Source organism: Nostoc sp., from assembly GCF_036918015.1.
In the GTDB taxonomy this organism is placed as follows: domain Bacteria; phylum Cyanobacteriota; class Cyanobacteriia; order Cyanobacteriales; family Nostocaceae; genus Nostoc.
The window spans coordinates 57,672-173,014 of record NZ_JBALEO010000098.1; the positions used below are offsets into that span (position 1 = coordinate 57,672).

Genomic DNA, 115,343 nt, shown 5'->3' on the forward strand with positions numbered 1-115,343 from the left:
TCTAGAAGGTATTGCCAAAAAGATTGATTATTGTTTGCAACAATACCCTAATCCAGAAGCACTGAGAATCGTGATTGCTAGCGACCACGGTCAGATAATGGGTACTTCCGAAAAAATTACCCAGTGCCCCCCAGGACTGGAACCCAAGGGAAGGATGGCGATTGGTAAAACTGATGATAGCAGGTTTGTGGTTTTAGAAGGCGATCGCTACAGTCTTCCCCATGACATTAGTATTGTCAAAGGCTCCGCTAGCTTAAGTTCTTTCAGTTACACTAGCAATAAAAAAATTATTGGTTCTCACGGGGGGCTATTTCCTGAAGAAGTTGTAGTTGGTGTATCTGTGCTACGAAAATCTATCCAACGCCATCCTGTATCAGTTTTTTGCTTGGGTGAAGGTAAACCCAAACAATCAGGAGAAATGGAAATTACTATCGATAATCCCAACTCAGTGCCACTTACAAACCTTTGTCTATATATTCAGGAATTGCCCTCTTTTCCAGAAGGAAAACCATTAGCACAGGAAATTCCACCAAATCAGCGCTGTAATTTCAAAATAATAATTCCTGAAGTGCCAGAATTACCACCAAATCAAGAAAATGACTTATTCCTATCTGGTGAATTAACCTTTCGATTTGCCGATGCTGAAAATGCAAATGCTGCCCTAGTTCCTGAATCGAAAATTATCGTTAAGCAAATATTCAGTAGTGGATTTAATATAGATGAATTCTTATGAAGAAATAACCTACAATAACGATTTGGTTAATCAAGTTTTTGGCAATCTCTGTATTGATAAAACTAGGCTGCCATCCAGTGGACTCAGTTCAATTGGTTTACCTAGTTTTGTTGCTGAATGGCTGCTAGATAAAATTGTCCCTGGTTCGGGAACATTAACATCAATAGAATTAGAAAAAGTCAATAACTTTATTCAAAAAGCATTTCCCCGCAAAGATGACCGTAACGAAATTATTTTTGACCTGACTCAGGGAGAAATACGAAAACTCATTGCTCTAATGCAGGTACGCATTAAATTAGAGCAGGGAGGGAAAACAATTCCTGAGCCATTGGCACAAATTCCGTCTCTGAATTTAACTGAATGCAGCATTGCTACTGATATCGTAGAACGCTATAAAATACTTTTGCGCCAAGGGATTTGGGGAAAAATTACTTTAGCCATGCTTCCCGACGGTAAAGTGGAAGTGATGGATTTTGAACCATTTCAATGTTCCCAAGTTGATTTGCAAAGTTATGCCGAATGTCGGGCAAAATTCAATACACAACAATGGCGAGATTTAATATTTTGCTCAATGGGTTTTAACCCCCAGCATCCGAGTTATGACCAGGAAGCAAAAACATGGATATTGGCTAGGTTGCTATCATTAGTAGAACCTAATTATCATGTGATTGAACTAGCTCCTAAAGGCACTGGTAAAAGCTTCTTTTTTGAAAATATCAGTAGCAAAGTTAGCTTAATTAGTGGTGGTAAAGTTACTCCCGCCCAATTGTTTATTAATGGTAGAACTAAAGAAGTTGGTTTACTCGGTCGTCATCAAGTTGTGGTTCTAGATGAAGTTCAAAGTTTAACATTCGATAATCCTGAAGAGGTCATTGGGCCACTAAAAAACTATCTTGCTAGCGGTCGTTATAATCGCTCTGGTTTTGCAGATATTTCTAGTGATTGCGGGTTAGTGATGCTGGCAAATATCGAATTAGATGAGCAATTACAACCACGCAATGAAGATAATTTAATGGCTAACCTGCCAAAGTTTTTTACTGAGACTGCATTATTAGACCGATTATCTGGGATTATCCCTGGTTGGAAGATTCCCAAATTTCAAAGAGAAATGGTAGCTTCTCAAGTTGGTTTAAAAATGGATTTCTTTGGTGAAGCCTTGCTATCTCTACGCCAAGATAATCGCTTCATGTCTTACGTACAGCAGCATACTCACTTTGAAAAAAATGTTACGATTCGCGATCAGAATGCCATCCTCAAATCAGCATCAGGTTTTCTGAAAATTCTCTATCCCCATTTAGAATTAACATTAATGGACTACGAGGATGATTGTCTAAAACCTGCTTGTAAATTGCGCCAAGCTATCCGAAATTCACTATATTATCTGGATGATGAATTCAGGCAGTTTGGTAGAGAAATTCATGTAGAAGCAAAGTAACAGTAAATTACATAGAAATCCGATTTTATTTATGAAAGAATCCAAGTATGTGTAGGGTATTTTATCGGTGATAGTACGGCACCAAAGCCTTCGGGTAGTGCGTTACTACGTATATTAAAAAAATAAAATATGAGTCCTATAGCAGAGTTTTAGTAGTTGGTTTTTGGCTGTTTGAGATAATTTTATTCTTGCGATTGGTGATTCGATTCCATAATCTTCTTAAAAATTGAGATAATTTTCGCTCATAAACCTAAACAGTAGCGAACCGCAGTTTCAACTTCAAGCATCTTGGAGTCAGAAATTTTTCCAGATGGGTCAGCAGGAAAACGATTTGGATCTAAAGAACGAATTTGAAAACATAAAAATACTGTTTCTATCAGCAATCCACTATCACTTGGAGAGACTCGTATATTAGTTGGATAATCTCGCTTAATATTTGTTCCTTTGGTACCTAAAACTACAGTCACAACCAAAGGTAATTCGTTGATAGCGTCTATAGATAATACTAAAACTGGTCGTGTTCCTGCCTGTTCTCGCCCCAGCACTGGATTAAGATTGACAAAATAAATTTGTCCTCTCTCGATAGTCACAGCTTTTCTAAACCATCCATTTCGGTAACATCAAATTCATGATTTATCAAAGAAATTTCTGTTTTTATATCTAAATCACTAGCCATTGCAACTAGTTGTTGATTTATATATTTAATATCAGTGAATTTATTTGATATTTGTTTTCTTTCTTGAACTTGTTTTTCAATACGTTCTAATAGCCATTCTAATTCTTCTAATGACAAAACACGTAGGTCATGCTCTATTTTGATTAAATGTGGTGAGTTCATAATTGATCTCCTGTCCAAAGGTCGTTAGATATATTGTAAATATGTGGGCTGAAATAAATCGCAACTACCAAAAATATCCGGGTTGGATAGTTGTTTGGCGAGTGCTAGAGTCGTATTTGAGGAGATATTCGCGGGCGATCGCTTCGTTTTCTCGCAGTGTTTCCACTTCTTTCTTGCCAATCTCAGTATCCGTAGATAACAAAATTACTTGGTGGCTGGCAGATGGAAAGTAACGTTCAACTAAGTTGCTGCGGTGGGAGGAGTCTAGTCTACCTAGTGGCGTATCGATCGCTACGGGTAGGCGGTGTCCAGAGACTTTGGCTAAACCCCAGAGGAATGCGATCGCAAGTAGTTGTTTTTCGCCTGCTGACAAACGATGTTTAGGAACAGGTTTACCATTTAAATCGTAAAGCAAAAGGCTGAAAGTCTTGGTATCAATAGTGATACGATGCACTAAGTCTGATTTATGGAGAAGATAAAGGAAGCAATTTTTAACTTCCTCCTCTAATTTATTTAGTTTTCTCAAGGTTAATTTTTCACGAAAAATCTTGAGTGTGTTTTGAACTTTAGCCGCAGAAGTAATAATATGCTCGCTATTTTTATGTTTAATATTTTCTACAGTATAATCACTTAATTCTCTCTTTGATTTGGCAATAATAGTTTCTAATTCAGCTAAACGGCGGCGGATTGTTTCGTAATTTGTTTTAGCTTCAACAACTTGATTTTGTGCCGCTTCTAATGCTTGACGCAGCTTTGTATAATCTTCTGGTGCTGCTGCTGTTTGCACTTGCCTTTCTAGAGTATGAATTTCTTCTTCTTTATTTCTGAGAATAGCTAATTTCTCTTTTGCAGAAAGTTTAGAATTTTGTAAGTGATATATAAGATTATCTAGTTGACTTAAAGTTTCATCATCAGCTAATAACCAAGGTGCTTCCGTCTGGATAGTCTTTGCATATAAACTATCTACATCTTGGATTAAAAAAGATTGGATTTTTTCAACTTCTATCGGAGAAATTTCTACTTGATTTAGCCAAGTTAATAAACGCTGATCTCGCTCAATTAACAAATCTTTAGAAATCTGTACCTGTTGATGACGAAATTCTTTTTCTCCCTGTGCTTGCGCCTGATTAAGCAAATAGGGAATTAATGCCAGAGGTAAAACATCAGCCGCTAATTCACACATCGACTGACGTACTTGTTCAATTTCCGCAGTTTTTGTACTCTGTTGTAATTCTAGTTGATTGCGTTCGGCTGCAATCTTCCCACCTTCAGAAATAAATTTATCAAAGGCTTCTTGCTGCTTTTGTTCTAACTCTTCTACCTGATTTTTGAGAATTTCTACTTTCTCTTCTGTGGTTTGATAATCTTCTTGCTGTTGGGTTAACCTAGTTTCAATTTCCTCTAGATTTGCTAAATCTTTACTATTAACAACTTCTTTAAGTTTACGGTTAACTAAGATATCTAAATCAACTGCTAAACGATCTGCTAACTCTAAACCTAAAAGTCCACGAATTGCGTCTACTACAACTGGTGGTGGTGTTTCCTGTTCTGCAAGTTCTTTAACTTGTTCACCATCAAAGAGAAATAAGTTAGAAATACCTAATGGCAGGAGATTTTCAATATATTCATCCCAAATATTAACTAAAGCATCAGGCCATGTATCACTGTCACCTAAAATCCCTAATGTATCTTTACCGTCTTTAGGATTTTTTGTCCAACTACGCACAACCCGGTATTTTATAGGTTTATCGTTTTCAATATGTTCAAAAAGTAATTCAATCCGGGTGTCTGCAACTGGATCTATTTTGTTGTTAACACATTGATTGAGAAAATCACTATAACTTAAATTTCCACGGGTAGAACATTGGGCACGGGGGCCATAAAGGGCGAGACGAATGGCATCCATAAGGGTAGTTTTTCCGCCGCCATTCATCCCACCTAATAAGATGATTGGGTGTGAGTTTTCCTCATCATTTTTTGGGTTAAGATTGATTACCTGTTTGCCACTGTAGGGGCCAAAGTTTTGTAAGACGAGTTCAAGAAATATCATTAATTTTTAAGATTAACATGAGTTCGACGGCGATCGCAGAAGCAGAAAGTTTGTGATGAAAGGAATCAGATAAAATTAATTAGATGATTTTGTCTGACGCATTGATAAAAAATATTGTCTATGAAATATAGAGATAGCGCTTCTCGCCTGGGTGCAGTACAGTTTTGACCTCTCTCCAAACCTCTCTCCTAAAAGGAGAGAGGCTTTGAATCTTACTCCCCTTCCCTTGAAGGGAAGGGGCTGGGGGTTAGGTCTGTATTCCATGCAATTGGGAACCGCTATAATACCATCACTAACTGTTAAGAAATGCGATTGTATCTGTCTCGGTGTTGGTAAGCGTGGCTAGATTTGCACACCTCCAGCTTGAAAAATCTGTTCGGCGGTTAAATTCAATTCTGGGAAAGTAGGCGAGACAATATGGGTATCGCCTTTAAATTGAGTAACTTGGTACTCACCATCAATTAATTGATAAATGGATATAGTAGGCAGCTTAGGATTGCCAATAAACTTCCTAGCACCTATAGCCGCATAATCTATAATCCAATATTCGGGAATACCTATAGCCTCATAATCAGCTAATTTTTTGTAGTAATCATCTCGCCAATTAGTACTAACAACTTCAATAACTAAGGGAATAGATGTAGCTTGAGATACAGTTGATTCTTTTTTCCATAAAGGCTCATTCACTAAATTCGGTCGATTGATTATTAAGATGTCTGGTGAATAAGCTGATTCACCTTCAAATGGTTTGACTAATACAGTTTTTGGAATGAAGTAAGGAAGTTTTTGTCGCCCAATTTCGATAGATATATTTAGCGCCAAAAAACCAACAACATCCTCATGATCTCCCACTGGTTGAGCCATTTCAACAATAACGCCATCATGTAATTCGTATCTCCCACCCTCAGGCCGCCAAGCTGCAAAATCTTCAAAAGTTACTAATTTGTGTATGGCTTGAATCATAGAACCTCGGTTTTTTTAAGATAACCCAACTTTCTCAAGCGTTCTTTAAGTAGTTTGGTTGACTCCCTTCTTCTATTATTTTGAGTTTTCCTTTTTAAATTTCATACTTGCCCAAGTTACCTCTTCATCACTTTCAGTTTTACCTTCATCTATTTCATTGATTGCTGCAACATCGCCCAAAGTCATCTGTTTGACTTTTGCAACATCACCTTGACTAACCGCTTCGCTTAATTCGCGTTTCAAACGAGCATTTTTAATCGCATCTTCTGGAGAACGGGAACTCGTATTAAAACATTTTTCTAGAGTTTCGTATATTCCTACGCGACGAGTTTTTTTGCGATACTGGCGTTCTGTGTCTAACAATTTCGCCATGAGTTCCAAGTGCATCGCGTCACCTTCACAGATTTCTTCTAATACTATCCATTCATCACGACCTAGTAGACTATAGTCAGCACCAGGGCGGGGATCTTGAAATTCTTCGCCTGTCACTTCTTGATAAATCCGGGGTAAACTATCATCAAATTCGTGTTTTTCTTCTAGCCAAATGCGGCGAATTTCGCTCATTTCTTCTAGAGTAATTAGGGTGATGTCGCGCATATTTTCTGGCGCTGTCCGACGGGTTTTTGTTTGCGCTTCTAATAATCGTCTGAGCCAATGTTCCCGCCAATATTTAGTATAAGGGCCATGAATTGGTTCAATAGAGGTTTCACCATCTACATGACGTTCAAAAAGTTGGACTTCTCCCCAGATGCGACGGAAGTCTCTTTTATCGCGATCATCTCTATTATCTAATTCATTGCGGATATCTAATAGAGGCTGCATCCATTCTTTTTCTTCATCATTTTGAATCATTGCCTCCATTGATTTATCCTTACTAACAATTGTGCAAACCCAACAGCCAAATCGAGAATCACCACAGCTAGCAGTAGAAGTATCAACAACTAAGGGACATTCATTATCTGCTGTAGCACCTCGATACATGGTGAACAAGTCTTTATTGCTATATTCCCAAGGATTTTGCCACTGATTTAGGTAAATCCAAACTTCATCAGTACGCCAATCTTCAATAGGGCTATAAATTAAAGAATTAGGTAAGCTTGCACTATGGTAAAGCAGAGATGTTGGTGAACTTATCTCAGAAACGAGGCGGTCTTTTAGACTACCTGCTTGATGTTTTTCCATTGAGATAGCACGTTTAATGCTTTCAGCCTTACGCGTACCTAAAACAAGAATAACTTCCCCATTTACTCTAACCACATCACGGATAAAGTGGTTAGAAGGATGAATTTTCAGACGGTCTGTACACCAACGAAATTTTCCTCGCGGCGTTGGATAACCTTTACCAATCAAGCTTACCCAGAATGTCTCTTTGATTTCTGGGTGTAATAAATGTGGCTCAATGGGCATTTTCTGTTCTTTAGCAGCAACTTTCATCCTTTCTAAGGATTTGCGTACCCAAACAGAGACTACAGGGTTTTCTACTAGTGTGTCAGTTGTAATAACATGAATAGTCTTTTTTCGCTTTTCAACTGGTAGTGCTGCGATCGCATTCCAGATAAGCTGTAAGGTAGCAGTACTATCTTTGCCGCCCGAATAGCCCACCACCCAAGGTATCTCATCTAAACAATACAATTCTTGAATTTCAGTGGTGAGAGCTTGGATGTAGTCCACTAACTCTGCTACAGTACGTGTTTGCTGACCTTTATTTTCTGCTTGTTGTGCTGTAGTCATTTCTCCTTCTCTCTGGAAACACTGGCGTAATATTCGGGCGAATAGAATTCGCATCTACACAGACAAAACCCAGCGACCTGGGTTGAAGAAAAGTTTTTAAAAACTTTACTACTAATATCCAATTTTTTGGATAATTAAACGACATAATCATATTCTGTTTTTAAAATTTAACATGAAAGATAGTGCATCTGACCCAACGGCTGACATCGCTAGAGAATACCTGGAACGGGAAAACAAGGAAAAACAGGTACTAGCTTTACTCCTAGAGAAGTTTTTAGGGAGAAAAGATCAGATTCTCGTTCAAAAAACCGAGATGGGTGGTACTGAGGCTTATGTTAGCTCTGTTACCTTGGAATGGTTCGCAGGTCGGGTTCACTTCGCCTCTGGCTTACCTCTGTTTCAAAAAAAGTATAATCCTGAAACTGATAATGTCGAGATTGACGCGGATAGTATTGATGAAATTCAACAGCGTCCCCTTGATTGGTCACGTCAAGCGCCACTAGTACAGTATTTGGCGGCTCGACACAACCATAAGTTTCCGCCAGTGTTGGTAGTAATTAATCAACCGTGGGTGGATAATCCTAAAGCTGCTGAGTGGGATAGTGAAGGACGCGCCACCAAGTCTACTACTGATTTTATACCTTTAGATAAAGACGCTAAAGTAGGTCTGCTAAATATTTCTGAGGATGATGTAACTATTTATGCATTGGATGGTCAACACCGATTAATGGGTGTACAGGGGTTGATGGAGTTAATTAAAACTCGTAAACTCCAGCGCTATAAAAAAGATAAAGGTGCTGATGACAGTTTTATTACAGTAAATGATTTGATAGAAAAGTACCAAGTAGACCTTGCTTACTTGCAAAATTTACCCAAGGAAAAAATTGGTATTGAGTTCATCTGTGCGGTAGCGGCTGGGGAAACTCGTACCCAAGCGAGGCGGAGGGTGAGATCGATTTTTGTTCATGTCAACCTGATGGCTGCACCCTTGACTAAAGGGCAACTAACACAGTTGAATGAAGATGATGGTTTTGCGATCGTTGCTAGAAAAATTGCAGTTACACATCCACTATTAGAACAACGACAAGAGCGCAATCCCCGTGTTAATTGGAATAGTGCAACAGTGGCTTCCAATTCTACAGTTTTGACCACTTTGCAAGCTCTACAAGATATGTCTGAGCGATATTTGGCTCAAAAGTTCCCTCACTGGAAACCCTTGGAAAAAGGTCTAATTCCCATGCGTCCAGAGGATGAAGAACTTGAGCGGGGAATTGAGGAATTTAAAAAGCTATTTGATTCTTTGGCTAGTCTTTCTAGTTATAAAATTTTAGAACACGAGGATACACCAGCTTTACGGCGCTTCAGCTTTGAGAAAGATGGAGGTGAAGGAAATATGCTTTTCCGTCCAGTTGCTCAAGTTGCATTAGCGCAAGCTTTGGGAATTTTGGTTTTTAAAAAAGGTTTCTCACTCGCAGATATTTTTAAGAAACTGCGGAAGTTTGACCAGCAAGGTGGTTTTAGTGGTATGGAGTATCCCCAATCTCTCTGGTATGGGGTTTTATATGACCCAAATAAAAAGCGAGTGCAGGTTGCTGGACGAGATTTGGCGGCGAAGTTATTGGTTTACATTCTGGGTGGAATTCAGGAACAGATGGAACGTGCTGAACTTCGTAAGGCTTTGGCAGACGCTAGGACTGTGGAAGATAAAACAATAGGTTTTGATGGCAAGCTTGTTGAACCGAAAGCGGTAGGACTTCCACCTGTTTTGTAATTATGCTTGAAATATATTTTGGCGATGCCATTGCAGCGCTTCCAGTTCTGGAAAGTGTTGCTCTGTATTTGGTAGAAGTATTATTTCACCATGAAAATCTTTTATAGGTTTAGCATGGGGAGATACTTCTTCCAAATTATTGCTAACTATGATTTTGTATTGCTCATCTACAGCAAACCAACCCCTATCAAATGCCCAATGATGATTTTTGCAAAGAGCAATTCCATTATGAATTTTATTATCATAAAACTGTGAAAATGGCTTGATGTGTGCGCCATCCACAATATTTTGATTTATTTTTTTAGTTACTTTTAGCCCACAAAAGGCACATCTGTAGTCATATATACGAATAATTGCTGTCCTAAAAAAAGCATTTCTAATAACTGCCCGTTTCAAGCTCAACCTTGGATTAGTGTCTAAATTTCCCCTTTCAATTAATTTTTCTATCTCTACCGCGTCATCTTGAAAAGTTTGATTTATTTGTAAGATAGACTCTATATCATTTTCATTATCAGAAAAGAAAGCTGTCACAAGTGCATCAATTAGTTCTTTTCTGCAAAATTCATCTTGTAAAAAATTAAATAATTCACTGTCTAGATATGCGTATTCAACAGCTTCCTTTAGTTTGTTAATTGTTTTTGGCTGTAACCCATTAAATTCAGGCTTAAATTTCAAGTACCAAAAGCCTTCATTTTGCAGATGAAAGAAAGGATAGTGTAAACCACCTTTGTAAGATGGAGAACCGATTACATTCCAATACCTCTCAAATGTTTGAACTAATTCGTCTGAAACTGGAATCTCATTAGTAGTAATGACACCTCGCGCAATTAAATCAATTACAGATAAAAGTAATATTGGTTTATATTGAGCATTACCACGCTTCCGGCTACTACTCACATTTAATTCTGCAAATCGTTGACAATAATATGTTATATTTTTCATATTTAATAACTTAATTAAGCAAGCAAAAAATCAATTTAAGAATTTACTGAGGTCAAATTCTTCTTCTAGCTGTTCTTTTGTTCCTCTTTCAGAAATCAGAACTAATAGAATTCGCTCTGAATAGTCAACAGAACCACGTAACTCATTTTGTAAAATTTCTAGTCCTGCGTTAGCATACTCTTCAAATATTTGAGTACGTTTATCTTCATCTTGTTCCTCTCTAGATGAGAGTATGTTGATATCTTGAGTTTCATTAACTCCTAATAATTTAATAATTAGGTCATATCCCAATGAAGCAAAATTTTCTTGTGGAATTGGAGATGGTTCTCTTTTTGTAGTTTCCCCCAAAGGAACACGTTTTTTATATTTAACGCCCAATGATGCTGCAAACACCATAACTTCTACATAAGTTTGAAAAGGCCCAGTCGTGTCTTTTGATGCGACTAGAGATTTCACCAACTCAGCCTTATCTTTAGCAACCCTGATTCTATTTGCAGCCATTGTTTTAATATCTACATTGTTGCTATTTTAACCGAAAGTTAGAAGTGATAGTAATTATTAGCGCATTATTTTATACTAGTATGTGGGCGATCGCCTAAACAAACAAATTATCCACTAACATAGTCCATCCCGGCACTCCGGGTTCAGCTTCAGCCACCTCACCACGGCGATAAACTTCCGGTTCTTCAGGATTACTAGCACGATATACTCTAATAACTTCCTCTTTGAGTACATCCACATCCCAAACTACCAGCGTACCAGCCGCAAAATAATCACGGCGTTTACTAGCCATATCTTTTTCAGCTTTATCACCGTAATCATTTTCACTTCGCACCTCAGCAGCAAATATAGGCGCACCATTAAGAAACTTCCCGCCTGTAGGTTTGCCAGTATAAAACGCAGCATCAGGACTTAAAGAACGACGGTTAGGGAGATTGACAATAAAACCGACATTATCAGGCAAAGCGTAACCACTTTTTGTCAATCGTTCATAATCACGCAAACTTGCATAAATTTCACCGCCTGCACGTCCTGGTAAAAATCCAGTTGGAGACATCAGCACCAATTTTCCATTGACAATCTCTGCTTTACAATTGTCAGGTAAGTGGTACAAATCTTCAATAGTTGCTTCAGTTTTAATACTCATAAAACCCCTAATCATGAATCGAGGTTAATCCTAATTTAACTAGGAAACTGAACATTTTCATACACCAAAGAAATCGGGAAGCGGAAATCAACGCTGGTTAAATGAACCTCATCCCCTGCTTCATAAGGGTGTAACTCCCACAGTCCTCTATCATTTAACCGAAAGCAATCTAAACTAATTTTTTCAGCATCAATGAGGACGTATTCTTGCAAAGTCTGAATGCGACGATACCGCGTAAATTTTGTACCTCTATCATAAGCTTCCGTACTTGGGGACAGAACTTCAACAATTAAACAAGGATATTGGAGAAACTGAATAGCTTGTTTATCTCGTTCATCGCAACTCACCACAACATCGGGATAATGAAAAGGCCCCTTTTCAGATACACCTACTTTCCCATCCGCCATATTCACACGACAACCATTTCCTCGCAGGTGACTTTTTAACGCTGAAGCTAAGTTTAAAGCAATATCATTATGGGGAAGAGTACTCCCAGTCATGGCGAAAACTTCACCATCAATATATTCATATTTAATTTCTTGGTGTTCTTCCCATTCCAGATATTCTTGGGGAGACATATAATTTCTGTCTGAATTCGCAACCATAACTTTATCCTTTAAAGATTACGTTCAACCGCGATAATTTCAGTATACTCAAACTCATTCGGACTTTGTTTCACTAAAGGATATCTTTCGCCACCCAACTCAATATAATCTTGTTCGCAATCTGGCTTAGATGAATAATACGTAAGCACGTATTCTCTACCAATTCTCTGTGTCATTTCTGCTTCAACTTCACCCCGCCACTGAGTCTTAGTAACTAAAACTATCAACTGATTCGCTAATTGGGGAATTGTCTTCGCAATGTGTCGCCGTGAATTCTCATCCAAACTACCAAAGGGTGAATCCATCACAATTGGGAAAGTGCTACTATCGGGAATCATCATCATTTTTCGTTTCTCACTCCATTCCCTTACTTTGTCAATGATGCTGGCAATAAAGGATAAACTGAGAATTTGATTCTCCCCGGTGGATGCTGCCACAGGTGCTTCTATACCTGTAGTATTTTCTACTAATGTCAGTTCATATTTATCGCTAATTTTAGGAATGTATGGAGTTACAGAAATCTCCGTGAATATTTCTTGCACTCGCTTTTCTAGTTGCAGCCGAAATTGTTGTTCTTGCCGATTTCTAACTTCCGTTAACCGTTCAATTGCATCTTGAGTAGCGTTAATTCGTCGCTGTGCTAAAGTTTGCTTGTCTTCATTCAGCTTTTGTTTAGCTATTTGTTTATTTAAACCTTCAATCTCAGTTGTGAGTTGAGCAATTTGCTGCTGATTTGCACCCTGTTCTCGATTTAACTCATCAATTTTACTTTCAATTTCATCTAAGCGTTTTTGTAAACTGCTGATTTCTTCATTAGCATCTTTTCGCAACCGTTCTTGAATATTGTCTAAATCGCCTTCAATTTGAGATATGCTTTGCCTTAACTGATTAATTCTACTTTGTTCTCTATCAACCTCTTCCCAAAATCCTATAGCTTGCTTATCAATTTCATCTACTTGAGCTATCATCCGAATTGCAGTTTCTTCCACCGCCGAGGAACCGGCTTTATTTAACCAATTACTTACATGAGTATGAGAATGATTACCCTTGTGTAATTCTGCACCACAAATACAGCGTTGAGAATTGAGTAAATCATTGACAAATTCTCGCGAAATTCCTGATGTTAACTCGCCGCGTTGTTTCAAATCATTGATTATTCCTCGGAATTGGGATGTCGTTTCAGAGAGTAAAACTGTATAACCCCGCGCGGAAATAACTTTTTTCAGCGCTTCCTTCGTTTTTTTATATTCTTCTTGATTTGCCATTTTCTGCGATTCTAAATCCTGCCATCTTTCTTGTAATTCCTTAGCAGCACTCAATTCTCGCAAACGGTTACTTGTCTCTTTTTTAAAAGTTTGTTGATATTCTAACTCTTCTTTAATTTCAGTTTGCCGTTTGGTAATGCGTTCGCGTTCGCGTTCTATCTTTTCTTGCTGTCGTAATAGTTGTTTGGTTTCAGAATCACCAATAGCTTTTAACTCATTTTCTAGAGTTTTTTTAGCATCTCCTAAATGTCTGATGGAACGGTTGATTACTTCCACACCCAAGAAAATTTTTGTAGCTTCGGCAATCTCAGCTTTTTTATCAGAACGGACTATTTCTTCAATTCGTTCGCCGTCAAAGAAAAAGTATTGATGTAAAGTAGCGGGTAAAATTTGATTAATGATATCGTCTGGTTGCTGAGTTGGTATATTCCATTTACCATCATCCGCACCAACCCACATGGTTAATTGAGTTTTGCCAGCATCAAAATCACTTTCGTTTTTATAACCCCGACAGGCGCGTTTCACTCGATAGCGTTTACCTTCATGTTCCCAGCCAATTTCTACCCAACATTCTACAGCTTGACCTTTTTGAGCTTCTGCGATCGCACGCTTATTAACTAACTGCTCTATCGATGCAAATGCCGCACTAAATTTATCATACAATACCCACGTAAAGGCATTTAGTAAACTCGTCTTTCCAGAGCCATTATTACCATGAATAATCGTTGTATTCTGAACATCTCCACCAGCCAGGAGCATCTCTGGTGTCGTACCATAAAAGGAGCGAAAGTTGCATAGCTTGATTGAAGTCAGCTTCATCGCACCTCTTCCTTAATAATATCCAAAATATTATCATTTATATGGCTGTTAATCTTCTTATCTAGCCTGCCTTTTTCCAGCTTCCATACCCGCTCAATAATTCGCTGTACTTCCGGCGGAGCGTTGGTTATTGGCTCCTGTACATCATCGATATTCGCATCTTGTGACATCTTCGGTTTGGAAATATAGTTTTTCTATATTTTAACTTTCTCTAGTACTGCATTTACCTCCGTAAAGCCACTGTTAGCGTTATCTCTAATTTTGTAAAAACTATTTTTTTTAATTTATACTTTTCTTTGAAAAAAGACTTTACTATTGAATTATCTTCTGTTATTGTTAATATTAACAATCTAGATCATAATCGGATGGAAGTGGCTTTAAAAATTTCACTTCCATCCGATTATGATCTAAGTCATAATTTTATTATTTCATACTTAATGCTTGTTTTTTCAAAACTCGAAAAATTTTACAAAATAATACAACTATATAGTTCATCATCAAATATCTAATAACCCGTAGCGCTTTTGTAAATCAAGTAACTTCATTCTTGCAACGCCTGCATTATCAGCTAAATCAGCAAACTCTACAAAGCGACGCAATTCCTTTTTCAATAAATTGCGCTCAACTTCGATAGTTTCTCTATCTAAATCTGGTGGCAAAACAATCATGTCAAATATAGTGGCCCGTTCTTTACCAGGATGAGGACGTAAAACTCGTCCCCGTCGCTGGATAAATTGGCGAGGATTTCCAGAACTTGATAAAATCACCGCAGTTTGAATTGCCGGAATATCGACACCTTCATCTAAACAACGAATTGCGACTAAACCCTGTAATTCACCACTTTCAAATTGATGCCGTAAAATTTCCCTTTCTTGTAAAGTTGTTTGGGCTGTATAGGTACTTACCTTGTAGCCTAAATCCACCCCCAAAATTTTAGCAACAGCTTTAAGTTGGCGTAGCGATGAACGTTGTCCCGCCTCTTGGGAACCATCACTGCAATAAAAAAGAGTGTGAGTAGTATCGCGACGAGTCGTCATTAAATCCCGCAAAGCATTTAATTTATTTTCTGCCGCACCAATTAACCTTGCCCTTTGCATCAACAACGGCTTTAAATCTTCATTGTCTTCAAAATTTCCCGCTTGTCCATTTTCTCGATCTCGATAAAGTAGCGATCGCCCAATTCTTTTAGTTAACTTTAAATAGGCAATGCTTTCGGCTTCAGTTAATTCCACCAATACCGGATAATACAGATAATGTACCAAAGCACCTTGAGCGATCGCATCCCTCAAAGTAAACTCTGGCTGGAGAACTGGGCCAAAATAATCAAATAAAGATTGCGTGCCAAAATCATCAAAATATCTTTCCGGTGTGGCAGATAAAGCTAGTCTCAACCCAACACTGCGCGGTAAACTCTCTTCTAATTTGGGCGCACCTAAATTATGCGCCTCATCCCCAATAATTAAAGTTTTGGCGGGAAAATATTTGAGTTGAGACTGAAACCCATCTCCAATTAAAGTGGAGTTCGTAGTAATCACCGTGACAAACCGTTGAGAACCAGAACGCAGATTATAAATTTGCCCAGAAAGTTGACTTTGCCAAGTGCGTAAATTCTCAAAGGCTAAAATGGGCTGCAAATTAAATTTTTCGCATTCTCGCGCCCATTGGGTAACGAGATGGCGATAGGGACATACCACCACCAAAACTTGTAAATTAATCTGCTGATATAATTCACAAGCGATCGCTAATGCGGTAATGGTTTTACCACTACCAGTAGCCATTTTCAGCGTCCCTCTGCCATTGTTGGTAAACCAGCTAGCGATCGCTTGCCGCTGATATTGCCGCAATTGCAGAGACACAGGCATTCTTGGGCATCCTGGTAATGGTTGCGGAGTGTAATAACTGCCCTTACTTTCCCTTGCAAATGGTAATTTCAATCGGAAAGTGGGCAGTTGCTGCACTGAATTTTGCGTCAGGTACATAGTGGGAGTTAGGAGTTAGGAGTTAGGAGTTAGGAGTTAGGAGTTGGGAGTTAGGAGTTGGGAGTTAGTAATTTAAAACTCATCACTCATAACTCATCACTTTCTTACTACTCAGTTGTAACCGCGCCAAACACCAATGAGAGAACCTTGCACCTGTACTTGCATAGCACTGACTTCAATGGGATTGTACTTAGGATTTGCTGGTTTGAGGGTAACGCGATCGCCTTGGCGATAAAAACGTTTTAATGTTGTACCAAATCCATCAATTCTGGCGGCGACGATAGTACCATTTTTTAAATGATTTGGTTCTGCTACTGGACGCAGAAATACCACATCGCCATCAGTAATTAAATCTTCAATCATGCTATCGCCAGCTACGCGCAAGGCGTAAGTTTGGGGAGGTAAATCGAAATTAGAAAAGTCTAAATGATCTACAGCATCAGTAAACGGTTCTATTAAACCACCAGCCGCGATCGTGCCCAAAATTGGTACACCTTGCTTAACAGGACGCAAAATCCGAATTGTTCGCGCTTGTCCTTCAGTCCATTCTATATATCCCTTGGTGCGTAAATGTTCTAAACGACTTTGAATTGGTGCTGGTGACTTCAGGTTCATCGCTTGCATCATTTGCCGAATAGAAGGCGAATGCTGGTGCGATCTGATGTATTCTGCTAACCATTCGTAAAGTTCTTGTTGGGCTTCTGTTAGACGTTCCATAAATTTCCGGGAAGTAATTATTAATGTCTCTAGAACATTAGTACTACAAAAAACTCCCTATAACAAGAGAAAAGTAAAAATATGAAAGGCAAAAGCAAAATTATTTTCTTCTCTTTTGCCTTTTGACAAATAAGAATATAACAGGGTACAGGTTACAGGTTAGAGGTTACAAGGAAGAAAACTATACCCTATCCCCTGTGCCCTATTCCCTTACTCTGCCCCTAAAAGACTTGCAAGTAAAGCTTTTTGAGCGTGGAGACGATTTTCTGCCTGTTCCCAAACTCGTGATTGAGAACCTTCAATAACTGCCTCGGTAATTTCTTCACCGCGATGAGCTGGTAAGCAGTGTAAAACAATTGCCTCTGGGTCAGCAAGGCTTAATAGCTGTTCCGAAATTTGATAAGGCTGGAAAATTGGCATCCGATTATCAGCTTCTGCCTCTTGCCCCATACTCGCCCAAACATCAGTGTAAAGTACAGCAGCTCCCTTAGCAGCTAATTCTGGATCGTGAGTGAGGAGGACTTCAGTTTTGTGATTAGCGATCGCTCTTGCTTGCTCTACAATCCTAGAATCTGGCTCATATCCTTTAGGAGTAGCAATTCTGACATTCATCCCCACTAAAGCACAGCCCAACATCAGCGAATTAGCCACATTATTCCCATCACCCACGTAGGTTAAAGTTAACCCAGCTAGAGTGCCAAAGCTTTCTTGAATCGTCAATAAATCCGCTAATACCTGACAAGGATGTTCTGCATCGGTAAGTGCATTAATCACCGGAATTTTGGCGTAGTGAGCAAAAGTTTCCAAATCTTGTTGAGCAAAAGTGCGAATTGCCAAAATATCCAGATATCTATCTAACACCCGCGCCGTATCCTGCAAGGGTTCCCCGCGACTAACTTGAGTAACATTGGGGTTGAGATCGATTACCTGTCCACCTAATTGGTACATCGCCACGGTAAAACTTACCCGTGTCCGAGTTGAAGCTTTGGAGAACAACAACCCCAAAACTTTATTACACTGCAACTTCAACTGCTGTGATTTAAGTTGAGTTGCCAATTCCAGAAGTTCTTGAAGTTCCGTAGAACTGATGTCCGCTAGACTTAATAAATCTCGTCCGAGCAATGCTGCCATGCTTGTAATCTGTAAAAAATAATTATATATTTCTGTTCCTTTATTCAGCTGTGCCAAGAAAATATAGTTTTAGAACTGACTAGATATTTTTGGGTTCAGCCCAGGATTTAAGTTAGCTTTTGCTATAAATTGCTATAAATATTGATTTATCAACCTTATCAGTGATTCAGAATCTCTGATTGTTTCTGGTTCATCACAATGGCAACGCCAGAACAACGATCTAGGCGTACAAAAGCAGCGATATTGCTAAAATTTCTGGTCTTTTAGCCTAATTTTATGATGAAGCAGATATTTTTTAGAATTTACAGCTAGACAAATAAATGGATTATGGTACAATGATGAATCGTGGTTGCTAATTAAAAGCAATCGTCAAACTTGCCAGCATAGCACAGTGGTAGTGCATCCGACTTGTAATCGGAAGGTCGCGAGTTCAAATCCCGCTGCTGGCTTTTGTAAATTCGCAAATTAGTGTCGCCGAATTGTTTGGAATTAAGTATCAACATCATATTAACCCAAGTTGCGGGTTATAAAATTCTGGATGCTTCGTAACCGTTGATTCAGATAAATGCACTTGAAGAAGAATTCAGAATTCAGAAGTCAGAATTCAGAAGTCAGAATCAAGACGTTCTCTACGAGACGCTAAAAGCGAACGAAGACTCGCTTTCCGCGTCGCTATCTGCCAGCGATGCACTGAGCCTGTCGTACCACTTGCCTACGGTACGCTCCGCGAACGTGGAAGCAAGCTACGCGGAGGGTCTCGTAGAGAAGTGTCATACAGAATACCCAACTGAATTCTGACTCCTGACTCCTGAATTCTGTTCGATAAATGCTTGTTGGAGAGTAAATGCAATCAATTCATGCTTGCAGTTTCAGTAAAAACCCTTTTCAGCTACAAGCATGAATTGATTGCGATCGCTCGGTACTGATATTACTTAAGTGGACGCAAAAGTGTAATTTTGCCCATGCCCGTCTCTTGGCTGAGTTGCGCCACGTAGAGATTTCCATTCGTGGTATTCTCAACTAAATCCAATGGACTTGGGTTAAAACCAGTGAAGCCACTAATAGCCGTTTGGGAATTTACAATATCCAAGTTTGCGCCACCTGGTGTTAGCACGATGATGTCTTTCCCTAAACTGAAGCGTGTCACTAGCAGTTTGCCTTGCAGCTGACCACCTAAAGCATTACTACGATATTCAATGATGCCATTAGGTGAAAAATGCTCTCCGAAATCGAAGGAAATACCCTTCCAATTCCGGTCAGGTAGAGTACCAACGGGATATTCATTGATCTGAACTGGGTCTGTACCAGCTGTGGGATTTCCTCCACCCAACACCCACTCACAACGCTTCGGATTGGGATGGCCATAATAACCATTTTTAACAACGCGAAGCAGAAAGTCTGGCTGCGTGCCTAGACTGCTAAGAGCAGGCACAGGTGGAGTAGTATAAGCCCCATTAGTAGCCTTATCAATCCGGTTTTGGCAGGCAAGAGGTAAAGGGATAGGTGTATTTGGCGTATTGCCACCAGCCGCCGAACCATTCGTTGGCACATACAACTGGCCATTGGTATGCCAAACCAGATCGTAGCCATTACGTATACCACTAGCAAAGATAGTTACAGGCGCTCCCGGATTAAAGGGGTTATAAGTACCCCCCTCCTCTGTCTTAACGCTTAAAGGAGGTGAGGTGATTTTGGACAGGTCAACTCGTAATACAGCAGCAGTTAACAACTGCTCAGGACGATTACTCCAGGCAGTGTTTGGTGCGCCCGTACTATTATTACTACCCTGCAACACATACAGCACGTTTGGCTCGTTGGGCTTGAACTCAATGCTATTGGTTAGATGATCCCGACTCGATCGCGGTAAATCAACCACATAGTCTTTTACTCTCTCTAGATTGGTGCCGCTTAAACGAGTAATCTTACCACTCCATTCTGGTGCATCAATAGTTCCATTCCAGTAGTAGTTATTTGTTACCCAGAGAATTAGGTTGTTGGCATTGGTTGATGAGGGATCAAAGTGCATACCAACGATCGTTCGATTACTACCATTTGCAGTCTGCAATGAGGAAATCGTTTGTGGCGTACCCAGAGTACCATCAGCATTGATCGGGAAACGCAAAATCTCACCTCGTAAGGTGGCAGCATATAGTTTATTGTCAGGCCCAATCAAGACTGTGGTGTAAGATTTGGCAGGTACATTCGCTAGTGAGATTTGCTCAAAAGTAATATTGCTTACTGGGTTCACAAAGGTGCCTGTTGTGAAACTGATGCTATAGGGTAAGAATGCAGCACCATTGCTATCTTTAACCCTGTCGGTGATTTGTAACAAATATTTGGTATTGTTCTTGAGACGATTTATCGGAGACACTACAATCACATCTCCACCACCGGAAGTGTTGTAAGTGGTATTGACTTGCGTGTTAGTGCTGCAATCAATCAGCTTGATAGTTGAGGCAGAAATAGTATTAACCGCAATCCCACTATTGGGGAGATTTAGGTCTGCTGTAATCGAGATATCTGGCGAGAGATTTGTCTGACCATCATTGGGATTGGTCGTTCTGATCGAGGGACGATTACCTGGTGCGATCGCAATATAATTGAGCTTGGTATTCTTACCACCTTTAGCATCAATTGTGAGCTTGCCATCGGTAACATTAACAATCCGAGTAATTGCGGCAAACTTTTTGGTTGCCGTTGGTACAAAGCCAGAAATAGCAGCCGTCCCTTCTATATTGATCTGGTGCTTACTATTTACAGGACTACTAGCATCACCGACGCTAACAGTCACATTGTAGGAACCATTAGATAGGGCATATTCCCAAGCAGCAGGTATCCTGACTGCTGTTCCCGCATTGGTAAGAGGATATTGCAGATGAATCAGTCTATTTAGTCGCCGATCGATGCCACTTTGATTGCGATCGCGTGTATTGAGTTGGATATCAAGAGGAGTGGGTGTACTATTGCCTAAGCTATCTTCACGCACCCAACCAAAGCCTCTAGTATCATTGTAGGCTTGACCGATATCTTTAATATACCCAGATGGTACAGGAGTGTCATTTGGTTGAAAAGCAATCCCTTGAACAATTGCTAATACCAGTATTTTGGGTTTGATCTTGTAAATCATAGTATGCCTTGCCGTTGTGTTCGTAGTTGATACGTGAGTAGTCCATTAACATTGGCCAAGTATCTGCAATGATTATTCCTAGCAATCCTTCACTGGCTAGAAACGAACGTAATGACCGCAAGTCTCAGGGAACCATTTCTCCAGACTGTATAAAAAATATTTAGTAAGTACTTGAAATTACATAAGTACTGAACTTCTTTTTCAGAGAATTGTAAAGGAACTTTCTAATTCCTCAACTTGCCACAGTATGATTACGGAAAAAGCAATAAATCTTCAAAATTATTATCGTAAATCAATCTTTAATTGGTACTGCCACAGTTCATTTTTAACTATACTGTTAATATGCGGTTAATATATGGTTAATATAATGTTTTTATAATTAGCTATGATTTCCACGGTCATTGCACCCCACCCCCAGCCCCTCCCCGCTCTTCGGGAGGGGAGACAAAGCGTAGCTTTGGCGGGGTGGGGTTCTTGAGGTTTAATAAGTAACCAAGCGGACATGATATAATTTAAGATCGCATAACGATCACATAATATTTAATGGGTCTACATCAATAGTTAAACTTACAGACAAAGGACAAAGCGATCGCACTTCTTCCCAATCTGGTAATCGCGGTAAGGCATCGGGGGCAAATTTAATCAATATCTGCCAGCGATAACGATTAGCTACCCGTAAAATACTCGCTGGTGCTGGGCCCAATATCTCGAATTCTTCTTCCGTACTCAAGGCTGTAGCAATAACTTGCGCCGTATTTTGCACTTGAATCGGGTCGAGACTACTTAAGCGCAACAAAATTAACCGCCCATAAGGAGGATAATTGAGTGCTTGGCGTTGTTCTAACTCAGCTTCAGAGAAAGACTGATAATCGTGCGATCGCACAGCTGCAATGACCTGATGCTCTGTAGTATAAGTCTGCACAATCACTCTACCCGGATCTTCACCTCTACCAGCACGTCCAGCGACTTGCGTCAAGGTTTGAAATGCCCGTTCGCTGGCACGATAATCTGATAAATTTAACAATCCATCGGCGGCGACAACCCCCACAAGTGTCACCTGTGGTAAATCCAAACCTTTAGTGAGCATTTGCGTACCAACTAATAAATCTGCTTCGCCGTTGGCAAACTGAGTGAGTAGGGTACGATGGGAGCCTTTATTACGAGTGGTATCACTATCAAAACGAATCAAGCGCAACTCTGGGAACTGTCGCGCTAGTTCCTGCGTTACCCGTTGAGTACCGCTACCGAAAAATTTCAGATAAGGGGAACTACAATCAGGACAAAATTTGGGATGCGATCGCGCATAATTACAATAATGACACCGCAATAATTCCGGCGCTTTTTCTTCGGTATGGTGATACGCCAGCGATACATCACAATGCGGACATTCCAACACATATCCACAACTACGGCAAGAGACAAAAGTACTGTGTCCCCGGCGATGGATAAATAAAATTCCCTGTTGTTTTCTTTCTTGCAACTCTTGCAAAGCTGTTTGCAGGGATCTACTAAATATAGAACGATTTCCCTGTTGCAACTCTTGTCGCATATCGACGATTTCCACCGGCGGCAAAGGGCGAGAGTTGATGCGCTCAGGCAAACTTAAATAATGAGTGCTGAGTGCTGAGTGCTGAGTGCTGAGTGCTGAGTGCTGAGTGCTGAGTGAGGAGTGAGGAGTGAGGAGTGAGGAGTTAGGAGTTAGGAGTGAAGAGTTAGGAGTTGGGAGTGAGGAGTGAGGAGTTACGAATTCTCCCCCTGCTCCCCTGCTCCCCTGCTCCCCTGCTCCCCCGCTCCCCCGCTCCCCCGCTCCCCTGCTCCCCACGCTTACCCAAGTTTCTAACGAAGGCGTAGCGGAACCCAACACCAAGGGGCAATTTTCTAATTCGGCTCGCCACAGGGCAACGGTGCGGGCGTGGTAGGTGGGTATAGGGGAATCTTGTTTAAAGCTGCTATCGTGTTCTTCATCTAAAATAATTAAACCCAAGTTGGGCAAAGGGGCGAAAACGGCGCTACGAGTCCCAATGACAACTTGAGGTTCTCCGGTGAGCATTTGCCGCCAAGTGTCGTAACGTTCACCATCTGAGAGGGCGCTGTGATAAACGCTGACTTTATTACCAAAACGAGCGCGAAAACGATCGGTTAACTGCGGTGTAAGTCCAATTTCTGGGACTAAAACCAGAGCAGATTTACCTTGATTGAGGAGAGGTGCGATCGCTTGCAAATATACTTCGGTTTTTCCTGAACCTGTCACTCCATGCAATAAAACTTGAGCAAATCCATCGAGTGTCTGGATTGTCTCTAAAGCGCTAGCTTGATCTGTAGTTAAAGATTTAGCGCCATCCCCTACTAAAGTTGGGCCTTGTTCAGTTCGCAATACTTCCCGTTCTTCAACAACGATGTAACCCTTTTGTGTCAACGTCTTGAGAATAGAAGAACTAGCATTGCAAATTTGCAACAATTCATTTTGCCACAACTCCCCACCGTGTCGCCGTAACACTTCTAAAATCTCTCGTTGGCGAGTAGTTAACTCTTGGTCAATTGTACCTGTGAGCGTAACTGCTTTTTGCAACTTTGGTCGAGTTAGTCGCGGCGGTTCTAAGTAGCTTTCTACTAAACCAAATCGCAATAACTCCCGGATTCCGCGATAAGCAGATTTGACTTTTTGTTGCAGGTAAACAAAACTGTAGTCCCCCGCCGGCTGCCCTTGCAAAAGTTCCCAAACTTGCCGCGCAGTCGGAGTCAAAAAAGCCAAAGGATCGGCAGATCCCAGTAAATAACGACTCCCCTCCGCTCCTCTGCCCCCCTGCCCCCCTGCCCCTCTGCTTCCAACCACGCGGATACGACGCTGCGATCGCCCCAGCAACCCTGGCGGCAGAGCAACCCGGATTACTTGAATCAGCGGCGTATAGTAATATGCAGCAACTCGGTTGAGTAATTCCCAATAAGCACTTGGGAAAAATCCAACGCTGACTATATCTTCTACTTCCCGGATTTTTTCTGGTGGTAAATCGATATTTGGTTGTGTTAGTAATCGAATTGCGATCGCTCCTAATTGTTGCGCCCCAAATGGCACACTCAAAATATCACCTGGTTTTATTTCTAAGTGGGCTGGCAATCGATAAGTAAATAGTCCTGTACTTCCTGGACAGTCTACCAATACTTCAACCCACCGATTAACAGTTTTACCTGACTGATATGATTCACTCGGTTCACTCACCACTAAAGCAGATAAATTTATGTCATTAATATACATACTTGCTGATTTTATAATTAAATATTTTCCTCACATAGCTGGTCAAAATCAACCTAGCTAACTAAACTTTAGTTTTTCGCTTTCTTAAATTTAAATGGTATTTCTCAATACTGTTATTCTTCATAATACTTGATAATTTTCCTCTTATGTAATCTACTAGACAAATTCGTATCAACTATATATGCAATAAATATTTGGTGCCCACTATACAAATAAAAGCATGTCGGCTATTGCTGCAACAGTTGCTCTATCTACTAAATATGGAGTAGCCTTTTTCCGCCTATCGGTAGATATTCAACTCTTTCTGTATATGAGATGCTTTTATACAAAGTAAGATCATCCCAAAATTAAGCTGCTACTCTTGTAATTTGTATCAGGTAGGTAACTTGAAATCAAATCGGGAATGCGTAACCTATTAGTAGGTCTTCCTTTTATACAGTGGTATCCAGCGCCTAAAACATTATAAATATTTAGAAAAATATATGAAAGTTTAAGAAATTTGGATGGTTAGCTGGAATTTTTATATTTGTTAAGGTTGAGAAAGTTTGAGGGGGTTTGACATATTTGATAATTCAGAAAAAAATGAAGAATATATCTGTTGGGAATCTAAGAAAAAAGTTTTGCTGGGTGCTAAGGTAAGTTTCGTTATAGGTTGTATATAACTGTAACCTATAGATACTAGGTAGATGCCGATTTTTATTTCTATAAACAAATTTGCATCAGCCTATATTTCGCTATTTTTTACGGGTGCATCGTCCATTAGGGAAAACTACCAAGCCTCAAACGAGTAGGTGTAAATAAATTATGTACCAAACAAAGCAACAATCCCTAAAGGAAAATATGAATATTGTTGAATTGGGAAAGATGGAAATACTGGAGAATGCTGCTGATATTGAAGAACCATCACTCGATAGTTTAAATGCAGTAGCAGAAGAAGAATCTCCAATTGTAGTAGAAAATCTGGAATCAGACGAACGCGATGGCGATGACATGGCTGCGGCTCGTCCTTCGGGATACAACAAAACCGAACATGATGATGCTGTCGGCGCATTTTTTAAAGAAATGGCGCGTTATCCGCTTTTAAAAGCTGATGAAGAAGTAGAATTAGCGCGGCGAGTCAGGTTTCTAGAGGAATTTAGAGAAATACAAGCGGCTTTAGGGTTAAAACTGGAACATGAAGCCAGCAAATTAGAAGTGGCTTCTGAGTTAGGAATGACGGAAAAGCAACTAGAAAGTCGCTTGTATCAAGGGAGAGTAGCGAAACGCAAAATGATTCGCTCGAACTTGAGATTGGTAGTTTCTATTGCTAAACGATACTTGAATCGGGGAGTGCCTTTTCTGGATTTAATTCAGGAAGGAGCAATGGGTTTAAATCGCGCTACAGAAAAATTCGATCCCGATAAAGGATATAAGTTTTCTACTTACGCCTATTGGTGGATTAGACAAGCAATTACCAGAGCTATAGCTAACGATGCGCGCACAATTCGGCTACCGATTCATATTGTTGAAAAGCTGAACAAGCTAAAAAAAGCCCAACGGGAACTCAAACAAAAACTCTGTCGTAATCCTACCGAAGGTGAAATGGCAGAATATTTAGAGATTAGTGTGCAACAACTACGCCAGCTACAACAGCTACGGCGACAAGCACTTTCTCTCAACCACCGCGTCGGTAAAGAAGAAGACACGGAATTGATGGATTTGCTAGAAGATGAAGATAACTTGTCTCCAGAAGCAAAAATGAATGAAAACATGATGCGTCAGGAGATTTGGGAAGTCTTGGGTGATGTGTTAACTCCACGAGAGAAAGATGTGATTTCTCTGCGTTATGGTTTGACAAGCAGCGAACCCTGCACCTTAGAAGAGGTTGGCAATATGTTCAATCTTTCTCGTGAGCGAGTGCGTCAAATTCAAAGCAAAGCCATGCGGAAATTGCGCCGTCCTCACATAGCCAAACGCTTAAAAGGTTGGTTGATTTAATTACATTGCTCAAGATAGAGATGCAATCTGGAACTTAATTAGCTTTGCAATTCGCAAAAATCGGGCGTTTTGTAGCTTTTTTCGGCTCTTATTTAGTCAATACTCAAAATAAATTGCCCAGTTGCCTATAGACTATGGACTATAAACTATGGACTATAGACTAATGACTTCGGGTAGCAATTTGATTGTGCGTTTTGCTGAAGCAGCCGATTGCAGCGTATTGTTTAAATTAATTGAGGGACTTGCAGAATATGAAAAATTATCTCACGCGATCGCAGGCAATGCTTTAGCACTTCAGGAGCATTTATTTGGTTCGCGGAGGTATATAGAGGCAATATTAGCGGAATCTGCGGGACAAGCTGTTGGTTTTGCGCTATTTTTTCATAATTATTCAACATTTCTGACTAAGCCGGGAATTTATCTGGAAGATTTATTTGTTTTACCAGAATATCGCAGGCAAGGTATTGGTAAGGCTCTCTTAACTAAAGTAGCTCAGATAGCTGTAGAACGTGATTGTGGGCGATTAGAGTGGAGTGTCTTAGATTGGAATGAGTCAGCCCAAGCATTCTACCGTAGTATGGGAGCATCTATATTAGATGATTGGCGAATTTGTCGCGTCACAGAAGATGTGCTTACTAAATTAGGTTCTGTTAAATAAAAAACAAAGGATGAAGTATAAAGGATGAATCAGAACAATTTTCATCTTTAATATTTCATCCTTAAATTTTAATGATTTTCTTTATAACATATTCAAGATTACATAAATTGTCATTTTAATCATCAGCATAAATGCACATTTTTGTAAATAAGCAAGCTAGGGTATTTTGGAGATAAGCACATTCTCATTACATATTACTTTGCGCTAATAAATCTAAATCTAAAATCACCAAAATCCAAAAACTTTATTTAATAAAGCAAAGTTTGACAGCTTGTCATTTGACTATGGCAACAGGTCAACTCACAATTATGGAGGATATTGCACTGAATAAGCCGTTATTGCAGAGAGAACACGAAATGAAAAAAATGATTACAGTCATACTGTTAGGCATAGCAATCTTCACTTTTGCCTTCAGTCGTCCAGCTTTGGCAGCTGATGCTGCTGGTGGAGCTAAAGTATTTAGTGCCAATTGTGCCTCTTGTCACGCAGGAGGAAAAAATCTGGTTAATGCTGCCAAAAGCCTGAAGAAGGCGGATTTGGAAAAGTATGGTTTCTACTCCGCAGAGGCGATTATTGCCCAGGTTACAAACGGTAAAGGTGCTATGCCCGCCTTCGGCAAACGTTTGAAGTCTGAACAAATTGAAAATGTAGCTGCTTATGTGCTTTCACAAGCAGATAAAGAATGGAAGTAGATTAGAATCTAACTTCAAAAATTAACTATTCGCGGGGCTTTTTGTCCCGCTAATTTTGTTGCTACTGAAATTATCAAATAGGATGCTTATACCAATTTTGGATTAAGAGTCTTTACAAAAAGACTGTTCCAAGAATATCAAACAATACTACCTATCCTAATTTGGTCTTATGAGTGATTTCTGGCGATTATTTTTCAGTATAATTATTGCTTTACCTCTCACTTTTTTGACTTTACCTGCACATTCCTCACCCATTTTAATTACCCAAATTACAGCGAGTGATTTCTTAGAGTTGGGTGTAGATAAGATGCGACGCGGTGATTATCAGGAAGCAATAAAGAATTTTAACCAAGCGATTGAACTTGAGAAAGATTTTGCTGTGGCTTATAGCGATCGCTGTCTTGCTTATCTCCAACTACAAGATTACCATCAAGCTGTTACAGATTGTACTCAAGCCATAAATTTTGCACCGGATAACTTTGAGGCTTATCTGAACCGAGGAGTGGCATACTACAGACAAGGGGATTATCCTGCTGCCATTGTCGATCATAATCGAGCGATCGCACTTAAACCCTCCGATTTTCGAGCTTACTATAACCGAGGACTAGCCCGTGCTGGCGATGGGAAAGACTCAGAGGCAATTCTTGACTTTAATTTAGCCCTAACTCAAATTCCTCGAATAACTAGCTTACTGCTTGCAGATATCTATAATGACCGAGGTTTATCACATTTTGTCTTGCAAGATACCCAAGCTGCGATGCTCGACTTTAATCTAGCAATTCGTCTCAATGCTAACGATTATAGAGCGTACTTTAACCGGGGTTGTGCTTGCGGACGAAACGGAGATGACTTTGGTGCAGTGCGTGATTTTTCCCAAGTTATTAGACTTAACCCTAGTAATGCCCAGGCTTACGTTAATCGGGGAGTAGCTCAGTATCGCTTAGGATATCATTTAGGAGCGATCGCTGATCTGCAAAAAGCATCTGAGTACTATGAACATCAAGGAAAGAAAGTTGCCTACGAAAAAACTCTAGATTTGCTGAAGAATCTGCGACAACAAATTTCGTCTGTAACGGAAGTCGCTCTTTTCTAACACTGTCAGGGCTATACAGGGTATGCACCAGCTTGAAAAATCTGTTCGGCGGTTAAGTTTAATTCGGGGAAAAGAGGTGAGATAATGCGTTGTTTACCGCCGCAGGCATCGCAACCTCGAAACTGGCTGACTTGGTATTCTCCCTCAATTAAGGTGTAAAGCGAGACAGTTGGTTGTTTAGGGTTGCCAATAAATCGCCTACCACCTAAAGCAGCATAGTCTACAATCCAATATTCTGATATACCTACAGCTTCATAATCAGCAGCTTTTTTTAAATAATCATCACGCCAATTGCTACTCACTACCTCAACTACTAAGGGTATTGATTCCGCTTGACTTACAGTAGACTCTTTTTTCCACAGAGGTTCGTTTACCAAATTGGGGCGATTTAATATCAGCACATCTGGTGAGTAAGCAGATTCATTTTCAGGTGGTTTGACTAATGCTGTTTTAGGTATGAAGTAGGGGAGATTTAAACGAATACACTCTTCTGGCCTTTAATCTGAAAGTTACTAGTTGGGAATCACTAGCTAATAAGTTAAATGCTGTATCTTGCCAAACAACCATAATACAGAATAAGCCTCAATCAAATCAGGGCTTGGCAGACACTAATATGATAAATAGTGAATATAATTTTAATAATATTGAAAAATTTAAAGTTTTTTTAGAACCTGATGTTGCAGAAATGTTTCCCAATTCGGAAGCAGTAAATGAAGCTCTGCGTTTTCTAATTAGAGTTACGAGTAAAAATCGTTGAAGCATTTTATCAAGTTTATAGAAAAATATATTTTTCTATAAACTTGAGTATCTTTTTCTTCTTTTATTGCTAACTGATAAGACGTAATACCATTAAAGAGCGATCTGTAACTGGTAAAGTTTGAGAGCCTGAAACTAATTTTCCCCGCTCTAAAAAACGAGGTTCATTAGTGTCAATTACTATCTCCCATACTTTTTCTTTAAATTCATTGGGCAAAGCAAAGTCAATTAACTCATAGTGAGCGTTAAAAAATACTAGAAAACTTTCATCAATAATCCGCTCACCACGATCCCCTGGAGTAGCAATTCCCTGCCCATTCAAAAAAATCTCCATTACTTTGGCATAACTAACTAGCCATTGCGTCTCAGTCATTTCACTGCCATCAGAATTAAACCAAGCAATATCATTAATGCCTAAACCGTGAATGGGGCGACCTTGAAACCACTTACGTCGTCGGAATACTGGATGCTGATGGCGAAAATTAATGAGTTCGCGTGTAAAGTCTAGTAAATCCGAGTTCGCTTTATGCAAATCCCAATGCCGCCAGGAAATCTCATTGTCTTGGCAGTAGACATTATTATTTCCCTTTTGACTACAGCCAATTTCATCCCCCTCTAATAGCATTGGGACACCTTGAGATAGCATTAGGGTTGCTAAAAAGTTTCGTCGTTGCCGTTCGCGCAAACGCATTACTTCTGGATCGTCGGTTTCGCCTTCTGCACCACAATTCCAGGATCTATTATGGCTTTCACCATCTCTACTGTCTTCCCCGTTTGCCTCGTTATGCTTTTCGTTGTAGCTGACCAAATCATTTAACGTGAAACCATCATGAGCAGTTATGAAATTAATACTTGCATTTGGGTTGCGCCCGTTGGTTTGATATAGGTCAGGACTACCAGTAAAACAGTAAGCAAATTGTCCTAAACTATCATCTACACCACGCCAAAAATCTCTGACTGTATCCCTATATCTACCATTCCACTCAGACCAACGCAGTGGAAAGTTCCCGACTTGATAGCCGCCTTCTCCTAAATCCCAAGGTTCAGCAATCAGCTTCACATCTGCCAAGATTGGGTCTTGATGAATAATATCAAAGAAAGCTGATAGGTTATCTACCTCATATAATTCCCGTGCCAACGCCGAGGCCAAATCAAATCGGAAGCCATCCACATGCATTTCTATTACCCAATAGCGCAGGCTATCCATGATTAACTTCAGAACTTGAGCATGACGCACATTCAGAGAGTTACCGCAGCCTGTAAAATCCATGTAGTAACGAGGATCGTCCTTTACTAAACGGTAATATACAGAATTATCAATACCTCGCAAAGATAGCGTTGGCCCGAAATGATTTCCTTCGCCAGTGTGGTTGTAGACTACATCTAAAATCACTTCAATTCCAGCAAAATGTAGTGCTTTGACCATTTGCTTGAATTCATTGACTTGTTGTCCCCCAGTGCCACTAGCACTGTAACTAGAATAAGGGGCAAAATAATTGATGGAATCGTAGCCCCAGTAATTGCTTAATCCTTTTCCTTCTAAATGTCCCGGATGAGATAGAAAATGATGTACTGGCATCAACTCAACTGCTGTAATTCCTAATTGCAGTAAGTGTTGAATTGCAGCAGGATGCGCCAACCCGGCATAAGTGCCACGCAACTCTTCTGGAATACCTGGATGTAGTTTAGTAAAACCTTTGACGTGAGTTTCATAAATAACAGTTTTATACCAAGGTGTCGCAAGGAGTTTATCGCCTTCCCAATCAAAAGATTGATCGACCACAACACACTTGGGCATTATTTTGGCATCATCTAGTTCAGAAAAAACTAGGTCTTTGTCCTCAGCGTCTAAAGAGTAGCCAAATAAAGAGGGATCGTTACTAAACTCACCATCAATTGCTTTAGCGTAGGGGTCAATTAATAGTTTGTTGGGATTAAATCGATGACCTACCTCCGGTGCCCACATCCCATGCACTCTAAACCCATACTTTTGACCTGGCCCAACTCCTGGTAAGTAACCATGCCAAACAAAATTGTTTTTTTCTGTCAAAGGTATGCGAATTTCTTCGTCATCGTTATCAAATAAACAAAGCTCTACCCCTGTTGCATTTTCCGAAAATAAAGCAAAGTTTGTCCCTTTTCCATCCCAAGTTGCACCTAAAGGATATACATTCCCTGGCCATAAAGCTACATACATAAGTAAATGTTGAATAATTAATTTTTCTGTAAATAATTGACTTTGACTTTTTTGAATAATTAGTTAATAGTGAAAGTTACTAATCATTCTTTAAAATCACTAACATTTAAATATAACTTATAGATAATGTTATTTGATCTATCATTAGTAATAGAAATTTCTATTCCTTAAGTAAGTTGGAAAAATTAATGCAGAGAGCAACAGGCTGAAGGAAGGAAACTGCTGTGCCTGCGACACGCTGTGCGATTTGCTTAAGTAAAGCAACCTCAGCAAAGCTTCTTTCACCCTGCTCCCTGCTCCAGTTTGGCTATCCTACCTCGCCTCCAGTTCCATCGAGCGACTTGTACTGAGCTTGTCCTGAGCTGCAAAAAAATTGTAGGTTGGGTGGAGGCTTTGCGTAACCTAACATCCTGATAATCAGTTGGGTTGCGCTCCGCTCCACTCCACCCAACAAAAGTCAGAAGTCTAATGCACTATTTTGAGTAGACAGTCCACTACGTGCATTTCACTAATCTTATACTAGTCCTATATGACTTCTTTAAATGCGATCGCTCTAGAGTTTAACACATAGTGAATTGACCAACAGTCTCGTCTGAACTGTAGAAATATGACATAAAATCTAAAATTGCTATGAGAGCCAGAATTGAAAATAAAATACTTTTCATACACCACGAAGATTTACCAGAGTTTAAGAAGGGTGGTTCTGTGGTGAGGAACTCTTATTTTTGGGCACTACGTTCAATTGCTGGTCAAGCTTCACGTTATCGTGATTGGGAATACGAACCAGAGGTTTGGCTAGCGCTTTCACGAATGCTTTTATCGTTTGCGGAATCTGGATATTTGGGTGTTAGAGAAACTTTGCTAGAGTTTCCCTTATCTCAAGGAGAAATTCCTAATTTACTGCGAGATGTTTCCACTTGGGAGTAGGGATGTATAGCTGTCATTGTTATTAACAAATACGTTACCAGCTTCTAGTTTAAAATGATTAAGATTAGAGATATTAAGCGATTTATAGAAACATTTGTATCTTCTAATTTGTAACCACCGATTTTAATATCTCGAAATATGCCTTCTACATAGATGCGTAGCTGCTGATTGCAGAGTACGAGCGATCGCTATATATTTCTATTAAGGATTCAAACAAAGAAATGCAAAAATTAGGAAAAAGGTGGGCTGCTGCCCACCCTAAACCATTATTTACTTAGCAATACTTTAAACAGGTGCTTCAGTAGCAGTCTTGCCAACCAACATTGCAGCATTTTCCTCGCTTTCGAGAATACCGAATTCAATCAATAAGTCTTCTAACTCTTCCATCTCGATAGGTGTGGGGACAGTCAGATTCTTGTTGTTGATGATCTTTGTACCTAATGTCCGATATTCATTAGCTTGGTTGCTGTCAGGTGCATACTCGTTAACAGTCATGCGGCGCAATTCTGCGTGTTGCACAATGTTGTCACGAGGTACGTAGTGAATCATTTGGGTGTTCAAACGTTTTGCCAGGGTTTCGATTAGGTCGATTTCCCGGTCAACGTTACGGCTGTTACAAATCAAACCACCCAAGCGCACACCGCCAGTGTGAGCATATTTGAGAACACCACGAGCGATGTTGTTAGCTGCATACATCGCCATCATTTCACCAGAGGTAACAATGTAGATTTCTTGTGCCTTACCTTCACGGATAGGCATAGCGAAACCACCGCACACAACGTCACCCAAAACGTCGTAACTTACAAAGTCAACATCTTTGTAAGCACCGTTTTCTTCTAAGAAGTTGATAGCGGTGATAATACCACGACCAGCGCAACCCACACCAGGTTCAGGGCCACCAGACTCCACACAACGTACATCGCGGAAACCGGTGAGCATTACTTCTTCGAGTTCAATATCTTCTACAGCACCACGTTCAGCAGCCAATTGAAGAACACTTGTCTGAGCTTTACTGTGTAGCATCAAACGGGTGGAGTCAGCTTTGGGGTCGCAACCGACAATCAGGACGCGCTGACCCATTTCAGCCATTGCTGCAAGGGTATTTTGAGAAGTGGTAGATTTACCAATACCGCCTTTACCATAGAAAGCTATTTGTCTAATCTTTGGGTCAGTCATGGTTGTGTTTCCTACAATGATTTAGTTAATGAATCGTAAGCTTGATGTGAAATATTCACCCTTGGTGTCGTAGGGAAGTAGAGCCTGTTGGCGATCGCACCCTGGCAAAAACAGTTAAAATCAGAACATATTTACCCACGAAGCGTAAACGCAGAGCGGCTTGTCGTCAGACATGGCTTAAGAGATAGAGAAATCTAATCTCCTAATAACGAAGCCTTTGAAACTATGACTTCAGCATTATCAGTTGTTATAATGAATCCCAAATGGTTGCTCAAGCCTCAAGAGTGGTTGCAGCAGGAATTCAAATGAACGCAGATTTGTTCCTTGAACCACACAACCAACCAAATTGCAATCCACTCTTAAATGGTCGCTACAACTTTTTTGATTTTGCTGATGTCAAGTAACTAAGAAAATCTATAGCGCTTCTCGTTTCGTGATTGATGCAGCAGGATAAATTCCAGCCTAAAAGTGATAGCTACCGATGCAGTAATATAATACCTACACAGGCAACATCTAATACTCTGGCTTAGATAATATCTTGGTGGCTTTTGACAGTATGGCTAAATTCCTCGAAATTGTGGAACGACACCATTCTGCTTGGAGTTTTCGTTCCAAAAGTCAGCAACTGCTTCAACTTAGTTTGCGGTTGAAAACCTTTACTCCCGCAAGACGAAGTTAGTAAATATTCTGTATTTCTATTGAATTGTCAGGCTGTACTAAGAGTCTTTCTTCCCAGACTCCAAGAGTAATTGCCTTTAGCGAGTAATGCTCTAGCTAGGTTAGCCAACTCTTATTGGCTCATACCCAGATAAATTTTGATTGACTTCAAGTTGTTACAAAGGCTACTATCCTACTCAATCTAGTTTTAGATTTTCGTTAAAAAAAGATGTAGCTAATTGAAGGGGACTTACCAGAGCAAAAAAACTTTCTTGAGCTTGCCTCAAACTTGTCTTGAAGTCTTTTTGTGTTTTTACTTGTTTGATTCCTATAAAAACCATAACATACATCTCACTAATTAATTTGCCGAATCTCAAATTATTTATCTATTTAATAGAAGATTATCCTTAGAACCTTTAATAGTCATAAGTTACGTCTTCGCTCGTTGCTAGTTAATAAAATTATTTATCATAACCAATATGTGCAGTTAGATACTTTTGGGTATTTGATAAAAGTATTTAAAACTAATGTTTGATAAAGAAAACAGAACTTCTTATTTTTGGAGTCAAAATTATTGTAAATAAAGTAGATTAAATAACTCACAAAATTTCACACAGTAATAAGTAGAAGGGCTTATGTCGAAACCGGCCTTTCTTTTAAAAAACGCTCAAACACTTGACCTAGAAACAGCCTAGCTGTTCCCTATCTAGCAACTATATTTTTTCAAATAACTATAATTTGAGGGAAATTACAAGACCTTGAAAGGGCCGATCATATTGAACTAGCAGTCTCCCTAGCAGCTTCTCGCAGCCGTTCCACATCGCGCATCGGTGGCGCACCAAAGAGGCGCTTGTACTCCCGGTTGAAGTGCGAGGCATCGTCGTACCCCACTCGATAAGCAGCACTGGTAGCGTCAAGGTTTTCCCCCAGCATCAGACGGCGAGCCTCTTGGAGCCGCAGTTGCTTCTGGAACTGCAAGGGACTCATTGCAGTGACAGACTTAAAGTGATGGTGAAAGCCCGATACACTCATTCCCATCTCTCGGGCGATGTTTTCAATCTTGATCGGCTCGTTAAAATCTTTACGAAGTCGCTCGACGGCTCTGGCAATGTGGTAAGTATAGCCACCCAGAACTGCAATATGACGGAGGCGATTACCTTGCTCTCCCATGAGGAGCCGATAAATGATTTCCTGCTTAATCAGTGGTGCGAGAACATGAGCTTCAGCAGGGGAATCTAGAAGCCTGACAAGCCGCACCACAGCGTCCAACAGATTTGCATTCAAGGGACTTACGTCAATCGCTTTCACATCAGCACGGCTGCGCGATGAGGGATAACCTGCCTCGACCATGACTGAGCCAACGAGGGTGGGGTCAAGATCGAGGCGAAGGCTAAAGTAAGGTTGCGCCTGGGACGCTTCCAGAATTTGGCTGACAATCGGCAGTTCAACCGTAGCCAGCAGATAATGCATCGGGTCGTACTGATAGCGATCGCTACCCAGAAGAACTTCTTTACTGCCCTGAGCGATCGCACAAAAGGCAGGAACAGAGACACTATGAAGGCATTCCGAAGGCGAGGAGGCGCGGTTGAAGTGCAAACCTTTCAGTGGCTCAATCGTCCCATCCTGACGAATCGCCTGGGCAATCCGCTCAGTCAGTTCGTCTCTGTAAGCTTGCGCTCTGTCTGCCTCGCGCTTTGCCTGGGGGTCGTTCATTAAATCGATATTTGCAGCGTTCATTTTCTAAGTTTGCAGGATTGTACAACAATCTTAGACGATCGTCCTATTGCTTGCCCTTCAAAATGCCTAAGATGAAGCTAAAGCAAGGAAAAATGATTTCGGCTTCTTATAAGCATTCTGGATTTTTATTCAAGATAAAACTCAGTTTTGATTGGGCAAGATACTTGCCTACTAGCGATCGAAATGGCATCAAGTAAAGGAATTAAGAAAATGGACATTAAAAGAAGTGGCTCACAGCCTTCCGCTAAAGGGCAGGCTGAGTATTTTACCGGCACTGTCCGCGTTGACCCCCTGTTCGAGGCACACGATCCAGCACGCACGTCTGGAGCCAGTGTCACATTTGAGCCTGGTGCTAGGACAGCATGGCACACCCACCCGTTGGGACAAACCCTAATCGTGACGGCTGGCTGTGGACTTATACAGCGATGGAGCGGTGCGATCGAGGAAATTCGACCGGGGGACACGATCTGGATCTCGCCGGGTGAGAAGCATTGGCACGGTGCTACAGCAACCACGTCCATGACGCACATCGCCATTCAAGAATGGCTCGACGGCAAGCCTGTAGACTGGCTGGAAAAGGTCAGCAACGAGCAGTATGAAGGAATATCTTAATGCTTTTGAGATGGTTTTCTATCAAGGGGAAAAACTGCCAGCAGAGAATGCTGATTTTGGTTCTCGCCCTAGTGATGTCCCTGAGTTACTCAGCCTGCCGTGCCGACAACAGTATGACTAGCAGTGCCTCGTTGACAACACACCCGACGCTTACCAGCAACGTCAAATTCATGAACTTTTACCCGTTCGATGATATTGAGACGATTTCGCCTCGTCCCATGCTGTTCATCACGGGTGACAATGCACATTCCAGGGAGTTCAGCGAAGATGCCTACAAGCGCGCAGCCGAGCCAAAGGATCTTTACATCGTTCCGAACGCGGGACATGTCGATTTGTATGACCGAGTGAACCTGATCCCCTGGGACAAGCTTCAGTCTTTCTTCACTCAGCATCTCAGCAAGTAAGTGAGCAACTGACAAGAGCCACAGGAATATAAACAACTAGGAGTATCTATTCATGTACAACACCAAAGCTTATGCCGCAACCAGTGCAACATCACCACAAATCGCCTTGTCCTGGATACTGGCGCAAAAACCGTGGATTGTGCCCATTCCCGGCACGACCAAACTGAGCTGCCTGGAAGAAAACATTGCGGCAGCAGATATCGAACTGACGCAGGACGAATTGCAGAGCATCGACGAGGCATTGGCGCAAATTCCAGTGTCAGGCGATCGCTATCCAGAAGAGTTGGAAAAGCGCACGGGATTATAGACGAAATCGCCAACCATAAAATTTTAACCAAAATAAGGAGGTGCGGATGACAAATACACAGCAGCAAGACTCTGTAAGGATAAGTGAAGCGGCACATAAAAACCATGAAGAACTGTTTCCAAACCACAAATCGACCCTGAAAGCAACCGACCCTGAACTGATCGAAGTCTTTGACAACTTCGCCTTCGATGAAGTAATTGCTGAGAGCCGAGTAAAAGGAAAATAATTATGAGCAAAGTCTGGTTTATCACAGGCGCTGGTAGCGGCATCGGCACCGGAATCGCCAAGGCGGCATTGCAGTCCGGCGATCGTGTAGTCGCGACCGGAAGAAACCTCGACAAAGTGCGTAATGCCTTGCGCGATGTTGCAAGCGAGAATCTTGCATTTGTCCAGTTGGACGTTTCCGACGAGGTACAGGCGAAAACAGCCGTCGATGAGGCGGTAAAGCGGTTCGGTCGTATCGACGTTTTGGTTAACAATGCGGGCTACAGCCTGCTTGGTAATTTTGAAGAGATGACCACAGCCGAGATCGAACGACAGTTCGCGACGAACTTCTATGGTGTGGTGTACGTCATGCGCGCGGTGCTGCCGATTATGCGTCAGCAGCGGTCGGGCCACATCATCAACATCAGCTCCGTTGCTGGCGTTGTCGGGTTTAAGCACTGTGCCGCCTATGCCGCGACGAAGTTCGCGCTCGAAGGACTCTCGCTGTCGGTGGCAACCGAGGTCGAGCAGTTCGGTATCAAGATCACGGTGGTCGAGCCGGGCTTCTTCCGCACGGATCTTCTGGACGATCGGAATGTCAAATGGCCCAGCAACGCCATCGCAGACTATGCCGCCGAGGGCAACGTCCAGGAAACGTGGTCGGCCTACAACGGCACGCAGCAGGGTGACCCAGCAAAGTTGGGCGATGCTCTGGTTAAAATCGCCGGAATGGAGAATCCGCCGAAGCTGTTCGTTGCCGGAAGTGACGCCCTTGCGGCGATCGCGCCGGCTGTCGAGGAACGGTTGCAGGCGACGCGCGCCCATGAAGAGCTATCGAAATCAACAGACGGTTCGTTCTAGCGATCGCACAAGAAGCATCATCATTAAATCCACGGACATGATGCACATCGCCATTCAGCAACAGATCGACGGCAAGACTATGGACTAAATGGAAAAGGTCAGTGACGAACAATACCAGACCCGATCGTAGAGTAAGACAGTTCAACCTTTAAATCAAAGACAGGAGTTCAAAAAATGCAAAAGCGCAAACTTGGAAACAGCAATCTGGAAGTCTCGGCTATTGGGCTGGGCTGTATGGGCATGAGCTTTTCTTATGGCCCGCCCAAAGACATACAGGAGATGACCGCCCTTCTGGGGGCTGCCGTCGATCGCGGCGTGACATTCTTTGACACCGCCGAGGTCTACGGGCCGTTCTTGAACGAAGAGCTTGTAGGCGAAGCCCTCGCTCCCTTCCGTGGGCAACTGGTCATTGCCACCAAATTCGGATTCGACATTAGTCCTAATTCCGATCCCCGAGGGATGAAGGGTGCGCCCGGACTGAATAGCCGACCGGAGCATATCAAGCAGTCCGTGGAGGGTTCGCTCAAGCGGCTTAAGGTTGAGACAATCGACCTACTCTATCAGCACCGAGTTGACCCGAATGTGCCGATCGAAGACGTAGCAGGAGCGGTGAAGGAACTGATTCAGGAAGGTAAGGTTAAGCACTTTGGACTCTCGGAAGCAGGAGTGCAAACGATCCGTCGCGCCCACGCGGTTCAGTCGGTCACTGCTCTCCAGAGCGAATACTCGCTGTGGACAAGGACTCCTGAAAAGGAAGTGATACCGACCCTTGAGGAACTCGGAATCGGCTTTGTCCCTTACAGCCCTCTGGGTAAGGGTTTTCTCACTGGCAAGATGGACGAAAGCACAACCTTCGACAGTTCCGATTTTCGCAGCACCCTGCCTCGCTTCACACCGGAGGCTCTCAAGGTGAATCAAGCTCTGATTAATCTGCTCGGCAGCATTGCAGAACAGAAGCAGGCGACACCTGCTCAGATTGCGATCGCTTGGCTGCTAGCCCAGAAGCCTTGGATTGTGCCGATTCCAGGCACCACAAAGCTGCATCGCTTAGACGAAAACATCGGGGCAGTCTCAATCGAACTCACGCCCGACGATCTGCGTGACATCAATGATGCCGCCTCTAAGATCGCGGTGCAAGGGGCTAGATACCCCGAAAAACTGGAGCAAATGACCGGTCGTTGAGCGGTAAAAAATGTGTTCTATAGTTCAATACAGTTCAGAATGAGCAACAAAACACTTGTAGAGACGGCGATTTATCGCGTCTCGAAAACCCAAAATTGTTGCCAGTAGCCCTTACCTGAACCGTATTGTTCTATAGTTGCATTCCTTAGCTTATTAATTGGAGATTGGAGTTTAGACAAAAATTAGCCAGAAAAAACTATCAAAATTTGTGCAAATGGTATTGACACGAATGGCACTAAAAAAAGCCCAAAGACTTATTGTATCCTCATTCCCAGCCTGGAGGCTGGGAATGAGTTTTGAGAGGCTCTGCCTCTTGTCAAGCTATGGAGGCGGAGCCTCCGAGAATAGTTTCCCAGCCTCCAGGCTGGAAGTTGGGGCAAGGGCTGTATCTTTTCTTAGTGCCATTCGGTACTGACACCTGTGCAACTAGCGCTTGTGATGATTTCGTATGGATTTATGAATCTTCTTCCATCTTTCTTTCTCAGCTAATTGCGCTCTCTGGTCTTGTTTGCGGGTCAGGTGGTCGAGTTCTTTTTGCAACTTTTGGTAGCTAATAAATCTAGAATAATCAAGTTCTCCCTCAGCCAAAGCCTGCTGCACGACACAACCCGGTTCGTTATTGTGCTGACAATTGCGGAAATGGCATTCTTGCGCCAAGGTTTCGATGTCTGCAAAAGTTTCTTGCAAACCTTCATCACCTGCCCAAATTTGGATTTCCCGCATTCCTGGGGTATCAATAATTAATCCGCCAGTAGATAGCAAAATCAATTCACGATGAGTTGTCGTGTGTCTACCTCGGTCATCACCTTGCCGTACTGGTTGCACAACTTGGACAGATGTACCTTGCAGTTGGTTGGTGATGGTGGATTTACCAACACCAGAAGACCCCAACAAAGCAACTGTCTGTCCTGGTTGCAAGTAAGGTTTTAAGGCATCCAATCCTTGATGATTGGTGGCACTTAAAACTGCAATTGGTACACCCAAAGCAACTGCTTCTACTTGGGTTAAATACTTTTCTAGAGAATTGCACAAATCTGCTTTGTTTAACACAATTACCGGATTTGCACCACTTTCCCAAGCCAGAATCAGATAACGCTCAACTCTTCTTGGGTTAAAATCGCCATCCAATCCTGAGACTAAGAAGACTGTATCAATATTCGCTGCAACAATTTGTTCTTCTGTTTTACTACCCACCGTCTTGCGAGAAAATTTGCTTTTCCTGGGTAAAATCTCGTTGATAGTGGCTCGTCCTTCAGATTCTCTGACACTAATCACAACCCAATCTCCAACGGCGGGAAACTCTTGTGGTTGAGAAGCACGATGCCGCAATTTACCTGAAACTTCTGCTGAAAGTTCCCCTTGTTCGCTATAGAGGGTGTAAGTATTTCTGTATTCAATGGCAACCCTACCAACGCTAAATCCTTGTGAGCGATAGGGTTCAAAGCTGCGAGCAAAAAAGTCACTCCAGCCTAAATAATCCAAATTCATTGATGTTTCCTCGATGTGTGCTACTTGTTTTGCACAAGGTTCCACAGAGGAAGACACTTCTATGCAGGAGAACTCCCCGCACCAGAATGTCTGTGAATTCTAGTTTTCATTCCTGTAGGAAAGAGGACTGAACAGAATCTCTGCGCCTTGTGTTCTTTGAGTTGGGATGGTCAAAGTAACCCGGACTGCTAGCAACTCAGTCATAGTTCGTCCTCCTTGTGTACTACAGTAAATAATCTCCATTACTACATTAGCTTATTCCAGAAAATTCGTTTAAATTATGCAATTTTAACTTTGATATTTATCGCGTATTGAAAGACCAATGCACAAGTTTGCACATTATAAAAACAATTTTGGTAAAAAATATCTGCTCATCTTTCACTAACTTCTAGCGAAAGAAAGAGTTTGAGGCTGAGTATCTCTGTAATCATGAATGCGGACAAGTGTTTACCTGCTAAATAACTGATATGCCGCAATATTTTGGAAAACTACCCACCACAAACCAAGCTTGGACAACTGTTAGCAATGTAAAAGCTGTAAGCTGGGAAAATAATATTGTTAATTTTGACTGTGGCGACTCACGCCTGACCATCAGCATACTTACTCCGAATTTAATCCGCGTGCGTTTCGCACCAACTGGGGAATTTATGCCTCGTCGCTCTTGGGCAGTGACGTTGGATGATGCAGAATGGGCAATAACACCTTTTGCAGTGCGGGAAACTGAAGCAACAATCGAAATTGAAACAGCACAGATTCGTGTGTGCGTTCAGCGGGAAAAATGTCGCATCGCCTGTTTTGACAAAGCTAATCGTCCCTTTGCTCAAGATGCAGAGATGGGGATAGGTTGGCGGATGGGGGCAGTTGCCGGGTGGAAGGAAATTGCAGCCGATGAACATTTCTATGGCTTTGGTGAACGCACAGGCTTTCTGGATAAACTCAGCGAGGTGAAAACCAACTGGACAACGGATGCTCTAGATTATGATTCACTCACTGATGAAATGTACCAGGCAATTCCCTTTTTTATGGCTTTGCGTCCGCAGGTAGGCTATGGCATCTTTTTCAACACCACTTTTTGGAGTCAGTTCGATATCGGTGCTGAACAACCAGGTATTTGGAAGATGGAAACTCGTGGCGGTGAATTGGATTATTACATTATCTACGGCCCCGAACCTGCCCAAATCCTGGAGACTTACACTCAGCTAACTGGGAGAATGCCATTACCGCCGAAATGGGCGCTGGGTTATCATCAATGCCGTTGGAGTTACGAATCAGAAACTGTTGTGCGGGAACTAGCACAGGAATTTCGTCAGCGCCGCATTCCTTGCGATGTTATTCACTTGGATATTGACTATATGCGGGGCTATCGAGTGTTTACTTGGAGTCCTCAACGCTTTCCCAATGCGGCAAAACTTATTAGTGATTTAGCAAAGGATGGTTTCAAAACAGTCACAATTATCGATCCTGGTGTGAAGTATGAACCAGAAGGTAATTATGATGTTTTTGACCAAGGAATAGAAAACGACTATTTTGTGCGTAAAGCTGATGGTACGTTGTTTCACGGCTATGTTTGGCCTGAGAAAGCTGTTTTTCCTGACTTTTTACGTCCTGATGTGAGCAACTGGTGGGCTGATTTACACAAAAGCCTAACTGATATTGGTGTGGCAGGAATTTGGAATGATATGAATGAACCTGCCATAAACGATCGCCCTTTCGGCGATGATGGTGAAAAGATTTGGTTTCCGTTAGATGCACCGCAGGGGGGCAGGGGGGCAGGGGGGCAGGGGAGCAGAGGGGCAGGGGAGCAGGGGGGCAGAGGAGCAGAGGGGCAGGGGAGCAGGGGGGCAGGGGGGCAGGGGGAGAATTTACCTACGTCTACTCATATAGAGGTGCATAACTTGTATGGGTTGATGATGGCTAAAGCTTGCTATGAAGGGTTGGAAAGGCATCGAAGTTCAGAGCGATCATTTGTGTTAACGCGATCGGGTTATGCTGGTGTGCAACGCTGGTCTTCTGTGTGGATGGGGGATAACCAATCGTTGTGGGAGCATTTAGAAATGTCTCTGCCGATGCTTTGTAACATGGGACTTTCGGGTGTGGGGTTTGTGGGTTGCGATATTGGCGGGTTTGCTGGTAACGCGACAGCTGAATTATTTGCTCGGTGGATGCAGGTAGGAATGCTTTACCCACTGATGCGCGGTCACTCGGCAATGTCTACTGCTCGTCATGAACCTTGGGTATTTGGCGATCGCGTTGAAAATATTTGTCGAGAATACATTAATCTACGTTACCAATTACTTCCCTATATTTATAGTCTTTTCTGGGAAGCGGCAACAACGGGCGCGCCAATTTTAAGACCATTATTGTACCACTTCCCTAACGATCCGAAAACCTATAGCCTTTACGATCAAGTATTGCTCGGTGCATCGCTGATGGCTGCACCAATTTACCGCCCTGGAGTTGAGCATCGAGCTGTCTACTTACCCGCTGGCACTTGGTATGATTGGTGGAGTGGCGATCGCTATGAAGGCCCAATTCACATTCTTGCTCATGCACCACTAGAAACAATGCCATTGTATGTTCGTAGCGGTGCGATCGTTCCTATGCAACCTGTCAGGCAATACGTTGATGAAGCCCCACTCGACCAGATTCGGTTACGAGTTTGGCCTGGTAACAACGAATATCAGTTATTTGAAGATGATGGACAGACAAGCAAGTATCAAGATAATAACTACTCAATAACAAATATCCGTGTATTTACTCAGGCAAAGCAAACAGTAGTGGAAATTGCAGCAAGAGTTGGAGAGTGGACACCTCCAACGCGAGAAGTGATTGTAGAACTTGTTGGTGTTGGAGAGCAACGTTTTCAAGATGATGGTAAGCTACATAGCCTGCAATTCTGAAATACTCGCAAAGGTGGTTTTTTGAGCCACCATTATTTCATTATGCAAGGAAAAATATGCATAGAGGTAGATGAAAAACAAGTCAAGCTGTAGCCTAAAATACAAATAACATCAATGATTAGCTCGTGAGAAATACGTAAGTTTACTACGCTAGATAGATGCGGTTAGAGAACACTCAATGTTAAAGGTTAACCGCTTGCGACTGCAAGATAGATTTAAAATTTCTACAAATGCACTTGTGGCAAGAGTCGCAAGTGCGATCGCTGTTTTTGTTGGTAGTTTGGTATTAGTTGGCTGGTGTCTTGGTATTGAAGTTCTGAAGCGCGGCTTCCCTGGTAGTCCTGCCACGATGAAAGTCAACACGGCGTTATGTTTTGTGTTGTGTGGGGTGTCGCTGTGGCTATTTTTAAAAGGAGAGCAGGGGAGCGGGGGAGCAGGGGAGCAGGGGAGCAGGGGAGCAGGGGAGCAGGGGGGCAGAGGGGAAAGAACAATTCAAAATTACCCGCAGAGTTCTACAGCCTCCTTGCCCGTACTCACTCTTTTAATCTCTCAGTTCTGTGCAATAGCTGTCACCACAATTGCGGCGCTTACTCTCTGTCAATATCTGTTTGGCTGGAATCTTGGCATTGACGAACTGGTATTTCGTGATTCGCCAACTAGTATAGCGACATCGCATCCGGGGCAAATGGGAGCGAACACAGCACTGAACTTTATCCTGGTCAGTATCGCCCTACAGATTCAGATTCATCCAAAAACCCATCGCAATTATTGGTATGCCCAAATTATTGCTCTGATTGCTACTTTAATTTCCTTTCAGGCGCTGATGGGCTATGCCTACCAAGTGGAAGTTCTTTACGGACTCGCCCCTTATACAACATCAATGGCGTTACATACAGCGATGTTGTTCCTCTTGCTAAGTATAGGTATTCTGTGGACGCGAGCAGAACATGGCTTAATGAGGGTAGTTACAAGTGATAGTGACGGCGGCTTACTTGCACGTCGTTTACTAGTTGCCGCGATCGCAGTACCTTTTATATTAGGGTGGGTAATTGTTGAAGGGCAACGAGCAGGACAATACGATCCGGCATTTGCAGTATCGGTGTTTGCGATCGTTGTGATTGTAATTTTTACTATTTTGATTTGGCAAAGTGCCAGGGTTATTGAACGCCTCAGCTATCAACGCGACCTTGCCCAAGAAGCACTGAGAACTTACGAAGCTAAATTAGGGAGTTTTGTAGATTCTAACGTCATCGGCATTTTGTTTGGCGATGTGTATGGCGGTATCCAGCAGGCAAACGACGAATTTCTGAGGATGATTGGTTACACGCGGGAGGATTTGTTAGCAGGTAAGTTAAGTTGGAGCAATATCACACCACCAGAGTATCTATACTTGGATGAGCGAGGTGTTGCCGAAGCCCAAAGAAATACCAACGCTACTTGTACGCCCTACGAGAAAGAATATATCCGCAAAGATGGTAGCCGCATCCCGGTTTTAGTTGGTTACGTGCTGCTAGGAGAAAATCGGGAAGAGTCAGTGGCGTTTATCCTCGACTTAAGCGAACGCAAGCAAGCAGAGGCAGAGCAACAAAAATTAGTGTCGGTAGTAGAAAATAGCTCTGATTTTATCGGCATCGCCACCCTTGAAGGTCAATTACTCTACATAAATGATGCAGGTCAAAAGCTGGTAGGTCTTGCTAACCTTGATGAAGTCAGGCAAAAAGCAGTATTAGATTACTTCATGCCCAAAGACAAAGCCTATTTCCAAAAATATATACTGCCGACTGTGCTATCAGAAGGGTGCTGGCAGGGAGAATTCTGCTTCCGGCATCTGCAAACAGGTCAACCGATACCAGTTGATTACAACATCTTCACTGTTACAGATAACAAGACAGGTCAGCCAATTGCCTTAGCGACGGTGACTCGCGACATCAGCCAGCAAAAGCAGACCCAGGAACAAATATTACAACTAAACAGGGATCTACAGCGCCGCATTACTGAATTACAAACTTTGTTAGAGGTAATTCCTATTGGAATTGGCATTGTCGAAGATCCAAAATGCCAAAATATCAAGGTCAACCCTTCTTTTGCCAAGCAGTTGGGGATATCCTCAGATGCAAATGCCTCCCTCAATACTCCCTTGGACGAAAGACCAAACAGCTTTAAGATACACCGCGAGGGAAGGGAACTGTCAACAGAAGAACTCCCAATGCAGTACTCTGCTGCTCATGGTGTCGAAGTTCTGAATTCTGAACTTGATGTCGTCCATGAAAATGGCAAAATCGTCAAGCTGTTGCACTATGTTGCACCCCTGTTTGACGAAGAGGGGAAAACTAGAGGAAGCGTTGGTGCATTTTTAGATATTACGGAGCGCAAACAGGCAGAGGAAGTACTTTTAAATCAGCAAAAATGGCTAGAGGATGTGTTAAATCTGATGCCAAGACCGTTGCTGTTTATCGAACCAGGAACGGCGCGGGTAACTTTTGCCAATCGCTCTGCTGACGAATTAGCTGGGGGCGAATTTCCTAAAGGTGTACCAGCCGCAGAGTATCATACAGTTTACCACTACACGGATGCCGCTGGCGATCGCATCCCCAATGAGCAAATGCCAGGTGTGCGAGTTGCCCGTGGCGAACGCCTGAATGGATTGGAGGTAGACTGGCATACTCCCGCTGGTGTGCGCTCTCTACTAGTATTTGCTGATACCTTGCCAGCAATGCACGGTCATCCGGCTACCTGTATTTTGGTGTTCCAAGAAATCAGCAACCTCAAGAAGGCACAAAAAGCTCTCTCGTTAAGTTACAAAAGGCTCAAGCTACTATTTGACACAGCCAACGATTTATTATCGAGTCAGCAACCAGCAGTACTAATCGATAGCGTCTACCAAAAACTAAGAGATCAAATTGGAATAGAAGTTTATTTTAACTATTTGGTTGTGGATAACTCTCAGCTAATGCGGCTAGAGTCTTACAGCGGCATTTCCCCAGAACTGGCAAACCAAATTCAGTCTTTGGGATTTGGTGAAACAGTTTGTGGGAGTGTAGCCCAGGAACGTTGTGCAACCGTTCTAGAGAATGTGCAGCAATCAATTGACCCGAAAACAGAATTGATTCGTTCTTTAGATATTACTGCTTATTATGCATATCCATTGATCGCCCAAGGACGGCTATTGGGTACTCTATCTTTTGGCAGCCGCACTCTGTTGAGCTTCACCGACAATCAAAAAGGGATGATGCAAGCAGTGTGTGACCAAATAGCGATCGCAATGGAACGGGCTAGTTTAATTGCTTCTTTGCAACAACAAACTGAGCAGTTGCAAGAAGCCAACCGGATGAAGGATGAGTTTCTAGGGATATTATCCCATGAATTGCGATCGCCCCTCAATGCCATCCTTGGCTGGGCACAATTACTGCAACGAAGCAAGCTCAGTGAGGCCCAAATGGCTAGAGCAACGGAGACAATTGAGCGCAACGCCAAAGCGCAAACCCAGCTAATTGAAGACCTGCTGGATATATCGCGGATGGTTAGAGGCAAGTTACACCTCGATGTGCGTACTTGTAATTTGGTTCCCATAATTGAGTCAGCCATCAAGACTGTTAGTTTAGCCGCCCAATCCAAGGAAATCGATTTGAGATTTTCCCTGATTCCCTCAAAAGAAACGCGAAATTCAGATTGGGAATTAGGAGTTAATCACGAAAATCTCGAATTTCCAGCAGCACAATCCCAAACCAATCAACATTCAGAAAACAGCAAGCCGGGTGAAAATTCTCAATATTTAGTTTCCGGGGATTTCGAGCGCTTGCAACAAATCATCTGGAATCTGCTATCCAATGCCATCAAATTTACACCCGTTGGTGGAAGTGTAGAGTTGCAATTGTCAGTGGTTAGTGGACAAGAAAAACCACAGACAACGGATAAATATGCCCAAATTCAGGTGATTGATACAGGCATTGGTATCAGCCCTAATTTTCTTCCTTACGTTTTCGATCGCTTTCGTCAAGCTGATAGTTCTAATACTAGAATCTATGGTGGATTAGGACTAGGATTAGCGATCGTCCGTCATTTAGTAGAATTACATGGTGGTACTGTACACGTAGATAGCCCAGGCAAAGAACAAGGAGCGACGTTTACCGTCAAACTACCACTTCTGAAGAATGCCCACCTCGGCTCTTTTGCCCCTCTGCCCTCACCCCCCTCTGTTTAGTCGATGCGAGAACAAGAGGGAATTCCAGCCGCAACGTTGACAGATGATGCCACTACGAAAGACCGATTTATTGTAGAGACGGCGATTCATCGCGTCTCTTGCCTTAACCGAACAGTATTAGGACGGAGTTAGAAATGGGGCATTGGGGAATATGAATTAAATTCTCCCCTGTGTCTCAAGAGCTTTTTTCTAATCTCAAAATTTTTTATATCTAAACCTCATCTACCTTGAGAACCGTAGTTTTGTAGGTCGGGTGCAGCGATAGCGTAACCCAACATAAAATCAGGTGGTAATGTTGGGTTGCGTTTCACTCCACCCAACCTACATAAATATATCTTTTAAAAACTCTAGGTTTCAACATAGATGAGGTTTAGCAGTCCTAAATCATTTGTGAAAATTATATATCTCTTTCTTCCCTTTCCGTCCTTCTCTAGGAGACACTACGCATTAACATAGTGTCTCCTAGAGAAAGCGGTTCGTTGCCTTATCTATATTTTTCATGAATCAAATAGGACTGCGATAATGTCGGAATAATTAGTATGATTCCCATAGTAGTTAACCACTTACTTACTACGTGCTGGGATTTAAGTAGCCCTTCTACTTATCGAGACTCAGGAGGTTGTTGCAGGCGTAATAGCGTATTGTAAACCTGCTTTTTTAAGATAGTATTATTTTGTAGTTCTATGGTAATTTTGTTGAACTGTTCAAATTTCAAACCATTATCTTCGACAATTTTTTGAGCGTGGTTACAGTAGTTCACTGCGATATCTTGAGCCTTCTTTGGAAGACCATTTATGCTATTAGAATCGTTGCAAACAATCTGGGGGATTTCTCCATTGCCAATAAGTTTTTTAATTTCTTCAAAAGCATTTTGACGGGCTGGCTCCATTGCTAGCACGGCTTGAGCATAACTGTCAATTTCAGTATTGTTAACTATTGGTGCTGGAGTTTGAGCGTCAGCTTTAGAACTCAATGAAAAAGCGTTAGAAATCACACTCAAAGAAGCGATCGCGCCGAAAAATAGCGATCGCGAAAGGGTTCGCTTTCGGCCAGTTCGAGAAAATAAATCAGAAATTTTTTTCATATAGTGTGTGACACGAAACTACATCAGGGATATTATAAGAACTTTGAATTATTTTCAGAGTTGGAAGTTCCAGGAACTGCTAAATACATAAAGCTTTTATATTTGACTGTCAATTTCCTCGGCATACTTGACAAAGTTCGATGACTTTTGTCTGGAGTGTTGACATTTCTGATGCTCCTTGCTTAAGGCTAACCTCTAATTCCAGGAGTAGGGGTAAGCAAGAGATTAACTGTTGCACCGAAAGCAGTCTGATTTCTTGTTGTAAGAAGTAAATCCGTTTGGGATTACCGATATCAGCAGCTTTAGCGATCGCTTGTTGATTCCGTTCCCCACCTTCTATCATAATCTTGACCCACAGCCAGGTGCGAAATTGTCCAATCAGCGTCGCAACTATCCGTAATCCCGGCTCGGAAGCATTGCTCAAATCTGCCAGTGTTGTCAAAGCTTTTGCTGTATCTCCTGTTCTGATTGCTGCTGCTAATTGTAAGCTATTTTGAGTAGTATTTCTTACTAACTTCGTAACAGTATCTGTGTCTAAAGGCTTATTGCTATCTTGGACATATAGCCGTAATTTCTCTAACTCATTGTAAAGAAGCCGTGTATCATTGCCTACAGATTCTGCCAACAGATGGGAAGTATTGGCAGTCAGTTTCACGCCCACTGTCTGGGCTGCTTGATTAACAGATTGCACCAGTAATTCTGTTTTCCAAGGGGGGATGAGGGGAAATTCTCGGAATTCAGTCGCAAACTGTTTTAACAATTTCGTGGATTTGAGGCGTTCATCTGGCTTATTGCGGCTGGTGAGCAATAAAAATGAGTTTTCGGGAATCACAGGTAGCGATCGCCCCAATTCTGCCAACACATTCTCTGGACAGTGCTGACACAGAGTAGTGTTTATCAGCCATACCAAGCGCCCACCAGCGCCAAAAGTAGGCGTCATCACCTGATTTAACCCCTGGATAGCAGCATCAGCTTGATCTGGCGGGAATGCAGTGTAATTAAAACTTGTCCATTGGGGATCGAGGACGCGATCGCGCAAAAGTGCGATCGCCTTTTCCATCGCAAAATCATCCTCACCCCAGTAAACATAGATTGGCATAGATAAACCTCTTAGTACATGGGCCATTAGGAGTGCTGTTAGCGGATAGCTAGGGTTTAGCCCGTGCTGAGTTAGGAGTTAGGAGTTAGGAGTTTTGTTTACCCCCTTGTCCCCTTGTCCCCCTATCTCCCTCATCTCCCCACTTCCCACTCCCAAAAATTAAATACTTTTGAAATCATTCTCTTAATCAAGGTAATTTTCCCTAAAATCTATCAAGTGAGAGCGTGAGGCTATGAAGATTGGACGACAACTATCAAACTTACTTAAATCGGTTAGCAAGACTGACGCTGCCAGAAGCCTACAGATCCCAAGCCCAGCATATTCAGGAATCTTCTAAGTTTCAGCCACATTCTGGGTTGAGACAAGCGGCATCCTTTCCTGGCTATACGCTAATTACCCCGCCGGCAGAAGAAGAATCACAAAATTCTGCTTTCTATGCCAAATTACAGACTTACCAACAGGAACTTTTGCAGTTGCCTGTAAACCGTAATTTGATTGTACCTGTACCTCCTGCTAGCTTCCATCTGACTTTAGCGGATTTAATTTGGGACAATGCTTACCTTGACACCTACGAAAAAAATCCTAAATTTGACGAGGAGTTACATTCTTGTTTAGCTGAAATATTTCAAAAATATCAACAATTGATGACAAACAGGAGTCATCCAATTAAATGGCAAATGCTGGGGCTGATACTGATGCCAAGAGCTGTAGCCGTTTGTTTAGTCCCCCAAGATCAACGCTGCTACGAGGAAATTATTCAATTTCGCCGAACAGTTTATCAAAATCCCAAGTTAATTGCCTTGGGTATTGAGCAGCATTATCATTTTACAGCCCATGTTACATTAGCCTATTTTGGGGAGGTTCCGTCTGACCTAGACCGCATAAGCTTCAGCACCATGCTTTCTCAATTGAATGAAGAATGGCTGTTGAATTTGCCAGAATTTTTGATCGATCGTGTTGAATTACGAAAGTTTGACAACATGACACGCTATTATCGTGAACCAGACTGGCCGATTTTAGATTTTTGATCTCAGACAAGCATTAATCTGAACAATAAACCTCAGAATCCAGCGTTCAGGAGTCATATAGCAATCCTATTTGATTTGTGACAATTGAAATCGGCAGATCCCCGACTTCTTTAAGAAGTCGGGGATCTTATTTTTCCTGAACTATTCAAGATTGCTATAGTTTTTTATCGTTTAAAATTTCGGTTGTTGATAACCGAGGTAAATTGCTTCTAAAAATACATCAGGCGTAACCGCTTCTGGCAATTTTTCTAAATTAATAATAGCTTTAACTTGCTCGGCTAGCTTTAGAGATAGTGAGGCTCTTGCCTTTAACGACATGGCACCACGTCGCTGCAAATACTCACGAATCACAGCAAAATCATCTGGCATCAATTGCGATAAATCAGCAATCTGTACTAACTGTTGATGAAGTCCTTTTGCCTGTTCTGAAATTGTCAATCTGGTAGATGCAGTGGGTGCTTGGGCTTGAATGACAATTGTGCCAGCAGCCAAATCACCTAAGCGCTTTTCGCGGCTACCCAGCATAATTAAAAAAGCGCCAATAAATAAAGTTTCATCAAAGGGCCGCAATAAAGCACGTAGCGTTGCTTGTTGTAACCCGATCAGTCTACCATCATCTCGAACTACACGAATTTTAGCAAAGCGTTTACCAGGTGTTTGTCCAAACCATAAGGTTTCAAAAAATACAAAATAGCCAATATAAATTGCAAAGGCGATAATGAAGAAAATTGCTAACAACCAAATATCTAAACTTGGTAATTTTGTAAAAAAGTATTCAACGAAATTTAACAGCTGTGTCGAGAAGACACTCCAAGTAAGGACAAACAGAAGCAAAGTTACACCCAACACTGTATAGTCAATCAGGAGTGCCAAAGCTCGATTACCGATTCCCGCTAGAGTGAATTCCAACTCTACGCTTTCTGGAGTCTGGAATGTGATGCGATTAAAAAAGCGCATATTTTAACTAATTCAAAATTAATAGAGTTGGATTAAGGTGTGGAATTAACGAAAATCTTGCGAAGGAGGTTCTCGTAATTGTAAACCTAGACCTTCACGCCGACTACGCAAGTCCAAGTATAAAACAGCTTTTAGTGCTTGCCAGAATGGCATGACTAAAACTCCACCGATCAAGCTTCCAATCACAGAAATAATATACACAATCGAGTAGATAGCAGTACCAGGCTCAAGTTTGAGTAGGAATAAGCTAGGTATATAGTTTAATACAAACACCAACGGCAATGTAACGATAAAAGCAACTAAAACAATGCCTTGAATGCGAAATACTGAGGCTTTAGTTAGATCCCAACTTCTGGCAACACTTTCGCCACCATTGATATTTTCCTCAACTGCTAAAGGCACTTCAGCTACTATCCAACGAGAGTAGAACCAGGTTATTCCCAACAATATAATGCCTGCTGTCACAATTATTGCCAATGTGGTTATGACTATAATGCCTGAACTACCTAATATTCCTCTTAATGCTATTCCGATCAAGCTAGCTACTACACCGCCCACGATCGCTAATCCAATATAAATTACCAGTAAAGATATACCTACTTGGAAAGCAACTCTTAAAAAAGACCAAAGACGTGGATTAACATGGCTGCGGGCAGTTTGAACACTTTCAGGCTGGTAAATCAATTCTCCAAAAGCCAAGCGTGAAATTAGTCCAGAAATGGCTGCATATTTTGCCCAACCATACACAGGAACTAAAACCCACAAGTGTGCGATCGCAGCTAGGTTAAGATAAGTCTTCAAATGAGAACGATACAACTGTACCGCAGCACTGACAACGTTACCGATACTCAGTGGTTGTATCTGGCCGGAAGATCCAAAGTTTTCAGACATAATACTAAATTTCCCTTGAAATTACGGAGATGAATTTGAGGCTATCTTAAGCTAAGTTAAACTCAGTGTTCCCAAAATTCATGAATATTCAACGTTGGATTGCGCGACGAGAACCTAATTGGCAGCGTTTAGATGCCCTATTAAGGCAGATAGAAAAAAAAGGGTTAAAGTCCTTACGGGCAGCAGAAATTAGAGAGTTAGCGAGTTTGTATCGTTCAGTGGCAGCAGATTTAGCACGTGCCCGCACTCAGCAAATCGGCAATACTTTGATCCAAAGTTTACAATCTTTAACAACTCGTGCCTATACGCAGATTTACCAAGGTTCGCGGCGACAGGAATGGCAGGCAATCCTAGAATTTTATCGTTGGGGATTACCATCCGTAGTCCAGAAATCATTTGTATATATTGCTGCGGCAACGGCGCTGTTTCTATTAGGCGCACTAGTGGCTTGGTGGTATTCCTGGCAAAACCCCAGCTTTATGCCTTTGATTGTACCTGAAAGCTTGATTACCAAAGTGCGAGATGAGCATAAATTATGGATGGGTTCAATTGTCGGCGTTGAACCTCTGGCATCCAGCGGTATCGCAATCAATAATTTGTCGGTGTCTTTTGGGGCTGTTGCTGGTGGTATGACGGCTGGAGCATACACAGCCTATTTGATGGTATTTAATGGTTTATTAATTGGCGCTGTTAGTACTTTAGTCGGTCAAAATAATCTGGCTTATCCTTTTTGGGCCTTTGTGTTTCCGCATGGTTCTTTAGAATTACCGGCAATCTTTTTTGCTGGAGGCGCAGGATTTTTATTAGCAAGAGCAATTTTATTTCCTGGTAAATATCGCCGTGGGGATGCACTGAAATTCTATGGTTATCAGGCGGTGCAGCTAGTATTTGGGATTGTACCAATGTTGATTATTGCTGGTGCGATCGAAGGCTTTTTCTCTCCTAATCCTAATGTACCTGATGTAATTAAATATCTGGCAGGGATAGGATTATTTATACTTTTAGTGCTGTATTGTAACCGCAAGCAAACAGGAAATAATTTAGATGGCGGCTGATTGGCAAATTTAAAAAGTATTTTAGAATATAGGTAAATACTAACTATGTAAATAAATCATCATAAATTGAAGTTAGGATAATCATGGTAAAAACATCAAATAAAATATTGACCCTAGAAGAGTTTCTCACACTACCAGAAACTAAACCTTATTGTGAATACATTGACGGTCAAATTATTCCAAAACCTATGCCTCAAGGAAAACATAGCACTATTCAAGGAGAACTCTGTCCCACAATCAATTCTGTTATCAAAGTCCAAAAAATGGGTTGGGCTTTTCCAGAATTACGTTGCACTTTTGCAGGACGTTCTATAGTTCCCGATGTCGCTGTATTCTCTTGGGCAAGGCTTCCTATAGACGAAAATGGTGATATTGCCAATACATTTATTCTAGCACCCGACTGGATAATCGAAATTCTCTCCCCCGAACAAAGCCATACAAAAGTTACAAAAAAAATCTTACACGCTCTCAATCACGGAACTCAAATGGGTTGGTTAATTGACCCTGATGAGCGCTTCATTGCTGCTTATCCTGCGGGACAACAACCTTTACCTTTTGAGGAAATTGAGTCTGTTTTACCAGTGCCAGAATTTTGTCAGGGGTTACAGTTGACGGTAGGTGATATTTTTGGGTGGTTAAAGGTGATTATGTAATAAATATTAATCGGATTAGTTTAGCATTAATGTTTTAGCCAAAGAGTAACAGAAGATATTCTGTTTACTTAATTCAACTCTTGCACTGAAATATGACAAAACGCATCATTACCGAATTATCTGATAAACAAGAGGCCATGCTTTCTATAGAAATCGTACTTGAATATTATTAAGTATACCGAGAAATAAACCTTTGTATGACCAGCTTCTAGCCAATTTGGTTTTTCAGAAATCAAATAGGGAGCATCCCAATTTTGCAAGAACATGTTTGTCATTGCGAACGAAGCGACAGCGTAGTGTTCGCGTAGCGTCTCGTAGAGAAGCAATCCCATATCTTGCGATTGCTTCACTCCACTACGTTGCGCTCGCAATGACAATTTGTAACCTGAGTTTGATATAACTTGCACATTTGGGATGCTCCCATCAAATATGAGTCCTATATCTATTTTTTTATCTCTTTTCTACTGAAGTGATAATTTTGATATTACATGATTGACTCACTTCTAATTATTTAAATTAAACCTAAAATTTTCATCAACATATTTTTACTTAACTGATTTAACAAATCAATATCAACAAGATAAAAATGTTTAAAATTAAGATTTAAACAGACATTAATTTTTTATTCATCATTTGTTAAACAAAGTTTAAATATAAAAAATGTACCTTGTTTTAAGACTGGAATAACACCAAGGAAATATTCCTTTAATCAGAGGTAATATGATTTTTTCGACCGCTATATTGAATCGTGTCGTTGCTACTTCAATGGTGACAACTTCTGTTGCACTTAGTCCATTTTTTGGTGCGATCGCACAAGCTGAAACTCTAAATGGTGCAGGAGCAACTTTTCCGGCTCCGCTTTACGAACGCTATGCTCGTGAAGTGAAGAAGAAATATCCAGACTTAAAAATTAACTACCAAGCAATTGGTAGTGGTGGTGGTATTCGTCAAGTCATCGCTGGAACCGTTGACTTTGGTGGTAGTGATGCTGCAATGAAAGATGATGAAATTGCTAAAGTCAAGAATGGTGCAATCTTAGTACCTACAGCAGGCGGTGCTGTTTCTGTTGTTTACAATCTTCCAGGTGTTAACGATCTCAAATTATCTCGCGCTACATTACCAGCAATTTATTCGGGTCAAATTACAAAATGGAATGACGCGAAAATTAAAGCTGATAATCCAGGTGCTAATCTACCAAATCAAACAATTAAATTTGCTGTTCGTGCCGATGGTAGTGGTACAACTTTCATTTTTACGAATCACTTGAGTGCCATCAGCGGTTATTTTAAAGGCAGAGTTGGAACTAACACTGCTCCAAAATGGAATCTGCCAAATGTCCTCAAAGGTAAAGGGAATCCGGGCGTAGCTGCTATAGTAGCTCGTACTCCTGGTTCTATTGGTTATGTTGAATATAGCTACGCTGTCCAAAATAAGCTGAAATCAGCATTGGTACAAAATAAGAACGGAGAATTTGTTGCTCCTTCTTTAGAATCTGCAAATGCAGCTTTATCAACTGTCACTTTCCCAGACAACTACCGCGTTTTTATAGGAGATCCAGGACAAGGTTATCCCATTGTCGGTCTTACTTGGATGATGGTTTACAAACAGTATGCTAATGCTGCGAAAGCTGATGCAATTAAGAAATGGATTAATTGGGTATTGAAAGATGGTCAACAATATAACGATGACCTTAACTACACCAAAATTCCATCAGATGTAGCAAATCGAGTGCTTCAGACAGTGAATAGCTCTGTCAAGCCTTAATTTGTAATTTTTAGAAATTACGCAAAAGAGATTCCCCAATTCCCTTAAAAAGAGAAAGGTGCTTTGAATATATCCCCCTTTTTTAAAGTTTAGGGGGATTATTTTGCTACTTTACTCCCCTAAGAAACTGAGTTAATAACTCTTTTTACCAGTCATAAAAAATCTATTTTACTGATTTGTAATGGCAAATTTATCAGATGATTCAAATCTAGGCGATGAAAATTTCAATCTAACTACTACCAGCGGCACAAATTTCTGGTTTGACCAAGGTTTTACACAGCTAGTATACTTTTGTGCCGTGATTACTGTTGCAGTACTCTTTTTGATGAGTTGGGTAATTTTACACGAAGCTCTACCAGCCATTAAGCAGTTTGGAATCGGGTTTTTGTGGGGACAAGATTGGGATACAGGTAATCAGATTTTTGGTGCATTACCCTACATTTATGGAACTTTGGTAAGTAGTGCGATCGCTATTTTATTCGCTGTCCCAGTGGGAATTGCAGTAGCCTTGGTCACTAGTGAAAATTTTTTACCTACATCACTGCGAACCACCCTAGCATTTGTTGTTGAATTAATTGCCGCAATTCCCAGTGTAATTATTGGTTTATGGGCGATTTTTGTCTTTATTCCAGTTCTAGAACCTCTGCAAAAGTGGTTAGCCAATACTTTTAAATGGATACCACTGTTTAATACAGAAGATCCTTCTGGGACTAATATGTTGACTGCTGGAATTATTCTCGCCATCATGATTTTGCCCACAATGGCAGCAATTAGTCGTGATGTCTTAATAGCTATCCCTAAAGAATTGCGTAGTGCATCTATGGCTTTGGGTGGCACTCGTTGGGAAACTATTTTTCGAGTCTTGCTACCATCTGGATTTTCTGGAATAGTGAGTGCAGCAATGCTTGCTTTAGGACGGGCTTTGGGTGAAACAATGGCCGTTACTATGGTGATTGGTAACTCTGCTCAAATCAGCGCATCTTTACTCGACCCAGCTTATACAATTCCCTCTGTATTAGCTAATGAATTTGCCGAAGCTGAACCGGGTTTGCACATAGGTGCTTTAAGCTATTTAGCATTAATTTTGTTTGGGTTGACTCTAACTGTAAATATTGGCGCTGTACTATTGGTGAAGTGGGTTGGCGGTAAAAATAAATAACACTATCTCACTTTGAAATTATTACAAATAACTCAGTTAACAAGAAGTTTATCAATCAAACTTTGTCAAACTTATGAGTGGCTACATTCAGTCAGAAACAGATGAATCTTTGGCGGCAGAATTATGCAGTCCTCTGCCAAGAGAACGAGTAATATTTACATACGCAATGAATGCGATCGCCTTTGGTCTTACAGGTCTAGTACTCATTCCTTTATTATCAATTTTATGGGAAATTTTCTTCCGGGGAATATCTGGACTCAAATCAGAAATGTTTGCCAAAGCAGTTATTGATAATGGCTTTGGCAATGCCATCTTGGGAACCATAATCATGGTGGTAATTGGTGCTATTTTCAGCATTCCCACAGGGATCATGACAGGAATTTTCTTAGCAGAATTTGGCCAAACTAACCCAGTTGCTAGTATCGTTCGTTTTGTTACTAGTATTTTGACAGGTGTGCCTTCAATTGTTGTCGGCGTGTTTGCTTATGGTGTGATAGTTTTGGTAACTAAAGGATTTAGTGCGATCGCAGGTGGTTTTGCTTTAGCCGTGATTATGCTACCTGTAATTATACTGACAACAGAAGAATCCTTAAAACTGATTCCCACATCTCAACGCCTCGCCTCTGCTGCTTTAGGTGGAACTCGTTTCCAAACTACTTTTCGCATTGTTGTAACTACAGCAATCCCCGGAATTACCACAGGCATTTTATTAGCTGTAGCTCGTGCTGCTGGTGAAACAGCACCCTTAATTTTTACCGCTTTATTTAGTCTAGATTGGTCAGAAGGATTGTTAAGTCCAACAGCTTCTTTACCAGTATTAATTTTCAACCTCTACAACGACCCCGACCCCCAAAAAAGTCAATTGGTATGGACTACTTCTATAGTTCTACTCGGCTTAATTTTATGTGTAAGTATTCTCTCTCGCTTAGTTATTAGGCAGAGAAGAATAAATTGAAGAAGAATTCAGAATTCTGAATTCAGGAGTCAGAATCAAGATGCTTGTGTTCACTATCCGTCAGTCGTACAAAATTCATACTGAATCCTGAATCCTGACTCCTGACTCCTGACTCCTGACTCCTGACTCCTGACTCCTGAATTCTGTTTTGATAAATTTTTATTTCGCACCTTGGGAAAGCATGAGTAACCTAATTCCAGCTATCAAAGTTAAAAATATCAGCTTTTACTATGGCACAATCAAAGCAATTGAAAATGTGTCAATAGATATTTACCAAAACCAAGTGACGGCAATTATTGGCCCTAGTGGTTGTGGTAAATCTACCTTCATCAAAATTCTTAATCGCATTAGCGAATTAGAAGGGCCTGTCAAAGTTGAAGGAAATGTAGAATTCTTTGGTCAGAATATTTACGCTCGTCGTGTCAACATAAATCGTTTACGCCGCCAAATTGGTATGGTATTTCAAAAACCAAATCCTTTTCCTATAAGCATTTACGAAAATGTTGCCTACGGGATGAGAATAGCAGGCAGATATTCAAAATTAGAATTAGATGAAATTGTTGAATCTGCACTTCACAGTGCTGCTCTTTGGGATGAAGTCAAAGATAAGCTGGATAAATCAGCTTTAGGGCTTTCTGGTGGTCAGCAACAAAGATTATGTATTGCCCGTGCTTTAGCAGTCAAGCCAAAAGTTCTGCTGATGGATGAGCCTTGTTCGGCTCTTGACCCCATTGCCACCATGAAAGTTGAAGAACTACTCCATAGTTTACAGTCTGAGTTGACAATTGCGATCGTTACTCATAATATGCAGCAAGCCGCTCGTGTATCTGATTTTACGGCTTTCTTTAGCACCGATGAAAGTCGGATTGGTCAAATGGTTGAATTTGGTGCTACAGAGCAAATCTTTAACAACCCATTAGACCCCCGCACCCGCGACTACATTTCAGGGCGTTTCGGTTAAGATACTTTCAAACGTGAATTATTGATTTTGTCGAACTAGCTTGCACTAGAAGATACTCATAAAATGTAGTTTAAAAAATTTACTAATCTTTATAAAAAAATAACTCCTCACTATCTATGAGAAATATACAGCAATACAGTTCAGTTAAGCCTAAAACTCAACTTCTACGTAGGTTAGCTTGAGGAACGAAACCCAACACTTCTTTGACTTTGTTGGGTTTCACTTCGTTCTACCCAACCTACAATTTTCTTAACTTAACGGTATTGCAATATACAGCAAAATTCAGAATGGGCTACGCCCCGCTGCGCTAACAAGAGTAAAACACGCTTTATATCTGGGTAACAGACTTAGCTTCTGTACCTCACCAAATTGAAATCTGCTGTATGATATTCGTATTTTGATATCGAACTAGACCTAATCCTTTTTCATAAGAAAGGATGCTATATCAGTCAAGGTGCAAAAGATGGGTATAAAAAGTCTGTAAAAGATCAATTTTGGAACACAGTCTTGATACAAATATCTAATAGCACTTTATTTGCTGTATGACTACTGTATAGCTACGTAATTTCTATGAATATCTCATTTTGGCAGTAACATAGTGAAACAGCATTGCTGATTTGTACTGTTTTACTTAATCAAGTTTTGTTTCACACGTTTTGGGAATATGAGTAAACTAATTCCAGCCATCAGAGTCAAAAACTTCAGCTTCTCTTACGACGCTCAAAAGATAGTTGAAGGCGTGTCAATGGATATTTACCAAAACCAAGTCACGGCAATTATTGGTTCTAGTGGTTGTGGGAAGTCTACTTTTCTTAAATCGTTAAATCGCATGAGTGAATTAGAAGCAGAAGTAAAAGTTGAAGGAAAAGTAGAATTTTTTGGGCAGAGTATTTATGAGCGTCGTGTTAACATCAATCGCTTACGTCGCCAAGTTAGTATGGTTTTTCCCAAACCAAATCTTTTTCCCATGAGCGTTTACGATAATGTTGCTTATGGGGTGAAGTTAGTTGGATGGCATCCGAAAGTAGAATTAGATGGAATTGTTGAATCTGCTATCAAAGCTGCCGAACTTTGGGATGAAGTGAAAAATAAGCTGCACAAATCTGCTTTAGAGCTTTCTGGTGGTCAACAACAAAGATTATGTATTGCCCGTGCTTTAGCGGTCAAACCTAACGTTTTGTTGATGGATGAGCCTTGTTCAGGTCTCGATCCTATGGGTAGTATGAAAATCGAGAATTTGATCCATAATTTGCGTTCTGAGTTGACAATTGTGATTGTTAGTCACAATATGCAGCAAGTTACTCGCCTATCTGATTTTACGGCTTTCTTTTATAGTAATGAAAATCGTATTACTCAAATGGTTGAATTTGGTACTACAAATAAAATCTTTACTAACCCTGTGGATTCTCGCACTCGCGACTATGTTTTCGCTCGCGTCGGTTGAAGGGCTTCTTAAATTCTAGCCATTCAGAGGGTTACTACATAGTGCAAGCGGAAATTAAGGGTTGAATTGAATTTCCGCTTGCTTTAAGTTTTTCTGGTGTTGGGCAATGCAATCTGATATTGACAGTATTTTTTTATACTATATATTTAAAGACAAGTATTTGCTCTAGACCACCTGAATCATAAAATGAAATGTCCCCGGTGCGAATCTACTTCATATCGTAAAAATGGTCGTCGGAATGACAAGCAGAATTACCTCTGCAAAAATTGTGGTAAACAATTCCTAGAACCTGCATTCTCTCGTTCCTTAGAAACTGACTTGCTTGCTAACAGCAACGGACACACTAAAGTATCTACGGCTGAAACGACGGAACTTTGTTTAGTAAAAAACCTGCCAGAAGAAAAAATCACAGAGAAAACCCTTGACTCTTTTAGTTTGACATTAGCTGAACAACTGCTGCAAACGATATTATCGCCTGGTTGGTTAGAATCTGCCGCTTTCAGCCAATTTATCCAAAAAATTCAAAAAAAAGCTGAAATAAAATATCAATTAGAAACAGGGATATCGCTTCTACTTTTGGATGCAGAAAACTTAAAACTAGATGTGAATTCAGAATTATTTTTAGCTAGTGTCTGCAAGTATCCCCTCCAATTTAAAATGGCATTTGCCAACTGGAAAAATCCAAGTATTGGAAAGCAAGATATTGAACTATATAACCGTGGCTATCAACTTGTCCATGTGCCAGAGGGTAAGAATAGTGCTGATGCAAAAATGATCGCTTTCGGTGCTTGTATTGTACGTTCTTATCCAACAGTTAAAGAAATATTAGTCTGTTCTAGTGATGGAATTTTAATTCACCTTTGCAACGAACTCCAAAACCAAGGATTAATCGTCTATTGGGTACGTAGACAAGGGCAAACTTTGCATATAGAAAACCGGAATACTGGCAAATTAACTCATTATTCCTTAGCAATGGCAACAGAAGTTCCATCCTTAGAAAAAGTGGTTGAGCAAATTCAAGATTTAATTAAAAATGAACAAGATTCAATCAATACTCGATTACACAGTTTAGGAACTATTGCGAGTTTATTTCAAGAAAGATCCAATATTAATAACAAATCTAATCATAAGCAACCAGAAATTGAGGAAATTGTCCCTATTATAGATAATTCATCTGCACAATTTATTCAAGAAGAATCTGCGGAAATTCCTAATGAAAAAACATTAGATGAATTGCTATTAAAAATTATTCAAGATATACAAATAAAGTCTCCCAAAACTAAATTATCTGTGTCTAAGCTAGGCTCAGAGTTACAGAAAATAACTGGAGAATCTCCTAATTCAATTATTAAAAAGTTAAAGTTAGGTTCCAATTTTACCAAATATTTAGAATCATCTCCTACCTTTACATTAAAGGCGAGTGGCAAGGAATATGAAGTAATGCCGCTACTCAGCGAGTAAATACTTTCTAGATTGTTTACGTACAACCTGAGCCTGTAATTCTGTATTATGTAAAAAGATGTAAATAAATGTAAATATTACAATGCAGGATAAAGTCGTTGTTATTGTCGGTGCTACTGGTGGTATTGGTTCAGCTTTAACACAAAAACTTGCGACTACCGGAGTTCGCTTGGTACTGGCTGCTAGAGATGCGGTGCGTTTAACAACACTGGCTGCTGATTTACCAGGAGAAGTTTTAACTGTTCCCACCGATATTACTGACCCCAAACAGGTAGATACTTTGATAGAAAAGACGATCGCTGAGTTTGGTCAAATTGATATTTTAGTGAATGCAGCTGGTGCTGGTATACTCAAGCCCTACAACAGCCTAGAACCCGCTGATTTAGACAAGATGTTAGATGTCAACTTAAAAGGTAGCTTTTACACCACTCAGGCAGCTGCTGAAGAGATGCAAAAGCGCAAGTCTGGTCACATCTGTAATGTAGTAGGAATTCTGGGCAAGCATTCGATGGGGATGGCGGCAGCTTATTCGGCTTCTAAGTTTGGTGTTGTCGGTTTTAGCAAGTGTATGGCAGAGGAACTCAAGCGTTTTGGTATCAAGTTCACGCTATTCTACTTTGGTGGGGTAGATTCTCCTTTTTGGGATAATGTCAACCTAAAAGTAGACCGGAAAAAAATGCTCAGTCCTGAAACTGCTGCCAATGCGATTTTCTTTGCTCTTTCTGCCGAACCGCAAGCTGTGCCAATGGAAATTAATATTCAACCTGATAATCATCTGTTCTTTTAAAGGCGGAGTGCGCCTAGATAATTCTTGCTTAGGAAGGACGTGAAAATCTAGCAAAAAAGGCAAAATTTACAGATATATAAACTGTTATGCTGGATTTTCAATATCTATGAAAATTGATCACGTTCATTTCTATGTAGAAGACGCCAAAGTGTGGCGGGATTGGTTTGTACGCCATCTTGGTTTTCAAGCAGTAACCGATCGCATCAGTTCATTTCACACTTGTACAGAAGTGGTTAAAAATGGTGATGTCTGCTTTTTTCTGTCTTCACCACTGTTACCTACAAGTCCAGTAGCGGAATTTCTGCGTCAATATCCACCTGGTGTGGCAGATGTCGCTTTTGCTGTCGAAGATGTCGAAGGCGCGATCGCACTAGCTCAAAAACACGGTGCTACAATCTTACAACCCATCCAGGAACGCCAGATAGGTACGGCATTCTTCAAATGTGGCAAAATTGCTGCCTGGGGTGGATTAACTCATACTTTGATAGAAAGGTCATCGGTTTTTGACAAAGGACAAATGACAAATGACATAGACGCTTCTGCGGCTTCCCGCAGGGTAGGACAAATGACTAATGACAACACTTTTACCGCCATAGATCACGTAGTGCTAAACGTGGCGGTTGGTGAGTTGGATCGTGCTGTGGCTTGGTACGAAAAAATCCTAGATTTTCAACCCCAGCAGGCGTTTAAAATTAAAACCAATCGCTCTGCTTTACACAGCCAGGTCATGGTTTCACATAACGGTAGCGTCCAATTGCCAATTAATGAACCGGCTTCCAAGAATTCTCAAATTCAGGAATTTCTAGATGTCAATCGGGGGCCAGGAATTCAACATATTGCCTTGCGGACGAATAATCTTGTGAGTGCGATCGCTAAATTTCGTGCCAGTGGTTTATCCTTACTCTCGGTTCCCCAAACCTATTACTCGCAGCTAAAACAGCGTCCAGGACTCACGCTATCACCCTTAGAATTAGAAGCGATCGCTCAACAGGAAATTCTGGTGGACTGGCAAGAATATACTCCCGTAGGGACAAAACAAACCGCGCCCCTACTACTGCAAATTTTCACCCAGCCCATTTTTGAACAACCGACATTTTTCTTTGAATTTATTGAACGCCGTTTCCAAGCTCAAGGTTTTGGCGAAGGTAACTTTCGCGCCTTATTTGAAGCTATTGAAAGCGAACAAATCAAACGCGGTACTTTGCAATGATGCCTGAGTGCAAAATATCAATTGAAATTAGCTAAACTTGATAGTCTCCAAAAATAGCCATACATCTGAGATAATTTTAATAAAAATTAACATTTTCCGCCGATGCTAAGACTGATTACTGATTTCGACGGCCCAATTATTGATGTTTCCGAACGGTATTACCGCGTTTATCAATTTTGCTTAGAGAAAACCCGTCGTCCAGATCAAGTAGTGCAAGAACTTCCCAAAGCGGAATTTTGGCAGTTAAAGCGATCGCGTGTTCCTGAAAAACAAATCGCCTTAAATTCCGGGTTAGACGAAGCCCAAGCTCAAGAATTCGCCCAATTGCGGCGGCAAACTGTGCATACAGAAGCTTATTTTAACTATGACACTCTCGCACCTGGTGCTGTGGATGCACTGTTAAAAATTCAAGAAGCCGGAATTGATTTGGCAGTTATGACGATGCGCCGAGTTCGAGAACTAGACTATGCCTTTAAAAAATACGATCTAGGTAAATTTTTCCCAGAAAATCGTTGTTATTGCCTGAGTAACGATTACGTTAAAACTCGTGATATTGAAGATAAGCCCTTGTTAATGGCTAGGGCATTAAAAGAACTCCCTCCGGCTGCTGATACCTGGATGGTGGGAGATACGGAAGCCGATATCACCGCTGCGAAAAATTATGGTATTAAGGTGATGGCTGTAGAATCTGGGATTCGCGATCGCACCCAACTAGAACTTTACCACCCCGACTTAATCGTTCAGGATTTCAGCACTGCTGTAGATATAGTTCTAAAACCTAAACACCTTGTCTAAAAGGCTCTGTAGCTGCAACAGATTCAATGAATCAGAAATTCAGGTTGCAAATTAAAATAGGAGTCAGAATAGGTATTCTGACTCCTGACTTTTTTATCTTAGAAGAACACACATAAACCATGTCTTCTTTATACAAACTTGCTTAAGGCAGTAGTTTAACGTAGAAAACTACTAACTAACCACAACAATATAAATGTCACTACAGTAGAGAACTGATTTGTTTCCAGACTGATAAATGATATTTGTGGTAAGAGCCAGCTAGCAACTAGTCCCCCAGCGATTAGGCCAATTATTAAACTGACCAGGGTGAACAAAACTGCTCGGCCAAATTTGCCTTCCTTGCGATTGAGAAAGTAAATACTAGTGCCTACGCCAACCACCAATGCTAACTGCAAAACCTGATCGCCTCCCTCTGGATAGAACAGGCTAATAGAACTCAAACCGAGAAACCAAGCTCCTGGTAAGAGTATATCCGCAGGCGTTGGCTGATCCAGCATCCGTTGCAGCCATGCAGGTGACTGCTCGCGAGGGGTTGGACTTTCTTTAGGAGGCGATTGCACTCGCAACTCTGGAAACCGTATCCGCTCAGGGACTTTGATTTTACCTTCCTGGCGCATCCGTAAGCGATCCATTAAAATCGCATCGTAAGCCGCCTCAATCACTTCTAAATGCTTGGCATCGCCATTATGTTGCTCGAATAGGCGATTACGAGCATCCTGAATTTCATCGAAGCTAGCCTCTTCTGATACCCCAAGTTTTTCGTAGGGATTTTGATCGCTCATGGGAGTTTGTTACTTCAGCCTCAATCAGCGGCAGTCTTTTATCGGAAAAAAAACAGCTTTAGGTTTTATTTTGATCGAAACTAAAGTCTCGACCTAATTTATATGCCCTACCAGGATAGTAGCACGGGTTAGTTTGATCGACTTTGTAATTTCAACTATAGTCACTTTAACATATCGCTATAACTCCGTGTATACCCTCATGTCTTTGTCTAATTCTGGCTCTAATCTAGAATTTGAACGGAGAGTACCTAAAAGTCATGGTTTTTATGAAAAAATCAACTTTAATGTTTCAAATTTGGCAACTTACTGTGCCCTAAAAGAGTTTTTTTTAATTATACTGAATAATCGCTTGTGGTATATATCCACATATCGATTTAAAATTGAAACGTTTTAAGTTACCACCTAACGGGGATTGAGAAGGTGTCTTGCTATCAAGAACGGTTGCAGTTAAAGTCAGAGCGCTTATATACTGTTGGCTAACAGAAGTTTCGCCTTCTAATTGCCTACAATCCTGATTAGAGTATTTATTTTTGAGCGATCGGGATTGTTATACCGTAGCCATGTAGATTCTTTGTTACTCCTAAAGTGGCAACTGCGTTTTTACGCAACTCTCTTGTTAATCTTACGAATTTTTGTGCAAAGTAATGGTCATGGCTCCCGCCAAGATTCTTGTAGTTGACGACGACCCTGCGGTTCGGAATTTAATCCAACGCTTTTTGATTAAACAGAACTATCAGGTGGAGGCTGCCGAAGACGGAAAGACAGCCTTAAATCTATTTGAGCAATTTAACCCTGATTTGGTGATTCTAGATGTGAATTTACCAGATGTCACAGGGTTTAACCTCTGCCAAGAGATGCAAAGTCGTAATGGTGTTTTTGTTTTGATGTTGACTAGCCGTGCTGACGAAGCTGACAAAATTCGCGGCTTTGCTAAAGGTGCTGACGACTATCTCACCAAGCCTTTTGGACTAGGAGAGCTAGAAGTCAGAGTCGGAGCTATTTTGAGGCGTCAGCGAGTGATAACTACGGCCGAGCAGAAACGCTTGGTATTTGAAAAACTTATGATCGATCCAGTGCGACGGGAGGTAGCACTTAATAACCAAGCAGTGCCTTTAACTGCTCTGGAATTTGACTTGTTGCATTTTTTAGCTAGTCATCCAGGTCGAGTTTGGCGGCGGGCAGAGCTAATCCAAGAGGTATGGGATTATGAATATGTCGGCGACCAGCGGGTTGTAGATGTTCATATTGGCCAAATTCGCAAGAAGATTGAAATTGATGCTAGTCAGCCAGCATTAATTCAAACTGTACGTGGCGTAGGCTATAAATTTGAATCTCCTGCTCATCCCCAGCATTTGGAAGCCAAGTCCTAAGTTTATAGTCTAGAGTTTTTTAACTCTTGACTGTTGACTCTTGGGGTAGTAGTTGGTAGATTTTCTTGGTTTTACTAACAGACAAATTTAGATAATCAAAATAAGTAGATATTCCTCAAATACACGCCAAACAGTGATTTGAGATATTTATTTGTCTATCTATTTAAGATAGTGGACAGGGGAGAGAGTCCACTGGAAAAAATTTCTTGGTATGTTACCGTTTTGGTAGATATAACGGTGCTGAGATTAGAGTTCATAAGGTACATAGCTGTGCATTGGTAGCCAACTTAAGCTAAAGTCCTCTTTAAACCCCATTTCTAGCCTCTGCCTAGAAATACTGTTCATTGGACTGCTGTAAGTCAGGGAGGCAGTAGCCTCAAATGAGAACAAAGGTAAATTTCGACCCGTTACCAACTGGTTTTGGCAATAATTAAGAGAAACTATTAGAACTTTTTTATGGATCGGAATTTACCGATCTTTTTTATTGTAATATTGCCGATCGCTATTAGCTTAAGATCCCATTAATGGGGCACGGTATAGCGGTTCTCGGTTGAGTGAGGTACAAGAACCCCACCCCCAACCCCCTCCCCGCAAGCAAGGAGGGGGCTAAGATGTACCTCATGTGATTAGGAAACGCTATATGCCGTGCCCCATTAATAGGGATATAACGCCCTTCATACCAGTACCTATGGGGTGTCTAGTAAATTAGCTGTTGCTGGTGAGTCGGTACAGGGCATTTCTACTGTGGAGTGGTGGAACAAAGTTTCCAGATAGACTCGAGCAGCACGGCGATCGCTATCTCCATTTTGGAGTAAAAACAATGATAGTGCCGCCGTCAGTACTCTGTTTTCATCCCAATCGGGATGGGTTTCTAAGTAGTTTTTTAAGGATTCGTGGAGTGTTTCAGGAATTTCTGTAAAGATGCTAACCGTTGATTTCATGAGATTTTCCTCCTATGAGGATAATCAAGAGGGACAAGTTGCTTGCGGTAAAGCGGTTTAGGGCTTCACACGCTCTTTCGCTATCCCGACAATCTGCACTTACATCTGATGGTAATATATTTTACACATTTGATGGCAGCGGTTGAACAGGACTATAAAAGCAAGCCGCATCATTGTGCGCCAAGAGGGGGTGGGTTTGTCAATGCTGCGAAATGTTAAAAACGATGGTATAAAAAATAAATACGAACGAAAGAATCGGTATTTGAGCCTATTTTTCGTTACTTTACTTTATAAAAACTCAGTCCTTAAACTTCTTCGCTACTTATAATCAACAATCCCCAGTAAGACAGCAAGAAGCCTATTAGCTCGTATAGCACCTGTGGAAAACTGCTAAAATCCCTGTGGAAACCCTGTGGAATGAGTGAGGAAAATAGTAGCCAATGATAAGAATTACAAAAATGTCATCAACCTATGACATTTAAACTCATGAAATTAGCTTCTCAATCTCAGTTATCATCGTGGTTGCCCTCGATACATCCCCAGGTCTGGATTTTCGCAATTGGTAGATTTTTCTCAGAAGTTGGTACTGGCTTTACCCTGTTTTATGCGCCCATCTTTTTTGTCAATCAACTTGGTTTATCTGCAACCAGTGTTGGGGTAGCCTTGGGTAGCGCCTCGATTTCCGGCATCGTCGGGCGGATTGCGGGTGGTTCTTTGGCTGATTCTGAATATTGGGGACGCCGCCGCACTTTGTTGCTAGCGACGGCGATTTCAGCAATTGCTTCTCTAGTTTTAGCTGCAACCGATAATTTCACTTCTTTGGTAATCGGTAGCTTGATTAGCGGTTTAGGGATAGGTTTCTATTGGCCCGCGGCTGAAGCTGTGGTTGCTGACGCTAGCCAAATTGACAATCGCCGAGAAACTTTTGCGATCGCACGACTAGCTGATAATCTGGGGTTAGCGATCGGAATTGTGCTAGCTGGGTTTTTGATCGCAATTATTGGGAGTTATCGATGGCTATTTGTGATTGATGCCATCTCTTTTATGGTATTTTTTGGAGTTGTCTATGTGGGAGTTAGTGAAACCAAACAACAGCAGATAGAGAATTCTGAAAAGACAGAACTTTTTGCTGCTTGGATGGCAGTATTAAAAGATGGGCGTTTCCTGGTCTACATCGCAGTTAATATATTCTTTACAATCTATATTTCTCAAATCCACAGCACCCTGCCGCTTTACTTCAAAAACTTTGTCTTTGTCGAAAGTACCACCAAGGGATTTGCTGCAACTACCATTAGCGGGCTATTTGCTTGGCATCTGGTGTTTGCAATTATTTGTCAGTTGCCTGTCACCAGTATTTTAAAACGCTGCTCTCACACACTTGCGCTCACTGTTTCCGCCATTTTTTGGGCAATTGGTTTCGGACTGATTTGGGTAAGCGGTACAGCCCCATCTCATCATCTGCTTTGGGTAATATTGGCATTGGGAGTATTTGCTGTGGCGATTGTTTCCTATACTCCATCTGCTGCTTCTTTAGTGACTGAGTTAGCCCCCGAAAATCAACGCGGCGTTTATTTTTCCATCAACGCTTTGTGTTGGGCTGTTGGCTCTTTTATTGGTCATCCCTTGGGTGGATGGGCATTAGATCAACCACAAATTATTACCAATACTTACTGGCTAGGCTTCATCTTGAGCGTAGCGATCGCTGTGGTAATTTTACAGTACCTCAATCGAATTTTGGCTGAGTAACATAATCCTCAACTCTATTGACGACGTTCTTGCAACTTGCGATACACAGATTTTAAATCCACTTGATGGTGAGCTAAGGCAACCAAAGTATGATATAGCAAATCAGCCACTTCACCTGCGATCGCATCTGCTTCATCATCCTTAAAAGCCATTACCACCTCAGCAGTTTCTTCACCAATCTTTTTTAAAATTTTGTTATCGCCACCTGCGAATAACTTAGAGGGGGTCGAAGAGGTTTAGTAAGTTATCTTTATACGTGTTAATTAATGCCGAGGTGTATAGATGAGGATAACTGCTGAGGAGTTGTTACAACGATATGCTGCTGGGGAAAGAGATTTTACTGGGGTTGATTTGAGTGGGGCTGACTTGAGTGGTATCAATCTTACTGGAGCTAACTTGAGTTTTGCCAATTTGAGTAGAGCTAATCTTATCGGTTCCAATTTGAGTGGTGCTAACTTGTTCAGGGCTGGTTTGGACGGAGCTGATTTGACAAGGATTAACCTTACTGGGGCAAGTTTGGAAAGGACTCGTTTCGGAAGTATTGATATTGTAGACGCTAATTTGAGTGGGGCTAACTTGAGTGGCGCGACTATGACTGCTGACCTCAGTGGTGCTAATCTCAGTGGTGCGAACCTCACTGGTGCTGATTTGTATAGGTCTTACCTGGAAGACACTATCTTGAGGGATGCTAACCTGACTGGTGCCGATTTGACTAACGTTTATTTCGAGAACGCTGACTTTACTAATGCCAACCTGTTGAATGCTGATGCCGCTAATTGCACCTTTGACTGTGTTGTTCTCCATAACACCACTATGCCAGACGGCAGTATTATCACTGATAACCGTTGGAGTGGATAAGGAATAAAAACTATTCAGCAAAGATTTTTCACAAATCCACGGTAGGATGAATTATTTTTTTGATCTATTGCCGACGTTCTTGGAGCTTGCGATATACCGATTTTAAATCAACTTGATGGTGAGCTAAGGCCACCAAAGTATGATATAGCAAATCAGCCACTTCACCGGCGATCGCATCTGCTTCATCATCCTTAAAAGCCATTACCACCTCAGCAGTTTCTTCACCAATCTTTTTTAAAATTTTATTATCGCCACCTGCGAATAGTTTACAAGTGTAAGAACTTTCAGTAGGATTATCGCGGCGATCGCATATTATTTGAAACAATTGCGACAATGTATCACCTGGTGGTGCAGCAATTTTTCCTTCTATTTGGTGAAAACAACTGCGCTCTCCAGTATGGCAGGCAATATCTCCTAATTGTTCCACCCCAATGAGCAGCGCATCACTATCACAGTCATAACGGATACTTTGCACTTTTTGGATATGCCCAGAAGTCGCCCCCTTGTGCCACAATTCTTGCCGGGAACGGCTCCAAAACCAAGTTTCTTCAGTTTCTAAAGTCTTTTGTAACGACTCCTGATTCATCCACGCCATCATCAGGACAGTACCATCTAGATAGTCTTGGACAATTGCAGGAACCAGACCCCGTTCATCGTAGCGAATTTTATCAACCGGGATGGTGTAATGCAGCGATCGCGAATCGTTAGAAGACATACCAGCTAGTTTGCTCTCATGAGAATAATTTATGGATTCACGATACCATTCAGAATAGGCTAGATGGTATATTTTTTGGAATTAAGCCTCATCCATCTTGAGAACTGGAGTTTTGCCAGAAAAAATATTACTCTGAAGAAGTGGGTGTAGTAGAGAACAAAACGAGGATGCTTAAAGTAGACTGCGATCGTTGGAATCAAAGTAGCTATTGGTTGATTTTGCAGCCCATTCTTCTTTTGGTTTAAACCCGTATTCATAAATTCCTTTTAAACCCTCAACTTCGCTTATTGAACCAAACCGTTCCTCCCAACGTCGTAGGGCATTTTCCAGTAGCGGCTGATTGAGAGAGTACAGTTCGCTATTGTCTGCGCTGTTATGATAAGAAAAAGGATAAAAAAGCGTGTGATGCACAGAAAAGCAGAGATATGGCTCTCCGAATTCTGGACCACCACGAATCACCAACTCGCCAAGGAATCTCACCCAAGCTCGAATTGGCTGATGGGGAGATTTTTCAGTGCGGACAAAGACCAGCAGATCGACTTGCATCACTAGCTCTTCAATGGCAGCAGGATACTCGCGTATGGCTTTTAATACGTGTTCAATGTATTCTTCGTAAGAGCTTCCTGGTTGCCACTCAAGCACCACTCCCTTAATGTCTGATTCGCTGCTTGGGCTAAAGAAGACTTTCCAAACTCTTACTAGCTCGTCGAAAGCATCTATAGTTCCTATAGTGCTATCGATGTACCAAGCATTGACTAATTGAATAGAGAGGTTCGTAAAATCGAATGGTGGATCTATACACCAACTACCAGCACTTTTTTTACCCCCCCAAGTGTCATATAGAGGTGCGATTGGAGGTACTGTTTTGTCAATTGATTGATTTTGCATATTAATCTTTTCAAGATAAACCCCGTCTACCTTGAAAACCGTAGTTTTTTGGAATTAGGGTAAAGCTCAGAACTCATGCCATGACAGAATAATCCACTCTGCTTAAAAACTCTAGGTTTCAAAATGGACGGAGTTTAAATATCTAAAATCAAGTCTTCATTGGACTTGCTGCATAACATAATGTTATTTTTTTGGTTCCGTTAATTTTATAGGATAGAAATTCTAAGCAGTGTTTGACCCTATTCTAAGATATAGCGTTTTATTGCCCACTGTTAGGAGAGAACTTTGGTAAATACCACAATTAAAACAACAAAATCACAAGAAGTCTTCGCCGCTGCTCAAAATCTCATGCCCGGAGGAGTCAGTTCTCCAGTTCGTGCCTTTAAATCTGTGGGCGGACAACCCATCGTTTTTGATCGTGTTAAAGGCGCGTATATTTGGGATGTAGATGGCAATAAATACATAGACTATGTAGGCACATGGGGCCCAGCTATTTGTGGTCATGCTCATCCAGAAGTAATTGCAGCGTTGCATGAAGCTTTAGAAAAAGGCACCAGTTTCGGCGCTCCCTCAGTCCTAGAAAATGTTTTGGCAGAAATGGTCATTGATGCCGTTCCTAGCATCGAAATGGTCAGATTTGTCAACTCTGGAACTGAAGCCTGTATGGGAGTTTTGCGGCTGATGCGGGCTTTCACCAACCGGGAGAAAATCATCAAATTTGAAGGTTGCTACCACGGACACGCCGATGCGTTTCTAGTAAAGGCGGGTTCTGGTGTTGCTACACTTGGTTTGCCAGACTCACCGGGAGTACCTAAATTAGCAACTAGCACCACTCTAACTGCGCCTTTCAATGACCTAGAAGCAGTCAAAGCTTTATTTGAAGAAAACCGCGACGAGATTGCCGGTGTCATTCTTGAGCCAGTCGTCGGCAATGCTGGATTTATCGCACCTGATGCTGGCTTCCTAGAAGGGTTACGGGAACTAACTCACGAGTATGGAGCGTTGTTGGTATTTGACGAAGTGATGACAGGCTTCCGCATTGCTTACGGTGGCGCTCAAGAAAAATTTGGCGTCACTCCCGATTTAACAACCTTGGGTAAGGTGATTGGTGGTGGTTTGCCAGTAGGGGCTTATGGTGGTCGTCGAGATATTATGTCAATGGTTGCACCTGCCGGCCCCGTATATCAAGCTGGGACTCTTTCTGGTAATCCTTTAGCAATGACTGCTGGGATTAAGACTTTAGAATTGCTGCAAAAGCCAGGTACTTACGAGTCTCTTGAGCGGATTACTAAAAAGCTAGCAGATGGTTTGCTGCAATTGGCCAAAGAAACTGGTCATGCAGCTTGCGGTGGTCAAATCAGCGCCATGTTCGGCTTATTCTTTACCGCCGGCCCAGTTCATAACTACGAAGATGCGAAAAAGTCTGATACAGCCAAATTCGGACGTTTCCATCGCGGGATGCTAGAGCGCGGTGTTTACTTAGCACCCTCTCAATTTGAAGCTGGGTTTACATCTTTTGCTCACACAGAAGAAGACATTGAGCAGACTTTAGCAGTTGCACGGGATGTAATGTCTAGTCTGTAATACCAATTCTGTATGAAGATGCACAGAATATTAAACGAACCGCCAAGTACGCCAAGAGCGCCAAGAATAGAGAGTTACTCATTTAGTGCAGTTTCACATTAAATTGGTATAACCTGTTAAGAGTAAGGGATTTCCAAATAAAAATCATCCTGTTAACTCTTGTGGGGTAGGCATCTTGCCCCACAAAATGGATGATTTATAGGAAGTCCCTTTTTTGAGACAAAAACAAGCGTGCGGAATTTTCGGACTCACTCTAAAGCATTATTTGCAGAATTTTCAGCAGTTAATGGTGTTCAATCCTCTGACGCTGCTGGGGATAGAAGAAATTTTTTAACAGGTTTGCTCTCTACCGTCATTACTCAAGAAAGGTCACATCTTCGTCATCATTTCGCAATGGCTTTGTCAAGAGAATATGCAATATTTAGCCTACATTAAGATTCATAGTTAATGAGGCAGGATTATTAACAATTCAAAATTCAAAATTCAAGCATTTTAGACATTTTGCCTACGGCACGCTGTTTGCGTTCTAGACGGGGATTTAAACCCCGACTGAAACTGGCGCTACCTGTATTGTTGGGGTCTTAAACCGTTGGATATTACGATAAATTATAGGGGGCTAAGTCCCTGGCAACTAAGAAGTGTCAAGTTTTGTGGCTCTTGTCTGGATCTCCGTTGCAAAACTTAACTTAATTACAAATTATTTTACTTGCCTTTTGCAGTTCTCGAAATTCCCCCTCATACCCCATAGATTATAAAAATTAACGCGTAAGAAGTTTCTCACCTTGATGGTGAGGGTTTTGCTTATAGATATTAGATTATCCATCGGGTAAGGTATTTTTTCAGAGTCAGGGTTGGAGCTAACTTAAAAAAAGATACCAATCATAACTGTAGCTTGTATGGCAAGGCTTACAGAGTAGAAAAAGCTGCCATAAGTTATTTAAAAAAAAGATGGTTCGACCTTGAAGGAGCTATGAAGTGGACGACAATAAGTCATTTTTTGGTCTGCAAAAAATATTAGTTACGTTGCTTGTCTTGAGCGGGAGTGTGACTTGTAGCACGATGATGCTTATTAAGTCAAGCTCCTCTAATGCTCAAAGTACAGAGAATATAAATGTAAACAATCAACCAAGCAAAGTTGGAATTCAGCAGCAGATTGAAGAACTCAAAGCGACGATGCTTAGAAGTTGGCAGCAACAAGTACAAACAAAAGGTTTTTCATATACTGTGCCACTACGTTTTCAAGGGGCAGTAGTTGATGCGGCAAAATTGACTCCCAAACAGAAAGTAATTGCGCTCACCTTTGATGATGGGCCATGGCCTGAAAGTACCGGGGAAGTACTAGATATTCTCAAAAAAAATCAGATTAAAGGGACATTTTTTCTCATTGGGCAAAACGTGAAGAATTATCCAGGCTTAGTGAAGCGGGAGATTGCTGAGGGTCACGTAATTGGTAATCACACTTGGCATCATTGGTATCAATTCTTAAATCCACAAGCAGCTGCCTATGAAATTGACCACACAGCAGACTTGATTTATCAAGTGACAGGGATTAAAACAAATTTATTTCGACCACCAGGGGGAATTATGCACAATGGGGTAGCTAGTTACGCTAGAAATAGCAAATATGCCATCATTCGCTGGTCATCTGACTCTGTAGACTACTCACGTCCTGCTGTACCAAAATTAATTAATAATGTATTTAGGAAAGCCAAGCCAGGTGGAATTGTGCTAATGCATGATGGTGGTGGTAATCGCTCTAAAACTGTGCAAGCTTTACCAGAAATTATTGCCAACTTTCGGAAACAGGGCTATAAGTTTGTTACTATTCCTGAACTTTTAGAAATGCAAGATAAAGATCAAAAACTAACTGAAAACAAAAAAACCGTCCAAAACTAACATCTGAACGGAATTTTAACGTATTAATACTTTATGCCAATCTAGTTATGTTGCCAGTTGTGCTGATACCTTACAACTACAAGTCAGGAGGTAAAATCACCTGATCGATTGCGTGGATTACGCCGTTACTACCTGTGATGTCTGCCTGTGTCACTTTAGCATCATTGACAGTTACACCGGTAGCAGGATCGACTTTAACGTTGATTGTGCCGCCTTCAAGGCTTTTAACTTCGCCAGACTTTAAGTCAGCAGACAATACCTTACCAGCTACTACATGGTAAGTTAAAATCTTGAGCAATACTTCTTTGTTATCTGGCTTTAACAATTCTTGCAAAGCATCTGGTGGCAACTTAGCAAAAGCTGCATCAGTGGGTGCAAAAATAGTTAAGTTATCTTTGCCTTGCAAAGCTGCGCTTAATCCTGCTGCTTTCAAAGCCTTGGTCAAGGTGGTAAAGGAAGCGTTTGACTCTGCCAAAGCTAACAAGTTTTTGCCTTGATTGCTGCTTGCCCCTGGTTTTGGTGGAGTTGTGGTCGGTGTCTCAGTGGGTTGAGTACCTGGGGTCACTGGTGTAGGTTCACTAGGTGTAACACTGCCACCACCACGGTTATAGGGAGGCTCGTTGAAAATACTTGGTTTGGGATTTAGCGTTGCACCACTATTCTGTGCTACTGGTTTGCGTTTGGTATTGCCCTTTTCTATTTGGGAAACGGCTTCGGCAGGTGTATATTGAGTGTTTGCTTGAAGGCGTTGACCTTGGTTATGGGGAACTTCGTTGAAAATACTGGGGTTAGGATTTAGTACCTCTTTCGCATCAGATGGTAAAGTAATGAGGACGCTGAAACTAGTAAATCCTGCTATGCCTGCCAACGTGGTCAGCAATTTGCTGTAATTTGTCTTCATAAATTTTGTTTTTCTTTTTGTCCACACATTACATAAAGATTTATAACATTTTGCTATGCACAAAATCTAACTCAAGAGGGAAGTAAGATTTTTCTCTAGAAGAGCTTGTGCTAGTGAGGTAAGATATTTAACCTCGATTTGCGTTGATAAGTATGAAATATATCTACCATATATTTCATCTAAAGTGAGCAAATTTTCTATATCACACGAAAATTTAAAAATCCCACTCGGTGTAACATAAATTCTCAGAAAGTGTGAAACTCTTACCTCTACAAGTTATGAGTTACAATTAGGTCTGGAGAAAAATTATACTTAAAAGACAATTTATATACATAATTGTACGTAAATTAATAGTTGATTCATAAATCCTGAATTACATAGAGAAGAAGCCTATATTTCAGAATTAATCATTGATTATTCAGCAAAAGCACAGAAATTAATTACCGAAATCTTTTATAGCGGTTCTCGGTTGAGTGAGGTACAAGAACCCCACCCCCAACCCCCTCCCCCAACCCCCTCCCCGCAAGCGAGGAGGTGGCTAAAATGTACCTCATGTGATTAGGAAACGCTATAACGTAGCCTAACGCTGACAAAAATTGCAGTAACTGTTGAAGACCCACGAATGAGGGGTTGAGTTTATTTATATGCTGAATTAAATTACTTAATTATTTATTTGATATTCTAAGAAATCAGAAAAAAATATTTTTTTAAATTGATAATTTTGCCAAAAATCAGGCATCGGTTAAACCCTAATGTCAATTAAATAGACAGCTAACCAACTAATACCAATAAAAATTACTTAAACTAAAGATACAATTGTAAAGTTAATAAGTTGACCAGTTACAAGAGATAGAACACATGCTGGAATTATACCAATGGGAACTCTCTCAATACTCAGAGAAAGTGCGCCTAATTCTAGATTTTAAAGGACTAGATTACCGCAAAATAGAGGTTACGCCTGGGATTGGACAAGTGGAACTGTTCCGGCTGACTGGTCAAAGACAAGTGCCTGTATTAAAGGATCGTAATAAATATATTGCGGATTCTACGGAAATAGCTAAGTATTTAGACTTAGAATATCCCGATCGCCCCATAATACCGCAAGATTCTAAACAACGGGGTTTAACTTTATTAATAGAAGAATGGGCGGATGAGTCCATAGGCATCAAAGGTCGCAAAGCACTATTTGCAGCCGTAAGTCAAGATCAAAATTTCCGTAAGTCTTTATTACCCACCTCAACACCAGATATATTTAAAAGTCTGGTTCAAGGAGTACCTAGTGACTTACTGACAGTGTTGGGTTTTGGCGTAGGTTACAGTCCAGATGTGATACAGTCAGCGATCGCATCTTTAAAACAAGACTTGGAAGCCTTGACGTTATTATTGGCAGATAGTCCTTATTTAACAGGAGATGAGCCGACTTTAGCTGACTTAGCGGTGGCTGGATTATCGATATTACTCAAGTTCCCCTCTGGGCCCTATCTAGATTTACCAGCTTCTATCAGAGGTAAAGGATTGCCAATCTTTGCCGAGAATATAGATTATGAACCATTCTTCACCTGGCGCGATCGCCTTTACGCCCAATTCCGCAAACCTTTAATTAGTACCACTCCATCGACAGGAAGTTCGCCAACCTCAATTCAGATTGATTAGGGATTGGGGACTAATGACCAATGACTAATGACCAATGACAAATGACAAATGACTAATCAGATGAATTCGGCACAGCCATTAGGTTCGGTCATTCAAGGTTCTTTAACTGAAGGTTTAGAAGTCCGATTGCATCCTGACATTTCTGTAGAAGATATGCGGGTGGGTAAATTTCTTGTTGTGCAAGGGATGCGATCGCGTTTTTTTTGTATGCTGACAGATGTAGCATTGGGAGCTGCTAATGCCCGAATTATTGCTAATCCCCCCAATTGGGAAGACACTTTTTTACGAGATGTTTTAGCCGGAAGTGGTACTTACGGTACTATCAACCTCGCGCCGATGTTGATGTTCACTCCCGAAACTGAAGAATCTTTCTCCCCAACAAATGGCAAATCGGCCAATCCTTTCCTGCCATCGATGACGGGTTTGGCTTCGTTTGTGCCCCAAACCAGCACGACAATAGAATTGTTGCCTGTTAAAACTATTCCTAGTCACTTTAGTCAAGTTTACGAAGCAAGTGTTGAAGATTTTCGCCGGGTATTTGGTTGGGAAGATGACCCCCAAAGGCGCAACTTTTCCATCGGCAAACCTTTGGATATGGATGTGCCCGTATGTATCGATTTAAACCGCTTCGTAGAACGGAGTAATGGCGTTTTTGGGAAATCTGGTACTGGTAAATCTTTTCTAACACGGCTACTTTTAGCTGGCGTTATCCGTAAAAATGCGGCAGTAAATTTGATTTTTGATATGCATTCTGAGTATGGCTGGGAAGCCGTTGCAGAAGGCAAGAACGTCAATACGGTTAAAGGTTTAAAGCAACTTTTTCCTAGTAAGGTGGAAGTTTACACCCTCGACCCGGAATCGACAAAGCGTCGGGGTGTACGTGATGCCCAAGAACTTTATTTGAGCTATGAGCAAATAGAAGTTGAAGATATTAAGTTATGTAGCCGAGATTTAGGACTCTCTGACGCAGCCTTAGATAACGCCAATATTCTGTATAGCGAGTTTGGCAAGTCTTGGATTGTCCAGTTGTTGAATATGACTAACGAAGAAATCGAGATGTTCTGCGACGAGAAGCGCGGACACAAAGGCTCGATTATGGCATTGCAGCGCAAACTCTTGCGGATGGATAGCTTGAAGTATATGCGAGCAGTTTGCCCCCAGAATTATATTAGTAAAATTGTGCAATGCCTGGAATCTGGGAAGAATGTTGTGATAGAATTTGGTTCCCAGTCTAATATGCTCTCTTATATGTTGGTGACGAATATGATCACCCGACGTATCCACGAGCATTACGTCAAAAAAGCAGACAAATTTCTGCAAAGCAAAAATCCTTGCGATCGCCCCACGCCATTGATGATTACCATTGAAGAGGCGCACCGTTTCCTTGACCCGGCTATTGTCCAAAGTACTATCTTTGGGACTATTGCCCGCGAACTGCGAAAATATTTTGTCACACTTTTGGTAGTCGATCAACGCCCGTCTGGGATAGATAATGAAGTTATGTCGCAAATTGGGACTCGGATTACTGCTTTGCTGAATGATGAAAAAGATATTGACGCGATTTTTACAGGTGTATCTGGTGGTAGCGGACTGCGATCGGTGTTGGCAAAGCTAGACTCGAAACAACAAGCCTTAATATTGGGTCATGCCGTTCCCATGCCAGTAGTAGTACGTACCCGACCTTACGACGCAACTTTTTACGCAGAAATTGGTGAGCCAGCCTGGGAAGAAAAACCTGACGCAGAAGTATTCGCCGCTGCGGAACTAGCCAAAGCTGACTTGGGATTTTAGATTGTCATTGGTCATTGATCCTTTGTCCTTTGCAAATGACCAATACTTCTCTACGAACCCGAACAGCGTGTCGGAGACAGAAATTGCGCCAACGACTTACCTCGGCTCCAGCTCCATTAAGCAAAGTCGAGATGCTCGGCACGAGTCGCTCAGTACAAGTGACTAATGACTAATGACCAATGACAAATGACCAATTCGTGACATCCCTCCATTGTCACAGCAAATTAAGTTCGGTTATCCGGCTAGTTTTTGGCAACAGAAGAGGGGTTTTTGGCGTCACTATAGATATAGTCAGTAATTTCAAGGAAATTTAAAATTTTTTTCTATAACGGCTGCTTTTGAATTATAATGATAGGTTTTATCTTAAGATAGTTTACTATTTGCCTGATTTATCGTATCATAAGTTAAGTAGAACTCATACCGACTTCGGTTTTACCGCTCGGTGTTAGTAACTGTCCAAGAGAATAATTCTCAAAAATAACCAGCGTGCTTATAAAAGATTGAAAATTTAGGGAAGGTAGGGGAACCTATCATTGGGGGCTGACCGTCTTAACAACGGCTGTATCAATTAACTAATTGCTTTTGGTAGCTCCCGATATTTCGTGATAGATGTACTACTTTTTCCCATCCATTTTAGTAATAAAACATACATTATCTTTACGAAGTAGAGGACATCGCACCAATGCCTACTGTCAATACCCAAACGGAAAACCTCAACACCAAATTCACGGCTGATATGGTGCGAACCTATCTGCGAGAAATTGGTCGTGTACCACTGCTAACCCGCGAACAAGAAATTGTCTTTGGGAAGCAAGTGCAACAAATGATGACGCTCATCGACGCCAAGGAAGCTTTGGCGAAGAAGTTGCAACGCGAACCGGATATTTCAGAGTGGGCCGCTCACGTTCAACAATCGGAAACCGATGTGCAACAAACAGTGGCGCAAGGTAAGCGGGCAAAGCAAAAAATGATCGAAGCGAATTTACGCTTGGTTGTTGCTATTGCTAAAAAGTATCAAAAGCGAAATATGGAGTTTCTGGATTTAATCCAGGAAGGAACACTGGGATTAGAGCGGGGTGTGGAGAAATTTGACCCGATGAGGGGTTATAAGTTCTCGACTTATGCTTACTGGTGGATTCGCCAAGCAATTACTCGTGCGATCGCTCAACAAGGTCGAACTATTCGCTTACCGATTCACATTACCGAGAAACTGAACAAAATCAAAAAAGTACAGCGCGAGTTGGCTCAAACCTTGGGGCGATCGCCGACTCCAGCCGAAATTGCCAAAGCACTAGAACTAGAACCTGCTCAGATTCGCGAGTACCTGAATATGGCTCGTCAACCAGTTTCTTTGGATGTGCGAGTTGGTGAAAACCAGGATACTGAGTTGCAAGAAATGCTCGAAGATGATGGCCCATCACCAGAGTATTACACCAACCAGGAATTTTTACGCCAAGACTTGAACAATCTGCTAGCAGAACTAACCCCGCAACAGCGAGAAGTTGTAGCCCTACGCTTTGGTTTAGAAGATGGTAATGAAATGTCATTGGCGAAAGTCGGTGAGAGATTGAATCTCAGCCGCGAACGTGTCCGTCAGTTAGAGCATCAAGCTTTGGCTCATCTGCGTCGCCGTCGTGCCAATGTCAAAGAATACGTTGCTAGTTAAAACGAGAGACGCGAAATCTCGCGTCTCTACACCACCTTGGTGATGCGCCTCCTGAATTCAGGGGGCGATTTTTTTTTGCTTAAAACTAGGAAACGCAGTTAATCAGGTATTCGCTATCGGGATGAAATCCTAATTCGATACCTGCGCTATGCGTTTTTGAGGAACGAAGTTTGTTGAGTAACGTTTACGCGCCAACCTACGAATATTTTAACTGAGCAGTTAATCAGAAATAGGACTTACGCAAGAAACTTATTTCTCCGTGCCCTCTGTGTCCTCTGTGGTTCGATTTTCCACCTATGCGTAAGTCCTGAGAAATTTGGGAAGGTATCCGAAAAACTATAGATTCAGGATGTAGACATAAGTGTTAGTTTTTTGCTCATTGTGGTTTAGATCATCTAGAAAAACCTAACTCCTTTCCCGACGCGGAAAGGGGGAAAATTCAAAGTCTCTCCTCAAAGGAGAGAGATTTAGAGAGAGGTTTTTCAGATACCATGAAAAGTCAACTGTTATCAGTTCTGAAATAATTGAGGTAAATATCTTTAAGTATTCCAGAGATAATAACAGGGTAATAAGCTATGTCATTTTTCGATGTAACTAGCTATTTATTTTTTAAACCTACTTATTAGCAATTACTTTCTCTCAAAGAAAAGTTAATTATATTCATCTAACAATGTAGTATGAGTCAGAAAATAGTTCAAAACATTAAAAATTCTTTTCAGCCTAACCTTAGTAATTTAGCCAAACAATGGGCATTAACCTCTAGGATGCTCGTAAGTATTGTGGTTTTAGGTTACTTAGTTTTTATTCCATTTAAAGGAGTTGATAAAAACCGGAGATTAGAGACAACAGAAGTAGGACTTTTAACAATTATATTATTGTTAAACTCTTCAGTTCTTGAAAGAATAGAAAAATTTCAATTTGGTAGCAATGGAGTAGAATTTAACCTAGTACATAGTAAAATCAAAGCTAATATAGAGGCTAATCAAAAGGAATCAAAAGCTTTAGCCTTATTAGGAACTTTAATAGAAGATGATGAAAACCAAAGAAAGTTTTTTGACTCTTTGCTAGACGATGGAGAGCGAACAACTCTGGAAAACTTATTTAATGCTGAAAAAGATAAAAGACAGTTTCCATACAAAAAAGAACAATCCTGTGAGCAACGATTGAGACATTTACGAGTATTAGGCTTTATTGAATCTTTAACAAATTATCAAATTAACGAATTGCCTCCTCAAGGCAATTTAAGAGACTATTTTAAGCTTACTTGTACTGGAAAAATATCTCTGGCTTTAGGTTCTAGCAACATTGCTCCACAAGACATATTAAATCAATGTGGAAGTGACTGTCATTGCCACAAAATCTTGACTCAGATTATAGAAAAACAAGGTCAATCTGGGACAAAAATGAATAGCATTAATAATTAATACAAGTAGAAACCCTTGAGATTACAGATAAAACCCGCAGATGCGGGTTGCAAACCATTAATTTTTTGTATCCGTGGACGAAAGTAATGTGTAGCCGCGATTTCTAATCGCCAGAGCTACATCCGTTTTAAATCTTGTAAAACTGCGGTGGCTGATTGATAGCGATCGCTAAAATGATAGCAAACCATTTTGTCTAAAATTGCCGCTAATTCTTCACTTACTTGCACCGTTTGCCGCCACATCACATTCCCCGTTTCTGGATCTGGGTGGAATTCCTGCGGTAGTATCCCAGTTATGGCTTGAATAGCAATCATTCCTAAAGCATAAATGTCACTGCATAAGCGGGGATGACCGGCAAATTGTTCTGGAGGTGCATAACCCCGTGTCCCGATGGCTACTGTCGCTAATTCTGTTTGCTCACTACTCGGCGGTTGCATCAATTTGACAGCACCAAAGTCAATCAATACCAGCCGATTATCTTGAACACATCTAATAATATTAGTCGGTTTGAGATCGCGATGAATCACTCGATGTTGATGAACAAATTCTAGAACTTCTAAAACTTGTTTGAGCATTTCCATCACAAATAATTCGTTTTGCACATTTTGTACGGGTGGTAATTCTTCACTTAGGGTATGTCCCTCAATATATTGTTGGATTAAATAAAATTCTTGGTTATCTTCAAAATAAGCAAGTAGTTCAGGAATCTGATGATGTTTACCCAAAATTTCTAAAATTTCAGCTTCACTATGAAACAATCTGCGAGCGACTTGCAAAAATCGTGTATCTTGACGGGCTGGCATTAACTTTTTAACTACACAAGTAGGATTACCTGGTCGTTGAGTATCCTGTGCTAAATAAGTCCGACCAAATCCACCTGCACCAAGAGTTTTAGAAATTTTGTAGCGTCCACTCAAAAGCAAATCACCTGATTTTATTTCTGGTGAATCAATTGGGGGAGGAAAGTCAACAGACGAATCGGGAATTGCCGTTTTATCTTCTAAGAGTACATTTAATTGGGCGATCGCCTCTTGTTGTTTTTCAACTTGCAGAACAATCACCTGAGTTTGCTGTTGATTTTGGTAGCTAGTATAAGCGATCGCACAGATACTACTGATCGCCAAAGCAAGAGCAGGAGGGATTAACGGCACCCATCCAGCTTGTAAAAACAAAGCAATGCAGATTACTACTAAGCCAAATAGAGTTATCGTTTCCACCACTAGCAACAGCAGCGGATTTTGCCACCGCAATGCTAAAACACCACCTAATAGCGACCAGCCCCATACCCAAATAAGTTCTACCCAGTTTGGCCAATACCAAATCAAGGGTCGCCCATCCAACACTGTACTGATGAGTTGACTTGCTATCTGTGCATGAATCAATAGAGCAGGCATTCTGGCTGGTTGATCTGGCAAAGCGCTGTAGGGCGTATAAAAGCCACCTGGAGGGATATTAGCCGCTGTAGTGCCAATAATTACCAGACGGTCTTTGAATAAACTGGGGTTGACTTGCCCACTAAGAACATCTGTGAGGCTTACTTGGTCGGCGAGGCTATTGGGGTGACGGTAATTTAATAATATTTGATAGCCTTGTGTATCCAAATGTTGGTAGCCGGCAGAATTAGGTTGTAAACGCCCAAACAAGGTTTTACCTAATATAAAATCTCCTTTTTTAGTGAAATCGTATTCAATACCTTGTTTTTCTAGATAATTAATTGCAATTAATGCACCAAATGCAAATGATGTTGTACATTTCTTGTCTGTGGAGTTGGCAAATAATAAAGTACGGCGGAGACTTTGGTCGTTTTCATTGTCAGCGACCACATCGCTAAACCCGACATTATCTATAGGGGCATTCGGCGGCGGCGGAATTTCATCTCTACCCAAACTGCTGAACAAACAGGTAGTGACAATGTTATCTTTATTTTGGAGATTAGCCGCCAAATTATTGTCTTCCGGTCGGAAAAGATATAAACCAACAATTCGCGGTTGATAAGACTCTATTTTCTTTAATAGCTGATTGATTGTCCGATCTGATAGAGGCCATTTCTCGCGTTTGAGATCGTTATCAGTAATTTTTACTAGCAAAATCCGCCGATCGGGTGCTTCTGCTGGCCGCGATCGCAACATCTGGTCATAAACTCTTAACTCCCAAGGCTGTAACCATTTGAGTTCCCGAATTCCCCAGATAAAGGCGGTAACTCCGACACTGGTAACAAAAATAATTTGCAGCCAGCTTTTGCTCTTAGAAGTTTCACGGGAATCTTGAACTTTGACAAAAGGTACGCGGAGTTTTTCTAATAGTCCACTAATCACGGCGTTGCGGCGATAGCCTGAATTGGGTAGATGTTGTAGGCGCAGAAGTTAATTTTCGGAAGCTAGGTTAAAAGCTATTTAACCTAAGTTTGTATTAATGTAGCAATTTAGTTGCTATTTAGAGACTTTGACGTATTCCTACTTTTAAAGCAAACTTACGTCCAGCGTCAACCATAAAATCAGATAAGCACTAATCATCTGTTTGAGATGTTTGAACATCTTCAACAGGACTGGTAATTGGGAAAGAAATCGGATTAGTAGATGGAGTTAGTGAATCTAACTGAGGTTGTTCAAGTGATGCTTCAATGCTTGAATCATCGAAATAGGAGCCAACAATTTTATCATAGTTAGAAGCAACCGCTAAAAAAGCGCCACCCAAAATATAGATAGGTAATGGCAGATTAAATTCTTGCAACCAGTCAAACAGTTCCGCTAAGGCAAACAGCACCAAAAAACAGGCAAGCCAAACCTTCATATCCTTATCCCCTGAATTGAAACAATTCTATTACTAGCTTAAATAGCTTGCATAATAGTTGATGTAATACATAATCACCAACTTACAAGAATGCAGAGGGGCAGAGGGGCAGAGGAGCAGAGGGGCAGAGGGGCAGAGGAGAAAAATGATTTTCGGTACAAGCCCCGCTCCTTGTAGGCGATCTTTTTTCCCCTCTGCTCCCCTGCCTTTTCTTGACAACCTCCCACACTCCCCACACTCCCCACACTCCTCTTCCTCCTCTGCCTACACTATGCGTGAGAAATCCAGGTATAACCTTAGATGGGTGCAGTTAGAGCCATAGCATCTGCTATATTGCATTAGAAAAATCAAAATATACTATTACAGCAGATGGAAGAACCTAGCGAGTCGCTTTTAGTCAAATACTTTTAAAATGAGTGAGAACCTGAAAGCTCAAGAGGTTACTGATTTGCAGCAATATTTGAGCGAACAGCAAGTTGCGCTGCGCGATAGTGAAGCACGCTACCGTTCACTGGCAGAAGCCAGCGCATCGATTGTCTGGAGGGCAGCACCTTGGGGCAACGTTGTTGATGAGATTCCAACTTGGCAGGCCTTCACAGGGCAAAGTCTCGAACAATATAAAGGATGGGGTTGGGTTGAGGCTCTGCACCCAGAAGATCGTTCCTCGATGGTGGAAATTTGGCAACAGGCGTTTCCTACACGCAGTGTTGCAGTTGCTGAGTATCGTGTTCTACGGCATGACGGCGAATATCGTTATATGAATATACGCGGTGTGCCCATACTCGATGAAATAGGCGAAATCCGCGAATGGGTGGGAATGTGCGTCGATATTACCGAACGCAAGCAGGCTGAAGCCAAACTGCGCGACAGTGAGGCGTGTTTTCGGCTGCTGGCTGAAAATTCAACTGATATTATTTCCCGCCTTACAGTAGATGGAATTATTCTGTACGTTTCACCAGCTTGCTACACAGTACTGGGATATCAACCAGAGGAATTAGTCGGTCATCCCAGCCATGAGTTAGTTCACCCTGACGATTTAGCACAGATTGCGAAAAATTATCCAGTCAATGCTGATTTACCAGATATTTATACCATTACTCACCGTGCGCGTCACCAAGATGGACATTATATCTGGTTGGAAGCAACTATTCGAGCTATTCGCGATCGCCAAACTCAAGAAATTTTAGAAATGCAAGCGTCTTCGCGAGATATTACTAAGCGCAAACAGGTAGAAGAGGAGCAGCGTTTCTTAGCTGAGGCTAGTGGGATTTTGGCTGCATCATTGGACTACGAGACAACCCTAGCAGGTTTGGCGCGTTTAGCAGTGCCGGAAATCGCTGATTGGTGCTTAGTTGATATTATTTGTGACAATCAATTAGTTCGCCGGCTTGCAGCAGCCCATGCCAATCCAGCGAAACAAGAATTGGTAGAACAGTTACAAAATTATCCCCCTGATTTGGCACAAACAGCAGGTGTTGCGAAGGTAATACGGACAGGCAAATCACAAATTATTCATTTGATTTCTGAGGAACAAATCCAAGGGTTAACCCACAACGCCAGTCACTTTAAAATATTGCAAGAATTAAATCCGACATCTGGCATGAGTGTACCGCTGATCGTTCGGGGACGGGTGTTGGGAGCTATGACTTTGGTATCTTCTTCAGGTCGTTTCTACGATACCAAAAGCCTGATGTTAGCTGAGGAGTTAGCTAGCCGAGCGGCGATCGCTGTTGATAATGCCCGCCTATACGAGGCACAGCAAACCGCCCGGAAAGCAGCAGAAAATGCCAATCGGATAAAAGATGAGTTTCTGGCAGTACTTTCTCATGAATTGCGATCGCCACTCAACCCAATTTTAGGTTGGTCAAAGCTTCTACAAACCAAAAAGCTTGATGAAAAGACAATTCCTCAAGCGCTGAAGACTATTGAGCGAAATGCCAAGTTACAGGCTCAACTGATTGAAGATTTACTGGATATCTCCCGGATTTTACAAGGTAAAATCAGCTTGAATATCTACCCAGTCGATCTGACATCTGTGATTTCCGCAGCAATGGAGACAGTGCGGCTATCAGCAGAAGCTAAATCAATAGAGATGCACATCAGCCTAGAACCAAATTTGGGACAAGTTTTGGGAGACTCCAACCGATTGCAGCAAATCGTTTGGAACCTGCTTTCAAATGCGATTAAGTTTACACCTGCGGGGGGACGGGTTGATATTCGACTATCATCATGTCCTAAATCAAATTCCAACTCAGCACTGATTCAAGTCAGCGACACAGGTAAAGGCATCGACCCTAATTTTCTGCCTTACGTGTTTGAATATTTTCGCCAAGAGAACAGTAGCACCACCAGAAAATTTGGTGGATTGGGGTTAGGATTAGCGATCGTTCGTCACTTAGTCGAACTGCATGGCGGCACAGTCCAGGTAGAAAGTGGGGGCGAAGATCGGGGGGCAACTTTTACTGTGAGACTACCGTTAATCCAAAATCAATTAAAGATTAAACAAGACAGTAGCAATTCTGAGCCATCCTCAAATTTGAATGGTGTCAAAATTTTAGTAGTGGATGATGATACAGATACACGAGAATTTATTGTCTTCTTACTGGAGCAGTATGGGGCAAATGTAACAGCAGTCACATCAGCAAATGAAGCCCTAGCTACTTTAGCCCAATCCTTGCCAGATATACTTTTAAGCGATATTGGGATGCCAGAAGTAGATGGATGTATGTTCATGCGACAGTTGAGAACACTGCCACCAGAGCAAGGAGGGAAAATTCGAGCGATCGCACTTACCGCCTATGCTGGAGAAATGAACGCTCAACAAGTGCTAAGAGCCGGATTTAACAAGCATATTGCCAAACCAGTAGAGCCAAGCGAGTTAGTAGATGCGATCGCTAACTTAATCGCTGAATAAACCTGCCTCTACCTATTCACCATTACTTGATACAGTTAAAAGTAATTGTCAAGTTCTAAATCATATCTGTAAGAATATTTGCGATCGCTTATTCCTTGCTCAGTTTTTGCTAATCCACCTACCATCCATTTCAATTAATCAAACAATAGGCTTAACAAGTTAGTTGAGCAACTTGTTAAGCCCCTTGTTAAAGTTACGCAAACTTCTGCTACAGTATATTAGCTGCTTTCATCCAAATGCTGGAAAAATTAACGGAAAAAAATATTTTCAGCATGATTTCACAAGCATCTTGCTAAACCAATAGAGCCAGCCAAATTAATAGCTGAATAAACCTGCCTCTACCTGTTTACCATTACTTGATATTATCAGGTATGCTCGCTTTATATTGTAGATCAGAAAGAATCCCTTGTTTGATATCAATCTTACGCGAGATGACTTTTTCATCAAAATAAAAATCAGCAACGCCCTGTTGTTCGGCAATGATCGCAGGTGTCAGTCTTCTCAATTTATAAGTACGACGGCTTGCCACCTTTAGTGCAACTGCTGGATCTAATTTCTGTTCATCAACTAAAATTTTGGCATAATCGCTTGGGTTTTTTTCAGCCTGCTCTCCTACCTTCTCTGCTTCTTCTAAAAACACTCGCACCAATTGCGGATTTTGGATAACAAATGCACGCCTGCCAATATAAAACCCGCCGAGAGTATTAATTCCTTTTGCATTTCTCAGATTACGAATCGGGATAGTTTTTTCCACAGCAGCTAAAAGGGGATCGCCACCCACCCACGCGTCAGCCTTGTTTTGAAGAAAGGCGTCGCGGGCTTCAGGTGGAGTCAAAGCAACGATTTGAATATCGCTAATTTTTAACCCTACCTCTTTCAACGCTTTTGCTAGTAAATACTGTGCATTCGACCCTACTTGAAAAGCAATTTTCTTGCCTTTAAGATCCGCTACTTTCTTAATGGGAGAATTAGCTTTCACCACAATACCTTGGTTTGTACCATCGCTGGGCGTGCGTCCAGTAAGATAGACAACTTCAGGGATGAGGCCTGGGCGTGCAGCTTGGTCAAATATTGGAGGTGTCTCTCCGACATTACCGATATCCACCTTACCTTCATTCAGCGCTTTTATCAATTGCGGCCCTGCTGCAAATGGCCCAACCCAATTCACAGTTATACCCAATGCTTTGAAACGTGGCTCAACAGCTTTTTTGGACTTGACAATATCGCCAGAACTTTGATAAGCCAAGTTAATTACTTTGGCTGTCTGCGCTTGGGTAGTTTGCATAAGGCTACCAGCCAACGGAGATAATAAAGTAAACAGTCCCAATGCTGAATATTGGACAACACGCTTTAAGACTGTACGGCGTTGTGGTTGAAATGACTTGTTCATCAGTTATGATTTTCCTAGTAAGTTTTAGCTTTTACGTTGTCAGTCTTACTTTCAAAAGCAAGTAAGATCGTAGGAAGTTATTATTTAAACCTCCTAGAATACCAACTTATGGCAAAAAATTGAGATTCTGCTACTTAAACAAATCTCCTTGTGCATTTAGCAAATTGGTATTCTAGTTTGTTTAAAAAAACAAACTTCATATTTGATTATTCTCTACTTTTCACTTATCAGTGTTGGTGGAGTAATAGTTGCATATTCTTGAGGCGTGAGCAATGCTTCTTTAACATCAATCTTTTTGGGTAAGATTTTTTCGTTATAGAACAAATCAGCAACACTTTGCTGCGCTTGCATTAGTTCTGGAGTAATTCCTCTAAGTCGATAAGTAGCACGACTAGAAATTATTTCCTGAATGGGTAAATCAATTTTGAGTACAGGTGCTATGAGTTTGGCTACTTCTTTACGATTCGCTTCTGCCCATTGACCATTTTTATCAATTTCTTCTAAAATGATGCGAATTAATTCGGGATTTTCCTTAGCAAATTCTCGTGTTCCTACATAGTATCCGCCTGGAGTACCGATATTGGTTGCATCTCTCAGCACACGCGCCCCGTGGAGTTTTTCTACCAAAGCTAAATGAGGATCGCCAGTTACCCAAACTGGAATAGTGCCCTGAATAAATGCACCACGAGCTTCGACATTGGGCATACTCAAAACTTGAATATCACTATATTTTAAACCTACTTCTTTTAAGGCTTGGATGATAAAGTAGTGAGAAGCAGAACCTTTTTGAAAGACTACTTTTTGACCTTTGATATCAGCTAATTTTTTAATTGGAGAGTCTTTAGGAACTGCGATCGCACTACCTTTACCTGAATTAGGGCCAAGTCTTCTCCCAGCCAAATAGATGATTCTTGCACCCGCAGCTTGGGCAAAGATGGGAGGCGTTTCTCCAACAGAGCCAATATCAATTTTGCCCACATTCATCGCCTCCATAAGTTGTGGCCCTTGAGCAAATTGTGACCACTCTACTTTCAAGCCCAAAGGCTCCAAACGTTTTTCTAAAACTCCTCTGACTCTAACTAAATCACCAGAGCTTTGATACCCTATTCGCAGTAACTTTGTTTTAAAAGTTATAGTCTTAGCTCCTGCTGGCTCTGCTTTCGGAACGCTTCCTGTATTTGTGTTAGATACAGTTGAAGTACAACTTATTAAAGTAGTAGATACCACAAAACCAGGGATTACAAATAAGGCTATCTTACTAATTACTGTTGTCTTAGTTCTCACGAAATTATTAAACATTTTTGCACCTCATTTCTTGATTAACTATTGATATAAGAACATCAACTAACAACTTAAATTTCCAGTTTTTTTAAGTTGATTCCAATTATCGAAACAGGAGCCAGGAGTCATTCTAAGTCCTGTAAGATTAGTGGATAGCGCAAGATTAGTACTTCCAGGCAGAAGCAAGCTACACGAAGCCTCTCGTAGAGAGTATCTTTATTCTGACTCCTGACTCCTGACTCCTGAATTCTGAATTCTTCTTCAATTACTTATTAGATTTAATTGAATCAGGTGTGAATGCTGCATATTCTTCTGGAGTAAGTACTCCATCTTTGACATTAACCTTTTTTGGTAAAAGTCCTTGTGTATACCATAAATCAGCTATTTGTTGTTGTTTTTTTACAACTTCATCGGTAATTGGTAGCAAACCATATACTGCTTTACTATGAATTGTTTTGAGAGTAGGTACATCAATACCAACGTCACTAGTCTCAAGTTCTGCTAACTTCTCAATATTTTTCTGCGACCAATCTTCAGCTTTGATAAACTCCTCTAGAAAAACTTTGAGAATCTCAGGATGCTCTTTGGCAAATTTACGTGAGGTAGTATAAAAGCTACCAAGATCCTGGAGTCCTTGTCCATCTATTAATACACGACCAAGATTTTTTTGGACATTTCTGGTAATGTAAGGTTCCCAAATTACCCAAACATCAATTCCTCCCTGACTAAAAGCCACATTTGCATCTGGAGGTGGCAGAAACAGAGATTTTACATCACTCAGTTTTAATCCCTCTTTTTGTAACGCTTTTAGTAAGACATAATGGGCAATAGAGGCTTTTTGAAATGAGATTTTTTTGCCCTTGAAGTCAGCAACACTTTTAATCGGAGAGTTTTTTGGTACTAAAAAAGAAACTCCTCTACCATTAAATCGAGTCGTTGCAATATACACAAGAGGTGTACCTGCGGCTTGAGCAAATATAGGTGGTGACTCAGCTGTAGCTGCAATATCAAGGGAACCAGCATTCAACGCTTCTAAAGCTTGTGGCCCAGCAGCAAACTCTAACCACTTGACAGTAAAATTCTTTGCTGCCAAACTTTTTTCTAGAGTTCCTTGCTTTCTCATCACTGCAAGAGAACCAAGCTTAGAATAAACAACTCGTAGCTCTTGTTTTTGTGGAGTATTAGAAACTGTTTGACCTTGAGATTGTGTACTAATTGCCGATAGTTCGTTTTGAGTAGTTTTAGTTTCTTGGCTGCAACCAACAATGCTCATTGGTATCGTGAGGGAGCAAGTAGCTATCAGTAAAGATATATGTTTATGCTCAATTTTATATTTTGCTTCTATAGGTTTAATATTTAGGCTATACTTATATAGTATTTTTGTGTTGCTTGTTTTTAATTGTTGCGGCTTATTGATAGACAAATTGAGACTTTGCAAAAATTTGAAAAGTGCCATAGTATTTTTTCTATTTAAATTTAATAATTCTAGTTGTAGTGCTTTTTATGAGTGTTAATTACTCTCAATTTCAGTTTAGATATTATCAAGTTTGGTCTGAAAATAAAGTATTCATCAACACTTGTTTTAAACAAAAAAATAATATTTTTACGATTTTTTTTATAAGCATATAGTGTGAAGTTTAGACAAGTTTAATCAGTCAAGAATCCAGAATAAATCTTGACTCTTGACTGCCTTAAGAATATATAGAATCAAATGCCCATTAGCTTAATCTGATGAGCTAGAAACCTTAAAAGGGACGACTACCTGCAAGGCTAACCCGCTTTAATACTCGTCGCTCATTTGGATCAAATGCTTGACGGTAATGCAAAGTAGCTTGATTATCCCAGTAGACAATATCGCCTACAGACCATTTATGTTGGTAGTAGAACTTGGGTTGAGTTAGATGTTGTCTCAACTGTTCAATCAGTTTAGATCCTTCTTCCGGCTCTAGCCCGACAATTTCCACTTCTGTAGCAGCATCTAAGTAAAGATGCTTTTTACCGCTTTCTGGATGTGTCCTAACTAAAGGATGGGGAAAGATCGGACTGATTAAAGGAATAGTTTTGTCTAAACGATACAAAGAGCGGGGTGCATTCCGATCTCGCAAAAATGGGTTGTAGGTAATCAACTGTAAATCTGCAATCCGTTCTTTGGTGGCTTCATCTAATGCCTCATAGGCTAAATTGGTGTTTAACCAATAAGTATCTCCACCATGAGTTGGTATTTCCAACGCATAAAGAAGCGAACCACTAGATGGGGTAGGAGTCCATTTGTGATCGGAATGGAAAGTTAATTCTCCAGTACCAGTATAGCCACCATCGACATTGGAAATTGGAATCACTACCGGAGTTTCTCCTGGTTTAGAAGCCAATACTGGAGTTTCATCAGATGGTACAAAGAGTGCGCCAAAATATAGAGAAAAGTTCAAAAGTTCTTTATCGGAAAGCTTTTGGTCTTTGAAGATTAAAATGTGGCGATCGCGCAGAGCTTCCTTAAGTTGTAAGATAACTTCAGCTGCGATCGGTTGACTGGCATCTATATCTGTAACTATGGCTCCCAAAGGAGCATCAATAGACCTAATTTTAACCTTTGTTAAAGTCGAGATTGGCATAATATTCTCCTGTGTTTTAGTTTTTTCTTGGGATAACTACTTATTCGCTAACACCTCTGAGGGAGTAATTTTAGCGTACTCTTCAGGTGTCAAAAATCCGTCTCTAACATTCACCTTCTTGGGAATAAGTCCTAAGCTGTACCACTTATCTGCAACTTCCTGTTGCTTAGTAATAGTTTTCTCAGTGATTGGTAGCAACCCATAGTCATATTTTTTATGCATTATTTCTAGAGTCGGTGGATCTAACTGAGTCACAGGAGCAAGCAGTTGTGCAACTTCTTTGGGATGATCCTTAGTCCAGATTTCTGCTTTTTCTAGCTCCTCTAGAAACACTTTGATAACATCAGGATGAGCCTGATAAAATTGGCGTGAGGTTGAGTAAAAGTTTCCAGTATCCCGCAACTTACCACCATCTGCTAAAACACGAGCGATTTTATTTTGTACATTTCTAGTAGCGAATGGCTCCCAAATATACCAAGCATCCACCTTGCTCTGACTGAATGCTGCATTTGCATCTGGGGGCGCTAAAAAAATTGATTGGACATCGCTCAGTTTCAACCCCGCATCTTCTAATGCTTTAACTAATAAGTAGTGGCCAATGGAAGCTTTCTGAAAAGCTACTTTTTTACCCTTCAAATCGGTAACACTTTTAATCGGAGAGTTTACAGGAACTAAAAGTGAAATAGCTTTACCACTAGGGCGTGTAGTAGCTAGATAAACAAGAGGCGCTCCGGCTGCTTGTGAAAATACAGGAGGTGATTCGGCTGTAGATGCAATATCTAGTCCATTGGCATTCAAGGCTTCTAGCTGTTGTGGCCCAGCCGCAAACTCAGGCCACTGTACTTTAAAACCCAGAGGCTCTAATCGCTTTTCTAAGGAACCCTGCTTTTCTAAAACTGCTAAAGCGGTGAGTTGTTTTGAACGTACAATCCGTACTACTTGTTTCTCAGTTGACTTCTCTGTAGTGCTAGATGCAGCTACCGACTCTGGGGAAGCTGGTGACTGCTGAGTGCTGTTTTTTGCTTCACCACAACTCGATAGGGCCGTCGATAGCATTAAGCAGTAGCCTAGAGCAAACAATAAAGAACGGCGTGTTGCTCTCTGGTTTTTCCTGAATTCAAACTTTCCTTTTAAAGCTGACATGGGTTGTTATTTTTATTCCTCGATCTGTGGTTGAAACGATTATGATTAATTCCGAATTAAATAATCACAAGAACTCTCATAAGAAGAGCGGAGAGTTTGGTTAATCCTGAATTCTGAATTCTCTTTTAATAAATCAACTCTTAGGTTTCCATACTGCATCTTTGATTTGAAAAGTTTTAGGAATCAGCTTTTGACTGTAGAAAAGTTCAACTACTTGCTGTTGTTCAGCGACAAATTCATCAGTTATATCAAACACCCCTAAGATAGGTCGTCTCTCTAAAGCCCATTTCCAGACTCCTGGTTCTTGTCTAGTTTGCGCTGCCAATAAATTAGCAACTTCATTGGGGTTAGCTTTGGCCCATTCTTCTACTTTTCTTTGTTCTTCCAAAATTACCTTCACTAAGTCGGGGTGATTTTCAGCAAAATTGCGTGTAGCGATATAGTAGGCTCTTTGGGGAGCGACATCAGAACCTTTGGCTAGAACTCGTATTTCATTTGCTCGCTCTTTCCGAGCATAATACGGATCGCTAGTAGGTAAAATATCAACTCTGGCACTTTCAAAAGCAACCTGACTTTCTGGAATAGTCAGGTAAACAGGTTGAATATCATTGAGAGTTAATCCGGCACTTGCTATAGCTTTCAAAAGTAAATATTGCAGAGCCGTTCCTTTTTGGATAGCAACTTTCTTACCCTTGAGTTCCACAAGAGTTTTGATTGGTGAATCTTTACGGACAATAACTGCTTGAGCGCCTGCGTTGGAGCCAGTTGCAGCAACATAAACAATGGGATTATCACCAGCTTGAGCAAAAATCGGTGGTAAGTTTCCAACGTTGCCAATATCAACACTGTTTGCGGCCATTGCTTCCATCATTGGCGGGCCGCCCCGAAATTCTATCCACTTGATAGCAATACCATCAGCAGCAAAGCGCTTTTCCAAATAGCCCTGAGCTTTGAGTAGGTTCAAACCTGGTGTACCACTCTGATGACCAATATTAATAACCTCTAGTTTTTTTGAGCTTGCAGTAGTTGGCCCAACTTGGGAACTATTGTTTTGAGTGCTTGGAGAGCTACAGCCTGTAACTAACAGAAAAGTCGTAAACGCCAGCAAAAAATAACGAGCTATATTCGCAGGCAACCATGACTTTCTGTAGCTTATGAACATGATTCAATGTAATTTCTTGAGGTAAGTGGATATTTCTATTTTTTATTTTGTTAGACTGAATTTTATTGGTAATTCAGATTTCAAAAGTAGACAATTGGTCTTTACGCGATGAATCTAAGACGCGATGAATCTAAGACGCGATGAATCGCGTCTCTACAAGGGGTTTGTTGTTTATTCTGAACTGTATTGGGTTAGAGATACTCTGACCACTTTTATAAAAACCATTTTTATCATGTTTACGTGTCATGGAGAACATTTTTTTAATAAACCTCGTCTACCTTGAGAACAGTAGTTTTGTAGGTTGGGTGCAGCGATCGCGTAACCCAACATAAAATTTGGTGCTAATGTTGGGTTGCGTTTCACTCCACCCAACCCACATAAATATATCTTTTAAAAAACTCTAGGTTTCAACATAGATCAGGTTTAAATAAAAATAATTTTTGGGAATGTCTAAAATAGAAAAGAGAGTGGGTATTACCCACCCCATAACGACTTGAGGAACTGAGAATTTAAGAGTTGAGAGGGAAAAATTTAGGAAGTGGAGTGAGAAGGACTCACTCCAGGTTCGTGCTAGTGGAAGATTGAAATTTGTGGCGTTTTGATTCTGAATTCTTCTTCAATCATGTTCAATTTTGCTAGTGCTTCCAAGCGACTAAAATTGTAGCTTGGAGTTCTTCTGTAAAATGTCCAGACGGCTCAACTGCTAGTAGCGCTTCTCTAAGATCCTTTTCAAATGCTGGGGCGTTATCACCATAGAAAATTTTCAGAGAAAAGGCTGTAGTGTATAAGTAGCCGAGATAGCTATCGACAGTCCAAGATTTTTCAAATGGCACTTCATAGTTTTCTTGGCGAGCAAAAGCCGAATTACCAATGACGACTTCATGGGGAGGATCGACTGGCTTCCGAGTGCCTTGTCCTCGTTGCCCAGTTCGGCGTTCTTCACCTAACCATTTTTTCACTACTCCAACAGCAGCTTGTTTCCAAGGTAGATTACTTTCCCAAGGGTTATCACCAGTCTGAAGCAGTACTAATGCACCATCATCAGTTAGCAATTCATAAACGCGTTCAAGGACTAGTTCGCGTTCCATCCAGTGGAAGGCTCTACCAATTGTGGTTAACTTAAATTTCCCTAAACTAGAGTCGATTAACTCTGCTCCTTGTTCTAACCAAGTAATATTATTTGCTCCGACTGCTGCTGCTTGCCGTTTGGCTTCTGCAATCATTTCTGGATCGGGATCGATCGCCACAACTTCTTCAAATTTGGTTCGTAGACCAATCGAAATTAATCCTGGCCCAGTACCTAAATCAAGGAGTCGTCCTTCACCATTGAGATTAAATATTTCGGCTAGTTTATCGAATACAACAGGTGGGTATTTGGTTCTATATTGAGCGTAGCCCTCAGCGGCTCCCTCAAATAAACTTGGGTCGTAGGTGGGAAGCGTTTTGATTTGAGTCATATCAATTTTGGATTTTGGATTTTAGATTTTGGATTTTGGATTTTGTAGAGACGCGATTCATCGCGTCTTAGATTCATCGCGTCTTTGGGGATAAAGGTTGAGAGAGAAATAACCAATGCCCTAAGAATATTGGGTGATAACGGGTAGTTGATCGTTGAGTACCCAATCACCGATCGCACGCAATTTGTAATCTACAGGATCGTGGAGGGTAAAGGTTCGCAAATCTCGCCAGTAACGGTCAAATCCATATTTGGTTGCTGTGGCGCGAGTTCCCGTAACTTCAAAGATGCGGTTGGTAATATCTATACCTACACGGCTAGCTAATGCCTTGGCTGCGGAAACTGCGATCGCAACTTCTCCTCTCTCTTGATGAGTCAGTTCTGCATCCTTGTCCCAGGCTGCTTGTACTTTCTCAGCGGCTTGGTCAGCTAGTGCGATCGCAGCTTGAATTTCAATCCAAAAGTCTCCGTAATGATGCAGAATATATGGGTCTTGAGTAGCACTATCTACCCCCGATGTAATCCACGGTTGAGTAGTAGTTTTAGTGTACTCACGAGCGGCGGCGAAGGCTCCTTTAGTAATTCCCAGATAAACGTTGGTTTTTGTTAGCTGGGCAATAATACCAAGGAAAGTTGAGAAGGCACTATCATGGGGATTTGGTGGCCCCAAAATCTCATCTTTTTCTACTAAAACATTGTTAAATGTATAACTGCCGCTATCAGTGCGACGTTGCCCAATATTATCCCAATCGTGATTAGAAACTAACCCTTTTCTGTCTTTGGGAATTATGAATATGAAGGGCAATTCTACACCATCTTCCAAAGCGGAGAATACCCGATAATCGGCAACAGAAATACCTGTACCAAAGCTTTTAACACCATTAACCCGAAAATTCTCACCTTCTGGATTAATTTTCAGTCTAGTATCCTTTGTGTTAATGGCATTTGCCCAAAATAAGTTATTTTTGGCAGTTTCTCTATAATATTTTTCTTTTTGGGCTGCTGTGCCGGAAACGTGACCTAAAGCCGTCAAATTGAGATGATTACCATATAATTGACCAATTGAACCATCTGCTTTTGATAACTTTCTGACAATTTTTAAGGCATCAATCCAAGTTGCACCAATGCCACCATATTGCTTGGGTACAACCAGCGCTAACAAACCACTTTCACGTAGTTTATTAATTTCCTCTTCTGGAACTCCAGCTTTAGCATCCCGTTCAACTGCGGATTGAGCAAGTTCCTTGGATAGAGAAGTTGCTAGGTCAACGTAATCCTTTGGTTTTGTAATTTCTAGCACCATAATCAAATCACCTTTTATAATTCGTAATTCGTAATTCGTAATTCGTAATTAAGGCAAACACAATTACTACAAACAGTTTTTAATTCGTTGCTCTATGAATGTGATACAAAACATCCTTTGCCAATGCAGAATTTAGGAGAAATGTAGAGTGGGCAAGGCCCACGCTACAAGTGAACAGAGGAAATGGAACATGGAACGTTGTAATTGTCTTTTGTCATTAGTCCTTTGTCCTTTGCAAATGACTAATGACTAATGACAGTTATTTCTTAGCCGCTAAATATTCGTTGGCGGCTTTCTCAACACCTGTACCCTTGAAGAAGTCTTGATTTAGACTGGTGTACAACTCCAAAGGATGGATTGAGAGGAAGTAGCGGAGGTCTTCTTCGGTAATGATTTCGCGTTCTGCCATTGAGTAGGCGTTGGCAGTAACGGCGGTGATATCTGGCACATCCCAGTGACCGGAATCGGAACCTAAGAAGGCTTTAACTCTGTCGCCAAAGGGATTAGCTGCACGGTTAAATGCTTGAGATACACGGGTATCGTCTGATTCTGTACCGAAGTAGAAATGATTCAAGAAGCGATCGCGCACATCTTCTGGTTTCTCGATTCCTGCTAGTTCAAATTCATCGAGTTCGCCTGGATCTTCTGGTGCTAATAGTTGATGGTGGAATCCTAAGCCGTCACCAATTTTATCTAAGCGTCCATCTACTAGTTCGCCACCGTAGCGGGTGTACAACTCTACCAATGCTTCCTTATCGATAATCGCAGGATTGTTATTTGACAACAAATGTTGTTTGTTGCGGGTTTCCCAGTGCCAAATAATATCGGCGTATAGACTAGCACCCCAAGCTGAACCACCTTCTAAGAAGGCAAACTTTAATTGCGGGAAACGGCGAGTAACTCCACCAAAGAACAGCGATTTGCATAATGCTTCGGCTGCAAAGGCAAAGTGATTAATGTGATTGTACTGGGCGTTGGTGACAGAACGCTGAGTTGTCCAACCTTGGCTAGAAGCGTGAGTTGTGGGTACAACTTTCAGTTCTACGCACTTAGCCCAGAATGGATCGTAATCATACTCGCTATCTAAGCCAAAGTTATCAATCCAAACCACTTCATTAGCGACTTCTTTGCCATATTTCTCAAAGGCAGGAATTGGACGACGAACGTAACCGGGAATTTGAATTGCTTTGAGTCCGAGAACATTCACCGCATATTCCAACTCTTCAATCCCTTCTTCGGGAGTATGCAGGGGAATGGCGGCGATGGGTGTTAAGCGATCGCTATAAGGACGGAAAATGTCAGCATGGTAGGTGTTAACTGCGCGACAAACAGCCCGCCGCATTTCTTCGTTACCGATGTTTGGGGCCATTGTTGCCAAGTTGGGGTAGACAACGGCAAAGTCTGTACCTGCTTCTTGCAAGCGTTCGTGCAGCAACTTGGGCAAGCTAATGGTAGCCAAATTCAAAGTATTTTTCGTGGGACGACCCCACCAGTTAGGGCGATTGGTGCGATAAGCAAAACGTTCTTCCCAACTTTGCTTGTACCACTTAAAGCGAGAAGATCCTGGTAAATTCTCTTTGAAACGTTCGACAAGTTCAGTTCCACCAACTTGTTCTAAATAATCCAAGACTGCTGGTTCAAATTCTTGGGTATGTACATCGGTGTCAATGATCGAATAACCAAGTTTTTCGCGAATTTGAGCAGACCTAGTTTTTTGTGGGCGGTCTAGAGCAATCGTCATGATAGTTTACCCTCATCAAATGTTTATAGGCATTGTTAAAGTAAAGACGCGATAAATCGCCGTCTCTACAAAGGATTGATTCTTCTTGTAGAGACGGCGATTTATCGCGTCTCTTGCCTTAATTTCCCAGCCAAAAATTCATCTGCGGTTTTCTCGACAGCCGTACCTTTGAAGAAATCACGATTGAGGCTGGTGTACAATTCCAAGGGATGAATTGATAGGAAATATTGCAAATCTTCTTCGGTGATAATCTTGCGTTCTACCATTGAATAGGTATTAGCAGCGATCGCAGTAATATCAGGTACATCCCAGTGACCAGAATCGGAACCCAAAAATGCTTTAACGCGATCGCCATAAGGGTTAGCTTTCCGGTTAAAGGCTTGAGCTACACGGGTATCATCTGATTCTGTGCCAAAGTAGAAGTGATTCAAAAAGCGATCGCGGATATCTTCTGGCTTCGTTACTCCTGCAACCGCGAATTCATCTAAATCACCTGGTTCTAACGGCGCTACTAACTCAGCGTGGAAACCTAAACCGCTACCTAGTTGATCCAAACGACCATGTACTAATTCGCCACCATAACGGGTATAGAGTTCTAGCAATTCTTCGCGATCGATATTGGCGGGATTGTTATTTTCTACCAAATGGTCTTTATTGCGAGTATCCCAATGCCAAATCAAATCGGTGTACAAACTAGCACCCCAAGCTGCACCTCCTTCTAAGAAAGCAAACTTGAGTGTGGGGAAGCGATGAGTTACGCCACCAAAGAACAGAGATTTACATAGTGCTTCCGCAGCCGATGCAAAGTGACCAATATGGTTGTATTGGTAATTGCTAATGGAACGCCGATTGATCCAGCCCATACCGGAAGAGTGGGTGGTGGGTACAACTTTCAGTTCTACGCACTTTGCCCAGAAGGGATCGTAATCATACTTACTATCCAAGCCAAAGGTGTCAATCCAGATGGCTTCGTTGGCTACTTCTTCGCCATACTTCTCGAAGGCGGGAATCGGGCGGCGGATATGTCCGGGGATTTGAATGGCTTTGAGTCCCAGAATATTTACCGCATATTCCAATTCTGCGATCGCCTCTTCTGGCGTATGCATGGGAATTGCCGCAATGGGTGTTAAGCGATCGCTATAAGGACGGAAAATATCAGCGTGATAAGTATTAGCCGCCCGACAAACAGCCCGCCGCATTTCTTCATTGCCGATGTGCGGGGCCATCGTTGCCAAGTTGGGGTACACAACGGCAAAGTCTGTACCTGCTTCTTGTAAGCGTTCGTGCAACAACTTAGGCAAACTAACGGTAGCTAAATTTAGGGGATCGTTTGTGGGACGAGTCCAGAAAGGAGGGCGGGCGGTGCGATAAGTGCGGCGTTCTTCCCAAGATTGCTTAAACCATTTAGAGCGAGATGCACCGGGTAAGTGTTCTTGAAAACGCTCTGCGATCGCAGTTCCAGCAACTTGCTCTAAATAGTCTAAGAATGCTGGGGGAAACTCTTGGGTATGTACATCGGTATCGATGATCGGATAACCCAGTTTTTCCCGAATTTGAGCAGACTTAGTTTTTTGTGGACGGTCTAGTGCAATAGTCATAGCATTTTACCTGAATTTGTAGATGGATTGCTCAAAAGGAAAGAGCCAGTAGAGAAACAAAAAGGTTTTGAATCTGAAAGTTGCACCTTTGAGCCTGGAAGTTGAGCCTTTGAGCCTGGAAGTTGAGCCTTTGAACCTGGAAGTTGAGCCTTTGAACCTGGGAGTTGCACCTTTGAGCCTGGGAGTTGCACCTTTGAGCCTGGAAGTTGCACCTTTGAGCCTGGAAGTTGCACCTTTGAGCCTGGGAGTTGCACCTTTGAGCCTGGGAGTTGCACCTTTGAGCCTGGGAGTTGCACCTTTGAGCCTGGAAGTTGCACCTTTGAGCCTGGAAGTTGAGCCTTTGAACCTGGAAGTTGAGCCTTTGAGCCTGGAGGTTGCACCTTTGAAAGACTTAATTACAAAAATTTGTTTTTCTTGTTCAGAAAAGTTACTGATTCCTACCTCCTCTACTCCCGCATTTGGAATGGCTGATAGAAATTAAGGCTGTTGTTTGTTCGCAGCCCAATCTGTTAATTTAAAGTCCGACTTGGCTAAACCCTGCGAGACTAAAAATTTCTTTGTTCCCTCTAAAAGTTTCACGCCCTCGGCTGGTAATGGTTCTTCTGATATTTGTTTGAGTGGTAACGATACTTTGATGATATCGATGGGATATTTAGTAATTTGGGCGTGGTACTGATAATATTCTTCAGAATTAGCTTTTAAATCCTTGGCTGCTTCTGTCAGGATTCCATTAAACTTCTGGGGGAAATCAGGCTGTTTCGCCAAAAAGCTTTCAGTTGCAACAACTAATGATGTCCCTGACAAACCTTTATGATTTGCTGAAGAATCAATCACTGGAAACCCTTGTGATTTCAGAAAAGGCCCTAGATCGCTTGAAGTTGCATAAGCTGCGACATCACCACGTTCTAAAGCTGCTTTTGCCTCAGTAGTCATCAAGTGGACAACTTTTACATCCTTGGCAATTTTTGCTTCAGCTAATAGTCCCAGTAGATATCGATGCATATAAGAACCTTTTTGGGTAGCTATTTTTTGACCCTTAAGTTCAGCAAGCGATCGCGGCCCATTCTTTTTCGCCACTAACCAGGCAGTTGTATTAAACTGAGTAATCCGTAGCAGTCGGGTTTCTTGACCCCTTGCTCTTAAAACTATGGCTGGCGTATCCCCTAAAGAGCCAACATCTAATTGTCCTGCGACCAGCGCCTCATTTAGATCCGGCCCGTTAGGAAATCTTGCAAAAGTAATATTTTTAAATCCCGCTTGTTGCAACTCACGATCTAAAATTCCCTTTTTCTTTGCCCAACCAAGTGGCCCTGTAGGTTCTGAATTACCTACATAACCTATACGCAGCGTAGAAACGCTATTAGATGCAGCTACAGTGCTAGCATTTTTGGTATTAATAGCCTCAACAGATTGAGCAGACTTAGTTTCCCCTTGGCTACATCCTGTAGTTAGTAGCAGCAGGACACAAGCCATTGAGGTTGATAATTTGGAGGTAAATTTATTTTTACTGATAGAACCTGTTCCTATTGGGAACGACAGCATGACTTTTTTCTCCGCTGTACTGTACGCCGTGTGCAACTTTCTCAAGAGACCTAACCCCCAACCCCGTTTTACCCCACCCTAACCCTCCCCTTATAAAGGGGAGGGAACTGGATTTCTTGTTTCCCCCCTTTATAAGGGGGGATTAAGGGGGGTAATTTAACTTGTGTGTACACCGTAGCCCTGTGGGGGAGAGGAATGGAAGTGGGGTTCTAAGGATAAGTTGCACATTGCGTTACTATTTCATCTGCTTCAAAATTTGGAATGTTTCATCGGCTTTTGCTGTTGAGGTGCGTTTATGTCCCCAACCAACGTTTTCACGGTAACTACCCAATAACCCAATTTCTATCAATTCTGCCTCGTTGACTGAAGTTTTCATATCGCTTTCTGGTGCAACATAAAGGGCATCAACTGGACAATACAATTCGCACATATAACAGGTTTGGCAGTCACTCTGTCGAGCAATGGTTGGCGGTGCATCTGGCACTCTGTCAAATACGTTAGTTGGACAAATATTCACGCATATATTACATTCTATGCACCGCGACTCGCTGACCAACTCAATCACACTGCTGCTCCTATTTTGGGTTGTGGCTTTTCTGTACCATGTAAAGGCTGACTCTTCACCCAGACTTGATCCAATCCGCCACTAGTTAGGTAATGTTGCTGGTTAGCATCTTGTTCTGGATAGTCTAGATGTCTGTGCATTCCACGAGTTTCTTTACGTTCAATGGCACTGCTGTACATCCACCGTGCTGTGGCTACCATTGCCGCAGCTTCTCGCGCCCTGGGAAGCTCTTTTTCTGATGTTATCTGGCTACTGCGAAGTTCTTGCCAAAGATGATTTAATCTACCCAAAGACTCGGTTAAGCCTTGTTCTGTACGGAAATAGTTCTTTTCATAGGGGAATACTTCAGCTTGGACTGCCTGAATAATTTCATCAGTCGCTAAGGTGCGATGCCTTCGGCGGCAAGCTACGCTCCCACTATCTAATACTACCTCTCCAACTCCTTTAACGTGGCGTTGAGTTTTGTATTCTCCCAAACTGCGGCTATATTCAGCAGCCGATTTCCCTGACCAATAACCAGAAGATATTGCCCAAGCTGCATTATGACTACCACCGCCAGTAAATCCGCCACAAATTAGTTCCCGTGTGGCAGCATCTCCAGCCGCGTAGAGTCCCTGTACAGAACTGGCACAACTTTCATCGACAATCCGAATTCCCCCCGTTCCGCGCACAGTTCCCTCTAAACGCAGAGTCACAGGAAAACGTTGGGTAAATGGGTCGATGCCTGCACGATCAAAGGGTAAAAAGAAGTTGGGCTGTGCTAAACGCATAGATGGCCGCATCGATTCCGCCGCTTTGTCTATGATGGCGTATACTGGCTGTTGTAGTAATGTCTGAGCTATTACTGAACGTCTATGAGAACTTGCCCCTGGAATTACAGTACCATCTTCGTAGGTGAAAGTTGCCCAATTATAAAACAGGGTTTTGGTAACTGAAGAAAAGGCGGGAGAGATGCCATAAGCATTAGAAAATTCCATACCCGACATCTCGGCTCCTGCTTCTGCCGCCATCAGATAACCATCCCCCGTCAGGACGTTGCATCCTAACGCTTTACTGAGAAATGCACAGCCACCAGTTGCAATAATTGTGGACTGCGATCGCACTATCCATTTCTCACCAGTCTGACGGTTCACACCTGTTGCACCAGCAACAGCACCATCGTCATCAACCAGTAATTCTAAGGCGGGACTGTTGTCTAAAATCTTGACTCCAGCGCGTTGAATTTGCCGCCGCATCAGCCGCATATACTCAGGCCCTTGCAGCGATCGCCGATAGGGTTTGCCTTCATCGTCGGTAGGAAAGGGATAACCCCACTCTGCTAGCTGATTAACGTTTAGATAAGTCTGATTCAGTACCCGATCCATCCAATTGCGATCGGCTAAAAACCCACCCAACGATTCCCGACTTGCCTTCGCTGTTTCCCGTGCTTCTGGATCTGGTGGCACGTACCATACACCATTACCAGATGCAGCAGCACATCCAGTTGTGCCGCAATACCCTTTATCTACGAGGATGACTCTAGATCCACTTGATGCAGCACTCCATGCCGCCCAAGTCCCAGCTGGCCCACCTCCAATTACAAGCACATCTGCTTCTAAGTCGAGTTCAAAATCGGTTGCTAACGTCTTCAGCATCTACCATTTCCCCCCATCGATAAAGTCTTAAGCATCAAATCTTCACCCCATCGATGCTGCAAAATAATAAAAATCTAGAAACTATGACCCTTTAATACAGGTTCTTACTAGATTGTTATCGCAACTACTTTATCTCGATCAATAAACCGTAGTTTATAACATAATAAAGCTTTTCACAGTTTTAGACAAAAAGCAAGCGTTTTACCAAACAACTTCAAACGTAAATTTATGTAAAATCAACTGAGTTATCTTTCTCAACAGCTTGCTTTGTAACGTCTTTTGTGTAGTTGTCCAATTTTGGATCGTAAGATACTTAAATTCGATAAGTTTACAGTAGTTTAATAAATTTTTCTAAACGGTTTTGTCTAGATAGAAAAGACACAAAATTGGATTGGGCTTTGTCTTGCGGCACTAACATTGACTCCCTTAACCCGGATTTCTCACGCATATTCAAGGGAAGAGGAGTGTGGGGAGTGTGGGGGGTAAGACTTCTTCCCCATCCTCCCACACTCCCCACACCCCTTGGATTTCTCACTTGTGAGAAATCCAGGTTAAGACTCAAGAATCCCCGGACTTTTGATTAAACGAATGTAAAAATTTTTATTCAGTCCGGGGAGTGTCAAGGGTTAAAACCTAAAGACAGTACGAACCCAAGCAAATAAACTATCAGGATTGCTAGAATCTGAGTTCGGTGCAGTAATCCAGATCAAACCCGGCGTCACCTCAATATTATCTCCGATTTTATATTGGTAGAATGCTTCAACGTGTAGGGAAGTATCTTTGTCTGCTTGGCCCGCACCCGCTCCCAAATCTACACCCCTACTGAGACTAATCATTTTTGGTTCCATACCAACTAAAACCCCCCCTAAAGCACCTTCACTAAAAAGATCCGGGAATGCCAGTCCTACCGCCCAATCCATAGCTTCGCCATCTCCACGCCCCAAATAGCGGTGTGCTGCATAACTTACCCACGCATTGACTGCAAACTTGGGATTAACTTGATAAAACGCCTGTAGACCATAAAGGTTGCCTATAGTTGCCGCTCCCGCCACGGTGCTGTTTACCAGGTTACTCCCGACTGCTGGCCCGAAATTTGTTCCACTAAAACCTAGAGTATTTGGTGGGCTATAGGTATTAACGTAAGTTGCCGCCACCCGAAAATTCCGATTAGAAGAGTAGTATATTAACTGTGCTAAAGCTAAATATCTGCCTGTAAATAAGCCGTTATTAGTTGTGGGATTACCACCGTTTGGTGCGCTGTAAGCTAGCCCTAATTGAACCTGTTTGCCCAATCCCTGGAGTACAGCAATTCCAGGGCCGCTATCTCCATAGTTATAGACCAAAGACCGCCGTGAAAATCGTGAAATCCCATTAGCACCAGTTGCAGAAGACGATTCAAAATATGGGTTAATAGGGCCAGAAAGACCTATCTCACTAGCTCCGTCAGACAAGGGATAAATGTTGACTTGGGTATTTGGAAAAGGTAGAAACCGATAGCGAACACCACTGAGAATAAGAGTGTTGCGTGCAAAAGTAATACTGGAGTTATCAGCAGTTCTGCCCTCATAAGTTCCCAATAATCCAGCTCTTGTTTGTCCCAGTGATTCAATATTTCCACCTCCTATTGTTATACCTAACGAATCTTTACCGTTAAAACTGGTGTTTAACCGTAAAGAAGTTGAACCTTGAAGTGTGGCATTGTGAGGTGCTGGTCTCTTAGTTACTACATTATTACCCGCCAGAACTTCGCCAAAAACAATCTGAGATCGACCTATAAGTTTGGTTGTGGTGGTAAACTGAGTTGCTTCTAACTTCGCACTTCGTGCTTCCAAGCTATCTACGCGTCCCCGAAGTTGAGCGAGTTCTGGAGAAAATTGTTCTTGTAATTTTTTGATGGTATCCAAGTCTTCGCGTTTAACTAAATCTGTTGTCGAAGTCGCTATTAGTTCATTGAGGCGATCTAAAGCTGCATTCAACCCAGCGGCAAATTCATAGCGCGTTAGGGAGCGATCGCCTTTAAATGTACCATCTGTATATCCTGCAATTACACCGTAGCGCTCAACTAGAGACTGTAATGCTTGAAATGCCCAATCTGTCGGCTTAATATCTGATAGTTGCGAGACGGATGTTACTTGTCCTGCTGCATTCTTTGGGGCTTTTTGATTAGTTGGCGGTGTAGCTTGCAACAATTGTGATACAGGTGTCACTCGATCTCGGAGATCGTTTGGAGCTTTTTTAAGAGTGACTGGTGCAATTAAAGTGTCTACTGTTTGATTGACAACTGCTTCTGGAGCTTTGTTCTCTTGTACTTCAGTAGTAGATACATCAAATTTAGGCAATTCAGCCTGACTTTTGGCTGGATGAAAAACCAGGATAGCTAGAATATCTAGCACCGAAAGCAGGAACACTATGGATCTATAATTCCAGCGAAATTTCGACATGACTCCTTAACTCCTCAACCTTAAAGATGAATAAATTAGCCCTTGATTAGACAGAAAAGACAATATAAATCATTGTTCTAATGTTTATAGCTAACGATTAGAACATCGATTTACCAAAGCTTTAGCTGCTGAAAAAAGCGCAAAATTCTGATAAAGATCGAAACCACTACTAAGTCGTTGAATGTACAATCCAAAATTCGCAGTCAGCTAGGAATTATGACGCTTAAAATAAGCCTAAAAACGTCTGGAATTAGACAATAACGGACTTAGCAAAGACTTCTATACTTTTAAGGGAAACTCAACCACACACTATATGAACTAACACTTCTGAAACATCCTAAAGTCCATTTTTTAGTTATGCTGTACAAAGTTCATCAATGGCTACTGACATTGACGAAAGCTTGATTTCGATTCAAGTGATTATTTGCCAATTAACATTAGTTGAAAACACTATTTTGTAATCAGCTATATTTTGACAGCATCAATCGTTACACAAGTACGATAGTTCTATCGACTTACCGTACTTTTGTAGAATTATCTTTGCATAGAGCTTGGTACAATGCAAGACCTAGTACTTTTTCTTCGTAGATGCGCCCTATAACGGTTCTCAATTACGTGAAATACAGACCTAACCCCCAGATCCTTAAGAGCTAGCGTTGGAGAGCGAGCATCAAAGCCTCTCTCCTTTTAGGAGAGAGGTTTGGAGAGAGGTCAAAATGTATTGCTTCCATTCGAGAAGCGCTATATATATTCGCCTCAAATGCCAACACTGAACTAACTGCACAGATCCGAGGCAGAAAATTGCCATCAAAATAATCGTAAACCCGGTTAAAGACGAATAGGGGACAAAAAGACGCCGATACAAGACTAAGCTGTTAAGTACTTAATTTACACGTTGAGATACACAGACTTAGAAAGTGCAAGTTAGCAAGCTTTCTGTCGATGAAACCAGAAGTGAACACTTCAAAGTTGCAAAAAGGCGGGTAATTGACACAAAACTTGTATTCTTCACGACAGCTATTGTTGCAAAAAAAGTGTAATGATTATCGAGATTGTGCGTGAGAACGTCAATCTTGTGGGCAGTCATTCTTTATGAATCGTTAATCTATCACTGGCATTTTAAATAATTTCCTGTAAAATGCTGACTATAAACTCCGGTAATTCGATCGATATGCCGTAGGATATATACTTGTACCCTGTCTGACACAAATGCAAATTCTTTGGTTTATTCCTACTGGATCTCATGACGGACGCTATTTAGGCACAGATATTGGCTCTCGTGTTGTCACACCTGATTATTTACAACAAATTGCCCAAGCTGTGGATAGTTTAGGCTACACGGGCGCATTGTTACCCACAGGAAGTTCTTGCGAAGATGCTTGGATAACTGCCGCTGCTTTCATCTCTGTCACCAAGCAGATGAAATTTCTGGTGGCAATTCGTCCAGGAATTACTTCCCCAAGTGTTGCTGCACGGATGGCAGCAACATTTGACCGGATTTCTAAAGGAAGATTGTTAATTAATGTAGTGACAGGCGGAGATCCGGTGCAGCTGGCTGGGGATGGCTTGCATCTTAGTCATGACGATCGCTATGATTTAACCGATGAATTTCTCAGAGTTTGGCGGGGTATCGTCAGTGGGGAAACAGTCGATTTTAAAGGAAAATACCTGGATATTAAAGGTGGTAAGCTCTCATTTCCACCAGTTCAAAAACCCTATCCACCCTTGTGGTTTGGTGGCTCATCTGCTGCCGCCAAGCGGGTTGCTGCTAAACATATAGATGTTTACCTGACTTGGGGTGAACCTCCACAACAAGTGGCCCAAAAGATTGCCGAAGTTAGGAAATTAGCGGCTGAACAGGGCAGAACAGTCCGTTTTGGGATTCGCTTGCATGTAATTGTGCGAGAAACCGAGTCAGCTGCTTGGGATGCAGCCAATGAGCTAATTAAGTATGTCGATGACAATGCGATCGCTAAAGCTCAGAAAGACTTAGCTCAATCTGATTCTGAAGGACAGCGGCGCATGAGTCAACTACATAGTGGTAGTCGAGAAGCCTTAGAGATTAGCCCCAACCTGTGGACAGGAATTGGATTGGTGCGGGGTGGTGCTGGTACGGCCTTAGTCGGAGATCCTGACACCGTTGCCGCTAGGATGCTGGAATATCGCAATTTGGGGATAGAAACATTCGTTTTCTCTGGCTATCCCCATTTAGAAGAAGCGTATCGCACCGCTGAATTATTATTTCCCCGCCTACCTTTGCAGAATGAACCTGCACCTTTAACGCCACCAGTATTGAGTCCCATTGGCGAAATCTTCGCCAATGAAAAATTTGCGAAACAATTAACAAGTGCTTCATGACCTAATAATTCGTAATTAAAGAGCAAGTTACGAATTATGCGAACGATGCTTCTAGATTCATCCTTGTGGACAATCTAAAACTCCAAATCACATGACTATTACCCTTAAACACACCAAAAGCAATAACAACAATACAATATTCCTGAAGGAATTGTGGGAAAACCAACAATTCCAGAAGATAGTTCCTTGGATTGTGCCTGTTACCGTATTAGTTCTTTGGGAACTTGCTTCTAGAACTGGTCTACTTTCAACCAGGATTTTACCAGCACCAAGTGGTGTAATCGCTACAGCAATTAAACTAGGCTCAACTGGAGAACTGTTCCAACATATAGGAATTAGTGCAGGGCGGGCGATATCTGGTTTTATAGTTGGTGGCAGTATTGGCTTCGGTTTGGGATTACTCAATGGCTTTTCCCGTGTAGCAGAAAAGTTATTGGATAGTTCCTTGCAAATGCTGCGTACTATCCCTAATTTGGCATTAATTCCGCTAGTGATTCTCTGGTTTGGTATTGGCGATCAAGCTAGATTATTTCTAGTGTCTATGGGGGTATTTTTCCCATTATATCTCAATACATTTCATGGCATTCGCAGTGTTGACCCTGGACTGATTGAAATGGGAAAAGTTTATGGATTAAAAACACCACAACTTCTGTGGCAAATTATTTTTCCAGGAGCTTTATCTTCGATTCTCGTTGGTGTCCGTTTTTCCTTGGGCATTATGTGGCTGACACTAATTGTGGCAGAAACGATCGCGGCAGATTCTGGTCTTGGTTATATGGCAATGAATGCCCGTGAGTTTATGCAAACTGATGTTGTGGTTTTGAGTATTGTAATCTATGCACTGCTGGGTAAATTAGCAGATGCTGTCGCCAGAGGATTAGAAACAAAATTCTTGGCTTGGAACCCTAATTACCAAAAGTCATAAAAGCTAAACTCACCAGAATTAAAGGTTGAAAATTCCTGATTTTAACTTTTGACTTCTGTTAATTTGAGTATGATTTGCTTTCTTCAACGTCTGATCAATCAAATAAATAATAATAATTCCAGTTGTTATCGAAAAGGAGGTTTTGCAAGTGAGTTCAAATGTACAGGGTACACAACTAAGTATTTTGGATTTGACGAAAGCTTTTGGTAAGAAAACTGTTTTAAACTCGCTGAATTTAGAAGTTGAAGCAGGTGAGTTTGTCGCTATTGTTGGACGAAGTGGTTGTGGTAAGAGTACCTTATTGCGTCTGGTGTCAGGATTAGATAGAGCAACTTCAGGCGGAATACTATTGGATGGAGAACCACTACATAGACTCAGCCGCTCTGTAACAGTGATGTTTCAAGATCCCCGCTTGCTGCCGTGGAAGCGCGTTATTCAGAACGTGGGGTTGGGCTTAGAAGGTAATTGGCGTGAAAAAGCTTTATGGGTACTCAATAAAGTCGGACTCAAAGATAGAGCTGATGAGTGGCCTTATGTTTTGTCTGGAGGACAACGGCAACGGGTATCATTGGCTAGAGCCTTAGCCAGTCAGCCCCGTTTGTTGTTGCTAGATGAACCTTTGGGAGCATTGGATGCTCTAACTCGCCAAGAAATGCAGCATTTGATTGAAAACTTGTGGCAAGAGCGAAGATTTACTGCGTTTTTGGTTACTCACGATGTAGAAGAGGCTGTGGCGTTAGCAGACCGAGTGATAGTGATTGATGAAGGAAAGATTTCTATGGATTTACCTGTGAGACTTTCACGCCCGCGAGATCGAAGTAGCGAAGTGTTTATCAATATTAGAGAAGCAGTTTTAGAACGAGTAATGAGTAATGAAAATACTCAGGTAAACAACCAGTTATTACAGATGAGTAGTTGAAATTTAAGCTTTTTGTAGTCAATCAATATTAAACTTGAGGTAGCTGCGGTAAATATGCTACTTCGAGATTAAAACTTGCTCTTCAAAAGCAGTTATCTATAACAATAAAAAATTATTGATGAACAATCAAAATACCTCTCAAGTCTCCTTTCTGCTAGTCTAGGTGATTTTTTCTATATTCACGATCTAGCCAAAGTAAAATATAATAATATATCATATATTGCTTGATTGAAAAAACAATAAATATCTAATGATCGTCAAAAAATTAACCAAGTATGATGCAGAAGATTATAGACAGATCAGATTAGAAGCTTTAGATAAAAATCCAGATTCATTTGGTACAACATATCAGGAAGAAGTAATTAAGACGATAGAACAATTTCGGGATAGAATTCCAGTAGATAACAATAACTTTATTTTGGGATGTTTTGAGGATAAAAATTTAATTGGAATAGTCGCATTTCACCAATAATCAAGAATAAAACTCTGGCATAAAGCATATATTAGGAACAGAGAAAAGAGCGTATAAATATAAAAACGAATATTTTGATCTAGAGCTTATGTGTTTACAGATTAAATAATCAGCCCTGAAATATTACTAAATATTATCATAATTTGTGCCAAGAAAAAATGGCACTCAATTTTTTGTCAAATATAGGCAATTTCCAGAGATAGCTTTGTAAATAAATAAGAGGGAATCTACAATGAAGCTCATTTTGCCGCTCGATCTAGTTACTGACATTGAGCCACATCTACCACCCAATACACAGATTGTACGAGTAGATGTTGAAGGAAATTTAGATGGGGATACCAGCGATGCTGAAGTTTATTTCAGTTGGTTTTTATCGAGAAGTCCTATACTGCATAAAATACTAGAAGCAGCACCAGCACTACGTTGGCATCATGCACCAAATGCAGGGGTGAATCACATCCTGACACCAACTTATTTGCAAAGAGATATTATCCTCACTAATGGGGCTGGAGTGCATGGAATTCCGATCGCAGAATTTGTAATTACTTACATACTGGCTCATGCCAAACACCTGCCAGAATTATATGCTTTACAGGCTGAACGTCACTGGAAAAGAGGTTTTGCTATCCAAGAATTAACAGATGCAACCTTGCTAATTATTGGTGCTGGTGGTATTGGTCAAGAAATCGCCGCCCGTGCTAAACCCTTCGGCTTAAGAATTATTGGCAGTCGCCGTCATCCCCAAGAGCTAGCAAATTTTGATAAAGTAGTGGGTGCTGATGAATGGCGATCGCTCCTGCCAGGAGTTGATTATGTAGTGATTGCAACACCTCTAACTCCCGAAACCAAAGAATTTATTGATGAATCTGTATTGCGATCGCTGCCAAATCATGCGTATCTAATTAATATTGCTCGCGGTGGCGTCATCGATGAATCGGCATTAATAAAAGCGCTCACAGAAGGTTGGATTGCAGGTGCAGCATTAGACACAGTTAACTCAGAACCTTTACCACCAGAAAGTCCTTTGTGGTCACTTCCTAATATCTT

At 41.4% G+C, this 115,343-nt stretch carries 90 protein-coding genes, 1 tRNA gene and 4 pseudogenes (2 of these 95 cut by a window edge); 47 read left to right on the top strand and 48 right to left on the bottom strand.

The window, feature by feature from the left end; translation table 11 throughout:
* Positions 1-733, top strand: partial view of a hypothetical protein gene (locus V7K61_RS31030; RefSeq protein ID WP_335059576.1) — the final stretch only. The gene continues 1,457 nt to the left of window position 1, outside the view; the window shows 733 of its 2,190 coding nt (coding positions 1,458-2,190); its start codon lies beyond the left edge, outside the window; the stop codon is at positions 731-733.
* Positions 720-2,168, top strand: coding sequence for a BREX system Lon protease-like protein BrxL (brxL, locus tag V7K61_RS31035; RefSeq protein WP_335059578.1), 1,449 nt, complete (start codon positions 720-722; stop codon positions 2,166-2,168). The genes V7K61_RS31030 and brxL overlap by 14 nt, the downstream gene beginning before the upstream one ends.
* A gap of 126 nt (positions 2,169-2,294) precedes the next feature.
* On the opposite strand, the pseudogene V7K61_RS34270 reads toward brxL, so the two are convergent.
* The 6 genes and pseudogenes from V7K61_RS34270 to dndC all read right to left on the bottom strand — a co-directional run.
* Positions 2,295-2,375 (bottom strand): annotated as a pseudogene (locus V7K61_RS34270) (DNA sulfur modification protein DndE); the annotation flags it as partial.
* 35 nt (positions 2,376-2,410) lie between these two features.
* On the bottom strand, positions 2,411-2,758 hold the full coding sequence (locus V7K61_RS31040) for a type II toxin-antitoxin system PemK/MazF family toxin (RefSeq protein ID WP_335059580.1): 348 nt from the start codon (positions 2,756-2,758) through the stop codon (positions 2,411-2,413).
* Positions 2,755-3,006: a hypothetical protein gene (locus V7K61_RS31045; protein ID WP_334874580.1), complete on the bottom strand. Its 252-nt coding sequence runs from the start codon at positions 3,004-3,006 to the stop codon at positions 2,755-2,757. The genes V7K61_RS31040 and V7K61_RS31045 overlap by 4 nt, the downstream gene beginning before the upstream one ends.
* Before the next feature lie 64 nt (positions 3,007-3,070).
* Entirely contained in the window at positions 3,071-5,056 is a 1,986-nt protein-coding gene (gene dndD / locus V7K61_RS31050; RefSeq protein WP_335059582.1) for a DNA sulfur modification protein DndD, read from the bottom strand.
* 342 nt (positions 5,057-5,398) lie between these two features.
* Positions 5,399-6,019, bottom strand: a complete 621-nt coding sequence (locus V7K61_RS31055) for a Uma2 family endonuclease (protein WP_229556040.1) — start codon at positions 6,017-6,019, stop codon at positions 5,399-5,401.
* 75 nt (positions 6,020-6,094) lie between these two features.
* Positions 6,095-7,750, bottom strand: a complete 1,656-nt coding sequence (dndC, locus tag V7K61_RS31060) for a DNA phosphorothioation system sulfurtransferase DndC (protein WP_335059584.1) — start codon at positions 7,748-7,750, stop codon at positions 6,095-6,097.
* A gap of 172 nt (positions 7,751-7,922) precedes the next feature.
* Here dndC and V7K61_RS31065 point away from each other — a divergent pair, with 172 nt between their 5' ends.
* The gene (locus tag V7K61_RS31065; RefSeq protein WP_335059586.1) at positions 7,923-9,521 is read left to right on the top strand and encodes a DGQHR domain-containing protein; all 1,599 of its coding nucleotides are present in this window, start codon (positions 7,923-7,925) and stop codon (positions 9,519-9,521) included.
* Here the strand turns inward: V7K61_RS31065 and V7K61_RS31070 are convergent, their stop codons facing one another.
* From V7K61_RS31070 to argF, 9 genes are all read right to left on the bottom strand, one after another.
* Positions 9,522-10,463 carry an HNH endonuclease gene (locus V7K61_RS31070; protein WP_335059588.1) on the bottom strand — a complete coding sequence of 314 codons (942 nt, stop codon included), beginning with the start codon at positions 10,461-10,463 and terminating at the stop codon, positions 9,522-9,524.
* 30 nt (positions 10,464-10,493) lie between these two features.
* On the bottom strand, positions 10,494-10,964 hold the full coding sequence (locus V7K61_RS31075) for a DNA phosphorothioation-associated protein 4 (RefSeq protein ID WP_335059591.1): 471 nt from the start codon (positions 10,962-10,964) through the stop codon (positions 10,494-10,496).
* A gap of 94 nt (positions 10,965-11,058) precedes the next feature.
* On the bottom strand, positions 11,059-11,610 hold the full coding sequence (locus V7K61_RS31080) for a Uma2 family endonuclease (protein ID WP_335059593.1): 552 nt from the start codon (positions 11,608-11,610) through the stop codon (positions 11,059-11,061).
* A gap of 35 nt (positions 11,611-11,645) precedes the next feature.
* Entirely contained in the window at positions 11,646-12,215 is a 570-nt protein-coding gene (locus V7K61_RS31085) for a Uma2 family endonuclease (RefSeq protein WP_335059595.1), read from the bottom strand.
* A gap of 11 nt (positions 12,216-12,226) precedes the next feature.
* Positions 12,227-14,299, bottom strand: a complete 2,073-nt coding sequence (locus tag V7K61_RS31090) for an AAA family ATPase (RefSeq protein ID WP_335059597.1) — start codon at positions 14,297-14,299, stop codon at positions 12,227-12,229.
* Positions 14,296-14,469 (bottom strand): hypothetical protein, encoded by a 174-nt coding sequence (locus tag V7K61_RS31095; RefSeq protein ID WP_335059599.1) that lies wholly within the window; start codon positions 14,467-14,469, stop codon positions 14,296-14,298. Before V7K61_RS31095 ends, V7K61_RS31090 begins: the two co-directional genes overlap by 4 nt.
* A 327-nt stretch (positions 14,470-14,796) precedes the next feature.
* Positions 14,797-16,278: a DNA phosphorothioation system restriction enzyme gene (locus V7K61_RS31100; RefSeq protein WP_335059601.1), complete on the bottom strand. Its 1,482-nt coding sequence runs from the start codon at positions 16,276-16,278 to the stop codon at positions 14,797-14,799.
* 111 nt (positions 16,279-16,389) lie between these two features.
* Positions 16,390-16,995, bottom strand: a complete 606-nt coding sequence (gene lexA / locus V7K61_RS31105; RefSeq protein WP_335059603.1) for a transcriptional repressor LexA — start codon at positions 16,993-16,995, stop codon at positions 16,390-16,392.
* Between the two features lie 210 nt (positions 16,996-17,205).
* The gene (gene argF / locus V7K61_RS31110) at positions 17,206-18,126 is read right to left on the bottom strand and encodes an ornithine carbamoyltransferase (protein WP_335059605.1); all 921 of its coding nucleotides are present in this window, start codon (positions 18,124-18,126) and stop codon (positions 17,206-17,208) included.
* Positions 18,127-18,503: 377 nt separating this feature from the next.
* Here argF and V7K61_RS31115 point away from each other — a divergent pair.
* A tRNA-Thr gene (locus V7K61_RS31115) sits at positions 18,504-18,575 on the top strand.
* Between the two features lie 479 nt (positions 18,576-19,054).
* On the opposite strand, the gene V7K61_RS31120 is transcribed toward V7K61_RS31115, so the two are convergent.
* Positions 19,055-21,253, bottom strand: a complete 2,199-nt coding sequence (locus tag V7K61_RS31120) for an Ig-like domain-containing protein (RefSeq protein WP_335059607.1) — start codon at positions 21,251-21,253, stop codon at positions 19,055-19,057.
* 529 nt (positions 21,254-21,782) lie between these two features.
* On the bottom strand, positions 21,783-24,506 hold the full coding sequence (gene priA / locus V7K61_RS31125; RefSeq protein ID WP_335059609.1) for a primosomal protein N': 2,724 nt from the start codon (positions 24,504-24,506) through the stop codon (positions 21,783-21,785).
* 804 nt (positions 24,507-25,310) lie between these two features.
* Here priA and V7K61_RS31130 point away from each other — a divergent pair.
* The 4 genes from V7K61_RS31130 to V7K61_RS31145 all read left to right on the top strand — a co-directional run bounded on the left by V7K61_RS31130 (position 25,311) and on the right by V7K61_RS31145 (position 28,926).
* Positions 25,311-26,483 (top strand): RpoD/SigA family RNA polymerase sigma factor, encoded by a 1,173-nt coding sequence (locus V7K61_RS31130; protein WP_292734528.1) that lies wholly within the window; start codon positions 25,311-25,313, stop codon positions 26,481-26,483.
* 163 nt (positions 26,484-26,646) lie between these two features.
* Entirely contained in the window at positions 26,647-27,141 is a 495-nt protein-coding gene (locus V7K61_RS31135) for a GNAT family N-acetyltransferase (RefSeq protein WP_335060098.1), read from the top strand.
* Positions 27,142-27,497: 356 nt separating this feature from the next.
* The gene (gene petJ / locus V7K61_RS31140) at positions 27,498-27,833 is read left to right on the top strand and encodes a cytochrome c6 PetJ (protein ID WP_335060100.1); all 336 of its coding nucleotides are present in this window, start codon (positions 27,498-27,500) and stop codon (positions 27,831-27,833) included.
* Positions 27,834-28,002: 169 nt separating this feature from the next.
* Entirely contained in the window at positions 28,003-28,926 is a 924-nt protein-coding gene (locus tag V7K61_RS31145) for a tetratricopeptide repeat protein (protein WP_335059611.1), read from the top strand.
* Positions 28,927-28,937: 11 nt separating this feature from the next.
* On the opposite strand, the pseudogene V7K61_RS31150 reads toward V7K61_RS31145, so the two are convergent.
* Together V7K61_RS31150 and glgX are read right to left on the bottom strand one after the other, a co-directional pair.
* Positions 28,938-29,414 (bottom strand): annotated as a pseudogene (locus V7K61_RS31150) (Uma2 family endonuclease); the annotation flags it as partial.
* A 338-nt stretch (positions 29,415-29,752) separates the two neighbouring features.
* Positions 29,753-31,879, bottom strand: a complete 2,127-nt coding sequence (glgX, locus tag V7K61_RS31155) for a glycogen debranching protein GlgX (protein ID WP_335059613.1) — start codon at positions 31,877-31,879, stop codon at positions 29,753-29,755.
* A 630-nt stretch (positions 31,880-32,509) separates the two neighbouring features.
* Here glgX and V7K61_RS31160 point away from each other — a divergent pair.
* Positions 32,510-32,806 carry a hypothetical protein gene (locus V7K61_RS31160; protein WP_335059614.1) on the top strand — a complete coding sequence of 99 codons (297 nt, stop codon included), beginning with the start codon at positions 32,510-32,512 and terminating at the stop codon, positions 32,804-32,806.
* 285 nt (positions 32,807-33,091) lie between these two features.
* Here the strand turns inward: V7K61_RS31160 and nifH are convergent, their stop codons facing one another.
* Positions 33,092-33,982 (bottom strand): nitrogenase iron protein, encoded by an 891-nt coding sequence (gene nifH, locus V7K61_RS31165; protein WP_094353054.1) that lies wholly within the window; start codon positions 33,980-33,982, stop codon positions 33,092-33,094.
* Between the two features lie 1,428 nt (positions 33,983-35,410).
* Positions 35,411-36,352 (bottom strand): AraC family transcriptional regulator, encoded by a 942-nt coding sequence (locus tag V7K61_RS31170; RefSeq protein WP_442936391.1) that lies wholly within the window; start codon positions 36,350-36,352, stop codon positions 35,411-35,413.
* 234 nt (positions 36,353-36,586) lie between these two features.
* Here V7K61_RS31170 and V7K61_RS34275 point away from each other — a divergent pair, with 234 nt between their 5' ends.
* The 7 genes from V7K61_RS34275 to V7K61_RS31205 all read left to right on the top strand — a co-directional run bounded on the left by V7K61_RS34275 (position 36,587) and on the right by V7K61_RS31205 (position 39,946).
* Entirely contained in the window at positions 36,587-36,988 is a 402-nt protein-coding gene (locus tag V7K61_RS34275; protein WP_442936394.1) for a (R)-mandelonitrile lyase, read from the top strand.
* Positions 36,972-37,109: a hypothetical protein gene (locus tag V7K61_RS31180; RefSeq protein WP_335059618.1), complete on the top strand. Its 138-nt coding sequence runs from the start codon at positions 36,972-36,974 to the stop codon at positions 37,107-37,109. The genes V7K61_RS34275 and V7K61_RS31180 overlap by 17 nt, the downstream gene beginning before the upstream one ends.
* Positions 37,102-37,392, top strand: a complete 291-nt coding sequence (locus V7K61_RS31185) for an alpha/beta hydrolase (protein WP_335059620.1) — start codon at positions 37,102-37,104, stop codon at positions 37,390-37,392. Before V7K61_RS31180 ends, V7K61_RS31185 begins: the two co-directional genes overlap by 8 nt.
* Before the next feature lie 52 nt (positions 37,393-37,444).
* Positions 37,445-37,699, top strand: a complete 255-nt coding sequence (locus tag V7K61_RS31190) for an aldo/keto reductase (RefSeq protein WP_335059623.1) — start codon at positions 37,445-37,447, stop codon at positions 37,697-37,699.
* 46 nt (positions 37,700-37,745) lie between these two features.
* Positions 37,746-37,925, top strand: coding sequence for a hypothetical protein (locus V7K61_RS31195; protein ID WP_335059625.1), 180 nt, complete (start codon positions 37,746-37,748; stop codon positions 37,923-37,925).
* Between the two features lie 2 nt (positions 37,926-37,927).
* Entirely contained in the window at positions 37,928-38,764 is an 837-nt protein-coding gene (locus tag V7K61_RS31200) for an SDR family NAD(P)-dependent oxidoreductase (protein ID WP_335059627.1), read from the top strand.
* 174 nt (positions 38,765-38,938) lie between these two features.
* Positions 38,939-39,946, top strand: a complete 1,008-nt coding sequence (locus V7K61_RS31205) for an aldo/keto reductase (RefSeq protein WP_335059629.1) — start codon at positions 38,939-38,941, stop codon at positions 39,944-39,946.
* A 426-nt stretch (positions 39,947-40,372) separates the two neighbouring features.
* Here the strand turns inward: V7K61_RS31205 and rsgA are convergent, their stop codons facing one another.
* Positions 40,373-41,434: a ribosome small subunit-dependent GTPase A gene (rsgA, locus tag V7K61_RS31210; protein ID WP_335060102.1), complete on the bottom strand. Its 1,062-nt coding sequence runs from the start codon at positions 41,432-41,434 to the stop codon at positions 40,373-40,375.
* 467 nt (positions 41,435-41,901) lie between these two features.
* Here rsgA and V7K61_RS31215 point away from each other — a divergent pair, with 467 nt between their 5' ends.
* The 3 genes from V7K61_RS31215 to V7K61_RS31225 all read left to right on the top strand — a co-directional run bounded on the left by V7K61_RS31215 (position 41,902) and on the right by V7K61_RS31225 (position 48,667).
* Positions 41,902-44,334, top strand: coding sequence for a glycoside hydrolase family 31 protein (locus tag V7K61_RS31215; protein WP_335059631.1), 2,433 nt, complete (start codon positions 41,902-41,904; stop codon positions 44,332-44,334).
* Positions 44,335-44,512: 178 nt separating this feature from the next.
* Positions 44,513-48,535 (top strand): PAS domain S-box protein, encoded by a 4,023-nt coding sequence (locus tag V7K61_RS31220; protein WP_335059633.1) that lies wholly within the window; start codon positions 44,513-44,515, stop codon positions 48,533-48,535.
* A 3-nt stretch (positions 48,536-48,538) separates the two neighbouring features.
* Entirely contained in the window at positions 48,539-48,667 is a 129-nt protein-coding gene (locus V7K61_RS31225) for a hypothetical protein (RefSeq protein WP_335059635.1), read from the top strand.
* A 469-nt stretch (positions 48,668-49,136) separates the two neighbouring features.
* Here V7K61_RS31225 and V7K61_RS31230 read toward each other — a convergent pair whose 3' ends face one another.
* Both V7K61_RS31230 and holA read right to left on the bottom strand, forming a co-directional pair.
* Positions 49,137-49,619: a DUF4168 domain-containing protein gene (locus V7K61_RS31230; protein ID WP_335059637.1), complete on the bottom strand. Its 483-nt coding sequence runs from the start codon at positions 49,617-49,619 to the stop codon at positions 49,137-49,139.
* A 109-nt stretch (positions 49,620-49,728) separates the two neighbouring features.
* Positions 49,729-50,718, bottom strand: coding sequence for a DNA polymerase III subunit delta (gene holA / locus V7K61_RS31235; RefSeq protein ID WP_335059639.1), 990 nt, complete (start codon positions 50,716-50,718; stop codon positions 49,729-49,731).
* Between the two features lie 239 nt (positions 50,719-50,957).
* Between holA and V7K61_RS31240 the strand changes: the two genes are divergently transcribed.
* The gene (locus V7K61_RS31240) at positions 50,958-51,746 is read left to right on the top strand and encodes a DUF1868 domain-containing protein (RefSeq protein ID WP_335059641.1); all 789 of its coding nucleotides are present in this window, start codon (positions 50,958-50,960) and stop codon (positions 51,744-51,746) included.
* A gap of 171 nt (positions 51,747-51,917) precedes the next feature.
* Here V7K61_RS31240 and V7K61_RS31245 read toward each other — a convergent pair whose 3' ends face one another.
* Together V7K61_RS31245 and V7K61_RS31250 are read right to left on the bottom strand one after the other, a co-directional pair.
* Positions 51,918-52,703, bottom strand: coding sequence for an RDD family protein (locus tag V7K61_RS31245; RefSeq protein ID WP_335059643.1), 786 nt, complete (start codon positions 52,701-52,703; stop codon positions 51,918-51,920).
* 45 nt (positions 52,704-52,748) lie between these two features.
* Positions 52,749-53,594: a hypothetical protein gene (locus V7K61_RS31250; RefSeq protein WP_335059645.1), complete on the bottom strand. Its 846-nt coding sequence runs from the start codon at positions 53,592-53,594 to the stop codon at positions 52,749-52,751.
* 80 nt (positions 53,595-53,674) lie between these two features.
* On the opposite strand from V7K61_RS31250, the gene V7K61_RS31255 reads away from it, so the two are divergent.
* The 11 genes from V7K61_RS31255 to V7K61_RS31305 all read left to right on the top strand — a co-directional run bounded on the left by V7K61_RS31255 (position 53,675) and on the right by V7K61_RS31305 (position 65,838).
* Positions 53,675-54,649: a stage II sporulation protein M gene (locus tag V7K61_RS31255; RefSeq protein ID WP_335059647.1), complete on the top strand. Its 975-nt coding sequence runs from the start codon at positions 53,675-53,677 to the stop codon at positions 54,647-54,649.
* A gap of 83 nt (positions 54,650-54,732) precedes the next feature.
* The gene (locus V7K61_RS31260; RefSeq protein ID WP_335059649.1) at positions 54,733-55,302 is read left to right on the top strand and encodes a Uma2 family endonuclease; all 570 of its coding nucleotides are present in this window, start codon (positions 54,733-54,735) and stop codon (positions 55,300-55,302) included.
* Positions 55,303-56,022: 720 nt separating this feature from the next.
* Positions 56,023-57,066 carry a phosphate ABC transporter substrate-binding protein PstS gene (pstS, locus tag V7K61_RS31265; protein ID WP_334928482.1) on the top strand — a complete coding sequence of 348 codons (1,044 nt, stop codon included), beginning with the start codon at positions 56,023-56,025 and terminating at the stop codon, positions 57,064-57,066.
* 181 nt (positions 57,067-57,247) lie between these two features.
* A complete protein-coding gene (gene pstC / locus V7K61_RS31270; protein WP_335059651.1) occupies positions 57,248-58,225 on the top strand; it encodes a phosphate ABC transporter permease subunit PstC in 978 nt (325 codons plus the stop codon).
* A gap of 73 nt (positions 58,226-58,298) precedes the next feature.
* On the top strand, positions 58,299-59,180 hold the full coding sequence (gene pstA / locus V7K61_RS31275) for a phosphate ABC transporter permease PstA (protein WP_335059653.1): 882 nt from the start codon (positions 58,299-58,301) through the stop codon (positions 59,178-59,180).
* Between the two features lie 181 nt (positions 59,181-59,361).
* Complete coding sequence (pstB, locus tag V7K61_RS31280) at positions 59,362-60,141, top strand: phosphate ABC transporter ATP-binding protein PstB (RefSeq protein ID WP_335059655.1); 780 nt, start codon at positions 59,362-59,364, stop codon at positions 60,139-60,141.
* A gap of 664 nt (positions 60,142-60,805) precedes the next feature.
* Positions 60,806-61,585 carry a phosphate ABC transporter ATP-binding protein gene (locus V7K61_RS31285; RefSeq protein ID WP_335059657.1) on the top strand — a complete coding sequence of 260 codons (780 nt, stop codon included), beginning with the start codon at positions 60,806-60,808 and terminating at the stop codon, positions 61,583-61,585.
* A gap of 186 nt (positions 61,586-61,771) precedes the next feature.
* Positions 61,772-63,046 (top strand): IS1/IS1595 family N-terminal zinc-binding domain-containing protein, encoded by a 1,275-nt coding sequence (locus tag V7K61_RS31290; protein WP_335059659.1) that lies wholly within the window; start codon positions 61,772-61,774, stop codon positions 63,044-63,046.
* Between the two features lie 82 nt (positions 63,047-63,128).
* Positions 63,129-63,833, top strand: a complete 705-nt coding sequence (locus tag V7K61_RS31295; protein ID WP_335059661.1) for an SDR family oxidoreductase — start codon at positions 63,129-63,131, stop codon at positions 63,831-63,833.
* Between the two features lie 106 nt (positions 63,834-63,939).
* Positions 63,940-65,043 (top strand): 4-hydroxyphenylpyruvate dioxygenase, encoded by a 1,104-nt coding sequence (hppD, locus tag V7K61_RS31300; protein ID WP_335059663.1) that lies wholly within the window; start codon positions 63,940-63,942, stop codon positions 65,041-65,043.
* 102 nt (positions 65,044-65,145) lie between these two features.
* A complete protein-coding gene (locus V7K61_RS31305) occupies positions 65,146-65,838 on the top strand; it encodes an HAD family hydrolase (protein WP_335059665.1) in 693 nt (230 codons plus the stop codon).
* A 155-nt stretch (positions 65,839-65,993) separates the two neighbouring features.
* On the opposite strand, the gene V7K61_RS31310 is transcribed toward V7K61_RS31305, so the two are convergent.
* Positions 65,994-66,620: a CPP1-like family protein gene (locus V7K61_RS31310; protein WP_289798780.1), complete on the bottom strand. Its 627-nt coding sequence runs from the start codon at positions 66,618-66,620 to the stop codon at positions 65,994-65,996.
* 650 nt (positions 66,621-67,270) lie between these two features.
* Between V7K61_RS31310 and V7K61_RS31315 the strand changes: the two genes are divergently transcribed.
* Positions 67,271-67,990, top strand: coding sequence for a response regulator transcription factor (locus V7K61_RS31315; protein ID WP_094348795.1), 720 nt, complete (start codon positions 67,271-67,273; stop codon positions 67,988-67,990).
* A 749-nt stretch (positions 67,991-68,739) separates the two neighbouring features.
* Here the strand turns inward: V7K61_RS31315 and V7K61_RS31320 are convergent.
* Positions 68,740-68,931 (bottom strand): annotated as a pseudogene (locus tag V7K61_RS31320) (DUF2811 domain-containing protein); the annotation flags it as partial.
* Positions 68,932-69,417: 486 nt separating this feature from the next.
* Between V7K61_RS31320 and V7K61_RS31325 the strand changes: the two are divergent.
* Entirely contained in the window at positions 69,418-70,677 is a 1,260-nt protein-coding gene (locus V7K61_RS31325; RefSeq protein WP_335059667.1) for an MFS transporter, read from the top strand.
* A 14-nt stretch (positions 70,678-70,691) separates the two neighbouring features.
* On the opposite strand, the pseudogene hisE reads toward V7K61_RS31325, so the two are convergent.
* Positions 70,692-70,910 (bottom strand): annotated as a pseudogene (hisE, locus tag V7K61_RS31330) (phosphoribosyl-ATP diphosphatase); the annotation flags it as partial.
* A 49-nt stretch (positions 70,911-70,959) separates the two neighbouring features.
* On the opposite strand from hisE, the gene V7K61_RS31335 reads away from it, so the two are divergent.
* Positions 70,960-71,535: a pentapeptide repeat-containing protein gene (locus V7K61_RS31335; protein WP_335059669.1), complete on the top strand. Its 576-nt coding sequence runs from the start codon at positions 70,960-70,962 to the stop codon at positions 71,533-71,535.
* A 64-nt stretch (positions 71,536-71,599) separates the two neighbouring features.
* Here V7K61_RS31335 and hisIE read toward each other — a convergent pair whose 3' ends face one another.
* Both hisIE and V7K61_RS31345 read right to left on the bottom strand, forming a co-directional pair.
* A complete protein-coding gene (gene hisIE, locus V7K61_RS31340) occupies positions 71,600-72,250 on the bottom strand; it encodes a bifunctional phosphoribosyl-AMP cyclohydrolase/phosphoribosyl-ATP diphosphatase HisIE (RefSeq protein ID WP_335059672.1) in 651 nt (216 codons plus the stop codon).
* A gap of 171 nt (positions 72,251-72,421) precedes the next feature.
* The gene (locus V7K61_RS31345) at positions 72,422-73,138 is read right to left on the bottom strand and encodes a hypothetical protein (protein WP_335059674.1); all 717 of its coding nucleotides are present in this window, start codon (positions 73,136-73,138) and stop codon (positions 72,422-72,424) included.
* A 285-nt stretch (positions 73,139-73,423) separates the two neighbouring features.
* On the opposite strand from V7K61_RS31345, the gene hemL reads away from it, so the two are divergent.
* Both hemL and V7K61_RS31355 read left to right on the top strand, forming a co-directional pair.
* Entirely contained in the window at positions 73,424-74,722 is a 1,299-nt protein-coding gene (gene hemL / locus V7K61_RS31350; RefSeq protein ID WP_335059676.1) for a glutamate-1-semialdehyde 2,1-aminomutase, read from the top strand.
* A gap of 975 nt (positions 74,723-75,697) precedes the next feature.
* Entirely contained in the window at positions 75,698-76,618 is a 921-nt protein-coding gene (locus tag V7K61_RS31355) for a polysaccharide deacetylase family protein (protein WP_335059678.1), read from the top strand.
* Positions 76,619-76,694: 76 nt separating this feature from the next.
* On the opposite strand, the gene V7K61_RS31360 is transcribed toward V7K61_RS31355, so the two are convergent.
* Positions 76,695-77,519: a fasciclin domain-containing protein gene (locus V7K61_RS31360; protein ID WP_335059680.1), complete on the bottom strand. Its 825-nt coding sequence runs from the start codon at positions 77,517-77,519 to the stop codon at positions 76,695-76,697.
* Between the two features lie 858 nt (positions 77,520-78,377).
* On the opposite strand from V7K61_RS31360, the gene V7K61_RS31365 reads away from it, so the two are divergent.
* From V7K61_RS31365 to V7K61_RS31380, 4 genes are all read left to right on the top strand, one after another.
* Positions 78,378-79,172: a glutathione S-transferase family protein gene (locus V7K61_RS31365; protein ID WP_335059682.1), complete on the top strand. Its 795-nt coding sequence runs from the start codon at positions 78,378-78,380 to the stop codon at positions 79,170-79,172.
* Positions 79,173-79,232: 60 nt separating this feature from the next.
* A complete protein-coding gene (locus V7K61_RS31370) occupies positions 79,233-80,963 on the top strand; it encodes an ATP-binding protein (protein ID WP_335060104.1) in 1,731 nt (576 codons plus the stop codon).
* A gap of 682 nt (positions 80,964-81,645) precedes the next feature.
* Positions 81,646-82,629: an RNA polymerase sigma factor, RpoD/SigA family gene (locus tag V7K61_RS31375; protein ID WP_292741336.1), complete on the top strand. Its 984-nt coding sequence runs from the start codon at positions 81,646-81,648 to the stop codon at positions 82,627-82,629.
* A gap of 677 nt (positions 82,630-83,306) precedes the next feature.
* Positions 83,307-84,053 carry a hypothetical protein gene (locus V7K61_RS31380; protein ID WP_335059683.1) on the top strand — a complete coding sequence of 249 codons (747 nt, stop codon included), beginning with the start codon at positions 83,307-83,309 and terminating at the stop codon, positions 84,051-84,053.
* 116 nt (positions 84,054-84,169) lie between these two features.
* Here V7K61_RS31380 and V7K61_RS31385 read toward each other — a convergent pair whose 3' ends face one another.
* Together V7K61_RS31385 and V7K61_RS31390 are read right to left on the bottom strand one after the other, a co-directional pair.
* Positions 84,170-86,368, bottom strand: a complete 2,199-nt coding sequence (locus V7K61_RS31385) for a CHASE2 domain-containing protein (protein WP_335059685.1) — start codon at positions 86,366-86,368, stop codon at positions 84,170-84,172.
* Between the two features lie 190 nt (positions 86,369-86,558).
* Complete coding sequence (locus V7K61_RS31390; protein WP_335059687.1) at positions 86,559-86,843, bottom strand: hypothetical protein; 285 nt, start codon at positions 86,841-86,843, stop codon at positions 86,559-86,561.
* Positions 86,844-87,255: 412 nt separating this feature from the next.
* On the opposite strand from V7K61_RS31390, the gene V7K61_RS31395 reads away from it, so the two are divergent.
* Positions 87,256-89,757: a PAS domain S-box protein gene (locus tag V7K61_RS31395; protein ID WP_335059689.1), complete on the top strand. Its 2,502-nt coding sequence runs from the start codon at positions 87,256-87,258 to the stop codon at positions 89,755-89,757.
* 352 nt (positions 89,758-90,109) lie between these two features.
* Here V7K61_RS31395 and V7K61_RS31400 read toward each other — a convergent pair whose 3' ends face one another.
* The 10 genes from V7K61_RS31400 to V7K61_RS31445 all read right to left on the bottom strand — a co-directional run bounded on the left by V7K61_RS31400 (position 90,110) and on the right by V7K61_RS31445 (position 103,440).
* Positions 90,110-91,147, bottom strand: coding sequence for an aliphatic sulfonate ABC transporter substrate-binding protein (locus V7K61_RS31400; RefSeq protein WP_335059691.1), 1,038 nt, complete (start codon positions 91,145-91,147; stop codon positions 90,110-90,112).
* Between the two features lie 213 nt (positions 91,148-91,360).
* The gene (locus tag V7K61_RS31405) at positions 91,361-92,446 is read right to left on the bottom strand and encodes a sulfonate ABC transporter substrate-binding protein (RefSeq protein ID WP_335059694.1); all 1,086 of its coding nucleotides are present in this window, start codon (positions 92,444-92,446) and stop codon (positions 91,361-91,363) included.
* Between the two features lie 247 nt (positions 92,447-92,693).
* Entirely contained in the window at positions 92,694-93,701 is a 1,008-nt protein-coding gene (locus V7K61_RS31410; protein WP_335059697.1) for an aliphatic sulfonate ABC transporter substrate-binding protein, read from the bottom strand.
* Between the two features lie 472 nt (positions 93,702-94,173).
* Entirely contained in the window at positions 94,174-95,037 is an 864-nt protein-coding gene (locus tag V7K61_RS31415) for a TauD/TfdA dioxygenase family protein (RefSeq protein ID WP_335059699.1), read from the bottom strand.
* A 36-nt stretch (positions 95,038-95,073) separates the two neighbouring features.
* A complete protein-coding gene (locus V7K61_RS31420) occupies positions 95,074-96,180 on the bottom strand; it encodes an aliphatic sulfonate ABC transporter substrate-binding protein (RefSeq protein ID WP_335059701.1) in 1,107 nt (368 codons plus the stop codon).
* 133 nt (positions 96,181-96,313) lie between these two features.
* Positions 96,314-97,315 (bottom strand): aliphatic sulfonate ABC transporter substrate-binding protein, encoded by a 1,002-nt coding sequence (locus V7K61_RS31425; protein WP_335059703.1) that lies wholly within the window; start codon positions 97,313-97,315, stop codon positions 96,314-96,316.
* A 662-nt stretch (positions 97,316-97,977) separates the two neighbouring features.
* A complete protein-coding gene (locus tag V7K61_RS31430; RefSeq protein ID WP_335059705.1) occupies positions 97,978-98,799 on the bottom strand; it encodes a class I SAM-dependent methyltransferase in 822 nt (273 codons plus the stop codon).
* A gap of 120 nt (positions 98,800-98,919) precedes the next feature.
* Complete coding sequence (locus V7K61_RS31435; protein WP_335059707.1) at positions 98,920-100,101, bottom strand: acyl-CoA dehydrogenase family protein; 1,182 nt, start codon at positions 100,099-100,101, stop codon at positions 98,920-98,922.
* A 259-nt stretch (positions 100,102-100,360) separates the two neighbouring features.
* Positions 100,361-101,842, bottom strand: coding sequence for an amidohydrolase family protein (locus tag V7K61_RS31440; protein WP_335059709.1), 1,482 nt, complete (start codon positions 101,840-101,842; stop codon positions 100,361-100,363).
* Between the two features lie 101 nt (positions 101,843-101,943).
* Entirely contained in the window at positions 101,944-103,440 is a 1,497-nt protein-coding gene (locus tag V7K61_RS31445; RefSeq protein WP_335059711.1) for an amidohydrolase family protein, read from the bottom strand.
* A gap of 67 nt (positions 103,441-103,507) precedes the next feature.
* Between V7K61_RS31445 and V7K61_RS31450 the strand changes: the two genes are divergently transcribed.
* Positions 103,508-103,921: a hypothetical protein gene (locus tag V7K61_RS31450; protein ID WP_335059714.1), complete on the top strand. Its 414-nt coding sequence runs from the start codon at positions 103,508-103,510 to the stop codon at positions 103,919-103,921.
* On the opposite strand, the gene V7K61_RS31455 is transcribed toward V7K61_RS31450, so the two are convergent.
* From V7K61_RS31455 to V7K61_RS31470, 4 genes are all read right to left on the bottom strand, one after another.
* Positions 103,918-104,982, bottom strand: coding sequence for an ABC transporter substrate-binding protein (locus tag V7K61_RS31455; protein WP_335059716.1), 1,065 nt, complete (start codon positions 104,980-104,982; stop codon positions 103,918-103,920). The two genes, V7K61_RS31450 and V7K61_RS31455, sit on opposite strands and share 4 nt — an antisense overlap.
* Before the next feature lie 235 nt (positions 104,983-105,217).
* Positions 105,218-105,547 (bottom strand): 4Fe-4S binding protein, encoded by a 330-nt coding sequence (locus V7K61_RS31460; protein ID WP_334698234.1) that lies wholly within the window; start codon positions 105,545-105,547, stop codon positions 105,218-105,220.
* On the bottom strand, positions 105,544-107,181 hold the full coding sequence (locus V7K61_RS31465) for an FAD-binding protein (protein WP_335059718.1): 1,638 nt from the start codon (positions 107,179-107,181) through the stop codon (positions 105,544-105,546). Before V7K61_RS31465 ends, V7K61_RS31460 begins: the two co-directional genes overlap by 4 nt.
* Positions 107,182-107,807: 626 nt before the next feature.
* The gene (locus V7K61_RS31470) at positions 107,808-109,622 is read right to left on the bottom strand and encodes an iron uptake porin (protein WP_335059720.1); all 1,815 of its coding nucleotides are present in this window, start codon (positions 109,620-109,622) and stop codon (positions 107,808-107,810) included.
* A 1,209-nt stretch (positions 109,623-110,831) separates the two neighbouring features.
* Here V7K61_RS31470 and ssuD point away from each other — a divergent pair.
* The 5 genes from ssuD to V7K61_RS31495 form a co-directional block, all read left to right on the top strand.
* Positions 110,832-111,980, top strand: a complete 1,149-nt coding sequence (ssuD, locus tag V7K61_RS31475) for an FMNH2-dependent alkanesulfonate monooxygenase (protein WP_335059722.1) — start codon at positions 110,832-110,834, stop codon at positions 111,978-111,980.
* Between the two features lie 91 nt (positions 111,981-112,071).
* The gene (ssuC, locus tag V7K61_RS31480) at positions 112,072-112,905 is read left to right on the top strand and encodes an aliphatic sulfonate ABC transporter permease SsuC (RefSeq protein WP_335059724.1); all 834 of its coding nucleotides are present in this window, start codon (positions 112,072-112,074) and stop codon (positions 112,903-112,905) included.
* Between the two features lie 148 nt (positions 112,906-113,053).
* Positions 113,054-113,824: an ATP-binding cassette domain-containing protein gene (locus tag V7K61_RS31485; RefSeq protein WP_335059726.1), complete on the top strand. Its 771-nt coding sequence runs from the start codon at positions 113,054-113,056 to the stop codon at positions 113,822-113,824.
* 250 nt (positions 113,825-114,074) lie between these two features.
* Complete coding sequence (locus V7K61_RS31490) at positions 114,075-114,296, top strand: hypothetical protein (RefSeq protein ID WP_335059728.1); 222 nt, start codon at positions 114,075-114,077, stop codon at positions 114,294-114,296.
* A 232-nt stretch (positions 114,297-114,528) separates the two neighbouring features.
* Positions 114,529-115,343, top strand: partial view of a D-2-hydroxyacid dehydrogenase gene (locus V7K61_RS31495; RefSeq protein WP_335059730.1) — the 5' portion only. The gene runs 133 nt beyond the window's last position; 815 of the gene's 948 nt are visible here — the first part of the coding sequence; the start codon lies at positions 114,529-114,531; its stop codon lies off the right edge, out of view.

Excerpts from the sequence above, each read along its gene's own strand:
- V7K61_RS31180 (WP_335059618.1), top strand. The coding sequence starts at position 36,972 with ATGAAGGAATATCTTAATGCTTTTGAGATGGTTTTCTATCAAGGGGAA.
- pstB (WP_335059655.1), top strand. The coding sequence starts at position 59,362 with ATGAGTAACCTAATTCCAGCTATCAAAGTTAAAAATATCAGCTTTTAC.
- V7K61_RS31135 (WP_335060098.1), top strand. The coding sequence starts at position 26,647 with ATGACTTCGGGTAGCAATTTGATTGTGCGTTTTGCTGAAGCAGCCGAT.
- lexA (WP_335059603.1), bottom strand. The coding sequence starts at position 16,995 with ATGGAACGTCTAACAGAAGCCCAACAAGAACTTTACGAATGGTTAGCA.
- V7K61_RS31160 (WP_335059614.1), top strand. The coding sequence starts at position 32,510 with ATGAGAGCCAGAATTGAAAATAAAATACTTTTCATACACCACGAAGAT.
- V7K61_RS31250 (WP_335059645.1), bottom strand. The coding sequence starts at position 53,594 with ATGTCTGAAAACTTTGGATCTTCCGGCCAGATACAACCACTGAGTATC.
- pstC (WP_335059651.1), top strand. The coding sequence starts at position 57,248 with ATGGCAAATTTATCAGATGATTCAAATCTAGGCGATGAAAATTTCAAT.
- V7K61_RS31375 (WP_292741336.1), top strand. The coding sequence starts at position 81,646 with ATGCCTACTGTCAATACCCAAACGGAAAACCTCAACACCAAATTCACG.
- V7K61_RS31335 (WP_335059669.1), top strand. The coding sequence starts at position 70,960 with ATGAGGATAACTGCTGAGGAGTTGTTACAACGATATGCTGCTGGGGAA.
- hisIE (WP_335059672.1), bottom strand. The coding sequence starts at position 72,250 with ATGTCTTCTAACGATTCGCGATCGCTGCATTACACCATCCCGGTTGAT.
- V7K61_RS31470 (WP_335059720.1), bottom strand. The coding sequence starts at position 109,622 with ATGTCGAAATTTCGCTGGAATTATAGATCCATAGTGTTCCTGCTTTCG.
- V7K61_RS31055 (WP_229556040.1), bottom strand. The coding sequence starts at position 6,019 with ATGATTCAAGCCATACACAAATTAGTAACTTTTGAAGATTTTGCAGCT.
- V7K61_RS31400 (WP_335059691.1), bottom strand. The coding sequence starts at position 91,147 with ATGAACAAGTCATTTCAACCACAACGCCGTACAGTCTTAAAGCGTGTT.
- V7K61_RS31195 (WP_335059625.1), top strand. The coding sequence starts at position 37,746 with ATGACAAATACACAGCAGCAAGACTCTGTAAGGATAAGTGAAGCGGCA.
- V7K61_RS31145 (WP_335059611.1), top strand. The coding sequence starts at position 28,003 with ATGAGTGATTTCTGGCGATTATTTTTCAGTATAATTATTGCTTTACCT.
- V7K61_RS31370 (WP_335060104.1), top strand. The coding sequence starts at position 79,233 with ATGAATTCGGCACAGCCATTAGGTTCGGTCATTCAAGGTTCTTTAACT.
- V7K61_RS31200 (WP_335059627.1), top strand. The coding sequence starts at position 37,928 with ATGAGCAAAGTCTGGTTTATCACAGGCGCTGGTAGCGGCATCGGCACC.
- V7K61_RS31220 (WP_335059633.1), top strand. The coding sequence starts at position 44,513 with ATGTTAAAGGTTAACCGCTTGCGACTGCAAGATAGATTTAAAATTTCT.
- dndD (WP_335059582.1), bottom strand. The coding sequence starts at position 5,056 with ATGATATTTCTTGAACTCGTCTTACAAAACTTTGGCCCCTACAGTGGC.
- V7K61_RS31410 (WP_335059697.1), bottom strand. The coding sequence starts at position 93,701 with ATGAGCATTGTTGGTTGCAGCCAAGAAACTAAAACTACTCAAAACGAA.
- V7K61_RS31310 (WP_289798780.1), bottom strand. The coding sequence starts at position 66,620 with ATGAGCGATCAAAATCCCTACGAAAAACTTGGGGTATCAGAAGAGGCT.
- V7K61_RS31190 (WP_335059623.1), top strand. The coding sequence starts at position 37,445 with ATGTACAACACCAAAGCTTATGCCGCAACCAGTGCAACATCACCACAA.
- V7K61_RS31445 (WP_335059711.1), bottom strand. The coding sequence starts at position 103,440 with ATGACTATTGCACTAGACCGTCCACAAAAAACTAAGTCTGCTCAAATT.
- V7K61_RS31245 (WP_335059643.1), bottom strand. The coding sequence starts at position 52,703 with ATGCGCTTTTTTAATCGCATCACATTCCAGACTCCAGAAAGCGTAGAG.
- V7K61_RS31230 (WP_335059637.1), bottom strand. The coding sequence starts at position 49,619 with ATGAAAAAAATTTCTGATTTATTTTCTCGAACTGGCCGAAAGCGAACC.
- V7K61_RS31290 (WP_335059659.1), top strand. The coding sequence starts at position 61,772 with ATGAAATGTCCCCGGTGCGAATCTACTTCATATCGTAAAAATGGTCGT.
- V7K61_RS31045 (WP_334874580.1), bottom strand. The coding sequence starts at position 3,006 with ATGAACTCACCACATTTAATCAAAATAGAGCATGACCTACGTGTTTTG.
- V7K61_RS31285 (WP_335059657.1), top strand. The coding sequence starts at position 60,806 with ATGAGTAAACTAATTCCAGCCATCAGAGTCAAAAACTTCAGCTTCTCT.
- V7K61_RS31090 (WP_335059597.1), bottom strand. The coding sequence starts at position 14,299 with ATGAAGCTGACTTCAATCAAGCTATGCAACTTTCGCTCCTTTTATGGT.
- V7K61_RS31305 (WP_335059665.1), top strand. The coding sequence starts at position 65,146 with ATGCTAAGACTGATTACTGATTTCGACGGCCCAATTATTGATGTTTCC.
- ssuC (WP_335059724.1), top strand. The coding sequence starts at position 112,072 with ATGACTATTACCCTTAAACACACCAAAAGCAATAACAACAATACAATA.
- V7K61_RS31255 (WP_335059647.1), top strand. The coding sequence starts at position 53,675 with ATGAATATTCAACGTTGGATTGCGCGACGAGAACCTAATTGGCAGCGT.
- V7K61_RS31215 (WP_335059631.1), top strand. The coding sequence starts at position 41,902 with ATGCCGCAATATTTTGGAAAACTACCCACCACAAACCAAGCTTGGACA.
- V7K61_RS31455 (WP_335059716.1), bottom strand. The coding sequence starts at position 104,982 with ATGCTGTCGTTCCCAATAGGAACAGGTTCTATCAGTAAAAATAAATTT.
- priA (WP_335059609.1), bottom strand. The coding sequence starts at position 24,506 with ATGTATATTAATGACATAAATTTATCTGCTTTAGTGGTGAGTGAACCG.
- ssuD (WP_335059722.1), top strand. The coding sequence starts at position 110,832 with ATGCAAATTCTTTGGTTTATTCCTACTGGATCTCATGACGGACGCTAT.
- V7K61_RS34275 (WP_442936394.1), top strand. The coding sequence starts at position 36,587 with ATGGACATTAAAAGAAGTGGCTCACAGCCTTCCGCTAAAGGGCAGGCT.
- argF (WP_335059605.1), bottom strand. The coding sequence starts at position 18,126 with ATGGCAGCATTGCTCGGACGAGATTTATTAAGTCTAGCGGACATCAGT.
- V7K61_RS31465 (WP_335059718.1), bottom strand. The coding sequence starts at position 107,181 with ATGCTGAAGACGTTAGCAACCGATTTTGAACTCGACTTAGAAGCAGAT.
- glgX (WP_335059613.1), bottom strand. The coding sequence starts at position 31,879 with ATGTATGTAGCTTTATGGCCAGGGAATGTATATCCTTTAGGTGCAACT.
- V7K61_RS31395 (WP_335059689.1), top strand. The coding sequence starts at position 87,256 with ATGAGTGAGAACCTGAAAGCTCAAGAGGTTACTGATTTGCAGCAATAT.
- V7K61_RS31430 (WP_335059705.1), bottom strand. The coding sequence starts at position 98,799 with ATGACTCAAATCAAAACGCTTCCCACCTACGACCCAAGTTTATTTGAG.
- V7K61_RS31095 (WP_335059599.1), bottom strand. The coding sequence starts at position 14,469 with ATGTCACAAGATGCGAATATCGATGATGTACAGGAGCCAATAACCAAC.
- V7K61_RS31390 (WP_335059687.1), bottom strand. The coding sequence starts at position 86,843 with ATGAAGGTTTGGCTTGCCTGTTTTTTGGTGCTGTTTGCCTTAGCGGAA.
- V7K61_RS31420 (WP_335059701.1), bottom strand. The coding sequence starts at position 96,180 with ATGTCAGCTTTAAAAGGAAAGTTTGAATTCAGGAAAAACCAGAGAGCA.
- V7K61_RS31225 (WP_335059635.1), top strand. The coding sequence starts at position 48,539 with ATGCGAGAACAAGAGGGAATTCCAGCCGCAACGTTGACAGATGATGCC.
- V7K61_RS31205 (WP_335059629.1), top strand. The coding sequence starts at position 38,939 with ATGCAAAAGCGCAAACTTGGAAACAGCAATCTGGAAGTCTCGGCTATT.
- brxL (WP_335059578.1), top strand. The coding sequence starts at position 720 with ATGAATTCTTATGAAGAAATAACCTACAATAACGATTTGGTTAATCAA.
- dndC (WP_335059584.1), bottom strand. The coding sequence starts at position 7,750 with ATGACTACAGCACAACAAGCAGAAAATAAAGGTCAGCAAACACGTACT.
- nifH (WP_094353054.1), bottom strand. The coding sequence starts at position 33,982 with ATGACTGACCCAAAGATTAGACAAATAGCTTTCTATGGTAAAGGCGGT.
- pstS (WP_334928482.1), top strand. The coding sequence starts at position 56,023 with ATGATTTTTTCGACCGCTATATTGAATCGTGTCGTTGCTACTTCAATG.
- V7K61_RS31130 (WP_292734528.1), top strand. The coding sequence starts at position 25,311 with ATGTACCAAACAAAGCAACAATCCCTAAAGGAAAATATGAATATTGTT.
- V7K61_RS31120 (WP_335059607.1), bottom strand. The coding sequence starts at position 21,253 with ATGATTTACAAGATCAAACCCAAAATACTGGTATTAGCAATTGTTCAA.
- V7K61_RS31185 (WP_335059620.1), top strand. The coding sequence starts at position 37,102 with ATGACTAGCAGTGCCTCGTTGACAACACACCCGACGCTTACCAGCAAC.
- V7K61_RS31065 (WP_335059586.1), top strand. The coding sequence starts at position 7,923 with ATGAAAGATAGTGCATCTGACCCAACGGCTGACATCGCTAGAGAATAC.
- V7K61_RS31080 (WP_335059593.1), bottom strand. The coding sequence starts at position 11,610 with ATGAGTATTAAAACTGAAGCAACTATTGAAGATTTGTACCACTTACCT.
- V7K61_RS31405 (WP_335059694.1), bottom strand. The coding sequence starts at position 92,446 with ATGTTTAATAATTTCGTGAGAACTAAGACAACAGTAATTAGTAAGATA.
- V7K61_RS31260 (WP_335059649.1), top strand. The coding sequence starts at position 54,733 with ATGGTAAAAACATCAAATAAAATATTGACCCTAGAAGAGTTTCTCACA.
- V7K61_RS31100 (WP_335059601.1), bottom strand. The coding sequence starts at position 16,278 with ATGTACCTGACGCAAAATTCAGTGCAGCAACTGCCCACTTTCCGATTG.
- V7K61_RS31315 (WP_094348795.1), top strand. The coding sequence starts at position 67,271 with ATGGCTCCCGCCAAGATTCTTGTAGTTGACGACGACCCTGCGGTTCGG.
- V7K61_RS31295 (WP_335059661.1), top strand. The coding sequence starts at position 63,129 with ATGCAGGATAAAGTCGTTGTTATTGTCGGTGCTACTGGTGGTATTGGT.
- V7K61_RS31415 (WP_335059699.1), bottom strand. The coding sequence starts at position 95,037 with ATGCCAATCTCGACTTTAACAAAGGTTAAAATTAGGTCTATTGATGCT.
- petJ (WP_335060100.1), top strand. The coding sequence starts at position 27,498 with ATGAAAAAAATGATTACAGTCATACTGTTAGGCATAGCAATCTTCACT.
- hppD (WP_335059663.1), top strand. The coding sequence starts at position 63,940 with ATGAAAATTGATCACGTTCATTTCTATGTAGAAGACGCCAAAGTGTGG.
- V7K61_RS31075 (WP_335059591.1), bottom strand. The coding sequence starts at position 10,964 with ATGGCTGCAAATAGAATCAGGGTTGCTAAAGATAAGGCTGAGTTGGTG.
- V7K61_RS31440 (WP_335059709.1), bottom strand. The coding sequence starts at position 101,842 with ATGACGATTGCTCTAGACCGCCCACAAAAAACTAGGTCTGCTCAAATT.
- V7K61_RS31170 (WP_442936391.1), bottom strand. The coding sequence starts at position 36,352 with ATGAACGACCCCCAGGCAAAGCGCGAGGCAGACAGAGCGCAAGCTTAC.
- V7K61_RS31365 (WP_335059682.1), top strand. The coding sequence starts at position 78,378 with ATGCTGGAATTATACCAATGGGAACTCTCTCAATACTCAGAGAAAGTG.
- V7K61_RS31085 (WP_335059595.1), bottom strand. The coding sequence starts at position 12,215 with ATGGTTGCGAATTCAGACAGAAATTATATGTCTCCCCAAGAATATCTG.
- V7K61_RS31345 (WP_335059674.1), bottom strand. The coding sequence starts at position 73,138 with ATGCAAAATCAATCAATTGACAAAACAGTACCTCCAATCGCACCTCTA.
- V7K61_RS31435 (WP_335059707.1), bottom strand. The coding sequence starts at position 100,101 with ATGGTGCTAGAAATTACAAAACCAAAGGATTACGTTGACCTAGCAACT.
- V7K61_RS31380 (WP_335059683.1), top strand. The coding sequence starts at position 83,307 with ATGAGTCAGAAAATAGTTCAAAACATTAAAAATTCTTTTCAGCCTAAC.
- V7K61_RS31360 (WP_335059680.1), bottom strand. The coding sequence starts at position 77,519 with ATGAAGACAAATTACAGCAAATTGCTGACCACGTTGGCAGGCATAGCA.
- V7K61_RS31490 (WP_335059728.1), top strand. The coding sequence starts at position 114,075 with ATGATCGTCAAAAAATTAACCAAGTATGATGCAGAAGATTATAGACAG.
- V7K61_RS31070 (WP_335059588.1), bottom strand. The coding sequence starts at position 10,463 with ATGAAAAATATAACATATTATTGTCAACGATTTGCAGAATTAAATGTG.
- holA (WP_335059639.1), bottom strand. The coding sequence starts at position 50,718 with ATGCCAATCTATGTTTACTGGGGTGAGGATGATTTTGCGATGGAAAAG.
- rsgA (WP_335060102.1), bottom strand. The coding sequence starts at position 41,434 with ATGAATTTGGATTATTTAGGCTGGAGTGACTTTTTTGCTCGCAGCTTT.
- pstA (WP_335059653.1), top strand. The coding sequence starts at position 58,299 with ATGAGTGGCTACATTCAGTCAGAAACAGATGAATCTTTGGCGGCAGAA.
- V7K61_RS31325 (WP_335059667.1), top strand. The coding sequence starts at position 69,418 with ATGAAATTAGCTTCTCAATCTCAGTTATCATCGTGGTTGCCCTCGATA.